Genomic DNA, 109,672 nt, shown 5'->3' with positions numbered 1-109,672 from the left:
GCGGACAGCCTCTCGGGTGGCCTGGGCGATGATGTCTACATCGTCGACAGCGCGACCGATGCCATCGCCGATGCGGGCGGCGTCGACACGGTCCGGACCGCGCTCGCCGCCTACACCCTGGCCGCGGATGCCGAGATCCTGGAAGGCAGCGCGGCCGCGCAGTCCCTGGCGGGCAATACGCTCGACAACACCATCACGGGGGGTGGCGGGGCCGATACGCTGTCGGGCGGCGGGGGCAATGACAGCCTCGTCGCGGATGTGGGCGCGGACAGCCTGAACGGCGGCAGCGGTACCGATACCCTGCGCGGCGGCGCGGGCGACGATACCTACCTCGCCGACGAGGCCGGCGACGTCGTCATCGAGCAGGCGGGAGAGGGCACCGACCTCGTCCGCGCCTCCGCCGCCACCTACACGCTGGCCGCGGGGGTGGAGAACCTGACCGGGATCGGCACCAGCCAGGTGCTGGCGGGGCAGGGCGAGGACAACCGGATCACCGGCGGCAGCGGCACCGATACGCTGCTGGGCCTCGGCGGTGGCGATACGCTGGATGGCGGGGCGGGGGCGGACAGCTTGGCGGGCGGGGTCGGCGACGATCTCTACCTCATCGACAATGCCGGCGACGAGGTGCTGGAGGCGGCCGGGGAGGGTACGGACACCGTCCGCACCGCGCTCTCGGCCCATACGCTGGCGGCGGAGGTGGAGATTCTCCTCGGCACCGGGACGGCCCAGGCGCTGACGGGCCATGCGGGCGCCAATACCATCATCGGCACCGCGGGGGCGGATACGCTGGATGGCGGGGCGGGGGCGGACAGCCTCTCCGGCGGGGCCGGCAACGACGTCTATGTCATCGACGCTGCGGGCGATGCGGTGGAGGAGACGGGCACCGACACCGCCGACCAGATCCGCACCACGCTGGCCAGCTATTCGATCGCGGGCCTGGCCAGCATCGAGCATCTGCGCGGCATCGGCACCGACCAGGCGCTGGCCGGCAATGACGGGGCCAACAGCGTCATCGGCTCGGGCGGCAGCGATACGCTGGAAGGCGGCCTCGGCGCGGATACGCTGGATGGCGGGGCGGGGGCGGACAGCCTGGCGGGCGGGATCGGCGACGATGTCTTCATCATCGACGCCGCCGGCGACGCGGTGCTGGAAGCGGCCGGGGAGGGCACGGACACCATCCGCACCGCCCTGGCCAGCCTGACCCTGGTGGCGGAGGTCGAGAACCTGACCGGCACCTCCGCCGGGGCGCAGACCCTGGCGGGCCAGGGCGCCGACAATGTGATCACCGGCAATGCGGGGGCGGACAGCCTCTCCGGCCTTGGCGGCGCGGATACGCTGCTGGGCAGTGGCGGCGGGGATACGCTGGATGGCGGCCTGGGGGCCGACAGCATGGCGGGGGGTACCGCGTCCGACGTCTATCGGGTGGACGATCTCGGCGACGTGGTGCTGGAACTCGCGGGGGGCGGCACGGGCGACCGGGTACTGACCACGCTGGCCAGCTACGTGCTGGGGGCGGAGGTCGAGAACCTGAGCGGCGTCGGGGCCGGCGGACAGACCCTGTCGGGCAACGGGCTCGGCAACGACATCGATGGCGGGACGGGTGCCGACCTCCTGGCGGGCGAGGCGGGCGCCGACACGCTGGATGGCGCGGCGGGGGCGGATACGCTCTCCGGCGGCGTGGGCAACGATGTCTACCTGGTCGGGGACCTGCTGGACCTGGTGCTGGAACTGGCCGGGGAAGGCACCGACACCATCCGCACGGCGCTGGGCAGCTACAGCCTCTCCGCGCTGGCGGAGGTGGAGAACCTGGTCGGCACCAGCAGCGGCGCGCAGACGCTGGAGGGCAATGCGGGCGCCAACCTCCTCAGCGGCGGCAGCAGCGGCGACAGCCTGCGGGGCGGCGAGGGAACGGACACCCTGGCCGGCAACAACGGCGCCGATACGCTGGATGGCGGCCTGGGCGCGGACAGCCTGGTGGGCGGCGCCTCCAACGACATCTACATCGTCGACGAGGCCGGCGACCTGGTGCTGGAGGTCGCGGGCGGCGGCACGGGCGACAGCGTCCGCACCACTTTGGCCAGCTACACGCTGACGGCGGAGGTGGAACGGCTGGTCGGCACCGGCAGCGGGCAGGTGCTGGCGGGCAATGCGCTGGCCAATGCCATCACCGGCAGCGCGGGCGCGGACAGCCTGGCGGGCGGTGCGCTGGGCGATACGCTGGCGGGCGGCGTGGGGGCGGATACGCTCTGGGGTGGCGCGGGGGCGGACAGCCTCTCCGGCGGCGCGGATGCGGACCGCTTCTACTGGGGCGATGCGACGGAGGGCGGGGATACCATCACGGGCTTCAGCGTGGCGGATGACCGGCTGGTCTTCCTGGGCAGCGCCTTCGGCGGCGGGTCCGGGGCGCTGGACCCCGGCGCCTTCGCCGCCGGCGCCGGCCTGGCGGCCGCCACCACGGCGACGCAGCGCTTCCTCTATGACACCACGGCGGGGGTGCTGCGCTATGACGCGGATGGCAACGGGGCGGCGAGCGCGGTGGTGATCGCGACCCTTTCCGCCAGCCCGGTGCTGACGGCGGCGAACATCCTGCTGGATCCGTGATGGCGGGTTGTGGGGGGGCGGCTCCCGCCCGCCCGATTCAATTCTTGCCCCGGCGGGGCGGGCGTGCTTTACGCCGCGCTTCCCTGCCGGGACCCGAGGCATCGGTCCCGGCTATGCCCGTTCGCGCGTAATCCTGGCATGGTGCCGGGGCACGCTGGGCTGAGACAGCCGGAGGGACCCGATGCCCTTGTATGAATGCGTGCTCATGGCGCGCAACGACATCACGCAACAGCAGGTCGAGGCGATCGCCGCCCAGGTGGCGACGACGCTCGGCGAGCAGGGCGGCGAGGTCAAGAAGCAGGAATACTGGGGCCTCCGCGGCCTCGCCTACAAGATCAAGAAGAACCGCAAGGCGCATTACATGCTGCTGGGCATTTCCGCCCCGCCGGCCGCCATGCAGGAAGTCGAGCGTCAGCTCGGCCTGCATGAGGACGTGCTGCGCAGCCTGACGCTGCGGATCGAGACGATCGACGAGGCGCCTTCCGCCATCCTGGCCCGCCGTGGCGAGGATCGTGAGCGTGACCGCGGCTTCCGCGGCCCCCGCCCCGCCGGCCGCTTCAGCTCCGGCCGCACCGGCGGCGGGCGTGAACGCGATGACCGCGAGGAATACCGCGCGCGTCCGCGTGAAGAACTCGACATGGGCCCGGGCGAGGAGTGATCTGAGATGTCCGACCGCAACGAAGAGATTTCGCTGAACCCCGCCCTGCGCCGCCCCGCCGTGGGCGCCCGCCGGCCGTTCTATCGCCGCCGCAAGTCCTGCCCCTTCTCCGGCCCCCAGGCGCCGAAGATCGACTACAAGGACGTGCGCCTGCTGTCCCGCTTCCTGTCGGAGCGCGGCAAGATCGTGCCGAGCCGCATCACGGCGGTGAGCGCGAAGAAGCAGCGCGAGCTGGCGAACGCCATCAAGCGCGCGCGCTTCCTGGCCCTGCTGCCCTACGTCATCAACGACTGACAGGCGGCCGGAGTAGCGGGCCGAGAGCGACATGACGGCGGACAGCACGCAGCAGGGGACGGGGGAGGATCGGCGCATCGCGTCCGATCCCCGCTGGCTTGCCGCGGGTGCCGCCGGGCTTGCCGCGGCGGTGCTGACGCTCTGGGGCTTCCGCGGCATGCCGGGTGGCGCGCTGACCTTGTGGCTGGCGCCGCTGCCGCTGTTCATGGCGGGCATCGGCTTCGGCGCGGGCGCGGTGATCGGCGCGGTGGGCGTGGCGCTGGCCGCGCTCATGACCGTCGGCTCCAGCCTCGGCGCGGGGCTGTTCCTCGGCATCTTCGGCGCGCCGGCGGCGGCGCTGGTGGTCGCCTCCCGGCGCGGCGGCTCGGCCGGCCCGGACCTGGCGGCCCCCTTCACCCTGCTGGGCATCCTGCCGGCGGCGGGGGTCGCGGTGGCGGCCTGGCTGCTGTCCGACATGCCGGGTGGCATGGAGGGGGCGCTGCGCGGTGCCGTGGAGCAGGCGATGTCCCGCATGGGGCTGCCGGCGTCCGAGGGCATCGTCGCGGAACTGGTGCGGGTGAAGGCGGCGGCGATCGGCTTCTGGGTCGCGATGGCCCTGCTGATCAACGCGGCCGCCGCATCGGGCCTGCTGGTCCGCTTCGGCATCATCGCGGCGCGTCCCGCCTTCCGCGAAGCCCGGCTGCCGGCCTGGTATGCGGTGCTGCCCGCCCTCGCCCTCGGCCTCTGGCTGGTGGCGGATGAGGGCAGTGACGCGGTGGAGCTTTCGCTGCTGCTGGCGCTGCTGGTGCCGGTCTTCCTGCATGGCCTGGCCGGCTTCCATCGCGCGACCAGCGCGCTGCGCGGCCGACCCATGGTCCTGGGTGGCGCCTATGCGGCGCTTCTCATCATGTCCGTCCCGGTGGCGCTGGCCGTCACGGGTTACGGCCTGTTCGATATCCTCAACGGAACACGGGGCCGGCGCGGCGCGCCGCCCCCTCAGCGCTGAAACGGTGCAGCCATGATCGAAGTCATCCTGATGCAAAGGGTCGAGAAGCTCGGCCAGATGGGCGAACTGGTGAAGGTCCGCCCGGGCTATGCGCGCAACTTCCTGCTTCCGCAGGGCAAGGCGATCCGCGCCAACAAGGACAACCTCGCGCGGTTCGAGCGCGAGCGCGCGCAGCTTGAGGCGCTGAACCTCAAGAAGCGCGAGGAAGCGGAGCGCATCGCGGAGCGCGTGCACGGCCTGACGGTCGTCATCATCCGCTCGGCCGGCGAGAGCGGCAGCCTCTATGGCTCCGTCTCCGGACGCGACATCGCGGACGCCTGCAAGTCCTCCGGCCTCACGCTGGATCGCAGCCAGGTCCTGCTGGAGCAGCCGATCAAGACGCTGGGCCTGACCCAGGTCCGCGTCGCGCTGCACCCCGAGGTTTCCATCCCGGTCGGCGTGAATGTCGCGCGTTCCGTCGAGGAAGCCGAGAAGCAGGCCCGCGGCGAGGATCTGCGCGCCGCCGACCAGGCCGAGGAGGAGAGCCTGGAGGCCGAGCTGGCCGCCGAGCTGGCGGAACTCGGCGCGGCGTCCGAGCGCGACTGACGACGAGCCAGGGCCGGTTCGGCCCTGGCTGGCTGGGCACGGGGAGGGCAGCGCCCTCCCCGTATCCATTTGTACTGGTTGAGTTCTTCCCGGGATCGCCTTTCCGTCCCCGATATCCACAGGCCGCCCCCCTCCGGCGGGGGCGCGCCCGACTCGCCCGCCGCGCTATGATGCCGGCATGAACACCTTCGGCGCTCCTCCCAGCCCTGCCTTCGGCGGCGACAGCCTCCTCGGCCTGTCGCAGCGCCTGCCGCCGCAGAATCCGGAGGCCGAGCAGGCGCTGCTGGGTGCGCTGCTGGCCAACAACAAGGCCTATGAGCGGGTCAGCGAATTCCTGGCCCCCGACCATTTCGCCGATCCCGTGCATGGCCGGATCTATGCCGCCATCCAGCGGCGGATCGAGGCCGGGCAGCTGGCCGATGCCGTCACGCTGCGCGCGGAGTTCGAACACAACGGGTTGCTGGATGAGGTGGGCGGCACCGCCTATCTGGGCCAGCTGCTGACCGCGATGGTCGGCATCATCAATGCCGGCGAATACGGCAAGGTGATCCATGACGCCTGGATGCGGCGGCAGCTGGTGGATCTGGGCGAGGTCATCGTCAACCGCGCCTTCGGGGCGGAGCCGGAGCTGGATGGCCGCCAGCAGCTGGAATCGGCGGAGCAGGCGCTGTTCGACCTGGCCAAGGACAATGGTTCCGACGGCGGCTTCGTGCATTTCGAGAAGGCGCTGGCCACGGCGGTGCACCATGCCGCCGCCGCCTTCTCCAACCCCGGCGGCGTCAGCGGCTTGTCCACGGGGCTGCGCGACTTCGATGCCAAGACCGGCGGGCTGCATAAATCGGACCTGCTGATCCTCGCGGGCCGTCCGGCCATGGGCAAGACCGCGCTGGCCACCAAGATCGCCTTCGGCGCGGCGCGCAGCATCCTGCGCAAGGCGCGGGAGAATGACCCGAACGCGATCCCGCGCGGCGGTGTCGCGATCTTCTCCCTGGAAATGAGCTGCGACCAGCTGGCGACGCGCCTTCTGTCGGAGGAGGCGCGGATCAGCGGCGACCGCATCCGCCGCGGCGACATCATGCAGCGGGATTTCGACAAGTTCCTGGAAGTCAGCCGCGAATTGCAGGCGCTGCCGCTGTGGATCGACGACACCCCCGCCATCACCATCAGCGCGCTGCGGACGCGGTGCCGGCGGTTGCAGCGGACGAGGGGGCTCGACCTGGTGGTGGTCGACTACCTCCAGCTGATGCGCCCCGCGGCGGGGACCCGGCCGGAAAGCCGCGTACTTGAAATCAGCATGATCACCCAGGGGCTGAAGGCGATCGCGAAGGAGCTGTCGATCCCGGTGATCGCGCTGTCCCAGCTCTCCCGCCAGGTGGAGAGCCGGGAGGACAAGCGGCCGCAGCTGAGCGACCTGCGTGAATCGGGATCGATCGAGCAGGACGCGGACATGGTGATGTTCGTCTATCGCGACGAATACTACCTGTCCCAGCGCCAGCCGAAGGAGCTGAACTTCGAGAATCCGCAGAAGCTGCACGAGGCCATGGAGAAGTGGCAGAAGGACATGGAGGGCGCGCACAACAAGGCGGAGCTCATCATCGCCAAGCAGCGCCACGGACCGACGGGCACGATCAAGCTGTTCTTCGAGGGTGAGTTCACGCGCTTCGGCGACCTCGACCAGCATCACGAGGGCGGTGGCGGCTATGGCGATTGAGGGTGTGGCCGTCCGCGCGGCGGTGCCGGGGGATTTCGCCGCCTGGCTGCCGCTCTGGCAGGGCTACAACGAATTCTACGGGCGGGCGGGGGAGACGGCGCCGGCCGCTTCGCTGACGGAAGCCACCTGGGAGCGCTTCTTCGACGGCATGGAGCCGATGGAGGCGCTGGTGGCGGAGCTGGATGGCACGCTGGTCGGCCTCGCCCACATCATCTTCCACCGCAATACGGGGCTGGTGGGGCCGACCTGCTATCTGCAGGATCTGTTCGCCGCGCCGGCGATCCGGGGGAAGGGGATCGGGCGGGCGCTGATCCAGGGTGTCTATGCGCGGGCGCGGGAAGCCGGGGCGCGGCGGGTCTATTGGCACACGCATGAAAGCAATGCGGCGGCGCGGCGCCTGTATGACCAGGTGGCGGAACGGTCGGGCTTCATCGTCTATCGGCAGGATCTCTGATGGTTCCGGGACAGGGCGCGCTGCGGATCGACCTTGCCGCCATCGTCGCCAATTGGCGGGACCTGGTCGCCCGCCACGGCGCGCCCTGCGCGGGGGTGGTGAAGGCGGATGGCTACGGGCTGGGCGCGGGGCCGGTGGCGCGGGCGCTGCGGGATGCGGGCTGCGGCACCTTCTTCGTGGCGCATCTGACCGAGGGGCTGGCGCTGCGGCAGGCGCTGGGGGCGGGCCCCGCCATCATCGTGCTGAACGGCTTCCCGCCGGGGGCGGATGGGGATGCGGCGCTGATTCCCGTACTGAACGGGCTGGGGGATGTGGAGGCGCATGCCGCGGCGGGGCGTGCGGCGGGGGTGGCGCGGCCGGCGGTGCTGCACCTCGATACCGGGATGGCGCGGCTCGGGCTGGATGCCGGGGAGCAGGAGCGGCTGGCGGCGGAGCGGGGGCGGCTCGACGGGATCGATTTGCGCTACGTCATGACCCACCTGGCCTGCGCGGATGAGCCGGAGCACCCGCTGAACGCCCGCCAGGCCGCGCGCTTCGCCATGGCCGCGGCGCGGATCGCGCCGGGGGTGCCGAGGAGCTTCGCCAATTCGTCCGGGCTGTTCCTGGGGGCTGACTTCGCCTCCGACCTCGCCCGGCCGGGCTGCGCGCTCTATGGCATCAACCCCACGCCGGGCGCGCCGAACCCGATGCGCCAGGTGGTGACGCTGGAGGTGCCGGTGCTGCAGATCCGGGACATCGTGGCGGGTGATACCGTTGGTTACGGGGCTTCCTGGACGGCTGCGGAACCCCGGCGGGTTGCAACCGTTGCGGCAGGCTATGCCGATGGCTACTTTCGGAGCCTCACGGGGCGGTCTTTCGCGCAGCTGCGCGGGCAGGCCGTGCCGCTCATAGGCCGGGTATCGATGGATCTGACGACCTTCGACGTGACGGATGTGCCGGAAGCCCGGGTTGGCGACAGCGTGATGCTGGTCGGCGGTCCTTGGCCTGAAGGGTTGGGGAATACGCCCGATGACATCGCCCTCCGCTGCGGCACCATCGGGTATGAGGTGCTGACCAGCCTCGGCGCGCGCTATGCGCGGCTGTATCGCGGCGGCGCCTGATCGCCTTGGATCGCACCCTGGACCTGACCGCGGCGCTGGGCCGGGTCGTCATCGGCTTCCTGCGATCGGTGGGGGCCATCGCGCTTTTCGCCGGGGAGGCGATCAGCCACCTGGTGCGGCCGCCCTTCCATGGGCGGCTGTTCCTGAAGCATTTCATCGAGATCGCCTGGTTCAGCCTGCCGGTGGTGGCGCTGACGGCGGTGTTCACCGGCATGGTGCTGGCGCTGCAATCCTATACCGGCTTCTCCCGCTTCAACGCGGAAGGGGCGGTGGCGAATGTGGTGGTGTTGTCCATCACGCGCGAATTGGGGCCGGTGCTGGCGGGGCTGATGGTGGCCGGGCGCATCGGCGCGGCCTTCGCGGCGGAAATCGGCACCATGCGGGTGACGGACCAGATCGATGCGCTGTCCACGCTGTCCACCAACCCGATGAAGTACCTGGTCACGCCGCGGATCCTGGCGGGGACGCTGGCGCTGCCGCTGCTGGTGATCGTCGCGGATATCCTGGGCGTGATGGGGGGCTGGCTGATCGGGACGCAGCAGCTGGGCTTCGCCTCCGGCGCCTATCTGAAATCCACCTTCGATTTCCTGCACATGTCGGATGTGGTCTCGGGCCTCATCAAGGCCGCCGTCTTCGGCTTCGTCATCACGCTGATGGGGTGCTGGGCGGGCTACCAGTCCGGCGGGGGCGCGCAGGGCGTGGGGCGGGCGACGACCTCGGCCGTCGTCGCCTCCTCCATCCTGATCCTGGCGCTGGACTACATCCTGACCGCGATCCTCTTCGCCCGATGACGGATGTTCCGAAGATCCGCCTGCGCGGGCTGACCAAGGCGTTCGGGCCGAAGGTGGTGCTGGATGGCGTGGACCTGGATATCCGGGCGCGCCATTCGATGGTGATCCTCGGCGGATCGGGGTCCGGGAAATCCGTGACGCTGAAATGCATCCTCGGCCTCATCAAGCCCGATGCCGGGACCATCGAGATCGATGGCCAGGATGTCGCGGCGATGAGCCGGCGGGAGCGGGAGGCGCTGAACGACCGCATCGGCATGCTGTTCCAGAACGGCGCGCTGTTCGACAGCCTGCCGGTCTGGGAGAATGTCTGCTTCAAGCTGCTGGCGCAGCGCCGCATCACCCGCGCCAAGGCGCGGGACAAGGCGGCGGAGGTGCTGGCGCAGGTGGGCCTGGCCGCCAGCGTCGGCGATCTGTCGCCGTCGGAACTGTCGGGCGGCATGCAGAAGCGGGTGGGGCTGGCGCGCGCGATCGCCGCCGAGCCTGACATCATCTTCTTCGACGAACCGACGACGGGGCTCGACCCCATCATGGGCGCGGTGATCGATGGGCTGATCGTTGATTGCGTGGAGAAGCTGGGCGCGACCGCCGTGTCCATCACGCATGACATGGCCAGCGCGCGCCGCATCGGCGACGACGCGGCGATGATCCACAAGGGCAGGATCGTCTGGCGCGGGGCCGCGGCGACGCTGGGCGAGACGGGGAATGCGATGGTGGACCAGTTCGCGCGCGGGGAGCGTGAGGGGCCGATCCAGATGGAGCTGCGGAAGTAGGGGGGGGCCTCAGGCCCCCGCCGCCACGATCGCATCCGCCAGCCGCAGGAATTCACCGGACGACACGCCGCGCGGGTTGGAATTGTCCGTTCCCATGTTCCGCCCGATGGCGAAGGCGTCCGTCACGGCGCGGCGGTGGACGATGACCGTATCGGTTTCCGGCATCACCAGGATGAACTGGCCGTAGTTGCCATTCGCCAGCGCCGCGTTGCGCCAGGCCGCGCCGGTCCGCGTTTCCGGCACCCACCAGAGGTAGCCGTAGCCGAGCGGCCCGTCCTTGTAGCCTTCGGTCAGTTGGGCGGCGGGGATGCGGAGCTTCGTGCTTTCCCGCACCCAGGCTTCCGGCACCACCTGCTGCCCGCCCCAGCGCCCGCCGCGGGCCATCACCAGGCCGAGCCGCGCCATGTCCCGGCCGCTCAGGAACAGGTGGTAGGCCAGGTGGCGGGACTGGTCGGGGAAGCCCAGCATGCGCTGGCGGGCAGGGTCGAAATCCTCGAACCCCAGCGGGCCGGCGAGGTCGCTGGCGAGGGCGGCGAAGACGGTCTTGCCCGTCAGCGTCTCGAACACCGTGCCGCAGACGTTGAAATCCCAATTATTGTAGAGGAAGCGGGCGCCGGGCGTCTGCGATCCCCGTGCCGGGATGCCGGTGGTGGACCCGCCCGGGCTGCCCTGGGGGTGGTAGATGCCCGACGTCGCGGTCAGCAGGTGGCGGATTCGGGCCGTGCGCTCGATCGGCAGCAGGGTCTGGACATCGTCGATGCCGATGTCGCCGATGGTGCGGTCGAGGTCGATGGTCCCGTTCTCGACATAGCGGCCATAAAGCATGGAGAGGATGCTCTTGCGGGCGGAGGCGAGGTAGCTGACCTCCGCGATGTCGCCGAGGCTCCAGGCGATGCGGCCGCCGCGGACGACCATCAGGGAGGTGGTGGCCAGGTCCTTCGTCATCCGCTCCACCTCCGCCAGGCCGTCGGCGCGGAAACCGGCATCTTCCGGGCGGGCGTGGCGGGCCCAGGCGGCGCCGGGGATGGTGGCGGTCTGGGCGAGGGTGGGGGCGGCGAGCAGGCTGAGGGCCGCGGCCCCGAGTGTCGCGCGGCGTGTCGGTTGGACCATGGGGCTTCCTCCGTGATGGCGGGAACGGTGGACCCGAAGGCGCCTGGGGTCCAGCCACCCACCCCCTTCAACGCCGTTCCTGTTTCGTGCTAGTCATATCGGATGGCCAAGCCCGTCACCCGCTACATCTGCCAGGCCTGCGGCGCGCCGCACCCGAAATGGCAGGGCCGCTGCGATGCCTGCGGCGAATGGAACACGCTGTCCGAGGAGACCTCGGAACCCCGCGGCCCCGGCCCGGCGGCCAAGGCCGGCGGCGGCAGGCGCGTGGAATTCGTGGGGCTGAAGGGGCGGTCCGCGCCGCCGCAGCGCATACTCACGGGGATCGCGGAGCTGGACCGGGTGCTGGGTGGGGGCATGGTCCCGGCCTCCGCCGTGCTGGTGGGCGGCGATCCCGGGATCGGGAAGTCCACCATCCTGCTGCAGGCGGCGGCACGCATCGCGAGTTCGGGGCGCCGCGCGCTCTACATCTCGGGCGAGGAGGCGGTGGAGCAGGTGCGGCTGCGCGCGGCGCGGCTCGGGCTGACGGACAGCCCCTTGGGGTTGGCGGCGGCGACCAGCCTGCGGGACATCGTGGCGAGCCTGGAGGGGGAGACGGATGTCGCGCTGGTCATCATCGACTCCATCCAGACCGTGTGGCTGGACGCGCTGGATTCGGCGCCCGGCACCGTCAGCCAGGTGCGGGCCTGCGCGGCGGAGCTGATCCGCCTGGCCAAGGCACGGGGCTTCGCCATCGTGCTCGTGGGGCATGTGACGAAGGAAGGGACGCTCGCCGGACCGCGGGTGCTGGAGCACATGGTGGATGCGACGCTCTATTTCGAAGGCGATCGCGGCCACCAGTTCCGCATCCTCCGCGCCGTGAAGAACCGCTACGGCGCGACGGATGAGATCGGCGTCTTCGAGATGACGGAGCGCGGGCTGGTGGAGGTGGCGAACCCGTCGGCGCTGTTCCTGGCGGAGCGGCGGGGCAATGTCTCCGGCAGCGCGGTCTTCGCGGGCATCGAGGGCACGCGGCCGGTGCTGGTGGAGGTGCAGTGCCTGCTGTCGCCGTCCTCCGGCGGGTCGCCGCGGCGGCAGGTGGTGGGGTGGGACAGCGGAAGGCTGGCGATGCTGCTGGCGGTGCTGGAGACGCGCTGCGGCTTGGGCGTGGGCATGAACGATGTCTATCTGAACGTGGCCGGGGGCCTGCGGATCGCGGAGCCGGCGGCGGACCTCGCCGTGGCGGCGGCGCTGGTGAGTGCCGCGACCGACCGGCCGACGGATCCGGGGGCGGTCTATTTCGGGGAGGTCGGGCTCTCCGGCGAGGTACGCCAGGTCTCCCAGACCGAAAGCCGGATGCGGGAGGCGCAGAAGCTGGGCTTCACCGCGGCGACCCTGCCGCGGCGGGTGGCGCGGGGCAGCGCGCCGCCGGCGGCGGTGCCGGGGCTGAAGCTGACGGAGACGGGGCACCTGGCCGACCTGGTCGCGATCTTCGCGGCCAAGACGGTGAAGAAGAAGGGGGAGGGGGCTAGCGCGGCCCCGCCTTCTGCCGAGCCCTGACATAGGCCCGTAGCGCCGCGTTCATCCGCGTCTGGTAGCCAGGGCCGGTTGCCTTGAACCAATCGACCACCTCCTGGTCAAGGCGGAGCGACAGGAGCTTCTTGGGACCGGGCGTCACGATTTCCGCGCCCTCGTGCCAATTGGGCGGGATGTCCTTCCAATCGGGATCGTCGGCGATGGAGCGTTCCAGCGCATCCTCCGACAGGTTGCGGATGTAGGCGTCGTCGGTCTTGGAGCCTTCGCGCTCGACGCGGGCGCGGAGTTCCTCAATCGAATAGCGCTTGATGAAGCCTTCGCTCATCGGTTCTCGCCTTGCGCATGGAGATGATGCGGATCGCATCGCCTCGTTCGGTGTAGATGACCGTGACCAGGTTCTCCCGGACATGGCCGATGGCGCGGAAACGCAACTCGTCGCCGGATGGTCTCGCCGGCAGCTTGAGGAATTCTGCGCCGAAGATCTGGTAGGCGTCTTCGAAGTCGAGGCGGTGCTTTTCCAGGTTGGACAGCCGCTTGCGGTCATCCCATTCGAGGTAAGGCATGCGTAACGGTCCCCCTCGCACTGAGCAGCCTGCTCAGCGCGTGTTTCATGCATCGCGACTCCCTGGTGCTGTTTTCAGCGTATCCGCATCGTAGCTACATCCGTCGCTACGCGCAACACCTCACATCCCCGAAGACACCACCATGACACCCTGCCCCGCCCCCGCTATACCCGCGCCCGATGACCTGGGTTGATGGCGTTGTCCTGGCGGTGATCCTGCTTTCTGCGGGCCTCGCCTATTTCCGCGGTCTCGTGCGCGAAGTGCTGGGCATCGGGGCCTGGGCGGGGGCGATCATTGCTGCCGTGGTGGCGGAGCCGCAGGCGACCCCCTATGCCGCCAACTATGTCCAGCCGCCCTGGCTGGCGACCGGCGCCGCGGTGGGTGTCGTGTTCCTGGTGGTGCTGGTCTTTCTCAAGATCATCATCGCCTGGCTGGCGGGGAAGGTGCAGCGATCCGCCCTCGGCGGCGTCGATCGCGCGCTCGGCCTGCTGTTCGGCGCGGCGCGGGGTGCTTTCATCGTCGTGATTGCCTATATCGTGGCCGGGCTGCTGCTGCCCGCCACCGACAAATGGCCCGACCCGGTCCGCGAGGCGCGCAGCCTGCCGCTGGCGGCCGATGGCGCGGCCTGGGTGGTGGCGAAGCTGCCCGAGGAGTTCCGCCCGCGCCTGCCTGAGGGCACGGGCCGCCAGGATCCCAGCATGGACCAGCTGCTCCGCCCCCCCGCGCGCAGCCGGTAGCGAAGGACGCGCATGACCGACCTCTCCACGCAGCCTTGGGACATCGGTGACGATGACCACCCGCATGAGGAATGCGGCGTCGTCGGCATCTGGGGCAGCAGCGATGCCGCGGCGCTCACCGCGCTCGGCCTGCACGCCCTGCAGCATCGGGGGCAGGAAGCCGCGGGCATCGTCTCCCTCGCCGGGCAGGGGCAGTTCCACGCCCATAAGGGCCGCGGGCTGGTGGGCGACAATTTCGGCGATGCGCATGTCATCGCGGGGCTCCCCGGCCACGCCGCGCTCGGCCACAACCGCTACGCCACGACGGGCGAGACCGCGCTGCGCAACGTGCAGCCGCTCTACGCCGATTTCGAATTCGGCGGCTTCGCGGTGGCGCATAACGGCAACCTGACGAACGCACACCAGTTGAAGCGCGCGCTGGTCCGGCGGGGCTGCCTGTTCCAGTCCACCACGGACAGCGAGGTGTTCATCCACCTCATCGCCATCAGCCTCTACACCACGGTCATGGACCGGCTGATCGATGCGCTGAAGCAGGTGCAGGGCGCCTACAGCCTGGTGGCGCTGCATAATGGCGCGCTGATCGGCGCGCGGGATCCGCTGGGCGTCAGGCCGCTGGTGCTCGGCAAGCTCGCGACCGGCGGTTACGTGCTGGCCAGCGAGACCTGTGCCCTCGACATCATCGGCGCCGACATGGTGCGGGATGTGGAGCCGGGCGAGATCATCATGATCGACGACAGCGGCATGAAGTCGATCCGCCCCTTCGCGCGGGCGCAGTCGCGCTTCTGCATCTTCGAATACATCTACTTCGCGCGGCCCGACAGCGTTGTCGAAGGCACGCCGGTCTATGACACGCGCAAGCGCATCGGCGCCGAACTCGCCCGCGAATCGGGCGTCACGGCCGATGTCATCGTGCCCGTGCCGGACAGCGGCGTGCCGGCGGCGATGGGCTATGCGGCGGAAGCCGGCATCCCCTTCGAACTCGGCATCATCCGCAACCACTATGTCGGCCGCACCTTCATCGAGCCGACGGACCAGATCCGCCACCTCGGCGTGAAGCTGAAGCACAGCGCCAACCGCAGCATGATCGAGGGCAAGCGCGTGGTGCTGGTGGATGACAGCATCGTCCGCGGCACGACCAGCCGGAAGATCGTGGAGATGGTGCGCCAGGCCGGCGCGACGGAGGTGCATATGCGCATCTCGTCCCCCCCCACCACGCATTCCTGCTTCTACGGCATCGACACGCCGGAGCGCAGCAAGCTGCTGGCGGCGAAACACGATATCGCGGAGATGGCGCAGATCATCGGCGCGGACAGCCTGGCCTTCATCTCGCTGGACGGGCTGTACCGCGCGCTCGGCAAGACGGGGCGGGACGCGAATGCGCCGGCCTATTGCGACGCCTGCTTCACGGGCGACTACGCGATTCCGCTGACGGATTCGCAGGACAATTCGGAGCGGCCGCTGTCGCTCCTCCAGGCCGCCAATCGTTAGGAAGACCATGTCCCTTCCGCTTCAGGATCGCGTCGCGCTGGTCACCGGCGCGTCGCGCGGCATCGGCGCGGCGCTGGCGCTGGAACTCGCGAAGCAGGGCGCGCAGCTCGTCCTCATCGCCCGTACCCAGGGCGGGCTGGAGGAGGTGGATGACCAGATCCGCGCCGCCACCGGTCGCGGTGCCACGCTGCTGCCGCTGGATCTGCAGAAGGATGCGGAGAAGCAGCTGGACCTGGTCGGGCCCTCGATCATGGAGCGCTTCGGGCGGCTGGACATCCTGGTCCACAATGCCGGCGCGCTGAACAAGCTGACGCCGGTGGCGCATATCGATCCGAAGGACTGGGCGGAGGTGATGGCGGTGAACCTGACCGCCGCCTGGCGCCTGATCCGCACCTGCGATCCGCCGCTGCGGGCCTCCGACGCCGGGCGCGCCGTGTTCCTGACCAGCGGGCGGGTGCTGCGGCCCAAGGCCTATTGGGGCATGTACGGGGCCGCCAAGGCCGGCATGGAGCATCTGGTGCAGACCTGGGCGCAGGAGGTGGCGACGACGCCGCTCCGCGTGAACCTGGCGGATCCCGGCGTGGTGGCCACGCGGATGCGGGCGACCGCCATGCCTGGCGAGGATCCGGCCAGCATCCCGCAGCCCGCGGATGTGGCGCCTGCGCTGGCGGCGCTGTGCTTTCCGGCGGAGACCCGGCACGGGGAGCGGATCGAGATCGGGTAGCGCGCCGGGGGGAGCGCTGCTCCCCCCGTACCCCCCTCGCCAGGGTCCAGCGGGACCCTGGACCGCGGTCAATTGACGATGGTCCAGGGGGGTCTCCCCCCTGGCGGGAGGGTCAGGGAGGGCAGCGCCCTCCCTGGAATCACCGCGCGCCCGGCCGCAGGCTCCGTTCCAGCCGCTGCGAATACTGGCTCATCGCGAAGCACAGCAGGAAATACACCCCCGCCGCGAAGACATAGGCTTCCGTCGCGAAGCCCAGCCAGTTGGGATCGCCCAGCGCCGCGCGCAGCGTGGTGAAGAAGTCGAAGACGCCGATGACGACGACCAGCGTCGTGTCCTTGAACAGGCCGATGAAGGTGTTGACCTGGGACGGGATGGTGATCGTCAGGGCCTGCGGCAGGATCACCAGGCGCATCTTCTTCCAGTAGGACAGGCCGAGCGCGTCCGCGGCTTCGTACTGGCCGCGCGGCATGGCCTGTAGTCCGCCGCGGATGACTTCCGCCATATAGGCCGCGGTGAACAGCGTATAGGCCACCAGCACGCGCGCCAGGCGATCCAGCGTCACGCCTTCCGGCAGGAACAGCGGCAGCATGATCGCCGCCATGAAGAGCAGGCTGATCAGCGGCACGCCGCGGACGCATTCGATGACGGCGGTGCAGAACCAGCGCACCAGCGTCAGGTCGCTGCGGCGGCCAAGTGCCAGCAGGATGGCCAGCGGGTAGCCCAGCGCCAGGCCGTAGACCGCGATGACGCCGGTGATGGTGAGGCCACCCCAGAGCCGCGTCTGCACCGGGTCCAGCCCGAAGACGCCGCCGCCCATCAGCACCAGCATCGCCGGCGCGGCCACGGCCCAGGCGACCAGCAGGCCGCGCCCCCAGAAGCGGCGCTGGGTGGAGGCCACGACCATGATGACGAGGATCGTCATCATCGTCGCCGGCCGCCAGCGCTGTTCGTAGGGGTAGAGGCCGAAGATGGAGAACCAGAACTTCTCCCGGATGAAGGCCCAGCAGGCGCCGCCGGCCTCCCGGCAGGCATTGGCGTTGCCGTTCCAGGTGGCGCGGGTGACGGCCCAGTCCCAGAAGGGCGGCACCAGCCACCACAGCAGCGCCAGGCACCCCAGCGTGATGGCGCCGTTCACCGGGCCGTCGAAGCAGGCGCGGGCGAAGGCCAGCGCGCGCACGGCGAAGGTCGGCAGGGCCGGGGCGTCGCGGCCCGGAAGGTCGCGACCGGGGGCGGAGGTGCTTTCGGCCATGGCTCAGCGCTCCATCAGCGCGACGCGCGCATTGTACCAGTTCATCAGGGCGGAGGTGACGAGGCTCATCGCCAGGTAGATCGTCATGAAGATGGTGATGACCTCGATCGCCTGGCCGGTCTGGTTGATCGAGGTATTGGCCACCGAGACGAGGTCGGGGTACCCGATGACGACAGCGAGCGAGCTGTTCTTCGTCAGGTTCAGGTATTGCGACGTCATCGGCGGGATGATGACGCGCAGCGCCTGCGGCAGGATCACCAGGCGCATGATGCGCCCGCCCGGCAGGCCGAGGGCGCGCGCCGCCTCCCACTGCCCGCGATGGACGGATTGGATGCCGCTGCGGACGATCTCCGCCACGAAGGCGGCGGTATAGACGACGAGGCCGACGAGCAGGGCGAAGAATTCGGGCGAGAGGGCGAGGCCCCCTTCGAAGTTGAAGCCCGCCATCTCCGGCCACTCCACCCGCGGCACGAAGCCGGCGGCGATGGACAGCGCCGGGAAGCCCAGCAGCATGGCGAGGCCCGGCAGGATGGTGGGGCGGCGCTCGCCCGTCTCCACCTGGCGCGCGCGTTCACGGCGCAGCAGCACCCACCAGCCGATGGCGCCGGCGGCGAGGGCGGCGAGGAAGGCGTAGAGCGCGGGGTCCGCCATCAGGGCGGGAATCTTGAGGCCGCGCTGGCTGAGGAAGACGCCGGGCAGCGGGTTCAGCGCCTGCCGGACGGAGGGCATCTGCAGCATCACCGCGTGCCAGAACACCAGCTGCAGCACCAGCGGGGTGTTGCGGATGACCTCGATGTAGCCGCCCGTCAGCGACCGCAGCATGGGGTTGGTGGACAGCCGCGCCAGGCCCAGCACCACGCCGAGCACGGTGGCCAGGATGCAGCCGATGATGGCGACGCGCAGCGTGTTCAGCAGGCCGACGGTCAGCGCCTGGCGGTAGGTGTCGGCGGGCGTGTAGGGGATCAGGCTTTCGCCGATCGGGATGCCGGCGGACCGGTCGAGGAAGCCGAAGCCGAAGCGCAGGCCGCGCGCGGCCATGTTGGCTTCCGCATTGGACCACAACCACATGCCCGTCGCGACGAGGGCGACCAGGAGCGCGGCCTGGATCAGGTAGCCGCGGGCGGGGCCGCGAAGAACGGACAGGCTCATGCAGCGCTGATCCCGGAGAAGGTAGGGGGGGAAGGGGGCGCAGGGCCCCCTTCCTGGGCGTCAGATCAGCGCGCCGGCGGGGCGTAGAGCAGGCCGCCGCGGGTCCAGATGTTGTTCATGCCGCGCTCCAGGCCGAGCGGGGTGCTCGTGCCGAGGTGGCGCTCGAACATCTCGCCGTAATTGCCGAAGGTGCGGATGATCTGGCGGACATAGTCGGGGCGGGCGGCGCCGAGGCTCTCACCCATGTTGCCCTCGACGCCGAGCAGGCGGCGCACGACGGGGTTGGTGGAGGTCGTCGCGATCTGCTCGACATTCGCCTGCGTGATGCCGAGTTCCTCGGCGTCGATCAGGGCGAAGGTCGTCCAGGCGACGATGTTGGTCAGTTCCTCGTCACCCTGGCGGATCGTCACCGCCAGCGGCTCCTTGGACAGGCGCTCCGGCAGGATGACGTGGTCGGCCGGGCGGGTCAGCAGGGTGCGCTGCGCGGCCAGCGCGGCGAAGTCATTGGTGAAGACGTCGCAGCGGCCGCTGTCATAGGCGCGGCGCAACTCGTCCAGGTCCGCGATCACCACCGGGGTGAAGCGCAGGTTGTTGGCGCGGAAGAAGTCGGCGAGGTTCAGTTCGGTCGTCGTGCCGGGCTGCACGCAGACCGTGGCGCCGTTCAGCTGGCGGGCGCTGGTCACGTTCAGGCGGCGCGGCACCATGATGGCCTGGCCGTCATAGAAGGTGATGGCGGGCTGGTTGAAGCGGTTGACGTTGCTGTCGCGCGTCAGCGTCCAGGTCGTGTTGTTGGACAGCACGTCCACCTCGCCGGCCGACAGGGCCGGGAAGCGGCTCTGCGTCGTGACGGGGACGAATTCGACGCGGTTCGGATCGCCGAAGATGGTGATGGCGATGGCGCGGCAGACTTCCACGTTGAAGCCCGACCAGCGGCCCTGGCTGTCCGGCACGCCGAAGCCGGGGTTGGACGGCCCCTGCACGCCGCAGCGCAGCGTGTTGCGCTGCTTGATCTGGTCCAGGTCGCGGCCCGCCAGGGCCTCCGACGCGCCAAGGGACACGAACGCCGCCGCGGCGGCGGCGAGCATCGACCACTTCATCTCTCTGCTTCCCTGTTACCCCGCGGGACCGTTCCGATCCTCGCTTCCGGGTCGGGACATGGCCGGAAGTCCATCTAATTGCAAGATTGTAATTGGGTGGTGATTTTTTGGGCGGGTCCCGCCGGGCCTGCCCGCGTGGTGGACACATGCCCCGGCCCCTGCCCGGCGCGGGTGGCGCGGTAACCCGGGATTAAATCGCGGACGGCTAGGTCTCGGCCGGCGGAAGAACCGCCGATGCACCGGGGAAAGATTCCACCGAATGAAGTCAAGGACCTATCGCGGCAAGCGCACCCCCAGGCCGCGCTCGGTGGTGGTCGTGCCCGTGTTCATCCTGGTGGGCGTGGCCGCCCCCGGCGTGGCGGGTGAGGTGGTGACCACCAACCGCACCCTGACCGGGACCCAGGATGGTGCCTTCGGCAGCGGCTACCTGGTGCAGGGCGCGACGCTGACCTTCAACAACGCCACCGTGTCCAACTTCGTCACCCAGGGCGGGGCGGGCAGTGGCGGCGGCGCGGGGCTGGGCGGCGTGGTCTTCGTCGACAACGGCGCCAGCCTGGTGCTGAACAACGTTACCATCGCGGGCAACAGCGCCATCGGGGGCACCGGCGGCAGCGGCACCACGGGCGGGATCCTGAACGGGCTGCTGACGGCCAGCGCCAATGGCGCCAATGGCAGCACCGGATCGGTGTTCAGCGACAACATCGTCCTGATCGGGGATGGCAACGGCAATGGCATGCCCGGCGGCAATGGCGGCAATGCCGGCGCGGGCAGCACGGGCTTCGGCGGTACCGGCGGCACCGGCGGTGCCGGCAGCGATGGCTGGTCCACCAACCCGGCGCTGATCTACGCCGTGACGCAGGCGACGGTCGCGGAAGCGGTGGCGATCGCGGAAGTGACCGCGGCCTCGGCCGAGGTGCCGCCCAACCCGGCCCAGGCCATCGCCGCCGCCGCGGCGCTGGTCGCCGCGACGGCTGCGCTGGGTGAGGCGACGGCGCAACTCGTCACCTGGAACAATGCGCTGGCGGCGGGCGATGTGGGGCTCGGCGGGGATGGCGGCGCGGGCGGCGTGGGCGGCCGGGGCAGCTTCGGCTTCGGCGGCGGCCGGGGTGGCGCCGGCGGCGCGGGGGGCGAGGGCAAGGGCGGCGCGCGGGATGGACTCGGCGGCGCGGGCGGGACGGGTGGTGCGGGCGGCTTCGGCGCCGGCGGCGGGTCCGGCGGCAATGGCGGCAGCGGCGGCACCGCCGGCGAGGCCGGCACGGGTGGTGCGGCGGGCTTCGGCGGTGGTGCCGGCAGCAACGGCACCGGCAATGGCGTGGCGAGCGCCCAGGGTGGCGGCGGCGGTTCCGGCCTGGGCGGCGCGATCTTCGTGCGCGATGGCGGGTCGCTGACCGTCACCGGCAACACCACCTTCGGGTCCAATACGGTGCTGGCGGGCGGCAGCCTGAATGGCGGCGCGGTGGGTTCCTCCGCCGGCAGCGACATCTTCGCCATGCGTGGCGCCACCGTCACCTTCGCGGCCGGCGCCGGCAACACCATCACGGTGAATGGCGGCATCGCCGATAACAGCGCCGCCAGCATCAGCTTCGGCAGCGTCGCCACCGGCCAGGGCGCCAGCGTGACGATCGCCAGCGGCCTCACCATCTTCAACGGCACCAACACCTATACCGGGGAGACACGGATCACCGGCGGCGCGCTGCGCGCGGTGGATGGGGTCGGGCTGAACACCGCCAGCAATCTCAACCTGGCCGGCGGCGTGCTGGAATCGAGCGGCACCTTCAGCCGCTTCATCGGCAGCCAGCCCGGACGGGTGCAATGGACCGGCTCCGGCGGCTTCGCGGGCGGGGGCGGGGACCTCAGCGTGTCGCTGAATGGCGGCGCGGCGCTGACCTGGGGCAGCGCGGGCTTCGTCGCGAATGCGGACAGCCTGGTCCTCGGCTCCTCCACCGCCACCGGCAACGTGACCTTCGCCAATGCCATCGACCTCGGCGGCGGCACGCGCAGCATCCGGGTGGAGGAGAACAGCGGCAATGAGGCGGTGCTGGCCGGCGCGCTGTCCAATGGCGGGCTGACGGTCACCGGCAATCGCGGCAGCGCGCGCCTCGTGCTGACGGCGGTCAATGGCTATGCGGGCGCCACCACCATCCAGTCCGGCACGCTGGCGCTGCGCGGCGGCGGCAGCATCGCGGCGTCCAGCGGCGTCACGGTCGATTCCGGCGCCACCTTCGACATCGCGGACACCACCGCCGGCGCCAGCATCAAGGCGATGTCGGGCCAGGGCGCGGTGGCGCTGGGCGCGCGGACGCTGACCATCACGCAGGGCGGCACCAGCTTCGGCGGCGCGATCGGCGGCACGGGCGGGCTGACCATCGCGGCCGGCACGCAGACGCTGACGGGCAGCAACGGCTTCACCGGCGTGGCCAGCATCGCATCCGGCGCCACGCTGGCGCTGTCCGGCACCGGCAGCATCGCATCCGCGTCGCGCGTGGCGGCGGAGGGCAGCTTCGACATCAGCGCGACGACCGCCGGCGCCAGCATCGCCACCCTGTCCGGTGCCGGCGGCGTGGCGCTGGGCGCGCGGACGCTGACCATCACCGCGGGCAGCACCAGCTTCGCGGGCAGCATCGGCGGCACGGGCGGCGTGACCATCTCGGGCGGGACGCAGACACTGACGGGCAGCAACGGCTTCACCGGCGCGGCGACGATCGCCAACGGGGCGACGCTGGTGCTCTCCGCCGGCGGCAGCATCGCGCAGGCGTCGCAGGTGCAGCTTGGCGGCACGCTCGATGTCACGGGCAACACGACGACCGCGATCCGCACCCTGACCGGCGCGGGCACGGTGGCGATGGGCGGCACGGCGCTGACCATCACCGCGGGCAGCACCAGCTTCGGCGGCAGCCTGACCGGCACGGGGGCGAGCCAGCTGAGCGTGACGGGCGGCACCCAGACGCTGACCGGGGCGAATGCGGGATTCACCGGCACGGCCGCGGTGGCGAGCGGCGCGACACTGGCGCTGAGCGGCGGGGGCAGCCTGGCCGCCGCGGCGCAGGTCCAGGCGGATGGCGCCTTCAGCATCGCGGGCACCACGGCGGGCGCGAGCATCCGCACCCTGGCCGGCACGGGCACGGTGGCGCTGGGCAGCCAGCGCCTGACCATCACCGCGGGCAGCACCGGCTTCGCGGGCAGCATCGGCGGCACGGGCGGGATCACCGTCGCGGGCGGGACGCAGACGCTGACGGGCAGCAACGGCTTCACCGGCAGCGCCGTGATCGACAGCGGGGCGACGCTGGCGCTGTCCGGCGCGGGGGCCATCGCCGCCGCATCCCAGCTGCAGGCGGAGGGTACCTTCGACATCACCGCCCGCGGCGGCGGCGCGAGCCTCCGCACCCTGACGGGCGGCGGCACGGTGGCGCTGGGGGCCGAGCGCCTGACCATCACCGCGGGCAGCACCAGCTTCGCGGGCAGCATCGGCGGCACGGGCGGCGTGACCATCGCCGGTGGCACGCAGACGCTGACGGGCAGCAACGGCTTCACCGGGGCCGCCATCATCGATGCGGGCGCGACCCTGGCGCTGACGGGGTCGGGCAGCGTGGCGGCGGCGGAGCGGGTGCGCGCCCATGGCAGCTTCAGCATCGCGGGCACCACGGCGGGCGCCGCCATCACCACGCTGGAGGGCTCTGGCAGCGTGGCGCTGGGCGCGCGCAGCCTGACCATCACCGCGGGCAGCACCAGCTTCGCGGGCGCCATCGGCGGCACCGGCGGCATCGTCATCGCCGCGGGCACGCAGGCGCTGTCGGGCAGCAACGGCTTCACCGGGGCCGCCGCCATCGATGCCGGCGCCACCCTGGCGCTGACCGGCGCGGGCAGCATCGCGGCCGCGGCCGGCGTGCTGGCGGAGGGCACGTTCGACATCGCGGGCACGACGAGCGGTGCCGCGATCCGCACGCTGGAGGGCACGGGCAGCGTCGCGCTGGGCACGCGGACCCTGACCATCACGGCCGGCAGCACCAGCTTCGCGGGCGGGATCGGCGGCAGCGGGGGCATGACGATCGCGGGCGGCACGCAGCGCCTGGCAGGCACCAACGCCCTGACCGGCACGGTCGGCGTCGATGCCGGGGCCGCGCTGGAGCTGACGGGTGCGGGCAGCATCGCCGCCGCCGCGGCGCTGCGCGTGGATGGGGAGGCCTCGATCGCCGCGACCAGCGGCGGGGCGTCGATCCGCTCGCTCTCCGGCGCTGGAGTCATGCGGCTGGGCGCGCAGACGCTGACCATCACGGCGGGCAGCACGAACTTCGCGGGCGGCATCACGGGCAGCGGCGGGGTCACCGTCACCGGCGGCACGCAGGGGCTGTCCGGCCAGAACATCTTCCGCGGCGCGCTGACCATTGCCTCCTCCGCCGTGCTGGACCTGGCCGGCACCGGCAGCGTGGCGGAGGCGTCGGTGGTGGATGTCGCCGGCACCTTCGGCATCGGCTCCACCAGCGCGGGGGCGTCCATCACCACGCTGGCGGGCAATGGCAGCGTGGCGCTGGGCGCGCGGACGCTGACGGTGACGGCCGCCAGCACGGAATTCACCGGCAGCATCGGCGGCACGGGCGGCTTCGCCGTCAGCGGCGGCACGATGACGCTGAGCGGCACCAACAGCTACAGCGGCGGCACCTTCGTCACCAACGGCGCGACCTTGGCGGTGGCGGGCGACGGGTCGCTCGGCGCCGCATCGGGCAGCGTCAGCCTGAATGATGGGCGGCTGCGCTTCCTGGCCGATGTCTCCTCCGCCCGCGCCTTCACCCTGGGGGGCGAGGGCACGGTGGATACCAACCGCCGCGCCATCACCCTCTCGGGCGCCATCGGCGGCAGCGGCAGGCTGGTGGCGGATGGCGGCGGCGTGCTGACGCTGTCTGGCAGCAACAGCTACAGCGGCGGCACGCTGGTGATCGGCGGCACCACGCTGGCGGTCGGCAGCGACGAGGCACTCGGCGCGCCCGCCGCGCCGCTGGTGATCGACAACGGCAAGCTGCTGGCGCTGGCGAGCTTCAATTCCACCCGCCCCATCCAGGTGAACCAGGCCGGCGAGATCGATGCCAACGGCTTCGTGCTGAACCTGAGCGGCCCGATCGCGATGCAGCAGGCCAATGCGCCCGACGTCACGCTGTTCAACGGCAATGCCACCGTGCAGGGCCCGATCACGGTGGGGGCGGAGGGGCTGACGGTGCTGGCCAACGCCACGCTGCGCGGAACCGGGGAGGTGTTCACCCCCACCACCATCAATGGCGTGCTGGCGCCGGGCAACAGCCCGGGCACGCTGACCTTCCTGGCGCCGGTCGTGATCGGGTCCTCGGGCACGCTGCGGCTGGATGTCGATGGCCCCGGCACGGGCACGGGCGCGGGGAACTACAGCCGCGTGATCGTCACCAATGGCGGCAGCTTCACGGCGCAGGGCGGCAGCATCGTCCCCGTGCTGCGCGGCATCACCGGCGATGCCACCAACACCTACAGCCCGCCCATCGGCCAGGCCTTCACCGTGGTGCAGGCGGAAGGCGGCGTGGCCGGCAGCTTCGCCAGCCTGACGCAGCCGGACGGGCTGCTGCCCGGCAGCCGGCTGGATGCGCTCTATCACCCGCAGGCGCTGACGCTCTACGCCACGCCCGCCACCTACACGAATCTGAACCCCTTCGGCATCGGGCTGACGCCGAACCAGCGGCAGGTGGCAATCGGGCTCGATGCGCTGCGCCCGGAGCCCGGCCTGCGCACGGATGCGGATCGGACGGCGGTGCTGGCCACCCTGTTCAGCCAGGTGCCCGCCGCGCTGCCGCCGCTGATGACGCGCCTCGCCGGCACGATCTATGGCGATGCGCTGATGGTCGGCATCGATCGCAGCCGCGCCTTCGGCGAGGTGATCGCCGGCGAGATGGCCGCCCGGCGCGGCATGGCCGGCCGCGCCACGGTGGCGGAGGAGGGGCGCCGCACCGCCTGGGCCATCGGCTTCGGCGGCAATGCGCGCTTCGACGCCACGGGGGACACGGGCTACCGCGCCACCAGCAACGGCATGGCGGCGGGCCTCGATATGCGGCTCGATGGCGGGCTGCTGCTGGGCTTCGCGCTGGGTGGCACCAGCGGCCGCATCAGCAGCACCGGCACCGATGCGCGCGCGGGCGGGGAGATGGTGCATGGCGCGCTCTATGGCGGCTGGACCGATGGCCGGCTGTTCCTGGACGTGCAGGCGGGGCTCGGCCATGCCGGCGTCACCACGCGCCGCAGCCTCGGCATCAACGGGCTGTCCGCGCATGGATCGGGCAGCGGGCTCGGCACCGCCGCCGCCATCGAGGGCGGCGCGCGGCTGAGCCTCGGCGGCTGGCAGCTGCAGCCCAGCATCGCGCTGCGGCATGACGCGCTGTCCCGCGGCCGGCTGACGGAACAGGGCGGCAGCGTGCTGTCCCTGACGGTGGAGGACAGCCAGCTGACCCGCCTGCGCGCCACCGCGGGCCTGCGCGCCGACACGGTGGTGAGCCTCGGCGATGGCTACCAGCTGCGCCCGATGATCCGCCTGCACCTGGCGCAGGAGCTGGAGGATGGCGCCGCCCGGACGACCAGCGCCTTCGGGGCCGCGGCCGGCACGGCGATGGTCGCGCGCAGCGCGGAACGCGGCCGCACCGCCGCACTCGGCGGGCTGGGGGCGGAGCTGTCGCTGCCCGCCGGCTTCACGCTGGTCGCGGGCTACAGCGGCACGGTGCAGGACAATGTCTCGAGCCACGCCGGCAATCTCGGCGTGCGCTTCCAATGGTGAGAGGGAAGAGGATCATGCGGATGCGCGACATGCGGGCGTATCGGCGGCGGCTTGCGATCGGCCTGCCGCTGATGGCCGTGGCGGGGGGGATCGTGCTGTGGCCGCTGGTCGGGCCGGCGGCCCAGACCCCGGCGAGGGCACCGGCCGCGGCACCGCCCACCCCGGCAGCCACCAGCCCCGCCCCGGCGGTGACGCCGGTGACCGCGGGGCAGGGGGCGGAGGCGCCGGAGCGGACCAGCGCGCAATTCGGCGACTGGTCCGTGAACTGCGCCGGCCGCGCCCCCACCCGCGCCTGCGAGATGGTGATGGCCGTGCGCGACCAGGGCCGGCAACTCGGCGCCGCGCTGGCGATGGGCCGCGTGGCGCGGGAAGCGCCGCTGCGCCTGGTGGCGCAGCTGCCGGTGAACATCCGCGTCTCCCAGCCCGTGCGCCTGGTGATGGAGGGGGCGGAGCCGCTGGCGCTGCCCTTCCAGACCTGCAACCGCCTGGGCTGCTTCGCGGAGATCGAATTGCGGGAGGATGCGGTGCGCCGCCTGCGCGCCCTGCCGGCGGAACAGGCGGGACGCCTGGAATGGCGGGACGCGGCGGGGCAGGAGATGGCACTGCCGGCCAGCTTCCGCGGCTTCGCGGCGGCGGCGGATGCGCTGGCGCGGGAGACGCGGTGAGATCGCCGGGGGGCGGGGGGCAGGCTGGTGCCGGCACGCGGATTTGAACCGCGGACCTACTGATTACGAATGGGCGGGTAAGCGGCGCCGGCTGTGCCCCCGCTGGCCGGAGTGACCCGCAAAAGCCCTGATGAAAAGGGACTACCCGCTTACCAGCGTCTATGCGAATCTACCGCCATCGCACCGAAATTGTGCCCCCGGTGTGCCCCCGAGAGGGGTGGGGGCACAAAGCGGGGCCGGGCAGGCGGGTGGGTCCATGAAGCGCGAACTGACTGACATCTGGCTGCGGAACCTGGCGCCTCCGGCATCTGGCCGGCTGGAAATCCGGGATACCGATGTCGTCGGCCTGGTGCTGCGCGTGACCGCCGCCGGGGTGATGACCTGGAGCGTTCGCACCCGGACGAAGGACGGGAAGCAAACCCGCCCGAAGATCGGCACCTACCCGAGCCTCGGCCTGAGTGCCGCCCGCAAGGCTGCCCGGCTGGCCCTGACCGGGATTACCAGCGGTGCCGATCCGATTGAGGAGAAGCGGGCAGCACGGGAGGCGCGGCGCCACCGGATGGCGGAGGCGACCGTGACGGAACGGCTGGCGGAATGGCGGGCTGGCCGCGAAGCCGATATCGAAAAGCCGTGGTCCGACCGCTACGCGGCGGAGGTGGCGCGCATCTGCGACCGGGACGTGACCCCGCGCCTCGGCAACCGGGCGCTGGTGGAGACGACGCGCGCGGACTGGACCGCGCTGGTCGCGACCAAGCGGAAAGCTGCGCCGGCCATGGCGGCATCCCTGTATCGCGTCGTCTCCTCCTTCCTGAACCATGCCGAGGCGGAGGGATGGGTGCCGCTGCCCCTGCTGCCCCGGAAGGGTGCCGCCAAGCTGGCGCCCATGCCGAAGGCGCGCACCCGTGTCCTGACCGATGGCGAATTGCTGGAGGTGTGGCGCGCGACGGAAGGGGAGGGCGTGAAGGTGCGCGCCTTCGTCCGGCTACTGATCCTGACCGCCGCGCGGGAAATGGAAGTTGCGGACATCGCGGTGGGGGAGGTGGATCGGGCACGCGGTCGATGGACCCTGCCCGGAAGCCGGACGAAGAACGGGAAAGGCTACGCCGTGCCGCTGGCGCCGCTGGCGATGGCCGAGGTGGATGCCGTGTGGCCGGCGGGTGGAGAGGATTGCGGCGGCGATTGGCGGATGCTCGGCAGCATCAACGGCAATGGCTTCCGGGGCTTTTCCAAGTTGAAGGCGCGCATTGACGCGACCATTGCCAGCAACCGCGCGAAGGACTCGGCCGGGCTGGAGGTGCGGCCGATGCCGGCATGGCGCTGGCATGACCTGCGCCGCACCGCCCGCACCGGCATGACGCGCCTCGGCATCCCGCGTGACCATGCGGAGGCGGCGATCAACCACGTCTCCGGCCGGACCAAGATTGAACGGACCTATGACGTGCACGACTACGCGGATGAAATCATCAGCGCGCTAGGTCGCTGGCAGGCGCATGTGGCCGGGTTGGTGACGGCGCAGCCTGCGGCGGAGGTGGTGACGCTGGCTGATCGGCGGCATCGCGCTGCTTAACGACCTGCGTGAGGCAGTGATGGGGGCCAGCATGTCAGTAAATGAAAGCACCGAACCTCAACGCTGGCACGAGCGGTTCAAGGCTATACTTGGCGCCGAACCGCAGCGTCTGCCTGATGAGGATGACGCAGCATTCGATGTTCGCCACATAGCATGGCTTAACGAGTGTCTTGGGTTCTTTGATGCGAACGAAATCCTTTATCGGGAAACGAAAAACCCTGTTTATGTATGGCGTGAGCTATCAAGGCGAGCACACGTGGCCCTCGATTGTTTTGGAGGAGACTACAATCGTGCATCACGTGCGCAACTAGTGCCTGAGTGGGGCATGGAAGCGTTCTGCTCTGCTGTTGGCTCTCTTTCTAGCCTTTCGCACTTACAGCCGCCTGACCTTAAGGAGCCAGCGGCGCGGCGAAAAACCAAGGCTCTACACTACAAGAAAGCTATGGAAATGGTTCCGATGGCGCTCGGGCTTTGCCGGCGAGGCTGGAACGCATTTCAATCCGCGCTGAGCGATCGTTCCAAGCGGACCGCGGCTGAGCAATACGATCTCTTACGCCTCGGCTTAGACCCTAAGACGGCTGCGACTGTAGTGCAGGAAGGGCACCTGCTGGTCTGGCAGGAAACGGGCAATCCTTATGACTATCGCCTGGGGCAGCTAGGAGGTGGCTCCGATCCGGCTGATGCACGGCGCTCGTTTGAGCGGATACTTGCCGCCGGACGCCGCCTCCGGCTGGACAAAACCTAGCCCCAACGTTCGGTCACGTTCCGAGACGCGCATTCCGGTAGATGAAGGTGGCCTCTCCTAGATAGGGATGGCCACTGTGCATCAGGAACTCCACGCCTCTTGCGCGAACATGCAAGGCGCCGCGCGTAACCGGCACGTTACGCCGCAGGGCTGCGTGTCTGACCCACTGTTGTCCGCCGCCGCTGCCGCCCCCGAGACGGGCCGGGCACTCTCCACATTCTGGCGCGACGTGAAGCGCGGCATCCTGCCCGCGCCCTACTACGTCACGCCGAAGGCCCCGCGCTGGCGCCGATCCGAATTGCGGGCTGCGGTGGATGCCGCGCCGCGTGCGCGGAGGATCGGGTGATGCGCGCCGCCCTGCCGTTGCTCGGCATTGGCGCGACGCTGGTGATCCTGGCGGCGCTGCGCCTGCTAACCGTCACCTATCCCTGAAACAAAACCGCCGGACCTGGAGTGGCCCGGCGGCGATGTGTTGGGACGTGCTGGATACTGCGGATTCTGCCGCCCGCAATGTAGCACGCGACGCGCACGGCGCCACGCTCCAGTTGCCCCGGTGGTCCTGACAGACAGGAAAACCACCATGACCTCCACCACTACCTGTCCCACCTGCGGCCGGCGCCACCGGCTGCCGCGCGCGATGACGCCTGCCCCGCTGCCGCTGTTCGCATGGGCCGCACGGCATCCTCGCCCGCCTGCCATTGGCGCCCGCCTCCTCCTCCGCGCCGACATGCTCGACGCGGACGGAGAGCCGCGCGCCTGCATCGCCATCCCCGGCCGGCGCGTGCCGCTGGCCTATCCGAACCTCGCGGCGGCGCTGGCCGCTTTGCGTGACATGGAGCCTCCCCCCCATGCCGGGCGCTGAACCTTTCCACCACCGCCCCGCGACGGGGCGCCACCGTCACCTGCTGCGTGTGGGTGACATGTTCCTGCCGATCCCCAAGCGGGCGGCGGAGGTGGCGCGGCTGCTGCTGCGACACCCCGCCGGAATGACGCGGGTGGAGATGCTGAACGCGGCACCGCCCGGCCTAGCACTCAACGCGACATGCCACGTCGCCCGGCTGCGGAAGGCCGGTTGCCCGATTGAGAGCGTGCCGGCGTTCGGCACCGACGCGGACGGCAACAAGGTGTCTTTCGTGCGCTACCGCCTGGCCGGCGCCATCGCCGTGACCGCCGGACCCTGGCCCATGTTGGAGGATGCCGCCTGATGGATGACCTCGACGCGATGACGGTGGTGCAAGCCCCGGGGCGGCGCCTCGCCAAGCTGATCCATGCGGACGGCACGGTGGAGGCGCAGCAACGGACCCGCACCGTGAACCTGCACCATCTGCGGGTGGAAGGGCTGGCGGCGCTGGCGACGTTGCTGGAGGAATTGGCGCGGCGCCCGGACACCTGCGTGGTGCGCGGCGCGATCCTCGACGCGGACAGGTCGCAAGGTGTCCGGCGCCTCCTCCACCGCGATCCGAAAACAGGCGAGGCGCCGACGCTGCGGGAGGTGCCGCGCCGCTGGATCGCACTCGACGTGGACAGCCTGCCGGTGCCGGAGGGGATGGACCCTGCGGACCTGGAGGCGAACGCCCGCGCCATCCTGCCACTACTGCCGGCGCCGTTCCGGGTGGCGCGGCTGGTGGTGCAGGCCACGGCATCGCACGGCATCAAGCCGGGTGCGCGGCTGCGGCTATGGGCCTGGTGCAACCGCCCCGTGACCTCCGCCGAGGCTAAGGCATGGCTTGCGGCGGCGCCGGTTGACCGCAGCCTCTACAGCGCAGCGCAACCGCACTACACGGCGGCGCCGCTGTTCATAGCGCAGCGCGACCACCTGCCCCGCCGGCTGGCCGTTCTGGAGGGGATGGAGGCGGTGGTGGTGCCTCCGGCGCCGCTGCTGGCACCAACGCCACCACCGCCTGCTGCAACCGCCCTGCGACGCCCTGGCAGGCCCTATAGCGGGGGCGAGGTGATGCGCTTCGCCCGCCTGCTGCGCGTGGTCCAGGACGCGGTGGAGGGCGAGCGGCACCGGCTGCTGTTTTGGGCATCCTGCCGGGCTGGCGAATTGATCGCGGCCGGCATCCTCGACGAAACCAGCGCCAGTGCGGCGCTGGTCCAGGCTGCGATGGATAGCGGCGGGAAGGATCGTCGCAATGCCGAGGCGACCGCCCGCGACGGCATTGCGCGCGGTCAGGCGGAGGCGCGGGCATGACGGAAGCCGCAACCATGGTGGCCGACGATGCCGCCGAAATCCTGCGCCTCTCTCGGCTGGACCGTGTGACCTATGACCGGGAGCGGGAGGCGGCAGCGAAGCGGCTGAACATTCGTGTCGGCACGCTGGACCGCATGGTGGAGGAGATGCGGCCAGCACCTGAGCAACCGCGCGGCCGAGGCGTAGAGCTACAGGCCGTAGTGCCGTGGCCGGACCCGGTGGAAGCCGGGATGGTGCTGGACAGGCTGGCCGCTGCGATCCGGCGCCACGTCATCCTGCCCGCCACCGCCGCCGATGCCATCGCGTTGTGGATCGCACACACCTGGGTATCCGAACGGTTCCAGCACTCGCCCCGGCTGAACATTGGATCGCCCGCCAAGCGATGCGGAAAATCGACGCTGCTGGACCTGCTGCGCGCCACCTGCCACCGCCCGCTGAAAGCCGACAACATCAGCGCCAGCGGCGTATTCCGCACGGTGGAGGCGTTGCGGGAGGAAGGCGGGATTACGCTGCTGGTGGATGAGGCGGACACCTTTGTGGGTGACAACGAAGAACTGCGCGGCATCCTCAATTCCGGCTTTGAGCGGTCCGGCGAGGTGGTGCGCGTGGTGGAGACGAAGGGCGAATGGATGCCGGTAAGGTTCGCCACGTTCTGCCCCGTGGCGCTGGCCGGGATCGGGAAGTTGCCGGACACGCTGGCGGACCGCTGCGTGCCGATCACGCTGCAACGGAAGGCGGCGGCGGAGACGGTGATGAAACTCCGCGCGCCTGGCGCCCGCGCGACGCTGCACAACGCCGCCCGGTGCCTCGCCCGATGGGCGGCGGACCGGCGGGACCATCTGCCGCTGGACCCGGAGGTGCCGGAGGCGATGGGCGACCGGGAGGGCGACATTTCCGTGGTCCTGCTTTCCATCGCGGACGATGCCGGCGGGGAATGGCCCCAGCGTGCCCGCCGGGCGCTGCTGGAGGTGTTCGGGCACCGCAACGCGGCCGAGGGCAATGCCGAGGCCGGCGCTCTGCTGCTGGCGGACCTGCGGACGCTGTTCAACGAACGCGGCGCGACCCGCCTTCCCTCGACTGACATTATCGCGGCGCTGGAGAAGCTAGAGGAGCGGCCGTGGCCGGAGTGGAAGAACGGCAGGCCGATGACCCCGGTGCAGTTGGCGGCGGCGCTGGCGCCGTTCCGGGTGCGGCCGATCACCTACCGGCCGCCGGGCGGCGGTGCCCCGGTGAAGGGGTATATCCGCGACCATTTTGAGGAAGCGTGGTCGCGGTATCTGGCGCCTGCTGCCCCCGCTTCCGCCAACTAGGGGCGCTGGAGCGGTAACGCGGTTACAAGCGAGGAAAGTCTAGGCGTTCCGGCTGTTCGGGTGCGGTTACAGGGTGCGATCCTGTAACCGCTGCGGATGCGCGGAAAGCGGCGGGAAACCTGGGTTGTAACCGTGTTACCGGCTGAGAGGCAGGGTGAGGCGCGAAACATCAATAATCACGCGCGCGGGCGTGGGCGGGACCCAACATCTGAATTGCGGACGGGTGCGCGGCGGGAAGGAAGCGGTCCCGGTGCGCGGATCGGCCGGAGATGATGCCGCGCCCCCCCCGGCGCCGCGCACCGCCGCCCGAAAGTCACGGATTATGGGTGCCGCATGAGAGGCGCGGTCTTGGTGCGCCGCTTCGCTGGAGATTGATCCCGCCCCCCCTTTGGAACGGCTACGCCTTCTTCACGCGGGAGGCAGGACCAGCCGTGTGTAACGCCTCGCCTGCATACATGCGATGAAAACAGAACGCTCTGCGTTCTGGCGGTCCGCCGCCACAGTGAAGGGGTTTGGGCCTGTCATACCGGCCGTAGCGCGCACTGCCTCAAACCTACATTCTCGCTCGTCCTGCTGGACCTGTTCTTCGCTAGTGTTGGGCCGCTCATAAACAATGCGCGGCTGCGCGCAGCCTGAGAGGGTGATAAGGCCAGCGATGACGATGGAGCGCATGGGCTCGGACGCTAGGCGATGTCAGTGCGCATCCGCAAGCATCCAGATCTAGGTGACCGACCGCGCATCTAGGTCCGATCACCACCGGCTGATTGGCTTATCCTCGCCCCATGAGCGCGAACACGACTCGCACCCCGCTTACCCGCTGGTCCAGAGAAGTCGCGAAAGCCACGGTGCTGACCTACCGCCGGGCGAAGGGCGGAGGAGCGGAGGAGCAAGAGGCACAGCAAGCGACCCGCGCGGCTTACCTGGCGGCAGGCGGCGATCCTGCCGAGGCGGGCACATCGATACCCGAAATCATAGGGGCTGCGGCCCGGGATCACGGGGAATGGTTCTGGCGCCCGCTGGCCGAACGGCTGGAGCGGGAGGAGCGGTGGTTGAAGCATTGCGGCATCTGGCCGCCGCCCTACAACCGCGCGCTCTGGCCGCCGATGCCGGATGATTTTCGCTAGGCGCTCCTCGGCATCCAAGTCGCCTTGCCCCCTTCAAAGTCTGCACCGATGACCCGCGCCTGTATCCTCGCCCTGCTGCTGCTGTTCTCACCTCCGGCATGGGCGGCGCCTAACTGCCGCTGGCGGGAACCGCCCAGGACCTACCCGCCCGGCGGGGCGTGGACCTGCGACGCAATCCGTTGGGCGGACGGTGACACCCTGACCGTACGTTGCGCCGGCCACCCCGCGCCGATCCGCGTGCGGGTGCGCGGTGTGGATACGGTGGAACGGGGCAGGCCCGGGTGGAGTGCAGCCCGAATGCAGCTGCGGCGCATGACGGAGGCGACCCAGCTTGTGATCCGGCCGCATCACGGGAGCCATGACCGGGTGGTGGCTACCGTCCTTGCCCGAGGGCGGGACGTGGGGCGGGCGATGGATGCCGCCGGTTGGTCCAAGCGGGATTGCCCGAGGCGCTAAGGGCCTGGGTCCTGTCCGCTGGCGCCGAGTCGCAGCGTTTCGGCCGGCGCCACCGCGATAGGTTCCGCCGCCGCCTGGAGGTTCCTCCTCCTCTTTAGGCCGGACGTGATGCTACGCCCGGCGCCTGCGGCACCTGGGGTGATGGCGGCGCCCGAACACCTGCCCAGGCTTACGTGGGGAAGGACCCCCCAAAACGGGGACACGGGAGGCTGCCGGGGCAAAAATGTGCCCCCGGTGTGCCCCCGGGAAAGGAAAATGGTGCCGGCACGCGGATTTGAACCGCGGACCTACTGATTACGAATCAGTTGCTCTACCACTGAGCTATGCCGGCACGCTGCGGCGCGGCCTATAGCGCCCGGCGGGCCGGCGGACAACCCGCCTTGCGCGGGGGACCCTGCCGCGGCGGCGATTAACTGCTACGCTCCCCGCAGATGCGCCGCTTCCTGCTCCTTCTCGCCCTGCTTCTCGTCGGCGGCGCAGCCTCCTGGGCCTGGTGGGCATTGCCGCCGCGCGTCGCCATCGCGACCGCCGCCACCGGCACGGCGCTGGAGGCGGTCTATGCCACCGGGGCGGTGGAGCCCGTCCACTGGGCCCGGGTCGGCCCCGCCATCCGCGGCCGCGTCAGCGCCGTGATGGCGGAGGAGGGCGCGCGGGTGACGGAAGGGCAGATCCTCGCCCGCATCGATGACCGCCAGTCCCGCTCCATGGCCGACGAGGCCGAGGCCCGTGCCCGATTCGCGGCCGAGGACCTGGCCCGCACCCGCACCCTGGTGGCCCGCGACATCGCCGCCCGTGCCACGCTGGAACGCGCCGAACGCGATGCCCGCGCCGCGCGATCCGTGGCCGATGCCGCCATGCAGCGCCTGGATGACTACCTCGTCCGCGCACCGACCGATGGCGTGGTGCTGCGCCGGGACGTGGAGGTGGGGGAGGTGGTGGACACCCCCGCCAGCCTGTTCTGGGTGGGCGAGCCCCGGCCGCTGCGCGTGACGGCCGAGGTGGATGAGGAGGACATCGCCCGCATCGCCGTCGGCCAGCGCGTGCTGCTGCGCGCCGACGCCTTCGCCGGCCGGGTGCTGACGGCGGAGGTCACGCAGATCACCCCCAAGGGCGACACCACCCGCAAGGCCTATCGCGTGCGCCTCGCCCTGCCGGACGACACGCCGCTGCTGGTCGGCATGACGGTGGAGGCCAATATCGTGCTGCGGGAGACGCGGGATGCCGTGCTGCTGCCGCCGGCCGCCGTGGTGCTGCCCCCCGCGACCCGCAACCCGGCCGCGACCACGGCGCGGGGCCCCGCCTTCGTCTGGGTGGTGGAGAAGGAACGCGTGCGGCGGCGGGAGGTGGAGATCGGCGTCCAGGCGCCCCGCAGCGTCGAGATCCGCCGCGGCATCGCGGTGGGGGAGGCGGTGGTGCTGGCGCCGCCGGGCGGGCTGGTCGATGGGCAGGCCGTCAGGCTGGCGCCGCCCTGAATGTTCCTGATGTTCGACATCGCGCGCGGGATGCTGGCGCGCAGGCGGCGGCAGACCCTGGTCTCGGTCAGCGGGGTCGCGCTGGGCGTGGCCTTCTTCATCGCGATCGTGGCGCTGATGCGCGGCTTCCAGACCTATTTCGTCGACCAGATCATCGATGTGGCGCCCCACATCACCATCAAGGACGAGACGCGCATCCCGGCGCCCCAGGCGGCGGAACTGCTGCACCCCGGCGCGGCGGTCGCGATCAGCGGCGTGAAGCCGCGCGACCGCATCCGCGGCATCCGCGCCGCCGGCGACAAGGTGGCGATGCTGGAGGCGATGGAGGGTGTCGCCGCCGCGCCCGTCCTGCAGGGCCAGGCGCTGATGCGCTACGGGTCGCGCGATGTCTCCGCCGTGGTGACGGGCATCGATCCCGCGCGGCACATCCGTGTCTCCAACATCGAGAAGGACATGACGGCCGGCAGGCTCGATGACCTGCGCCGCACCGCCAACGGCATCATCATCGGGGAGGGGCTGGGCCAGCGCCTCGGCATCGGGATGGGCGATACGCTGACGGTGATCTCCCCCCAGGGGGTGGTGCTGTCCATGCAGGTGGCGGGGATGTTCCGCACCGGCATCCAGACGGTGGACCAGGGCCATGCCTTCGCGCTGCTGAAGGTGAACCAGGTGCTGCAGGACCGGCCCAATGTGGTGAACCAGATCCTGGTCCGCCTGGCCGATGTGACGCAGGCGGAGCCGATGGCGCGGCTGATCGAATCCCGCTTCGGCGACCGGGCCGAGAGCTGGGAGGAGCAGAGCGCCAATGTGCTGACGGTCTTCGTCATCCAGAACGCCATCACCTATTCCGTCACCGGCGCGATCCTGCTGGTGGCCGCCTTCGGCATCTACAACGTCATCTCCACCGTGGTGTTCGAGAAGACGCGCGACATCGCCATCATGAAGTCGCTGGGGTTCACCGAAGGCGATATCCAGCTGCTGTTCCTGGTGCAGGGGCTGGTGGCGGGGCTGCTCGGCGCCATCCTCGGCAGCGTGCTGGGCGCCCTGATGATCGAGGCGCTGGCCCAGATCCGCTTCGCGACATCGACGCCATCCGGCGCCAACGGCTTCATCATGGACCGCAACTGGCGGATCTATGCGGCGGCCTGTTTCTTCGCGCTGATGGCGGCGGGCATCGCCTCCGTCATCCCCGCGCGGCGCGCCAGCCGGCTGGATCCCGTGCAGGTGGTGCGTGGCGCCGCCTGATCCGCCCCTGCTGGAACTGCGCGACGTCACGCGGCAATTGCCGGAAGGGGCGGTGCTGGTGCGGGACGTGACGCTGGTGTTCCGGCGCGGCGAATTCGTCGCCGTCACCGGGCCGTCGGGGTCGGGGAAATCCTCGCTGCTCTACCTGCTCGGCCTGCTGGACCGGCCGAGTGCCGGCCATGTGCTGCTGGAAGGGCGCGACACCGCGCGGCTTTCGACGAACGAGCTTGCCGCGCTGCGCCTGCAGAAACTCGGCTTCGTGTTCCAGTTCCACTTCCTGCTGCCGGAATTCAGCGCGCTGGACAATGTGGAGATTCCCATCCGTCGCCTCGGCCGGCTGAAGGGGGCGGCGGTGCGCGACCGGGCCATGGCGCTGCTCGCGGCGCTCGGCCTGGGCGATGCCGCGCGGAAGCTGCCGGAACAGCTGTCGGGCGGCATGCGCCAGCGCGCCGCCATCGCCCGTGCGCTGGCGAATGATCCCGCGCTGATCCTGGCGGATGAGCCGACGGGCAACCTCGATACCGCCAATGCCGCCGCCGTCTTCGACATCTTCGAGCGGCTGGCGCGCGAGGAGGGGCGCACCGTGATCGTGGTGACGCATGACCCGGACCTGGCGAAGCGCGCGACCCGGCGCATCCACCTGGTGGATGGCCGGATCGTCAGCGATTCAGGCTGAGGCCAGGAACCGCCCGAAGACCGGCACGGCATCCACCAGGTCCTGCGCCCGCGCGCATTCCCGCGGCGTATGCGCGGTGCTGATGTCGCCCGGGCCGAGCACCACGCAGGGGGCGAGGGCCTGTAATTCGCTGGCATCCGTGCCGTAGGGCGCGGTGCGGGCGGCCTTGCCCGTCAGCGCCACGGCCAGCGCGATCAGCGGATGGTCCACGGGCAGTTCGGGCGGGAAGCCCTCATGCTGCTCCGCCAGCTCGATCCCGGCCTCCCGCGCCGCCTGGCGGACGGCGTGCAGGATGGGCTGGGGATCGACCTTCGCGCTGTAGCGGAATTTGATGAAGGCGCTCGCCTTGGCGACCGTGACGTTCATGGCGGTGCCGTGGTTGTCCAGCACCAGGTTGAAGTCGCTGAAGGGCGGATCGTAGTCCTGGTCCTGCAGCGCGGGGTTGGTGCGGAGTTCGTCATGCACGGCCCGCATCGCGGCCAGGAAGGGCAGCAGCTTCCAATTGGCGTTGATGCCCTTGCCGGTGGAGGAATGCGCCTGCAGCCCGCGCGCCATGGCGGTGAAGGCGATGTGGCTGCGGTGGCCGCGCACCGGCACCAGCCCCGTCGGCTCCGCCACCGCGATGCCCTTCAGCCCCAGCGACTTCGCCAGCGCGGATTGCTTCGCGATGATGGCGGCGCCCTGCTTCGTCGTCTCCTCATCCGCCGTGATCAGCAGCGTGGCGCCGACGCCGGCCGGCGCGCGCTGGGCGGCGATGATGGCGGCCGCCACCTGGCCCTTCATGTCCACGCTGCCAAGGCCATGGAGGAACCCGGCATCGTCGATCCGCGGCGTCCAGGGCGCGCTTTCCCAGCCCGTGGCGGGCACCGTGTCCATGTGGCCGGACAGCGCATAGCCGCCCCTGGGGCCCTTATGCGCCACCAGTGCCCGCTTCGAGACGCCCTTGCCATCGGTGTAGTCGAGGCGCTCGACCTCGAACCCTTTCAGTTCCTGCTCCACCCTTTCGGCGATCGGCAGGTTGGAGAGGGAGGAACGGCTGTCGATCGCGATGAGGTCGGCGGCCAGGCGGAGGACGGGGTCGGTCGTGATCATCCCCGGAGCCTCGCTTGCCGCCGCCCTTCCGGCAAGGGCGCTTGCCGCGTCCTGCCGGGCAAGGGCGCTTGCCGCGCCCTGCCGGGCAAGGGAGGATGCGGCCATGCAGAGCTATCTCGACCCGCGAAGCGGCCGGACCTGGCCCCTCTCCACCCCCCGCTGGTGCGGCGACGGCCAGGCGCCGCTGCTGCTGACGCAACGCCCCGGCCTTTCGAGGGCCGAGATCGAAACCGGCACGCGCAGCATCTGGCGCTACGCCGCCGCCCTGCCCTGGGCGCCGAAGGCGCGCATCAGCATGGGGGAGGGCTGCACGCCGCTGGTGGAACGCGCGTTGCTGGGCGGCACGGCGCTGCTGAAATGCGAATGGTTCATGCCGACGGGGTCGTTCAAGGATCGCGGCGCCTCCGTCATGCTATCGCTGCTCAAGGACCAGGGCGTGGAGGCGGTGCTGGAGGATTCCTCGGGCAATGGCGGCGCGGCGGTTTCCGCCTATGCCGCCGCCGGGGGAATCGCGGCGACCATCTTCGTGCCCGCCAGCACCAGCCCGGCCAAGACCGTGCAGTCCCGCGCCGCGGGGGCCACCATCGAACTCATCCCCGGCTCGCGCCAGGATTGCGCCGATGCGGCGCTGGCGAAGTCGGCTGAGCTTTTCTACGCCAGCCACAACTGGCAGCCCTTCTTCCTGGAGGGCACGAAGACGCTGGCCTATGAGCTGTGGGAGGACCTCGGCTTCAAGGCGCCGGACAATGTCATCGTCCCCTGCGGTGCCGGATCGAATGTCCTGGGCTGCTGGCTCGGCTTTTCGGAGTTGCTGCGCGCGGGGCAGATCACGAAGCTGCCGAAAATCTTCGCCGCCCAGCCCGCGAATTGCGGCCCCATCGGGCGCGCCGCGCTCGGCCTGCCCGAACAGGCGGCGCAGCCCACCATCGCTGAGGGCACGGCGATCGCCCAGCCCATCCGCCTGCCGGAATGCCTGACGGCCATGCGCGACTCCGGCGGCGGCGCCGTGCTGCTGGAGGAGGCGGAGATCGCCGCGGCGTCGCTCAGCCTCGCGCGCACGGGCATCTATGTGGAGCCCACCTGCGCCCAGGCCGCCGCCGCCTATTCCCGCCTGATCGCCGCCGGGACGATCGCGGAGCGGGAGACGACGGTGGTTGTGCTGACGGGCACGGGCCTCAAGGCCACGCCGCGCTACGCCGAATTCCTGGGGGTTTCGATCTGATGACGCTCGATGAATTGCCGACCCCCTGCCTGCTGCTCGACCTGGATGTGCTGAAGCGCAACCTGGCGCGGATGGAAGCCGCCATGGCGCGGCATCCCGGCGTCATGCTGCGCCCGCATCTCAAGACCGCGAAATCGGCGGCGGTGGCGGACCTGGCCGCGCCGGGCAAGGGCGCCATCACCGTCTCCACCCTCGCGGAAGCGCGCTACTTCGCGGAACACGGCTTCCTCGACCAGGTCTATGCCGTCGGCATCGTGGCCGCGAAGCTGGACCAGGTGGCGGCGCTGAACGCGCAGGGCGCCGCGGTGAAGATCATCACCGATGACCTCGACACCGCCCGCGCCATCGCCGCCCATCCCGGTGCGCTGCCGACGCTGATCGAGGTGGATGTCGGCGAAGGCCGCGCGGGCGTGTCCGTGGACGGCACGGCGCTGCTGGCCATCGCCGCCGCGCTGGGGCCGAAACTCGCCGGCGTGATGTCCCATTCCGGTCATTCCTATGCGGGCCGCAGCGACGACGCGATGGCGGATATCGCGGAGGTGGAGCGCGCGGGCATCGTCGCCGCCGCGACCCGGCTGCGCGATGCTGGGCACACCATCGACATCGTCTCCGCCGGCGCGTCGCCGACCGCGATGCATGCGCGGCACCTCGATGGCGTCACGGAGATGCGCGCCGGCGTCTACATGATGGGCGACCTGCTGCAGGGCCAGATCGGCACGCATCCGCTGGAGGATATCGCCGTGACCGTGCTGGGCAGCGTCATCGGCCGCTATCCGCAGCGCCAGGCGGTGCTGCTGGATGCCGGCGCGCTCGCGCTGTCCAAGGACCGCAGCACGGAAGGCGCGCCGCGAGACTGGAAGTTCGGCCGCGTGCTGGACCGCGACGGCCAGGCGACGCTCGGCGATGCGCTGGTGACGCGCGTGCACCAGGAACATGGGGAGGTGCGCGCGGCGGAGGGCAGCACCCTGGCGCTGGACCGCCTGCCGGTCGGCGCGCGGGTGCGCGTGGTGCCGAACCATGTCTGCCTGACGGCGGCGGCGCATGACCGCTACCACGTGATGGAAGGGGGCCGGGTGGTCGCCATCTGGTCACGCATTAACGGTTGGTAACCCACGGATCGCGCGTGGGTTTTTCGAAATGTGACAATTCTTGCGCGCGCCCGAGGAGCACGGCATGGATACAGTACCGATAGGATGGGTGCTGTCCGATATCCGCCATGCCTGCCCTTGCCCGCCGCGCCGCCCTCGCCACGCCGCTTCTCCTCCTCGCCCTGCCGGCGCGGGCGCGGTTCCGCGTGCCGCCGTTCCAGGAATGGGTGGGGCGGACGGCGAAGCTGAACGGGGATAGCGGCCAGGCCCGCCTGCTGCTGGAGGCGAACCGGACCGGCACCATCGCCGTGCGGCTGCTGTTCTTCTGCAAGCCGCTGCCGGTGCTGGACTGGACCATCGCGGATGATGGCCTGACCTTGTCCTATCGCCGGCAGAGCGCGATTTCCGCCACCCGCATCATCCAGGGCACCGCCCGCATCACCGCGGAACCCGGCCTGCTGCAATGGATCGAGGCCGCCGACCACCTGGCGGAGTTCGAGGGGTTCGAGGGCCCCGAAGCCGTTCGCGTCTGCGGATAGCCGCACCCTCTTCACCGCACATCAACCAGCCCCGGGTTACCTAGGTTCGGGGCAGAAGGCCCGGACACAGGGCGCGGCGCTGGCGGGAAGAAGCCTGGGCGTCGCGCGAGGCATGGGACGGGCATGCGTATCGCGCTCTGCGTCAAGAAGGACATCCACGGCCTGCTCGCGGCCCGGATCCTGGCCGAACGCCTCCAATTCGCCGACCTCCGCTTCTTCTGCAGCGTGAAGACGCGGGATGCGGAGAATGCTGTTCCGGCCTTGAAGATCATGAAGCTGCTGGAACGCGATGTCGCTATCGACACCTTCGCGACGCTGGAAACCGGCTTCGGCCAGGTGCCGCATCCCGATGAATGGACGCCGCTGCTGGATCTGAAGGCGGATGGCGGCGCGCGCCAGCTGCTGGATTTCAGGCCGGACCTCGTCATCTCCGCGCGCTTCTCGCTGATCTTCCCGCAGCGCGTGATCGATGCCGTGCCGCGCGGCATCATCAACGTCCATCCCGGCGCGCTGCCGGGCTATCGCGGCCTCTTCGCGCCCTTCTGGCAGATCCTGAAGCGCGAGCCCGTGCTGGGCTGCACCGTGCACATGGTGGACCGGGGCATCGATACGGGCCCCATCCTCGGCATCGCGCGCGTGCCCTTCGACCCGTCCCGGTCGCTCATGGCGCATACTGCCGCGCTGTATCGCGGCGGCGTCACCATCGCGGCGGAGGCAGCGGCCACCATCGCGCGTGGCGGCACCCCCGCCGGCACCAGGCAGCCGGAGGGCGGCCACTACTACCGCTTCCCCGCGCCGGAGGATCTCGCGGCGCTGCCCGTGCCCATCGTCAACGCGCAGGATTTCGCGGAGGTCCTGTCCGCCGCCTTCCCGCCCCGCGAGCCCGCCGCCGCGGTGCGGTGGAGCGCCGCCGCATGACGGGGGGCGCGTCCTTCGCCGCGCGGCTCGGCGGCGTCATCGCCATGATGCTGCTGCTGGGCTGCGGGCTGACGGCGGGCCTCAACTACCTGAAGTTCGAACGCATGCTGCTGGAGCAGCAGGCGAAGGTGCTGGAGATCCTGGCCGTCGAGCTCGGCGCCACGGTGGAGAATTCGCTGGCACTCGGCGTTCGGCTGGCCGGCGTGCCGGGCGCGCAGGCGCTGCTGGAACGGTCGCGCGCGGCGGAACCGCTGATCGGCGGCCTGGCCATCGCGGATTCCGATGGCGTGGTGCTGTTCGACACGGATCGCCAGAATCTGGGCGCCACCCTGCCGCGCGACCTGTTCGATCCGCGTGCGGCGGCGGAATCCTGGCGCTTCCGCGACGGCGCGCGGCACGGGATCGGCGCGCCCATCATCAACGGCTTCGGGCAGCTCGAAGGCGCGGTGCTGCTGCGCTACGGGCGCGACGCGGTGGATGAACGCCTGACCGCCACGCTGCTCGGCATGGTGAAGGCGGGGCTTCTGGCGCTGGCCTTCGCCGTGCCGCTCGGCGTTCTCGGCATCCACCTGGTGACGCGCCAGGCCCGCCGCTGGTTCGCGGCGGTGGAAGGCGCGATGCAGCCCGGCGCGGCCGCAGAACCCCTTGCCGCCGGGCTGCAGCAGGCGATCGCGGAAGCCGATGCCGTGCTGTCCGATGCCGAGCGACGGCTGGAGGCGATCGCCGCCACGCTGCCCGAATCCACCCCCGTGCCGGAGCCCGCCGCGCCATGACCCCGGATCGCCGCCTGGTCGGCAGCGTCGTCGCCGTCGCCGTGCTGCTGCTGACGCTCGCCGTCGGCTTCGTCTCCTCCGCCGCGCTCCGCAGCTTCGAGACGGAGTTGCGGCCGGAGCTGGAGCGGGAGGCGACGGTGGTCGGCAGCATCGGCGCGCAGGCGGTGCAGCGGGCGCTCGACCTCGGCGTGCCCTTCGCGGGGCTGTCGGGCCTCGATGAATACCTGGCCGGCCTGCTCTCGACGCGGGAGGGGCTCGCCTATCTGCTGCTGACCGATGCCAGCGGCCGCGTCGTCGCCGTGGCGGGCAGCGCGCCGGCGGAATTCACGGGCCTGTCCGCGGGCACGCCAGCGCCCAGCCGCGGCGCGCTGATGCGCGTGCAGGGCGGCAGCTACGATGCCGCGCAGCCGCTGATGGAGGAAGGCCAGGTCGCGGGCTGGCTGCATGTCGGCATCGCGCGCGCGCGGCTGGACACCGCACTCGACGACATGCGGTGGGACGTTCTGATCGTGCTGCTGGTGGTGCTGCTGGCCACCGCGGAATTCCTGCGCTTCATCCTCTCCCGCCTCGTCGCCGCGCCGATCGACATGGTGCTGCGGCTGCAATCGCGGCTGTCCCGCGGCGACTGGACGGTGCGCGCGCCGGGCGACATCGGCGCGGAAGCCGGGCGCGTCGCGCGCCACTTCAACGTGCTGGTGCGCCGCACCAATGACCGCTGGGACCGGCTGTGCTGGCTGGCGGGCGAAAGCGGTGCCGGCCGCCGCGCCGCGGCGGCGCTGGATGGCGTGCGCGACCGCCTGCGCTTCGGCGCCGAATCGCTGCGGGAAGGGCTGGGCGGCGGTGCCGCATCGGCGCGGCTGCCGCTGTTCCTCTTCGTCTTCGCCGAACAGCTCTCGACCTCCTTCAACCCGATCTTCGCCATGGAACTCGCGGGCGGGCAGGCGGGGATGCTGGGCGCGGCGCTGCCGCTGGTGACCTTCGTCGCCGCCGTCGCGCTGCTGACGCCCTGGGGCGGGCAGATGGTGTCGCGCCACGGCCCGCGCCGCGCGCTGCTGATGGGCATGGTGCCCGCCGGCATCGGCCATGTCGGCGCGGCGCTGGCGCCGGACCTTGTCACCCTGTCCGCCGCGCGGGCCATCTGCGGCGCGGGCTACGCCATCGTCACCATCGCCTGCCAGGTACAGCTGGCGCGGGAGGCATCGACCGGCCGCATGGCGCGCAGCCTGGGCGGCTTCACCGCGGCGGTGATGACGGGGGCGGTCTGCGGCACCGCGATCGGCGCCGTGCTGGCGGACCGGCTCGGCTTCCGGCTCACCTTCATCGTCTCCGCGCTGCTCGTCCTCGGCGTCGCGGCGCTGGCCTGGCGGTGCCTGCCGGCGGGTGGCGCGGCGGAGGAGAAGCGCCTCGGCCTGTGGCAATCCGCCCGAGCGGCCTTCGCGGAGCCGCATTTCCTGATGCTGGTGCTGCTGGCGGCCATTCCCGCCAAGGTGCTGCTGGGCGGCTTCGTCTTCTTCCTGGCGCCGCTGGAGTTGCGGGAGCTTGGCCTGAGCCAGGCGGCGATCGGGCGCAACGTGATGCTCTACGGCCTCTGCATGCTGCCGGCGATCATGATCGGTGCCTGGATCGCGGACCGGTCCGGCCGCGGCGGCAGCATCATCGTGGCGGCGGGGCTGCTGAATGGCGCGGGGCTGCTGGCGCCGCTGTGGCTGCCGGCGGAGACCGCGCTGCCGCTGGCGGTCATCGCCACCGGCGTCGCGCAGGGCCTGGCGGCCGCGCCGATGCTGGCGATGATCCCGGCGCTCAGCCTGCGCCCGGGCGCGCCGAGTTCGGCCGCGATGATGAGCTTCCTGCGCCTGGCGGAACGCATCGGCAGCGTCGTCGGCCCGCCGGCCGCGGCGGCGCTGCTGGCGGCGGGCGGCGGGCAGCAGGCGATGCTCGTGCTGGGCATCGTCTCCGCCGCCACGGCGCTGGCCTATGCCCTGGCCCTGCTGCTGGGCCGGGCACGAAGGGAGGCCCTGGCATGATCATCCGACGGCGCGGCCTGGTCGCCGCATCGACACTGCTGCTGGCGGCCCCCGCCATCGCGCAAGCGCGGCCCCACCGGATCACCATGCTGCTGTTCCGCGGCTGGGAGGAAGCCTGCGACGGCTTCCGCGACCATTTCGCGGCGCGGCGCATCCCGGTGGAACTGACGGTGCGGGACGTGGCGCAGGATCTGCGCCGCCTGCCCGTCATGGTGGCGGAGATCCGGGAGTCGAAGCCGGACCTGGTCTATGTCTGGGGCACCTCGCTCGCCATCGCGGCGCTCGGGCCATGGGACGCGGCCGATCCGGCGCGGCACATCACCGGCGTGCCGGCGGTGTTCAACATCGTCACCGATCCCGTCGGCAACCGCCTCATCCGCAGTGGCGAATCGCCGGGGCGCGCGGTGACGGGCACGGAATACATCGCCTCGGTCGAGGTGCAGATGCGCGCCATGGCGCGCTACCGCCCCTTCTCCCGCGTCGCCGCCATCTTCAATCCGAATGAACGCAATTCGCTGTCCGTCGTCGCGCAGATGCGCGCGCTGCTGGGCGCGGGGCTGGTGGAACTGCCGGTGGCGCTGGATCCCGCGCGGCGACCCGACCCGGCCTCCATCCCCGGCCGGGTGGCGGAGGCGCGCGCGGCGGGGGTGGACTGGCTCTACATCCCGCCCGACACCTTCCTGAACGACCACCGCATGGTGCTGACGCAGGCGGCGCTGGACCACGGGCTGCCGACCTTCGCGGCGACCGAGCGCTTCGTGCAATTCGCCGAGGGGCTCGCGGGCCTCGTCAGCCGCTACTACAGCGTGGGCGCCTTCACCGGCTTCAAGGCGGAACAGATCCTGCGGGAGGGCCGCGCCGCTGAATCCATCCCGGTGGAGACGCTGACCCGCATGTCCTTCCTCGTCCGCATGGACAGCGCGCGGCGCCTGCGGTCCTTCCCGCCGGTCGGCCTGCTGCGCGTGGCGGAGACCGTCTGACGCCATGCTGCTTCGATCCCGCATCCTGCTGCTCTTCGCCCTGGCCATGGCGCTGGTCGCGGCCTCCGTCGCCGTGCCGGCCTGGCTCGTGCTGCGCGACGGGGAGGATCGCGCCGCCGCCCTTCGCGCCGGGCTGCAATCCGCCACCCTGAATGATGCGGTGGAACGTGCCGCGGCACCGCTGCTGGCCGCGCTGCGCCAGGCGTCGGTGGACGAGGCGCTGCTGTCGGCCAGCGCGGCGCATGACGAATCCGCGCTGCGCCAGCGCCTGGCGGCGCTGCGGGCGGCGCTGGGGCTTGAGGGGCCCGCCGCGCGCATGGACATCGTTGGCCCGCGGGGCCAGCTGCTGGCGGCCGCGCCGGCCATGGCGGAACCGCTGGCCAGCGGCGCATCCGCGCTGCAGCGCGACCTGCCGCGGGATGGCATCTCCGCGCGGTTCGAGGCGTCGGCGGATGGGCCGATGCTGCTCGTGGTCAGCCTGCGCACGGGCGGCGGGGACCTGCTTTCGGCCAGCATGCCGGCGGATGGCGCTCTGGACCGCGTGGCGCGGCAATTGGGCGCTGACCTGCTGCTGCGGGACCGGCAGGGCGCGGTGCTCTTCGCCACGGACCAGGGGCTGCGCGATGGCGCGGCCACGCTGCGGGAAGGCCAGTCCGTCAGCCTCGGCAACCGCATCTTCCGCGTGGAGGCCACGCCGCTCTACAATTCCGCGGGGGCGCGCGTGGGCCAGGTGCTGGTGCTGGCGGATGCGACGGCGGAGGCGCAGTCGCGCCAGCTGCTGCTGCTGCTGGCCGGCGCGCTGCTGGTGGTGGCGGCCGCCGTCACCTGCGGGCTGCTCTATCGCGTCATCCGCGATGCCATCGATCCGCTCAGCGAACTCGCGCGCGCGCTGCAGGCGGTGGCGGGGGGCGACATCTTCGCCTCCGCCGCCATCGCCACGCGGCGGGATGAGGTCGGCGCCATCCAGGCGGCGCTGGAGGCGCTTCGCAGCAACACCCTGGCGCTGGACCGCCTGCAGACCCGCAACCGCCTCTCCGCCTTGCGGGAGCGCGCGCTGATCGGGCAGGAGATCGCGCGCCTGACCGCCGTTCTGGACGGGCCGGAGCGGCAGGAGATCCTGGGCCTGCTGGAAGGGGAGGGCGCGGCACTCGGCCCCGCCTTCACGCGGCTGTCCGGCCTTGTCGTGCAGCAGCACGCGGCGATGGCGCAGCTGCTGGAGGAGCGGACACGCGACCTCGCTCTGGTGCGCCAGGCGCTGGAGGAACGCACCCAGCTGAACCGGATGCGGGAGGAGCTGGACGTCGCGCGGCGCCTGCAGCTGTCCTCCGTGCCGACCACCTTCCCGCAGCTGCCGGAATTCCGCCTGCATGCCGCGATGGTGCCGGCGAAGGAGGTCGGCGGCGATTTCTGCGACTTCGTGATGCTGGACGAACACCGCCTGGCGCTGCTGATCGGCGATGCCTCCGGCAAGGGCGTGCATGCCGCCATCTTCATCGCCATGGCGCGCAGCCTGCTGCGGGCGGCCATCGGCAGGGGCGCGAGCCCGGCGGAGGCGCTGGCCCAGGCCAATGACGTGCTGTCCACCGACAACCCGACGATGATGTTCGCCACTGCCTTCGCGGCCGTGCTGGATTGCCGCACGGGCCTGCTGACCTACGCCAATGCCGGCCACAACGCGCCCCGCCGCCGTGGCGCGAGTGGGGAGGCGGAGCTGCCGGTGGCGCGCGGCATCGCGCTTGGCGTCATGGACGGCATGGAATTCATCGACCAGGAGATCACGCTGGAGGCCGGCGACATGGTGCTGATGTTCACCGATGGCGTGACGGAAGCGGTGGCGCCCGGCGACATCCTGTTCGGCGATGACCGCCTGGCCGCGATCGTGGCCGATCCCTCGCTGGCGGAACCCGCGCAGCTGGTCGATGCCGTCGCCCTGCAGGTCGAGACCTTCGCGGATACCGAGCCGCAGGCGGACGATATCACGATGCTGGCGCTGCACTGGCGCGGCACCTCATCCGCGGGGCATCCGGCCGATCCCGGCCCGGTGGCGCTGGCTTGCGCGTGACGGCATGGCGGTGATCCGGCTTTCCTGCCGGCGCGACGATGCGGCGGTCGGCCAGCTTCTCGACAGCATCGAGGAGCACCTGGTCGATGCCGGCGCCGAGATGACGGAGGCGATGCAGCTTCGCCTCGTGGCGGAGGAGATCGTCACCAACATCGCCCGCTGCGCCTGGCCGGAAGGCGAGGCCGGCCTGTTCCATGTGGAGCTGGCGGCCGTGCCGGAAGCCGGCGGGCTGCGCGTGCGGCTGACCACGATCGATGACGGCACGCCCTTCGATCCCACCGTGCAGCAGGACCCCGACATCGAGGCGGCGGTCGATGATCGCGCGATCGGTGGCCTCGGCATGTTCCTCGTGCGGCAGATGACGGACGCTCAGCACTATGCGCGGGAGCAGGGCGAGAACCGCTTTTCGGTCGAACGGCTGTTCCAGCGCGCCGCATAAACCACCGCGTAACCGGCACGCTTGCATCATCCGGCTGCCCGCAGGATGCGGCGCGTTCCGGGAACCCGGGTCATGACGGCCAACGGTTCCCCCATCGCCCCGTCTGCCAGGGAAATGCCCGCCGATGAACGCTGTCACCAAGCCCGCCTTCGTGGAGCTCGACGATTCCATGCTTGCCGCCGTCGTCGGCGGCAGCGGCGCCATCCAGTCCAGCACACAGGCCAGCGACGGCAAGGAGGATGACGTCGAATACGGCGTCGCGATCAGCGGTCCGGTCGTGAAGTCCGACAGCGTCGGCGTGGGCGCGATGGTGTCGACGACGAAGGAGATCGGCGGCGTGACGGTGACGGGCCAGGCCGGCGCCTTTGCCGGCGCGGGCTACGAAGTCTCGATGACCGGTGTCGGCGCTTCCGCCGGCGCGGGCGCCTTCGCGTCGATCACCGGCACCAAGACGGAGGGCAACGTCACCACCACCGTCACGGCGGAAGCCGCGGCCGGCGTCATGGTCGGCGCGCAGGTCGGCGTGACGAATGTGGGCGTGTCCGGCGTCGCGGGCATCGGCGGCACCGTGAGCGTGACGGTGGAGACCGAGCATAATCTGGGCAAGGGCGTGACGGCCACGACGGGTACGACGACGGAAGTCGGCGTCAAGGCCGGCGTCGAGGGGCAGATGAGCGTCGGTGTCACCGGCGTGAAGGCCGGCGCGGAAGTGATGGCGGGCGCCTACAGCTCCATCACCGCCTCGGTCACCGTGGGCACCAAGGAAGCCTCCGGCACCGGCTCCGTCGGCTATGTCGATCCGGGCTCGGCGGGTGTCGGGCTGAACGGCACGGCGGCGCTGGACAAGGGCAAGGTCACGCTGGGCCTGGGCGGGGAAGCCGCGGTCGGCATCGGCGGGCTGAACGCCGGCGCCAGCGTGACCGTCGACACCAAGCCGATCGCGGATGCCGCGGTGAAGGGTGCCGAGGCGACCAGCGATGCCGCCCTCAAGGCGGCCGCCGAAGCCAAGGCCATCGCGGACAAGGTGGCGGCGGAGAAGGCGGCGGCCGAGGCGAAGGCGGCCGCCGAGAAGGCAGCGGCACAGGCCAAGGCGCAGGCTGACGCGGCCGCGGCGCAGGCCAAGGCGGCGGCGGAAAAGGCGGCGGCCGATGCGCGGGCGGCCGCCGAGAAGGCCGCGGCCGATGCGAAGGCCGCGGCGGAGAAGGCGGCCGCCGATGCGGCGAACAAGGCGAAGGAGGCCGCGAAGAAGGTGGGCCGCAAGATCCGTCGCGCCTTCCGCTTCTGATCGCCCGGCGGGGCGCCCTCGCGGCGCCCCGTTCCATCGCCTTCCCGCTTCACGCCTTCCTCGGCTTCACGCCCTGACGCGGATGCACGCCCATGGAAAACCCCGGCAACCCCCCGTTGTTCCGTGCGGAGGCCGTCGCCTCCGCCACCTCCGTCACCACGGTGGAGGACGCGCTGGAGGTGGTTCCCCCGCCGCTGAAGATCCTGTGGGGCGTGCTGGGCGCGCTGACGCTGGGCCTCATCGGCTGGTCCGCCGTCACCAACGTGCCGGTGAAGATCAACGGCCAGGGCATCCTGCTCTCCGCCGGCGGGTTGACCGACATCGTCTCCGACACCGAGGGGCGCGTCGTGGAATTCACCGCGCGGCCGGGGGATCTCGTCACCGCCGGCAGCGTGGTCGCGGTGGTGGACCAGGCGGAGCTTCGCCTGCAACTCACCGCGGCGGAGGGTGAGTTGCGGGATGCCGAGACGGCGCGGGCGGAGATGCGTCGCTTCCAGGAGCGCGAACAGGCCGCGGACCGCGCCTGGCGCGCCGCGCGGGATGAAGGGCTCGCCCGCAGCCTGCGCGCCGCGCAGGATCGCCTCCGCCTGCTGACGGAGCGGGAGGGCGTGGTGCGGGATCTGGCGGACCGGTCGCTGGCCACGCGGGACCGCGCCATCGGCGCGCAGATCGAGCTGTTCGGCGTGCGCGACCAGATCGAGGGCCTCCAGAACGAGCGCCGCGTGCTGGAGATGGACGCGATGATGCGCCAGACGCAGCGGGAGCGGGACATGCTGACCGCCGACCAGCGCGTGGCGACGGCGGAACGCCAGGTGACGACGCTGAATGACCGCATCTACCGGATGGGGGCGGTCCGGTCGCCCTTCGATGGCCGCGTGGTGGAGGCGAAGGCGAATGTCGGGCAGGTGGTCAGCCGCGGCGGCCCGCTGCTGACGCTGGTGCGCAGCGACACGGCAGCGGGCACGGGATCGCTGGTGGGCCTGGTCTATGTCGGCGCGCAGGACGGCAAGAAGCTTCAGCCAGGCATGACGGTCGACCTCTCCCCCGCCACCGCGCCGTCGCAGGAATACGGCTTCCTGCGCGGCCGCGTGCTGCGGGTGGCGGATACGCCGGCCAGCAGCGCGGGCATGCTCCGCACGCTGCAGAACGATGCGCTGGTATCGGAATTCCAGCGCAACCAGCGCACGCTGTTCGAGGTGAACATCGAATTGCAGCACGACGCCCGCGGCCGCCATGTCTGGTCCGGCGGCAGCGGTCCCGCCTTCTCGATCGAGGGTGGCACGCCGGTCGGCATGCAGGCCACGGTGCGCCAGGTGCGGATGATCGCGCTCGGCCTGCCCGCCTTGCAGCGATGGCTGGGGGAGGATGTGCGCGTCACGACCGATAGCGCCGCCGCGCCGGCCGCGACCACCGTGGCGCAGCGGTGATGGCGATGCGCACGCCGACCATCCTGCAGGTGGAGGCGGCGGAATGCGGCGCCGCCGCCCTTGGCATCATCGCGGCGCATCACGGGTTGTGGCTGACGCTGGAGGATCTGCGCGCGCGCTGCGGCGTATCCCGCGACGGCAGCAAGGCGCAGCACATCGTGGCCGCGGCGCGGGAGCTGGGCTTCGAGGTCCGCGCCGTGCGCTGCGAGCCGGAGGCGCTGGAGCAGGCCGATTGCCCCGCCATCCTGCATTGGGGCATGGACCATTTCCTGGTGCTCGAAGGGAAGTCCGGCGGCCTGTGGTGCGTGAACGATCCCGCCCGCGGCCGCCGCCGGGTGGATGACCGGGAGCTGCGCCGGCAGTTCAGCGGCGTGCTGCTGATGATGAAGCCCGGCCCCGACTTCCAGCGCGGCGGCAGCGCGCCGAGTGCGCTGCGCGGGCTGGCGGACCGCCTGAAGGGCGGCAGCGCGGCCGTATGGCTCGCCATCGGGATCAGCCTGATGCTGGCGGTGCCGGGCGTGTTGCAGCCGAGTTTCCGGCAGGTATTCCTGGATCGCGTGATGTCGGCCGGCATCGTCGCCTGGCTGTGGCCGATCGTGCTGGTGGTCTTCGGCGCGGGGCTCTTCGCCGCGCTCTGCACCTGGATGCAGAAGACGCTGCAGCACAATCTGGAAACCCGTGTCGCGGTGCGCGGCGGGATCGAATTCATGGAACGCGTGCTGCGCCTGCCGCTGTCCTTCTACGGCCAGCGCGGCGCGGCGGGCATCGCGGACCGGGTGATGCTGAACGACCGCGTGGCCGGGACGGTGGCGCGGGAGATCGGCGGCACGATGCTCGCCCTCATCATGGCCGTCACCTACCTGGCGGTGCTGGTGCTGTTCGACTGGCGGCTCGGCCTCGTCTCCGCGCTCGGCGCCGCGACGCTCGGCCTGGCGCTGCTGCTGCTGTCGGCCCGGCTGCGGGAGGATCAGCAGCGGCTGCTGAACGAGCAGGGGCTGGAGGATGCGGAGGCCAAGCAGGGGCTGCGCATGATCGACAGCTACCGCGCCAGCGGGACGGAGGCGCTGCTGTTCGATCGGCTGACGGCGCGGCGCGCCCGCGCGCTGAATTTGCGGCAATCGCTGATGCTGGGCCGGGCCGCGCTGAAGTACCTGCCGGGGCTGGTCACCACCATCGCCGCGGCGGCGGCCATCGCGGTGGGCGGCGGCCTCATCATCGATGGGCAGATGTCCATCGGCGCGCTGGTCGCCTTCCTGTTCCTGCAATCCGCCTTCCTGGCGCCGGTCGGGCGGCTGGTGCAACTGGGTCCGCGGCTGCAGGAAGCCGGCGCCAATCTCCGCCTGCTCGACGACACGCTGCGCCATCCCTTGTCCGAAGAATTCACGAAGCCGCCGCCCGCGCCGCGCCTCATCCGGCGCCTGCAGGGGAAGGTGGAGCTGCGCGACGTCACCTTCGGGCATTCGCGCCGCGCCGCGCCCCTCATCACCGGCGTGTCGCTGGTGATCGAGCCGGGCGAGCGCGTCGGCATCGTCGGCGCCTCCGGGTCCGGCAAATCGACGCTCGCGCTGCTGGCGGCGGGGCTGCATGAGCCCTGGTCGGGGGAGGTGCTGCTGGACGACAAGCCGATCCGCGACATCCCCCGCGCCGTGCTGCGGCAGAGCGTGCAGGTGGTGGACCAGAACGGCTTCCTGTTCACCGGCACGGTGCGCGACAACATCGCGATGTGGGACCCGACGGTGTCGGAGGAACGCCTGCACGCCGCGGCGCGCAACGCGGTGATCCACGACTTCATCCTGGACCGGCGCGAGGGCTACGCCTTCCCCGTGGCCGGCGGCGGCACGAACCTGTCGGGTGGCCAGCGCGCGCGGATCGAGATCGCGCGCGCCCTGGTGCAGGACCCGCGCATCCTGGTCTTCGACGAGGCGACGGCCGCGCTGGATGACGAGACGGAGGCCGAGCTGCTGTCCAACATCCGTCGCCGGGGTGCCACGATGCTGGTGATCGCGCATCGCCTGGCGCCGCTGCGCGATTGCGACCGCGTGGTGGTGATGGAGCGCGGCCGGATCGTGGAGATGGGCCCGCCCGGGGAGTTGGCGGCCCGCCGCGGCGCCTTCGCGCGGCTGATGCTGCAGGAGGCCTGAGATGGACACGCTCACCTCGACGCTGCCGATCGAGACGATCGATCGCCGCTTCCAGCAGCCCCCGCGCAGCCTGGCGGAGCCCGGTGCCTTCTGGGTGCTGGAAGGGGGGGAGGCCGACCTCTTCGCCGCGGTGGAGGGGCTGGAGGAGGGCGTGGCGCCGCCCGGCCCCTACCTCTTCGTCGGCAGGCTGGAGGAAGGCAGCCTGGTCGTCGGGCATGAGTCCGACATCGAATGCCTGGTGATCCGCCCCGCCGCCGGCGCGGTGCTCCGCCGCCTGCCGCAGCTGCACGCGCTGGGCGGGTCGGAGGCGGTGCTGGAGGCGATGCAGGGCTGGGCGGGCGTGCTGGCCCAGGGGCTCGGCGCGCGGCTCTGGCGGCCTTCCAACATCGACCGCGTGGCACGGCCCGGCCGCATGCTGCAACTGGCCGACCGGCAATCCGCCACCACGCGCGGTGCCGGCGCCTGGCTGCGCCTGCCGGCCCAGGGGGCCATGCTGCTGGGCCTCGAACCTGTCTCCGGCCTGCTGCCCCTGCCTCCCCAGGCGTGGATCGTCGCGGGATCGGCCTTCGAGGCGCCGGTCTTCGCCGGCGTCCTGCCGGAGGCGCTGGATGACGCGGCCGCCGGCATCGCCGCCTTCACCCAGGCCTGTGTCGCCATGCTGCCGGGGCTGCGCAGCCTGGCGGAGATCGACGAAAGCGGGCGGCTGGAACAACGGGCGCGCCAGGACCGGGAGGCGGAAAGCCGCACCGCCGGCATCGCCGCCGCCCTGCTGCACGCGCCCCCGCCGGCGGAAGCCGATCCCGGGCGGGACGAGGCGCCGCTGTTCCTCGCCATGGTGGCGGTCGCGAAGGCCGCGGGGCTCCGCCCGCGCATCACGCGGCCGATCCGGCTGCGCGAACAGGATATCGACACGCCCCCCACCATGGAGGAGATCGCCCGCGCCTCCGGCCTGCGGCTGCGGCAGGTGGCGCTGCCCGGGGATTGGTGGAAGCGCGACCTCGGCCCGCTGCTGGGGCGGGAGGAAGGGGGCGATGCTGTGGCGCTGCTGCGCGCCGGCAGCCACTACGCCATCCACAAGCCCGGCGCCGCCGCGGTGGCGGTGACGGAGGCGGTCGCCGGCACGCTGGAAGCCCGCGCCTGGACGCTGATCGAACCGCTGCCGGACCAGCCGCTGGGCTGGGCGCAGTTGCAGCACTTCGTGCATCCGCATGGGTCGGACAAGGCGCTGGCGATCGGGGCCGCCGTCATCGGTGCCTTCCTCGGCCTTGGCATGCCGGTCGCGATGTCCTTCGCGACGGGGTCGCTGATCCCGGGCGGCAACCGCTTCGGGCTGGTGGAACTCGGCATCGCGCTGGCCTGCGTGGGGCTGGCCAATTTCGTCGTGCAGATGGCGGGCGACATCGCCAAGCACCGCATGACGGCCACGATGGAGGCGCCGCTGCATGCCGCGCTGTGGGACCGGCTGCTGCGCCTGCCGATCCCGGTGCTGCGGCGGCACAACCCGTCCGACCTCGCCTCGCGCCTCGGCGTCGCATTGGCCGTGCCGCTGGGGCGCAAGAACTACCGCCTGGCGATGATCGGTGGGATCGCGACCTTCACCGCCGCCATGGCTGCGCTGTTCGCCTATATTCCGATGGCCGCCGTGGTGGCGCTGCCGCTGATCCTGCTGCAACTCGGCCTCTCCATCGGCGCGGGCATCCTGAAGACGCGCGCCCATGCCGCCAGCCTGGCGCAGACCGGCGCGGCCGATGCGCTGGCGATCGAGGCCGTGAGCGGCATCACCAAGCTGCGCCTGGCCGGCGTGGAGCAGCGCCTGCTGGCCCGCTGGGCGGAGCGCTTCATGGCGCTGCGCGGCAGCAAGCTGGCGGAGGAGCATGTGGAGACCTGGCACGCCGCCATCTCCGCCGCGCTGACCTTCATCGCGCTCGGCCTGCTGTTCGTGGTCTTCGCGGCCGGCGACGCCAGCGCGAAGCCGGCGGTGGTCGGCTTCCTGATGGCCTTCATGATCGCCAATGGCGCGGCGTCCGGCTTCGGCGCGGCCTTCATGGGCTTGCACCCGCTGAACGCGATGCGCGACCATGCGGCGCCCTTGATGCAATCCCTGCCGGAGGCGACGGCCGGGCGGATCGATCCCGGCCGCCTGTCCGGCCACCTGTCCCTGTCCAACGTCGCCTTCGCCTATGAGGGGGCGGAACAGCCGGTCTTCCGGGGGCTGGAGTTGGAGGTGGAGGCGGGCGAATTCGTCGCCATCATCGGCCGGTCGGGCTGCGGGAAATCCACGCTGGTGCGCCTGCTGCTGGGGCTGGAGCGGCCGCATTTCGGCTCCGTGGCCTATGACGGGCAGGACCTCGCCTCGCTCGACCTCGGCCTGCTGCGGCGGCGCGTCGGCACCGTGCTGCAGGGCGCGACCCTGCCGCCCGGCGCGCTGATCGACACGCTGCGCGGCTTCAGCGACGCGACGGAGGCGCAGATCTGGGCCGCGCTGGAAGGCGCCGCCATCGCCGAGGATGTGCGGGCCATGCCGCTGGGCCTGCGCACGCCCATCGCTGATGCGTCGCAGGTGCTCTCCGGCGGGCAGGTGCAGCGCCTGCTGCTGGCGCGCGCGCTGGTGAACCGGCCCGATGTGCTGATCCTGGACGAGGCGACGAGCGCGCTGGACCCCACCACCCAGGCGGTGACGACGCGCACCGTGGCGGGGATGACCTGCACCCGCATCGTCATCGCGCACCGGCTGGAGACGATCCGCGGCGCAGACCGCATCGTGGTGATCGAGGAAGGCCGCGTCGCCCATGCCGGGCGCTTCGAGGAGCTGGTCGAGGCCGGGGTGATCGAGCCGGGGTGAGACGCCCTACCGGGCGTCCGGATAGTCCCGCGCCGGGCGCGGCCGGAAGGGCGGCAGGGACCAGCCGCGCCAGATGGACAATCCGCGCAGCGTGAAGCCGATCGCGATGCCGGAGACCAGCGCCACGTCGCGCGGCAGGGGGGCCAGGCGCAGCACCACATAGGCGGTGGCGGCGGCCATGGCGGCGGTGATGTAGATCTCCTTCCGCAGGATCAGCGGCAATTCGTTGCAGACCACGTCTCGGATGATGCCGCCCGCCGTCGCCGTGACCGCGCCCAGCAGCACGGCGGCCCAGGGGTTGGCGCCGGCGATCAGCGCGATCTCCGCCCCCAGCACGGCATAGAGCGCGAGGCCCACCGCATCCGCCCAGAGCAGCGCCTTGAAGCGGCTTTCGACGCGATGGGCGAAGAAGAACACCAGGATGGCGGCGGCGGCCGCGATGGCCGGCAGTTCCGGCGCCTTCAGCCAGAAGATCGGCGTGCGCCCCAGCAGCAGGTCCCGCACCGTGCCACCGCCGAAGCCGGTGATGACGCCGATCAGCACGAAGCCCACGATGTCCATCTGCTTCCGGCTGGCCACCAGCGCGCCGGAGGCGGCGAAGACCGCGATGCCCAGCAGGTCGAGGATTCGGAGCCCCGTATCGAAGGCGTCCAACGCCCTATTCCGCCGCCACCGGCACGGCCCGCGCGCGTAGCGCGGCGCCCTGCGCGCTGCCCATGCAGAACAGCGACGCCACCAGCAGGGCCGCGGCCAGCGGGAACACCATCCAGGCCAGGCCGAGGTCGATGAGCCAGCCGAAGGGCACCGGCGTGATGGCGCCGCCGAGCGGCAGGCCGGAGGACACGAAGCCGAACACCTTGCCCATCTGCCCCGGCGGGATGGCGTTCTTCAGCATCACGTCGCGCGGCGTGCGCGACGATCCCATCAGCAGCCCCGAAGCCGCGGCCACCGCCGGCAGCAGCCATTCCGGCATCGGCACCAGGCCGAGCGACAGCAGCAGCGCCGCCGATGCGATGGTGGTGGATATCACGAACACCAGGTGCCGCGTGGACCGGTCCGCATACCAGCCGCCCACCAGCGTGCCGCCCGTGGCGCCGACCATGTAGGCGGTCAGCGCCAGCGACGCGACCGCGACCGGCGTGCCCCAGAGCTTGCCGAGCACCGTGATGGACCAGGCCTGGATGGCGCTGCCGGCCATGGCGGAGAGCAGGAAGAAGGCGAAGAACAGCAGGATGGGGCGGGACAGCAGCAATTCGCGCCCGCCCGGCCCGGCGGCGCGATCCTTCGGCTTCGCCTGGTCCTTCAGGATGCGGCCCTGCCACTGGATGGCCAGCACCACCGGCACGCCGACCAGCCCCAGCACCAGCAGCGCCATGCGCCAATCCATCACCAGCAGCATCGCCGCCACCACCGGCGGGCCGGCGGCGAAGCCGAGATTGCCGGTGAAGGTGTGCATGGCGAAGGCCCGCCCGATGCGCGACGGATGGATGGAGGCGCCGAGGATCGCGTAGTCCGCGGGATGGATCACCGCATTGCCGACGCCGGACAGGATGGACAGCAGCACGATCGCCCAGAAGCCCGGCGCGAAGGCCATGGCGGCGATGGACAGCGCCATCAGAGCCACGCCGCCGAGCAGGAAGGGCATGGCGCCGTGCCGGTCCACCAGGAACCCCACCGGCGTCTGCAAGGCCGCCGTGACGCCGGCCATCAGCGCCACCGCCAGGCCGAGCGTCGCGAAGGAGACATCGAACTCCGCCTGCCACACCAGGAACAGCGGCGGCAGGCAGAGCATGTAGAAATGGCTGAGGAAGTGGCCCGTGCCGATCAGCGCCAGCACGCGGGCGTCCCGGTGCGGGGCGTCTTGATGCGGTACGTCGGCGGTCTCGGCGTGCATGCGGGCGCGGGCTCCGGGTATTCGTCGCGCCGGCTATCCCCCACCCCGACCCTCCCCCGCAAGCGCGGGGGAGGGAGTGCGGGTGGCGCTGCCTGCTCCCTCCCCCGCGCTTGCGGGGGAGGGCTGGGGTGGGGGTATTCGCGCGCCACGCTGCGCCCCGCCCCCGCGCGCGGTCAATCGCCACGCGCGCATCCCAGCCCCTACTCGGCCAGGCTGTCCCGGATCAGCCCCACCAGCGGCGCCACCACCTGGCTGCGGCCCGTTTCATCCCCGAAGACCGCCATCTCCACGACGCCGAGTGGCGGCAGGCCAGGCACCTCCCGCAGCCCCGGCGGGAAGCCGCTGCGGCCCAGCACGGTCAGCGCGAAGCCCGCCTGCGCCGCCGCGGCCAGGCCGAGCAGGCTGTCGCAGGTGAAGACGGCCTCGAACCCCAGCCCCGCGCGGGCCAGGGCGGCCAGGGCCCGTTCGCGGAACATGCAGCCTTCCGGCAGCAAGGCGAGCGGCAGGGGGCGGCCCTCCGGCGGCTGCCAATCGGCGGCGGCGGCCCAGACCACCGTCTCCGTCCAGATCGGCACGCCCGCCGTCTCCCCATCCCGCCGCTTGCCCAGCACCAGGTCGAGGCCCCCCTTGGCCTGCTTGGCGCGGAGTTCGTGGCTGCGGCCCACCTCCACCTCCAGCCGCACCTCGGGATAGGTGGTGGCGAAGCGGGCCAGCATGGGGGCCAGGCTGCGGGGCACGAAATGGTCGGCGACGCCGAGCCGCAGCCGCCCCGCGACGGGGGGTGCCACCAGGCGGCGCACGGCTTCGTCATTCAGGGCCAGCATCCGGCGCGCATAGGCCAGCAGCGTCTCACCCTCCCGCGTCAGGGAAACGCGGCGGCTGGTGCGCTGGAAGACGGGGCGGCGGACCAGATCCTCCAGCCGCTTGATCTTGAGCGAGATGGCGGATTGCGTCAGGCCGAGCGCGGTGCCGGCGGCGGTGAAGCCGCCCTGCTCCGCCACCGTCACGAAGCAGCGCAGCAGGTCGAGGTCGAGGTCGGGAATGCGCATGCCTGGATGATCCACAATGGATCGGCCGGGATCAATGAGCAGCGGACATGAAAAAGGCGCGGCAGGTATCCCCGCCGCGCCCCTTCCCCGTCACCCCGTGGGGGGATCAGATTTCCTCGTCGTAGCCACCGCCGCCGGCATCGTCATAGCCGCCGCCATTGTCATAGGCCTGGGCGTCGTCGCCATAGGCGGGCGCCTCGCTGGCCGCGGCGCCGGGATCCGTCCAGGCGGAGCCGCCGGCATCGGAGGTCGGCGCGGCCTGCGCCGCGCCGCCACCGAGGGCGCCCATCAGCGCATTGCCCAGCATCAGGCCGCCGGCGACGCCGACCGCCGTCATCATGGCGGTGCCGAGGAAGCCGCGGCCGCCGCCCTGCTGCATCGCGGCCGGGTTGTAGCCCGGCGGATACTGCGGCTGCGGGCGGGGCGGCATCGGCGCGGGACGGCTGCCGCCACCGCCGAACATGCCGCCGAACATCCCGCCGCGGCTCTGCGCCGCCTGGCCCTGGCGCTGGGCGTTCTCCAGCTCCCACTCCAGCTGCTGGATGCGGTTCTGCATCTCCACCAGCGCGTGCTCCTGCACGAAGGCGGTCTGGGTGATGCGGTAGCGCGCTTCCGGATAGCGGTTGAACAGGTCCGCGATCAGCGCATCGGCTTCCCGGTCCACCGGGGGCAGCGGCTGCGCGGCCGGCTGCTGCTGGCCGCCGAACGCCCCCCAGGGCGAGGCCGGGCGCGCCGGCGCCGCGTTCGCCGCGCCGCTCACCCGCTCCACATAGCCGGTGATGATCCGGCGTTCCTCGTCCGTCATGTCTCTCTCATTCCCTTGGCAGGAAGTCCGGCCGCGATGCGGTCCGGGCGGGCGGGTGGGGCCGGCAGGGTGCCCGCGCAACCTTACCGGCATTTAACGTGGGCCGAAGGTGGCCCGGCGCGACGCGCTTTTCAAGCGGGGTGGGTGTTACGTTTCACGCACCGATCCGCGCGGGCAGGTTCAGCCGCCGCCATTCGATCGCCGGGCAGCGGTCCATCACCACGACCAGCCCCGCCGCCCGCGCGCGCGCGGCCGCGGCTTCGTCCACCACGCCCAGCTGCAGCCAGACGGATTTCGCGCCGAGGGCGATCGCCTCATCCACCACCGCGCCGGCCTCCGCGCTGCGGCGGAAGATGTCCACCATGTCGAGCGGCCCGGCCGCCGCCAGTGTCGCGGCGACCTCGCGGCCCAGGATGGCCTTGCCCGCCAGCACCGGGTTCACCGGCGTGGCGTCATAGCCGCGGGCGAGGAGGAAGCCGAAGACCCCGTGGCTCGGCCGGTCCGGGCGGTCGGAGGCGCCGACCACGGCGATGCGGCGCGTGGCGAGCAGAAGGTCCCGGATGGTGGTGTCGTCGGCGGCGGTCATGGCGCTGTTCTGCCCGCTTCCGGCTGCCACGCAAAGGGCGCGGCGCGAAGCGGGTGAAACAATGGCGCGGTTGTCCGGTTTCGCGGCGATGCGGAACAATGCGGCATGCGCACGCTCCTGCTCCTGTTCGTCCTGCTCCTTGCCGCCCCGGTGTCGGCCCAGCCGCGCCCCGCGCCCGATGTGGCTGGCGGGCGAGACCATCCGCTGGTCGGGCGGTATGAGGGTTCGTCGCTGCGGCACTACCGCCCGCGGGATTTCGACGAGTTCCGCATGGTGAACCGCCCCGTCCATGGCCGCGACACGCGGGAGACGGGGTCGCGCATCAATGACCGCAACTCCATCCCCGTCTCCGGCCGCGCCTGGCGGCTGCGCTACGAAGGGCCCGAGGGGCGTTCGCCGCTCGAGGTCATGCGCAACCACCAGGAGAAGCTGGCGGCGAACGGGTTCGAGACGCTGTTCGCCTGCCGTGCCCAGGAATGCGGGGACCGGTCCGATCTGTGGTTCGCGGTCGTCGAAGGCGTGCCGGGCCCGAGCCCGAGCCTGGCCGCGGGGTGGGAGAACCAGCTCTACACGCTGGCGAAGCTGACGCGGCCGGAGGGCGATGTGCATGTCGCGATCCTGGCCGTGGTGCAGGGGCAGCGGACGCAGGTGCTGGTGGATGTGGTGGAAAGCCGGCCGATGCAGGGCGGGCGGATCACCTTCGTCGATGCCTCCGCCATGCAGCAGGCGGTGGAGCGCACGGGCCGCGTCGCGCTGTATGGCATCCAGTTCGGCTTCGACAGCGCGGAGATCCTGCCGGCTTCCCGCCCGACGCTGGAGGAGGTGGCGAAGTTCCTGCGCGCCAACCCCGCGCTGAACGTGATCGTCGCCGGGCATACGGATGGGCAGGGTGCCTTCGACTACAATGTCCAGCTTTCCACGCGCCGCGCGCAATCGGTGGTGGCGGCACTGACCCGGGAATGGGGCATCGCTGCGGGGCGACTGACGCCCTTCGGCGCCGGCATGGCGGCGCCGATCGCCAGCAACGACAACGATGCCGGCCGCCAGCAGAACAGGCGCGTGGAGATCGTGAAGCGGTAGGGCTTCCCATCACCCCGCAATCGGTTGCAGGCTCCCTATCACCGATCCGAGAGGGAGTGCCATGAGCCTGGTCGTCGAGCATCTGGAAGGCACGGATTTCCAGAAATCCCGCGCCTTCTCCCCCGCCGTCATCACCTCGGGCGGCCGCACCGTCTGGCTTTCCGGCCAGACCGCGACGCAGGACCTGGACGGCAACGACATCAACTGGGATTTCGAGAAGCAGGTGAGGACCTGCTACGCGCTGATCGACCGCACCCTGAAGCGCGCGGGCGGCGACCTTTCCAGCCTCGTCTGGACGACGGTCTACATCCTGGACCCCCGGCATGGGGACCAGCTGGTAAAGCTGCGGGCGGAGCATTTCCCGGGCGGGAGGTTCCCGTGCAGCGCCTTGCTGACCGTCAGCGCCTTCGCGCGGCCGGGGATCGTGGTGGAAATCCAGGGCATCGGGGTGGTGCCATGAACCGCCGGTCGCTGCTGCTGGCCGCACCCGCCCTGGCGCTGGCCGGCGGGGCGCGCGCGCAATCCTTCCCGGCGCGCCCCATCCGCATCATCGTCACCATCGGCGCGGGGTCGGCGGCGGACATCCTGACGCGCGCGCTGGCCGATGAACTCGGGCGACGGCTTGGGCAATCCGTGGTGGTGGAGAACCGCCCCGGCGCGGGCGGCAATATCGCCGGCGAGGTGGTGAGGCGCGCCGATCCCGATGGCCGCACGCTGCTGATGGCGACGGTGTCCACGCATGGCATCAATCCCGCGCTCTACCGGGCCATGCCCTTCGACCCGGTGGCGGATTTCGCGCCGATCACGCTGGCCGCCACCAGCCCCAACGTGCTGGTGGTGCATCCCGACAGCCCCTATCGCAGCGTGGCCGACATCGTCGCCGCGGCACGCGCCAGGCCGGGGGAGCTGACCTATTCCTCCGGTGGCTCGGGCACGTCGCAGCATCTGGGTGGCGCGGTGCTGGAACAGATGACGGGCGTGCGGCTGACGCATGTGCCGTTCCGTTCCGCGCCGGAGAGCATCAATGCGGTACTCGGCCAGCAGACCACGATGACCTTCGCTTCCGTCCCCGCGGCGCTCGGCATGGCGCAGGGCGGGCGGCTGCGGCCGATCGCGTTGTCGGGCCTGCGGCCGATGGCGAGTTGGCCGGAGGTGAAGCCGCTGGCGGAGTTGGGCCTGCCCGGCTTCGACGTGACGGCCTGGTTCGGGCTCGTTGGCCCCGCGCGCACGCCTGCCGCGGTGGTGGAGCAGATCAACGCCGCGACCCGCGCCGCGCTGGAGGTTCCGGCGGTGCGGGAGAGGCTGGCGGGGCAGGGGATGCAGGTGCTGGAGGGCGGGCCGGCGGAATTCGGTGCCTTCATCCGCAGCGAGATCGCGCGCTGGGCGCCGATCGTACGGGCCAGCGGCGCGACCGCTGACTGACTAGGCTCTCCCTCCCCCGCGCTTGCGGGGGAGGGTTGGGGTGGGGGTCTGCGCTACCTGGCCGGCCGCAGCTCCGTCGCCATCGTCCGCTCATCATTCCGCGCGTTGTAGGTGTAGCCACGCCGCGCGGCCCAGATATTCACCTGATGGTGCAGCGGGATGATCGCCAGGTCTTCCATCGCGATGCGGGTGGCCTGCTGGTACAGCGGCTCCCGCGCTGCCGGTTCCAGCGTCTGCAGCGCCTGCGCCAGCACCTGGTCGAGCCGCGGGCTGGAATAGCCGCTGCGGTTCACGGCGCCCCAGCCGCGGCTGGGTTCGTTGGTGGCGATCAGGGATTGCAGCGGGCTGTCGGGCTCCCCGGTGCCGGTGCCCCAGCCCAGCAGGCCCACGCTGAATTCCGCCCGCGCCGCGCGGCCGAAGAAGGTGGCGGAGGGCTGCGCCTCCACCCGCACGCGCAGCCCGGCGCGCGTCCAGCCCTGCGCGATGGCCTGCAGCACGCGGTCATCATTGATGTAGCGGTCGTTGGGCCCGCCGAGGACGATCTGGAAGCCCTGCGGATAGCCGGCCTCCGCCAGCAGGCGGCGGGCGCGTTCGGGGTCGAAGGGATCGGGGCGGAGCGACGGGTCATGGCCCATCACGCCGGCCGGCAGCAGCTGCCCCGACGCCACCGCCTGCCCGTTCATCACCGACCGCACGATGCCGTCGCGGTTGATGGCGAGCGAGAGGGCGCGCCGCACCCGGACATCCCGCAGCGGGTTGTCGATGGCATTGCCCGCGGCGTCCGTGACCCCCGGCGTGCGTTCCCGCGCGTGGTCGACATAGAGGTAGATGTTGCGCACGCCGGGGATCGAGAACACGCCGAGATTGGCGTCCCGCGACAGCCCCGCGACCTCATCCGTCGGCACCTGGTCGATCAGCTGCACATCGCCCGCGCGCAGGGCGGCGACGCGCGACGCCGTGTTGGTGATCAGGAGAAAATTCACCCGCTCCCACGGTTCCTTCGGCCCGTCATACGCGTCGTTGCGCGTGAGTTCGAAGCGGCTGCCCGGGGTCCAGGACCGGAAGCGGTAGGGGCCGGTGCCGATGGCGGCGCGGCCATTGTTGAAGTCGGCGGTGGAGGAATCGCGATCGCTGCCGCGCACCAGCATCAGCCCTGCCATCTGGTTCGGCAGCAGCGGATGGGGGCCGTCCGTGTGCAGGCGCAGCGTGTGCGGGTCCACGATCTCCACGCGGTTGATGCGCCGCGTGTAGATGGTGAAGCGGCCCGGGCTGTTGGGCACATTCGCGACGCGGTCGATGTTGGGCGCGAAATCCGCGGCGGTGAAGGGCGTGCCGTCATGCCAGCGGGCGGTCGGGCGCAGCGTGAATTCCCAGGTGGTCTGGTCGATGGCGCGCCAGGCGGTCGCGAGTTCCGGCTTCAGGCCCAGCTTCTCATCCTGCCCGACCAGGGCCTGGTAGATGTGCTGGTGGATCGCGACATTGCTGGTCAGCGCGTGAAAATGTGGATCGACGGAGGTGACGGCCGCGCCATAGCCGATCCGCACCTCCTGCGCCTGCACCGCGGTGGCGATCGCCACCGATGCCAATCCCGCAAGCCATGCTCGCTGTCGCGTCATCGTCCGCATCCTTTCCCCGACGTCGCACGATGCTAGGCTGTGCCGAGGGAAGAACGGAAGGGCGGACAATGACGGATCGGCTGCTGGTGGTGGATGGCCTGGTCGTGACCATGGATCCGGACCGCCGCGTGATCGAAGGCGGTGCCGTGCTGCTGGAAGCCGGCCGCATCGCCGCCATCGGGGACACGGCCGCGCTGCGCGCGCGCTTCCCCGGCGCGCCCGAACTCAGCGCGAAGGGCAAGGCCGTGCTGCCCGGCCTGATCGATGCCCATGCCCATGCCGGTCACACCCTTGTGAAAACGCTCGGCGGCGGCGACAGCGCGAAATGGGCGGAAGCGGTGGAAGCCATCTATCCCCGCGGCGCCACGCCGGATTTCTGGGGCGCCGATGGATCGCTGGCCGCGCTGGAACGCCTCAAGGCCGGCGTCACCACCAGTCTTTCCATCTTCGGCGCCTATGGGTCGCGCACGGACGAGGCATCGCATGCGCTTGCCCATGCCAGCGGCTATCGCCGCGTCGGCGTGCGGCACGTGATCTGCCCCGGCGCCTCGCCGCCGCCCTATCCCAACACCTTCTTCCGCTGGGATGGCGACAGCCACGAAAGCCTCGCCGTCACGCTCGACCGGCAATTGCAGGTCTGCGAGGAACTCACCGCCGCGCTGCATGATCGCCAGGGCGCGATGAGCCGCGTGATGCTCTGCGCGCCCGTCGCCTTCTCCGGCCGCCCCGGCGTGACGGCGGAGATCGCCGCGCAATACGACGACACCGCGAAACAGGTGCGCGCGCTGTCGCGCCGCCTTGGCGTCGGCTTCACGCAGGACGGCCACAAGGGCGGCACGGTGCGCGCGGCGGCGGAGGCCGGGTTGCTCGGCCCGGATGCGCTGCTCTCCCACTGCATCGACCTGCATGAGGACGAGATCGCGCTGATCGCGGAATCCGGCACCAAGGTCGCGCACAACCCCTCCGCCAATTTCTCCATCATCGGCCGCTGCCCGGCGATCGAGCTGATGGAGGCCGGCGCCACCGTCGCCATCTGCTCCGACGGCACCGCGCCCGACCGCAGCTTCGACATGTTCCGCCACATGTTCCAGGCCATGCACTACCACCGCCGCCACTTCCGCGACGCGAAGGTGCTCCCGCCCGGCAAGGCGCTGGAGATGATCACCTGCGACGCCGCCGCGGCACTCGGCATGGCGGAGGAGGTCGGCAGCCTGGAAGTGGGCAAGCGCGCGGACCTCGCGATCATCGACCTGCGCAAGCCGCATCTCTGGCCCGGCGACATGCCGCTGTATCGCCTGGTCTGCTTCGCCGTGGGATCGGATGTGGACACCGTCATCGTCGGCGGACGCATCGTGATGGCGGGGCGCACCGTGCTGACCGTGCAGGAGGATGAGATCCTCGACGACGCGACGCGGGAGATCGGGCTGGCGCTGGACCGCAGCGGCATGCGGCCCATGACCGTCACGCCGGAGAGCTTCTGGAAGAATACGCGGTATCAGTAAGGGCGAGGCTCCGCCTCGCGCTCCGCCGGGGGGCCTGGCGCCCCCCGGGCCCCGCCTTCAATCGTCGTCGCGGGCGCGGTCCAGGGCGGCGCGCAGGCGCCGCAAGACGGGAAGGACCACCCCAACCTCGGCAGCCGACACATCACCGGCGACCGGCGCGATCGCCGCCTCCGCGATCGCCACCGCCTCCTCCCGCGCAGCACGGCCGGCGGGGGTGAGAAACACCAGCTTGCCGCGGCCATCGCGCGGATCGGCCTCCAGCGTCACCAGGCCCCGCGCCTCCAGCTTCTGGATCGTGTTGGTCATGGCGGGGCGCTCCACCTGCACGGCACGGGCAATCCGCACCAGGCTGCGCCCATCGCCCATCCGCACGAGGTGATTGAGCACCACGAAATGCGACACGCGCAGCCCCTCGGGCAGCGCCCGCTCCAGCCTGTTGCGCGCGAGATGCTCGATGATCGAGATCTCGTTCAACAGGACGAAGAGCGGCGGGTCATTCACGCGCGGCGTATCCTTGTTTCGACCGCCCAGCGCGGCGTGGCCGGCACCGTCGGCCCGTAGCCCAGCCGCCCGAGCATCTGCACCACGCCCCCACCCCCCAGCATCGCCTGCGCCTCGGCATAGGGGCCGGCCATCGCGGAAAACTCCTGCAGGGCCTGGCTGACAGGGTGCAGCGACAGGCCGAGGCCGGTGGCGGCCAGGTTGATGCGCAGCCAGTCCCGGCCGGATGCCAGCGCCTCCGCCCGGCTGTTGCCCGGGCTCGTCGTCCAGACATAGGCGGGGGTGGCGGCCAGCATCGGCGTGTAGCGCTGGATCATGATGTCGTAGCCCGGACGACCGGGCAACATGGCGTCCCGCGTCAACTGCCCTGCCGCCACGGCCTCATCCAGCCCCGGGCCGTAGATGCTGATGCCGTCGGGATTGGCGGCCACGGCGGCGCGGCCGAAGCGCATCAGATCGACGCTCTCCAGATGCGCAGCCTCATCCCGCGCCTCGATCAGCCAGGCCCGCCAGGCCAGGTCGCGGATCGCCTCCACCCGCGCCGGCGCCGTCGTCGCCCCGAAGCGCCGCGGTGCATCCACCGTGGCGGCGAGTACGGCCAGCGCGGCCTCCGGCACCGGCCGCGCCAGGTCGAAGGGCCGCTTCACCGAACGCCGCGCGGCGGCATCGGCGAATAACGGGTCCGCGACGCCACCCGGCGCCAGGCGGATCACCGCCACCGGCCGGCCATCCAGCCGCGGCCGGGGCTCTCCCTCCGGGAAGGGTGTCACCACGGCGGAAAACCCCTGCTGCGCCGCCGCCATGCGGAACAACTCCACGAAGGCGCCGAGGCCGATGGTGATCTGCCGGTCGAAGGGGTCCGTCACCGGCAGGCGGCGATCCAGGTCGCAGCGCAGCACCACCGCGTCGGGCGCCGCATCCGGCAACTCCGCGATCCAGGGCTGCCGGTTGTGCGGGTTGGGCGCCAGCACCGCCCAGGCCAGCGCCCGCACCCGCGGGTCCGGATGCTGGGCGGCGGCGGGGGCGGCTTCCCAGGGGGCGGCGGGATCGGCCGCGCTGACGACCTGCCCGCGCGCGGTGCGGGACAGGGCCATGCCGGCCAGGCCGGCGGAGAGCAGGAGGCGGCGGGAGATGGTCATCGGGGCAGCTCCATATGTTCGATATCGAACAATATGGTTCGACGACGAATGATATCAAGAAAAATCGGCAACCCTGTCGAAATCCGCGCCCCGGCCGCGTCATGCTCCCGGACGCGCCATTCCGCGCGCCGAGCCAGGACACACCGATGAAGGTCACGATGCTGATCCACGAAGCGCCCGAGGATGTCGCCGCGCGCACCGATCCCGCCCGCGCCGCCGCCTATTGGGGCGCCTGGAAAGCCTATGCCGATGCGCTGGGCGCGACCGGGATGGTGCAGGGCGGCGCCGGCCTGCAGGGGCCGGAGACCGCGACGCTGGTGCGCGGCGCCGCCGTGCTCGATGGCCCCTACAGCGAAACGCGCGAGCAGCTTGGCGGCTATTTCACGCTGGAGGTGCCGGACCTGGAGACCGCGAAGGTATGGGCCGCCCGATGCCCTGCCGCCGCGCTCGGCACGATCGAGCTGCGTCCCCACCTCGTCATGATGGGGTGAGGCGCAGCAGGAAATCGCGCACCGCGGGGTCCGTCGCCAGCCCCGCGGCGCGCTGCCTTGCGGCGGCGGCTTCCTCGCCCCCGGCCAGGGCCGCCATCGCCGCCCAGAAGGGCTGGTAGCCCGCCAGCCTTCCATCCGCGGCGGCCTCTCGCAGGGCGGCCAGCCCGGCGGCCGCGCCTTCCACCTCGGCCAGCGCCACGGCGCGGTTCACCGCCACCACCGGGCTGCCCGTGGCGGCCATCAAGGCGTCGTACAGCAGCAGGATCTCCCGCCATTCGGTGCGCCCGGTCACGCGCCGCGCGGCATGGACCGATTGCACCGCGGCCTCCCACTGGAAGCGCCCGGGCGCGCCCAGCGCGAAGGCGCGGCGAAGCCACGCCTCTGCCTCCGCCTGCATCGCGGTGTCCCAGGCGCCCATGTCCTGCGCGGAGAGCGGGACGTAGCGACCCGCGGCGTCCCGCGCGGCCGGCCGCCGCGCTTCCAGGTGCAGCAGCAGCGCGGCGAGGCCCGCCGCTTCCGCCTCCTCCGGCGCCAGCGCCGCGGCGATCCGCGCCAGCCACAGCGCCTCCCCGGCCAGGGCGCCGCCATCGGCGGGGTCCTGCGCCCCGGCGGCATAGGCGGCGTAGATGGCGTCCAGCACCGCGGGCAGCCGTGCCGCCACCACCTCCCGCCCCGGCAGGGCGAAGCGGGCGCCGCTGGCCGCGATCCGCCGCTTCGCGCGCACCAGCCGCTGTCCCATCGCGGTGGGGGAGAGCAGGAAGGCGGAGGCGATGCGCGCGGCGTCCAGCCCCAGCACCACCTGCAGCATCAGCGGCGCCTGCGCCGCGCGCTCCACCTCCGGCGCCGCGCAGGCCAGCAGCAGGGCCAGGCGATGGTCGGGGATGGCCTCCGCATCCGCCTCCTCCGCCAGCAGCGCCGTGTGGCGCAGCGTGGGTTCGGCGGCGGTCGCGGTGGCGCGGCGGCGATGCCCGTCCAGCAGGCGTCGCCGCGCCGCGGTCAGCAGCCAGGCCTCGGGCTTGTCGGGCACGCCGTCCCTCGGCCAGGTGGCCAGCGCGGCGGCGAAGGCATCGGCCAGCGCATCCTCCGCCGCCGCGATGTCGCGCCCCCGCGCCGCCAGCCAGGCCAGCAGCCTGCCGTAGCTGTCCCGCGCCGCGCGTTCGGCGGCGAGCGACGCCGCGGTCATGCCATCACGGGCCTGGCCTCCACCACGCCATGCCCGGCGCCGGGGCAGCGCGCCGCCCAGGCGAGCGCGGTGGCCATGTCCGGCACGTCGATCAGGTAGTAGCCGCCCAGCTGCTCCCGCGTCTCCGCATAGGGGCCGTCCAGCACCTGCGGCGCGCCATCCACGATCCGGACGGTATGGGCCGCGGCGGTGGGGAGGAGGCGGTTGCTGTTCACCAGCGCCCCGGCTTCCCGCAGCGCGGCGGTATAGGCCCCATAGGCCGCCATGGCCGCGTCGCGGGCGGCCGGCGGCATGAGCGGCCAGGCGTTTTCATCGGCATGGATCAGCAGCATGACCTGCATGGCGCGTTCCTTCGCGATCGTGGCGGCGCCCGATCGGCGCCGGGATGATGACGCGCGGGCTGCCGGCTTTTCGACAGCTGCTAGCCTGGCTTGTCGTCGCGCTTCACGGCATCCAGCAAGGCGCGGCGTCGCGCCTCCTCACGCCGGTCGTTCAGCTTCTCCGCCCCCGTGCGGCCATGCTTCACGCGGTTCGCCGCGGCTTCCGCCGCTTCCCCGCGCTTCTTCGCCGCCTTCCGGGCCTTGTTCAGGTTGACGATCTCGGCCATGGGGGCAGGATACCGCGCCCCAGGATCGGAAGAAACGCCATGATGATCGAACTCACCGCCGCCGACGGCCACCGCTTCGCCGCCTACAAGGCGGGCCCGGACGACGCGAAGAAGGCGCTGGTGGTGGTGCAGGAGATCTTCGGCGTGAACCGCCACATGCGCCGCATCTGCGACGATTTCGCGAAGGAAGGCTACCAGGTCATCGCCCCCGCGCTGTTCGACCGCGTGGAGCGCGGCGTGGAGCTTGGCTACACCGGGGATGACGTGGCGCGCGGCCGCGACCTGCGCGCCAAGGTGCCCGCCGATGGCCCGATGCTGGATGTGGAGGCCTGCGCTGCCGCCCTGCCCGCGGGCGCGGCGAAGGGCATCGTCGGCTATTGCTGGGGCGGCACCGTCGCCTGGTGGGGTGCCACGCGCAGCACCAGCTTCAAGGCGGCCTGCGGCTGGTATGGCGGCGGCATCGCCGGCACGAAGGATGAGACGCCGTCCTGCCCGGTCGAACTGCATTTCGGCAGCCTCGATGCCTCCATCCCGATGAGCGACGTGGAGGCCATCCGCGCCGCCCAGCCCGGCATCGCGATCTTCGTCTATGAGGGCGCCGGCCACGGCTTCGGCTGCGAGGACCGCGGTTCCTACAAGGCCGATGATGCGGCGGTGGCGGAGAGGCGGACGCTCGACTTCTTCGCCCGCCACCTGGGCTGACGCGCATGGTCGGCTACTATGTCACGGCCGCCTGCTGCCTGTTCCTGCTGGTGATGATGCCGATCTGGTCCGGGCGGTCGGACCAGTCGACCTATCCCTTCTGGGTCATCGCGCTGCTCGGCCTGGTCGTGCTGCTGGTGCCCGTCTTCGTCCGGCGCCGCCGGCGCGAAGGCGCCGCGGCGCCCGGCGATCCCACGGTCTCGATGGAGAATCGCGACTGAGCCTCGGGCTCCTCCGGCTCGCCAGCCGACTTCATGGGCGCTGGCGCCGGCGCCGGCGCGTGGGTGCCGGCGATGCGCTGTTCCGGCTGGAGCCGGAGGATTTCGCCAACCCCTGGCGGCGCGTTCGCATGCAGGCGCTGATCCGTGCCCATGCCCGCGCCGTGCCGCTGCCGGATGGCGTGGTGCTGTGCCGCGCGCTCGGCCGCTATCCGCTGGTGGTGGAGGGCCGGGACCTCGGCCTGTCGGCGCGGCTGATGATCGAGGGGTTCTGGGACTACGCGGTCGTGTCCTTCATCGCGCGCGTGCTGCGGCCGGGCCAGGTGGCGATCGATGCCGGCGCCAATCTCGGCTTCCTCACCGTCCTCATGGCGGACATGGTCGGCCCGGCCGGGCGGGTGGAGGCGGTGGAGCCGAACGCGGCGCTGGCCGGGCTGGCGGGGCGAAACCTGGTGATGAACGGCCTGGCCGACCGCGTGCGCATCCACCAGGCCGCCGCCGCCGACAGGGGCGGGGAGGTGCGGTGGCTGCGCCTCGACACCGCGGATCCGAAGAACGGCCATCTGCTGCCCCCCGGTTCGCGGCCGGCGGGTGGCGGCGGCACGGTGACGGAGGCGGAAGTGCCGACCCTGCGGCTGGACGACCTGGCCCCGGGCGCCGTGGATTTCGTGAAGATCGATGTGGAGGGGGCGGAGGAGGCGGTCTGGGCCGGGATGCAGGGCCTGCTGGACCGCAGCCCGGACGTGCTGGTGCTGATGGAGTTCAACCGCGACCGGGGCCAGGACCCCGCCGCCCTGCTGCACGCCATCGCCGCCCGCTTCCCCCTGCGCCACCTGCGCGCCGATGCCCGCGTGGCGCCGCTGTCGCTGGCGGAGGCCCTGGCCCGCGATGGCGACATCCAACTGGTGCTGGCGCGCCGCGCGCGGTTGTAGCGCCTATCCCGGCGCGCCTGGCGTCGCCGCATCCTCGGTGACGCCATCCGCCGCGCCATCCGCCGCGCCATCCGCCGCGCCATCCGGCGCGATGGCGAGGGAGAGGGTGAAGCGCGCGCCCGCGCCGGCATTCTCCGCCACGATCCCCCCGCCCATCGACCGCATCAGCCCGTGGCAGATGGACAGGCCCAGCCCGGCGCCGCGGTCCGGCCCCTTGGTGGTGACGAAGGGCTCGAAGACCCGGCTGAGCACCGCCGGGGGGATGCCGCCGCCGGTATCGGCGACCGTCAGCCGCGCGATCCCGTCCTCCACCGCGGTGGTGATGGCGATCTGCCGCGGCGCCCCCGGCGGCAGCGCGGCCACCGCATCGCGGGCGTTGAACAGCAGGTTGAGCAGTACCTGCTCGATCGGCACCGCATGGCCCAGCACCACCGGCGCCGGGGGGCCGAGCGTCACCAGCACTTCCGCCCCGGCTTCCGCCAGCGCGCCGCCGCACAGCGTCAGCGCGCCGTTCACGGCATCCGCCAGGTTCACCGGCACCAGCCCTTCCGAATCCTCCCGCCCGCGGGCGAAGCGGCGCAGGTAGTCGATGATCGCCGATCCCCGCTTCACCTGGTCCAGGATGCGGTCGAGCCGCTGCAGCACGCGGTCGTTGTCGCCGCGCTTCGCCGCCATGACGGCGACGCCGGCGGCCAGCGAGATGGCGGTCAGCGGCTGCCGCAATTCATGCGCCAGCCCCGCCCCCATCTCCCCCAGCGAGGCGAGGCGGGAGGCGGCGAGCGCGCGGGCCTCCGCCGCCCGTTCGGCGGTGATGTTGACGATGTAGCCCACCACCAGCCCGCGGCCGTCGGGCAGTCGTTCCAGCAGGCGCAGCGTGCTGCGCATCCAGGCCCAGCCGCCATCGGGCTGGCGCATGCGCCAGTCCATCACCGCCTGTCCTTCCACCAGCGCCCGCTGGTAGATGCCCTCGAAATCCGCCTCGGGATCGGCGAGGTCGGCCCAGGGTTGCCGGCGCGGGAGGGCCTCCTCCGGCCAGCCGGATACCGCCGCGCTGTCGCCGTTGCGGTAGAGGTGGCGGGCCGTGCCATCGGGCCCGACCTCCCGCAGGAAGACGATGGCGGGCAGCCCGGCCAGCAGGCGTTCGATCTCCGCCCGCCCGGCCTGTTGCGCGGCCAGTTCGCGCCGGTCGTTCCGCCCGCGCAGCACGGCGAAGCCCGCCAGCAGCAGCAGCACCAGCGCGCCCCAGGCCACCAGCGCCGCGACGCGCGCCCAGGCATGGACCCGCTTCGCATAGGCGAGGTCGGGTCCCAGCGGCGCGGACCCCAGCGCCAGCATGGTGCCGCCGGGCACGGTGCGCAGGCTGATCATCACCTCCTCCCCGGTCAGGGGGCTGTGGCTCCGGAAGGGGGTGGTTTCGCCGTTCAGCAGCGCCGCCCGCGCCCGTTCGGTGACGAGGGCCTGGCCGACCAGCCGGGCCGTCCCCGCGCTTCGCACCAGCAGGTCGCCTTCCTGCCGCAGGATCGCCGCGACCTCCCCGGGGCGGTGCGCCAGGCCGGCCAGGGCCTGTTCCAGGCCGCCGATATCAAGCGCCACCACCACGACGCCGCCGAAGCCGCCGCCCGGCGCCTCGATCCGGGCGGAGACGGGGATGGTCCAGCCGGGCAGGGCGGCATCCGCCGGCGCGGTGCCGATGGTGGGGTTCACCCGCGCTGGCCCGGCGGATGCGGTATGGGCCCGGAACCAGGGCTTGTCCGCGACCGACCCTTCCCGCGCGGCGGAGGACCAGATCACGGTGCCGGCCGCATCGGCGATGGCCACGCGTGCGATGGCGCCGCCGGATTGCGCGATGTGGTCGGCCAGCAGCGTCGCGACCTCCGCCCGGATGGCGGCTTCCTCCGGCGCGCGATGGGAGGCCCAGTGCCCGGCCAGGGCCTGCGCGTCCCGCGCCGCGGCCAGGGCGCGCTGGGCGAACTGGCTGGCGACTTCCGCGATCGCGTCGGCGCGCTGTTGCGCGGCTTCCAGCGCATCGCTCTCGACATGCTCGCCGATCGTCTCGGCCCCGGACCACAGCAGCAGCAGGGCGAGCAGCCCGGCGCAGCCGGCAAGGAATGCCGACCATCGCCGTCTCCGGGGCAAGGTGCCTGTGTGGACCATCTGGGGTTGCACCATTAGGTCGGGTTCTGTGACTCGTCCGTTAGCCAGGGTGAAACATCGACCGTCGCGGCGCGACCCTTGCCTTCCGGGCGCGGGCGGCGTTTTTTGCGTGACCGAAGAATGCCAGGAAAGGCGGCCGAGAGCCCATGCCCCAAGAAACCGCCCCCGCGGGCGACGCCGTCCCGGAGGACCTCTGGCGACTGCGCCGCAGCATCGACAATATCGACGCCGCCCTGGTGCATATGCTGGCCGAGCGTTTCCGCGTGACGCGGGAAGTGGGCGTGCTGAAGGCCGTGCATCGCCTGCCGCCGGTGGATGTGTCGCGTGAGGAAGCGCAGGTCGCCAAGCTGCGCGGCATGGCGGATCGTGCGGGCCTCGACGCCGATTTCGCCGAGGATTTCATCCGGCGCGTGATGGCGGAGGTGGTGCGCCAGCATGGGGAGATCGCCGCGGAGCGGCGTGGATCATAGCGCCGCGGAGCGGCGTGGATCCTGATTGAGGACGGTCCAGGGCCGTCACGGCCCTGGCGGTAGGGGTCCGGGGAAGGCAGCGCCTTCCCCGGAATCACTCAGACCTTCGTGTTGGTCCCCATGTACCGATCCTCCAGCCCCCGCCAGGTGGCGTTGTCGAACAGCGTCCACAATTCGCCATGGCTGAGCATCCGCCCCGCGCTGGCGTTGGAGGAGCCGGTTTCCTTCAGCGAGGCCAGCACTTCCAGCCCCGCCTTGGCGAAGAGCCGCGTCAGCGCGTTCGGGTAGATCGCCAGCCGGAACCCCAGTTCCTGGAGTCGCGCCGCTGGCAGGATCGGCGTCTTGCCGCCTTCCACCATGTTGGCCAGCAGCGGCACGTCCGGGAAGGCGCGGCCGACCTCGACCAGTTCCGCTTCGCTCTGCGGGCTTTCCACGAAGATCACGTCGGCGCCGGCGTTGCGATAGGCGCGGGCGCGCTCGATGGCGGCTTCCAGCCCTTCGCCGGCGCGGGCGTCAGTGCGGGCGATGACGACGAAATCGGGGTCCCGCCGCGCCTCCACCGCCGCCTTGATGCGCATCGACATCTCATGCGTCGAGACCAGCTTGCGGCCGGGTTCGTGGCCGCACTTCTTCGGCCATTCCTGGTCTTCGATCTGGATGCCGCTGACGCCGGCTCGTTCATATTCCCGCACCGTGCGGATGACGTTGAGCGGCCCGCCATAGCCCGTGTCGCCATCGGCGATGACGGGGATGGAGACGACGTCGCAGATGCGCCGGATCCGGTCCAGGATCTCCCCGAACGAAAGGGCGGAGACGTCCGGCGCGCCGAGTGCCGACATCGAGATGCCGGCGCCGGTGATGTAGAGGCAGGAATGGCCGGAGGCCTCCACCAGCCTTGCGCCGACGCAGTCGAAGGCGCCGGGGGCGAGGAAGAGGTCCGGCCCCGCCAGCAATTCGCGCAGCCGGCGGTTGCGGCCGGTGGCCTCCGCCAGACCGATGGGGAAGGTGGGGCCGGCGGGCAGGGGCGCGTCGTCGGGCATGGCGTTCTCTCCGAAGGGACTTGGTGACCGTTTGAGAACACTGGCGGGTCGGTTTCGCTGGGTTTTTCCGCCCCTGGCCTCGTGCCGAAGGCACGCCTGCGGCATGATGCCCGGCTTGCCGATGCAACCAGCATCGGCCGCGCCCGGCTCCTGCCAGGGCCGAAAAATCCCTCGCGAACCCTCAGCCGCCAGCATTCTCAAACGATCACTTGGATACAAGCTAGTCGCGCCCGGGGCGGGGCGGAAGACAGGGGTTTTCCCGGTTTTGCGACGGCGCCGCTTGGGTCCATGCTGCGCGGCAGAAGCTGCCCGAGGACGACCGCCGATGATCCCCCGCCGCCTGCTGCTGGCCGCAACCCTTGCCACGCCCGCCCTGGCGAACGCCCAGGGCCGTGCGGCGCTGCGCATCATCATGCCCTTCCCGCCGGGCCAGGGCAGCGACATCCTGATGCGGCTGCTGGCGGAGCGCCTGCAGGGCCCGCTCGGCCAGCCCGTCGTGGTGGAGAACCGGGCCGGCGCGGGCGGCACGCTCGGCATGGAATACGCGGCCAATGCGGCGCCGGATGGCAACACCATCGTGATGGGCGGCAGCGGGCCGACCACCATCGCGGGCAGCCTCTTTCCGCGGCTCGGCTACGACACGCTGCGGGATTTGACGCCGATCGCGCTGATCGCCAGCGTCCCCCAGCTCTTCATCGTCAACAACGACTTCCCCGTGCGCAGCATCCCGGACCTCATCGCGCGGGCCAGGGCCAATCCGGGCGGCATCTTCTACGCCTCCTCCGGCAATGGCACGACGCAGCATCTGAATGTGGAACTGTTCAAGACGCTGACGGGGACCGACCTGACGCATGTGCCCTATCGCGGATCGGGCCCGGCGCTGGCCGATCTGGTCGCGGGCCAGGTGCCCTTCATGTCGGACACGCTGGCGGCGGTGACGGATCTGGTCCGCACCGGCCGCGTGCGCGCGATCGGCGTGACGTCGAAGGAGCGTTCGCCCTTCTTCCCGGAGATCCCGACCATCGCGGAGCAGGGCGTGGCCGGTTACGAATCCGTGGGCTGGATCAGCCTGCTCGGCCCGCGCGGCCTGCCCGATGCCCAGGCGGCGCGGATCGAGCAGGCGGTGGAGGGCGTGCTCCGCCAGCCCGATTTCCAGGCGCGCCTGGCCGACCAGGCCTTCACCGCCACCTTCCTCAACCGCACCGATTTCGCGGCCTTCATCCGTAGCGAGATCACGAAATGGGCGGGCGTGGTGCGGGCGGCGAATGTGAAGGTGGATTGAGGATCAGGGCCGCGCGCGGGCGGAGACGGGTTCGCTCACCTCCTCCAGCGACCTGCCCTCCGCCGCGAAGCCCAGGCGCCATTCGGTGATGGCGGCCAGGATCATCAGGGCGGCGCCGAACAGGTAGCCCCACATGATGTCCACGCGCTGCCCGCCCTCGATCAGCCAGCCGAACAGCGCGGGGCCGACCACGCCGCCGATGCCGGTGCCGAAGGCGTAGAAGACGGCGATGCCCATGGCGCGCATCTCCAGCGGGAAGCTCTCGCCGACCGTCAGATAGGCGGCCGACGCCGCGGCGGAGGCGAAGAAGAAGATCACCGTCCAGCAGGCGGTCTGGCTGGCCGCCGATAGCCAGTCTTGCGCGAAGGCGAAGCCGGTGATGGCCATCAGCACGCCGGCGATGCCGTAGGTGGCCGTGATCATCGGCCGGCGTCCGATGGTGTCGAACAGCCGGCCCAGCAGCAGCGGGCCCATCAAATTGCCGATGGCGAAGGGCAGGATGTACCAGCCCACATGCTCGTTCGGCACGGCGTAGAAGCGCGTCAGCACCAGGGCATAGGTGAAGAAGATCGCGTTGTAGCAGAAGGCCTGGCAGGCCATGAGCACCAGCGCCAGCACGCTGCGGTCCCGGTGCCGGCGGAACATGATGCCGACGACCTCGACGATGCCGATATGGTCGCGGGGATGCAGGCGGATCGGGCCATGCTGAAGGGGCGGCAGGGGGCCATGGCGGGATTCGGCGCCACGCTCGATCTCGCTGACGATGCGCTCGGCTTCCTCCGGCCGCCCATGCGTCATCAGCCAGCGCGGGCTTTCCGGGATGAAGCGGCGCAGCAGCAGGATCACGAAGGACAGCGCGCCGCCGACGATGAAGGCCGCGCGCCAGCCGATCTCGGGGTCCACCACCGCGGGGTTCAGCACCACCAGGCCGATCACGGCACCCATCGCGCCGCCGGCCCAGAAGGTGCCGTTGATGACGATGTCCGTCTGCCCGCGCCGCCGTGCCGGGATCAGTTCCTGGATGGCGCTGTTCACGGCGGCATATTCGCCGCCGATCCCCGTGCCCGTCAGGAAGCGGAAGAAGGCCAGCGACCAGAAATCCCAGGCGAATCCCGTCGCGATGCTCGCCAGCAGATAGACCGCGACGGTGGCGGTGAAGAGCTTCTTCCGCCCCAGCCGATCCGTCGCCCAGCCGAAGCCCAGCGCCCCCAGCACCGCGCCCAGCAGATAGGCCGAGGCCATCAGCCCGACCTCGGTTTCCGTCAGGCGCAGGCTCGGGCTGGCGGCGATGGCGGCGGCCAGGCTGCCGACCAGCGTGACCTCCAGCCCATCCAGGATCCAGGTAACGCCGAGTGCCACGCAGACCAGCGTGTGGAAGCGGTCCCAGGGCAGGCGGTCCAGCCTGGCGGGGACCGAGGTCTCGAAGCTGCCATCGGCCGAACGGGCGGAACTCTCGCGCATGCGCCGGGCCTCCCTGACCCGGCGTGTTCAACCGCCTTCGGTATCCGGCGGTTCCCGGCTACCGGCAGGGCACCAGGCGGATGTTCTCGACCTGCGCATCCACCGCGGCGCCGCTATCCTCGACATCGGTGGAGATCACCACCTCCTGCAACCCCGGCACCTCGCCCCCCCCGAAGGCGATCCGCCAATCGGCGCCGAGGTCCACCTTCTCCTCCACCCATTGCCCGCGCGGTGCCTCGGCGGGGCGCAGCACGCGGATGCGGGTGATGGCGCCGGTCCAGGGGCTGGCGAAGAAGGTGCCGGCGGCGACCTCCCGCCCCGTGCCACCCCAGACATAGCTCAGCACGCTGCGCGGCAGGCGGTGGTCGCCCGCGCTGGCCTGCGCCACGGCGTGCTGCGTGCGCGTCACGAAGCTGGCGGCCGGCCCGAACTCCACGAAGCCGACGGAGATCGCGAGTGCCCGGTCATCGCCGCCCCGCTTCGTCAGATCCGTGACCGGCGGCCCCGCATCCACGCGCCAGCGCCAGGCCAGGCAGGTGGCCGCGCCGGAGAGGGGCCGGAAGATGAAGCCGCCCTCGCCCCGCCCGCGGACCCGGATGCCGCCCGAGGGCGTGGCGCTGAAATCGGCGGGGCGGATGCCGTGCCATTCCATCTTCCGCCAGCCCAGTGCCGCCACATCGGCGTGGGTGCGGCCTGGGGAGACCGCGCCCCCCAGCAGGGGCGCGGCCAGCAACACGGCCAGGGCGGCAATCCGACGATCCATTGCCGCCCACTCTGCGCAGTCCCACTCCCTGAAACAAGAGTGAACAAACGGTAATCCGTCCTCAGCGCGCCGGCAGCCGGGCGAGCGTATTGGCCTCCGCCGCCGCCACGATGGCCTGGACATCCTCCGCCAGCAGCAGCCTTTCGGCCTGGAGGCGTTCGGCACTGGCGCGCACGGCGGCGACATAGGCGGCCTGGCTCGGCCAGCGTTCCTCGATGGAGGGGCGCGGATCATTCGCCGCCTGGCGTTCCGCCCGCGTGGCGGCGAAGGGGATGACGCCGCCCTGGTTGGTGCAGAGCGCGCCTTCCCCGAAGCCCGCGGCGCGGGGGTTCCAGCCGGTATAGGTGGCGCGCGGTGCCTCGATCACCGGGGTGCGGAGGCCACCGATGGCGTTGCCATCGGCATCCAGGCGCGGGAACAGGATGGGATAGCTGCCCACCACCGCCGGCGGGTTTTTCGACGTGTCCAGAAGCGGCGCGGGGGTCCAGGACGTCAGGCGCGGCATGCCGGGGATGGCGGGGTTGTCCGCGGCGGCGACCAGCGTCCCATGCGCCAACATCGGCACGCGGCTGGCCGGCGGCTCCGCGCCTTCGCGCACCCAGGCTTCCAGCGCCGCGACCAGCGCCCGGGTCGGCGCGCCGGCCTGCAGCGGGTTCATCGACATCTGGCACATCGGGTTGCGGTTCGCGACTGCCTGCGCCACGGCGTAGTGCGGATGGCCCGTCATCATGTAGCCGCGCACCTCCCGCGGCAGGTCGACATGGCGTCCGGCGGCATCGGTGTAGGTCAGCGACCCGCGCGCGCCCCAGAACTCGAACTCCGTATCGGTCTGGAAGACCCGCGGGCAGGTGTTGGTGATGCGGCAGCGCCGCAGCAGCCCATCCCGCGCGCCGGTCAGCGGGTCGGTCGTCGTCGCATAGGTGAAGGGGAACTGATCGGCGGCGTAGAGGCGATCCGTGTGGTCGGACGGGTTCCGCCCGGGCTGCGCCCAGCGGACATTCATGAAGGTGCGCCGGCTGCCCGGGATATGCGCCACCAGCCCGTCGAAGACCGGGCGGCCGCGCGTATCCTCGTTGAAGCCGAGATGCAGGTAGTCCCGCAGGAAGCGCCCGGACTGGGAGATGCCCATGCCCATCGTGGCGGTCACGGTGCTGCGGCCATTCACCGCCAGCGGGTTCGCATCCGATCCCTCTCGCCGCAGGAAGGCCGTGACGTCACGGAACGCGGAAAAGCCCATGCCGAGCACCAGCGGGTCGCGGGCCGTGTAGGTCATCTCATAGATCGCGCCGGCATCGAAGCCGGCTGGGCGAGTGATCTCGATCCGGTCGCCATCCAGCAGGCGATATGTCAGCCCCGCGGGGGTCTGGCGCGCATCCTCCTGCCGCGCGCGCACCGTCAGCACGATGCTGGCGGGATCGGCGACGGGATAGGTCAGGGTGCCGATGGCGGGGTTCGTGGTGTTGTCGAAGACGAACTCCTCCCGCGACGGGCCGGTGATGCCGGCGATGCGCGGGACCTGGACCTTCATGCCCTGCGGCCCCGGCGTCGAATCCCCCTGCCAGCCTACCCAGGCCAGCGTCATGCCCTGGCGGAAGGTCCAGGCATTGCCGGCATCGCCGGCCTGTTCCAGCCGCGTCGTCCCTGCCGCCGATGAGTCGTTCAGCACCTGCGTGATGATGCGCCGGCCGCGGTTCGGCGGCTCCACCAGCAAGGTGCCATTGCCGCGGGACAGGTCGGCGGGACGCAGGATGATGACATCCGCCGTCGCCTCGACGCGCCCCTGCGCGTTGCGCGGCGCGCGGTCGATATCGGCGATGACGGCATTGCGCGGGTCGGCCGAGTCCAGCGCGATCGTCGCTCGCGCGCGGATCTCCACATAGGGACCGACAGCACCGAAGCTGCGGCCTTCGAGGGCGGGGCGCGGCGGGCCCGTCAACTCGAACCGGACCACCTCCGCCATCGCGGCCGGTGCAAGCGCGCCAAGCGCCACGGCGCCCAACAGGATCTGCTTCATGGTCGATTTCCTTCCCCTGGTTGGCGGGAAGGCTCGCGCGGGGCGGGCAGGGATGCAATGGGGAAGGCGCTGCCTTCCCCATACCCCATCCGCCAGGAGGCAGAGCCTCCTGGACCGTCGTCAGCCCGCCGGGCGGCGGGGGAGGGGGGCGTGGCCGGGGGAGGGGGCGACAGGCTCGCCAGCCGGCGCCACGGGCGTGCCGGGGGGCGGGGGGCGGTTCATCATCGCACCCGTCATCGGGATGAAATACACGCCCACATCCTTGCGGCTGCGCACGCGCCCATCCTCCTCCTTCGTGTAGATGTAGAGGAACTGGCCGCGCCGGAAGGGCTGCCCGATCGGGATCACCAGGCGCCCGCCAGGCTTCAGCTGCTGGATGATGGCGGGCGGCACATACTGCGCGGCACAGGTCACGATGATGGTGTCGAAGCCGCCCTCCACCTCCGGCCAGCCGAAGAAGCCGTCGCCCACGCGCGTCTCGACATTCGTGTAGCCCAGCGGCTCGAAGATCCTCGACACGCCGCGGCCCAGCGGCTCGATGATCTCGATCGAATACTGCTTTGCCACGATCCGCGACAGCAGCGCGGACTGGAAGCCGGACCCCGTGCCGATCTCCAGCACCACATGGTCGGGCTTCGGCGCGCAGACCTGCGTCATGTAGGCCTGGCCGAGATAATCGGACAGCGCGGAGCCGAAGCCGACGGACCAGGGCTTGGCCTCGCTCTCATAGGCATCGCCGGGCGAGGGCCGTCCGCCATCGTAGTTGTAGTGGAAATACTCCCGCGGCACCTCGGCGAAGGCGCGCAGCACCGCCGGATCGGCCTCCCCCTGGAAGCGCGCCTTCAGGTAGCTCTCGATGCCGGCCAGCGCGCGCGCCTTCCGCTGCTGGACCGCCTGGAAGGTGGCGGCGGAGATATCGCCATTGCGGCCGGAGGCTCGCATGGCGGCGTTGAACGCATCCGGCGACCAGGCGGGCGTCTGCGCCCGCGCCACGGCGGGCAGGGCGAGCCCAGCGACAAGCAGCGCGCGTCGGCTGAGGGAGATGGCGGTCATCAGGCGGAACTCCGTGGCCAGGCGAGGGCGACGGCAAGGTAACAAGCCGCTCCTGCCAGCAACAATGGCGCGATGCCGATTCCGTGGGCAATGAGATTCGCCAGCGGCGTGGCCACCACGGAGAACGCCCCGTTCAGCGCCCAGGCCCAGGGCAGCAGCGCCGCGCCTTCCTGCCGGAAGCGGTCGAGCCCCAGCGGGAAGGGCATCCCCATCGCCAGCGACAGCGGCGCCAGCGCCAACACCAGCAGCCCCGCACGAACAGCGAAGGGCAGGTCCAGCGCCGCCGCCACCGCGCCAGGCAGCACGAAGGCGGCGCCGACGCCGAGCACCAGCGCCAGCAGCGCCGCGATTCGCAGCGCCCGCCCGGGATTCGCGACGCGCCCGGCCAGCACTGCGCCCAGGCCGGAGAAGACGAGCATCGCCGTCAGCACCAGCGCGAAGCCCGCCGTCCGGTCGCCCAGCAGCAGCGCGGCCTGTTCGATCAGCGCGATCTCCACCATCAGGAAGCCGAGGCCGAGCGCCGGGAAGAAGACCAGCGCGCGCCCCATCATGGCGGGGCGGACGCGCAGCGATCCCCGCGCGAGCAGCGGCAGGCCGGCGACGACCAGCGCCAGCAGCGCCGCCTGCGCCAGCACCGCGACATTCACCAGCAGCCCGATCTCCGGCTGCGGCAGCACTTCCATCCGCTCGATCGCCGCCCCCACGGCGGGAAGCCGCACCAGCGGGCTGAGCCAGGGGCGATCGGCGGTCAGCGGCGAGCGGTCGAAGGCATCCTGCCGCGGCGTGCCCGACAGCAGCGCCGCCGCTTCCTCCGCCACCGCATCCGCGCTGGACCCGCTGCCGCTATCCACGCCGCCGCTGTCCAGCGAGACGGCCGATAACTCGTTCCAGACCTCTCGCCCCGGCGGCAGCCCCGGCGCCCAGGAGAGGTCGAAGCTCCGCGCCTCCGCGAAATCGAGCAGCTTCGCGACGCGCGCTTCGTCGAAGGCCTCCCGCGCCACCAGCACGCGGAGGTTCCAGGCGGATCGGATCACCGCGAGATGCGCGCCGGGATCCGACACCCCCGCCAGGCGCAGCGCCGCCTGCGCGGTGGCGATCACCCGCACCGCATAGGCCGGCAATTCGCGGATGCTGACGGGGATGGAGATCATCCCGCCGGGGTTCAGCTGCGCGAGGCGCGCGGCCAGCGCCTCCCGCGTATAGGCGTGGCGGTTCTGGTCATCGGCGCTGAGGAAATCGCCGCTGACATCGACCAGGTCGAAGCGCCCCGCGGCACGCAGCGGATGCGCGTCCGACAGCGTGATGCGCGGATCCGGCGCCATCGCCGGCACGGGGCCGAGGCCGTGGCGCAGCGCGTCGCGCAGAACGGCCTCGGGCTCGATCACCGTCACATGGGCGGCGCCCAGCGCCAGCGCCTCCGCGGCGCGGAACCCGCCGGCGGCGCCCAGCAGCAGGACGCGCGGCGCATCCAGCAGCGCATAGGGCGCGGCATCCAGCGCGCCGGGCGCGTGGCCGGCCTCCACCGGCAGCCGCATCGGCAGCGCCGCGATCCGGCTGCCGTCGCGATAGAGGCCATAGGCGCGCGGCGGCGCCGGCATGCCCATGGAACCGGCGTTGTTGGTGACGTCGGTGTCGAGGCGTTCCGTGAAATTGTCGAGCAGCTGGTAGAGGCCGCGAGGGCTGGTCCATTCCCCCAGCACCTGGCCGCCCTGCACGTTCAGCGGCGCGTAGATCGGCTTGTACTGGCTGACCGCGGGTGCGGCGAAGGCGAAGACGGCCGCTTCCGCCGCGACCAGCACCGTGACGGCGGCGATGCGCCACCGCCGGCCACCGGCCAGCGCGGTGGCCAGCGCCAGCAGCGGCAGCAGCGCCGGCACCAGCAGGAAGGGATGCAGCACCAGCATCAGCAGCAGCGCCGCCACCGCCCCCGCGCCGGCGCCGAGCAGATCGTAGCCATAGACCAGCCCGATCCGCTCCGGCCGCGCCACGAAGTTCAGGGAGACGGCGAGACCCGCCAGGAAGAAGAAGGGGAACAGCGCCGCGTAGTAGCCGAGGATGTTTTCCAGTTGCGGCCATGCCGTCGCGGGATTCTGGAGTTCCAGCGGGTTGAAGGGATTGGCCGAGGCCGCGATCCACCCCGCCGCGCCCGCCACCAGCATCGCCAAGGGCAGCGCGGGCAGCAGTGTCGCCGCGCGCCGCAGGAAGGCGTCGCGCCCCAGCACCATCACCACGCCGGAGACGGCGAAGCCCGTCATGGCGATGGAGATCACCCAGTAGCCATATTCGGAGAAACTCGCGACGGCGAAGAAGCGCGTCAGCGCGATCTCCACGCCGACAGCCGCGGCGGAGAGCAGGAACAGCGGCAGCAGCGCGCGCATCACGTGAAGGCAGCCTCGCGCGCCATGAAGGTCTCGATCCGCGTGTTGAAGCGCGCGGCGGCATCGACGAACAGCGCGTGGCCGGCATCCTCGTAGAGGTCCATGCTGGCGCGGGCGTGCTTCTGCGCCACCAGCTGCGCCTGCCCGCGGAAGCGCGGCGTGACGGCGTAGAGCACCGGCCGGCGCGTGGCGTAGAGCGTGTCGCGCCAGAATTCGCGCGGCCGGGCGTAGGACAGCAGGCGGATGCTGTCCTCCAGCCGCATGCGCTGCGCATCGCGCGCCAGGCGGTCCAGATAGGCCGGCTCTCGCGGGGTGCGGAACATGGAGGCCACGAAGCCCCGGACCGTGGCATCCCGGTTGGCGCGGAGGTTCTGCAGGAAGCGCCCGTTGCCGGCCGCCGGCGGATCGCCCTCCCCGACCGAATTGTCGATCAGCACCAGGCCCGCGAGCCGCGCATCGCCCGCCTGGTCCAGCCAGGACAGCACGTCCAGCACGCCGAGCGACCAGCCCGCCACCACCACGCGCCCGGGGCCGAGATGCGGCATCAGCTCCGCGATGTCGCGCCCGCGCCGGGTCGGCTCATAGCCCGACCGCGCGATGTCGGACTGCCCCTGGCCGCGGGGGTCCAGCACCACCACGCGGTAGCGCTGCGCCAGCTGTTCGATCTGCGGCGTGAAGATCCAGGCCGGCATGCACCAGCCCGGCACGAAGACGATGGTCGGCCCCGCGCCGGCTTCCAGGAAATGCAGCCGCGTCTGGTCGGAGGCGACGAAATACCGGCTGGTCGCCTGCGGCTGCGCCCGCGCGGGGGTGGCGAGCAGGAAGGGCGCCGCCAGCAGGCCCCGCCGTGTGATCGCCCCGGCGAAGCCCATGCCCGTTCCCCCTGTCCCCGCGCCGAGTCGCGCTTGCCGGGACAAGGCTTAGCCGCCGATGCGGCTGTCGATCCAGTCCCGCCGCGTCACGGCGTAGAGCAGGTGGTGCCGCAACGGATGCCCCTCCGCCAGGCGCGGATGGTCGAAGGTCCCCTCCCGCCGCATGCCGAGCTTCTCCATCAGCGACCAGGAGGGGACATTGGCGGGCGGCGTGAAGGCGACGATGCGATCGAGGCCCGCAGGCCCGAAGCCATAGGCGAGCGACACCCGTGCCGCTTCCTCCGCCAGGCCGCGGCGCTGGAAGCGCGTCGCGATGCGCCAGCCGATTTCCGTCACGGGGCGCGCGGGATCGTTGAACGGGGCCTCGAACATCACGGGTTGCAGGCCGACCACGCCGACCATGCCTTCCCCCTTCAGCTCCACCACCCAGAAGCCGTAGCCGCGATCCCCGAACAGGCCGGCGATCCGGTGGCCCCAGGCATCGCTTTCCGCCCGGTCATGGACATTGGCGAAGAAGCGCATGGCTTCCAGATCGCCATTGATGGCGAAAAGCGGGTCGAGATCCTCCGGCAGCCGCCAGGGGCGGAGCGTGACGCGGGGGCCGTGCAGGGTGGCGGGGGCGGTCATGGCGGGGGCGATGTTCGCCCATCCGTCAGCGCCGGGGGAGGGGGGGATTGCGGCGCCGGGGGCCACCAGAAGGCGGTGCCGGGCAATTCCTTGCGAACCGCCTCCTGCGCCTCTCGCCGAAGATCCTCGTCCGGGCTCGTCTCATCCTCCCCGTTCAGCTGCACATGGCGGTCGTAGAAGGTATCGTAGCGCTTCCGGTGGTCGTCGCTGATGCTGCCGGCCTGGCGGATGGCGAAGGCCAGCTTCTTCAGCGCGAAGAAATTCGCGTGGTAGCCCTGCTGCTGCCGCGTGAAGACCTCGATCCGCTTGCCCGGCGCGCGCAGCGGCTTGACCACCGCGGCGAAGGCCGCGAACAGCGCCAGGCCCTGCCACAGGACCTGCCCCGCCCCCTGGTTCCACAGCGCCAGCGCGCCGATGCCCGACCCGCTGGCCGTCACCGCCGTCGTCACCTCCAGCAGGAAGGCCTCCTTCTGCAGGGCACGCAGGCGGCCGCCGTAGTAGATGGCGTTCATGCGCGACGTGCATTGCAACTCATAGATCGCCGTCAGCAGGCCGATATCGGCATCGGGCCAGGCCGCTGGCGCCGGCGGGGTGGTCGTCGTGCTCATCGGGGGATTCCGCGGCCAGGGGGACCGATGGTCCAGGGCGTGGGCGATTCGATGGTCAGGCCCGGGGCGGGTGCGGGCGCCTCCAGCGGCGGGGTGCTGCGGCAGGCGGCCAGGGGCAGCGCGAGCGCGACCGCCGTGACGATGGCGGCCACCGCCTGCCCGGACCGGCACGGCGCCCCCATGCCGCTCATGGCTCGGCGGTCCCGGATGGCGGCCGCAGCCCCCAGGGCTCCTGCGCCTCGATGCTCGCCACCATGTCCGGTGGGGCTTCCTCCGGCGCCGCGGCGGCGGCGGCGCCCAGCAGGTTTTCCAGCGCCAGGATCCGGGCGCGGAGTTCGGCGATCTCGGCCCGCAGCGCCGCGATCTCCTCACGCGGGTCAGGCGGCGGGGGTGCCGTCATCGGGGCGATCCTTGCGTGTGCGGGACGAAGACTAGGCGGCTTCGGCATCGTTCGGGAAGTTGCTTGATCGCCGTCGATCGTCGGGCGCCTCGCCCGGGACCAGGCATCCCTTCCCCGCCCGCCCATCACCTCCCTGGGCGCCTCGCCCTCGCGCCGAGTCCGGGCTAGGTTCCGCGCCGGGAAGGAGCCGCCCCATGAACCCGCCGCCCCTGGATGTGACCGTGGATACCCTCGCCGCCAGCGTGCCCGATGGCGCGCTGGTCGCCCTGCCGCCGGACAATTCCCTGCCCTCCGTGGCGCTCGCGCGGGCGCTGATCCGCCGCGGCGCCCGCGGGCTGCGGCTGCTGGGCGTCCCCGTCTCCGGCTTCGCCACCGACCTTCTGGTGGGCGCGGGCTGCGTGGCGGAGATCGAGACCAGCGCGGTCTCGCTGGGCGAGGCCGGCTTCGCGCCCCGCTTCACCCAGGCGCTGAAGGCCGGCACGATCGTGGTGCGGGACGCGACCTGCCCGGCCATCCACACCATGCTCCAGGCCGCCGAGAAGGGCGTGCCCTTCATGCCGCTGCGGGGCATCATCGGCAGCGACATCCTGGCCCATCGCCCGGACTGGATGGTGATCGACAACCCCTTCGCCGGGGGCGGTGATCCAATCGTCCTGCTGCCGGCCCGCCAGCCCGATGTCGCCCTGATCCATGGCGTCATGGCCGATGAGGCCGGCAATGTCTGGACCGGCCGCCGCCGCGAACTCTCCACGGTGGCCCATGCCTCGAAGCGGGTGCTCGCCACCGTGGAGCGGATGGTGCCGGGCGACATGCTGGAGGATGAGCGCCTGGCGCCGGGCTGCATCAGCGGCACCTATATCGAGGCCGTGGCCGTCGCCGAGCGCGGCGCCTGGCCCGTGGCGCTGCTGGACGAATACGGCTTCGACGCTGGCCATGTCGCGGAATATGCCCGCCTGGCGAAGACCGATTCCGGCTTCCGCGACTACCTCGACCGCTACGTCTTCAATGGCGTGCAAGCGAGGGCCGCGGAATGACCATCCAGCTTGAGGAACGCCTGGCCGCCGCGCTGGCGCGGCTGATCCTGGACCCCGCCGCGCCCCCCGCCCGCCACATCGCGGTCGGCGCCGCATCGCCCATCCCCGCCGCCGCCTGCTGGCTGGTGCGGAAATCGGGCCATCCCGTGCGCCTGTCGCTGCTGCACAAGCGGTCGGGAAACCCCTTCACGGAAGGGTCGCGCGAACTCTTCGACCTGACGGGGCAGGGGCGGATCGACCTGTTCTTCCTCGGTGGCGGGCAGATCGACGGCCAGGCCAACCTCAACCTGGTCGGCACCGGCGAATGGCCCGGCGGTTCACCCCAAGGCGGCGTGCGCTTCCCCGGCAGCTTCGGCTCCGCCTTCATGTATTTCATGACGCCGCGGACGATCCTGTTCCGGGAGGAGCATTCCCCCCGCGTCCTGGTGCCGCGCGTCGACAACATCTCCGCCCCCGGCGTGTCCGAACCCGGCGTCTTCCGCCGCGGCACCGCCCAGGCGCTGGTGACGGGGAAATGCGTCTTCACCTTCGACGCCACCGCCGCCCGCTTCACCCTGGCGAGCCTGCATCCCGGTGAGAGCGTCGAGACCATCCGCGCCGCGACCGGCTTCGATTTCGACGTGCCCGCCGACATCCCCGCCACGCCCGACCCGACGTCGGAAGAACTGGCGCTGCTGCGTGGCCCCGTCTGCGACGAGATGCTGGAAACCTACCCCGAATTCTGTGCCCGTGTTTTCTCAAGGAAGCTTGCCGCATGACGGACGCCGTTCCCACCCCCGAGGGCAAAGGCCTGGCCAAATCCGCCGGTGCCCTCGCGGGCCTCAAGGTCATCGACCTCACCCGCGTGCTCGGCGGCCCCTACTGCACCATGATCCTCTCCGACCACGGGGCGGAGGTGGTGAAGATCGAGCCGCCGCAGGGGGACGAGGTGCGCGACTGGGGCCCCCCCTTCGTCGAGGGGTCGGCCAGCTACTTCATCGGCGTGAACCGCAACAAGCGGTCCCTCGCTCTCGACCTCGGCAAGCCCGAAGGCCGCCAGGTGCTGATGCGGCTGCTGGATGGCGCCGATGTGCTGATCGAGAACTACAAGCCCGGCGCCATGGAGAAATGGGGCATGGGCTACGCCGAGGTCCTGTCGAAGCGTTTCCCGAAGCTCGTGCATTGCCGCGTCTCCGGCTTCGGGCCGGACGGGCCGCTGGGCGGGCTTCCGGGCTATGACGCGGTCATCCAGGCGATGGTCGGGCTGATGTCCATCAACGGCAACGCCGATACCGGCCCGCTGCGCATGGGCACGCCGATCGTCGATCTCGCCACCGGCCTCTATTCCGCCATCGCCATCCTGATGGCGCTGCAGGAACGCAACCGCAGCGGGCAGGGCCAGTTCCTCGACATGTCTCTGCATGATTGCGGCATGGCGCTGCTTCATCCGCAGGCCGCCAACTATTTCCTCAATGACCGCCGCCCCAAGGCGACCGGCAACCCGCACCCGAACATCAGCCCCTATTCGAAGTACCGCACCGCGACCTGCGAGGTCTTCCTCGCCGTCGGCAACGACCCCGCCTTCCGCAAGTTCTGCGAGTTCCTGTCGCTGAAGTCGCTGCCCGACGACGCCCGTTTCCGCACCAACGGCGACCGCCTGGCCAATCGCGACCAGCTGACGGAGATCATCGAGGCGCGGCTGGCGGCGGAGGATGGCCACGACCTCTGCGACCGTCTCCTCAAGGCCGGCGTGCCGGCGGGGCCCGTCCTGCATGTGGACGAAGCGATGAATGCGGCCCATACCGCCCATCGCGAGATGGTGACGGAGCTCGGCGCCTACAAAGGCCTCGGTACCCCCATCAAGATGAGCCGCACGCCCGGCGGCACCCGTGCCGCCCCGCCGCGGTTCAACGAACACGGTGATGACATTCTGGCCCGCCACGGCTTCACGGCGGATGAGGTGGATGAGTTGAAAGCAAAGGGAATCGTGGTGGGCACGCGCCGCACATGAGCAGGGAACCACCGCGCAGCCTCCGCGCCATCGAACAGCCGGCGGAGATCGACCGCCTGCTGGCCCTGTGGGGCAAGGCCTTCGACGAGAAGTCGATCCCCGCGCGTCAGCGCCCGCGCCTGAAGCCCATGGGCCCCGGCCGGCGTGAAGGCTTCACCCAGTGGGGCGCCAAGGTCGGCGGGATGGAGATGAACATCTCGCTGGAGGAAGTGACCGCCAATCGCTGGCGCATCGACCACGGCAACCAGGGCGCGCTCGCGATGCTGGACGGCCAGCCGGTGCTGCTGCGGCAATGGTATGTGAAGCGTGCGCCGACCGATGCCTCCCTGACCGCGGCGGAGATCGCGCAGGTGTCGGAGGAACCGCCCTTCTACGTCACCCCCGGCGTACATCGCGGCACGCCGACGGAACGGCGGCTCTACCAGATCGTGGCGATGCCGGAGGCTGATCCGGTCGCGGTCCGCGAACAGACGGCGGCGGCGATCGCGCGGCATGCGGCGGCGCTGGAGAAGTTCGGCTTCGCATGAGGTGGCGCGCGGGGGGAGCGCTGCTCCCCCCGCACCCCCCACGCCAGGGGGCAACGGCCCCCTGGACCACGTCAAATGATCCCGGTCCAGGGTCCGGCTGGACCCTGGCGGGTGGGGTGTGGGGAGGGCAGCGCCCTCCCCATCCCGCATGCCAGCCCGGCTCAACCCCATGCCCGCACCCATGACTCCCCGCCTCTGGGCGCTGCTCATCGCGCTCTCCCTCGCCTGGGGCGGATCCTTCCTGACCATGGCGCTGGCCCTGCGCGGCTTCCCGCCCTTCACCATCGTCTGCGCCCGCACCGCCATGGCGGCGCTGGTGCTGGGCGCGGCCTGCCTGGCCCTTGGCCTGAAGCTGCCACGCGGACGGCAGGCCTGGCTGGCCTGCGCGGGCATGGGGCTGCTGAACAACGCCATCCCCTTCACCCTCATCGTGCTCGGCCTGCAATTCATCCCCTCCGGCCTCGCCGCGGTGGTGAATGCCGCGACGCCCGTCTTCGCCGTGCTCTGCGCCCATTGGCTGGCGGATGATGAGCGGCTGACGCCGAACCGCCTGGCCGGCGCGGCGACCGGCGTGGCAGGGGTTGCCATCCTGATCGGCCCCGCCGCCTTCGACCTCGATCGGGGTGGGGAGGCACTGGGCATCGCGCTCTGCCTCGGCGCCTGCCTCTCCTATGGGCTGTCCGGCGTCTGGTCCCGCCGCGTGAAGCGGGCCGGGCTCGCGCCGCTGCCGGCCGCCACCGGGCAATGCGCGACGGCCTGCCTGATGATGCTGCCGCTGTCGCTGGGCTTCGAGCATCCCTGGGCGCTGCCGGTGCCGCCGGCGGAAGCGGTGGTGGCGCTGGTGATCCTGGGCCTGGTCGCGACCGCCCTGGCCTATGCGCTCTACTACGCCATCCTCGCCGGTGCGGGGGCGACCAACACCATGCTGGTCACGCTGCTGGTCCCGGTCTCCGCCCTGCTGCTGGGCTGGCTGCTGCTGGATGAGGCGCTGGCCCCGCGCCACTTCGCCGGCATGGCCGTGATCGGCACCGGCCTGCTGCTGATCGATGGCCGCCTTTTCAGGCGCCGCGCATCGGCAGGATGACCAGGGCATAGACGGCAAAGGTCGTCACGACACCGCCCAGCGCCATGGCGCCCAGGAAGGCGATGCCGCGCCGCCACCCGGCCCAGCGACGCGTCCCCAGCCAGGCCACGGGCACGGAAAGCCCCCACCAGGCGGAAATCAGCAGGAAGAAGGCCCAGAAGCTCTCCCCGGGCAGCAATTCCTCCGCCGGCCAGACCAGCCCGATCAGCGGCAGCGTCACCATCGCGAAGGCGATCCCCGGCAGCCCGAAGGCGACCAGCGTGCCGAGCCAGGACAGCGCCGCCCCTGCGAGCGCGGAGCCCAGCGCCGCCTGCCACAGCGGCCGGCGCCTCAGGGCCAAGCGAAGCCCCGGGCCATGGCCTGCTGCTCCGCCGTTTCCGCCGCATGGGGCAGGTAATGCGCGCGGACATAGTCCAGCGCATCGCCCTCCACCCCCGCCGCGCGGGCCAGGCAGGCCATGAACAGGCCCGTCCGGCCGATGCCGGCGCGGCAGCCCACATGAACGGGCCGCCCCGGATCGGCTTCCAACTGCGCCAGCACGCGGCCCACGGCATCCCGCAGCACCGCGGGGTCCGGCAGGCCGAAATCCGGCGTCGGCACCGCGACATCCGCCAGCCAGGCCTTCTCGGCCTGCATCTCCAGGCAGACGCCGAAGGCGCCGTCCGGGATAGAATCGAAGGGGCCGCCGGTGATGGTCACGGGATGCCCCGCGACCACCAGCGGCAGGGTGCCGCGAATCCTCATGCCCCCGGTCATCAAGGCTGGGGGGGCAGGCTGCGGAGGTAGCTCACCAGGTCCGACAGCTCCGCCGGTGTCATGGTGCGGTAGGCCCAGAAGGCCATGGGCGGCGCCAGGGGGCGGTCGTTCTGCGACACGCCGGTGGTGATGGCGCGGATGATCTCCGCATCCGTCCAGCCGCCCAGGCCATTGGCATGCGGCGTCAGGTTGCGGGCGACGGAGACGCCCCAGGGGCCGCGGAACTCCATGCCGCCCGCGCCGATCCGGCTGAAATCGTTCCGGCCCTCCACCATCGGCGTGTGGCATTCCATGCAATGCGCGACCGCATTGGCCAGGTAGGCGCCGCGCGCCACCGGGTTGTCCGCGGGTTCCGGCACGCTGGTGACGGGCGGGCCATAGGCCGGGGGCAGGGGGATGCGATAGACGCTCGCCTCCACCGCATTGCGGACGGGCGGCACGGTGCGGAGATAGGCGACCATCGCCGCCAGGTCCCGGTCCGACAGGCCGCGATAGAGGCCGATCGGCATGGGGGGGCCGATGATCCGCCCATCCGGCCGGATGCCTTCGCGGATGGCGCGCGCGATCTGCGCATCGGTCCAGCGGCCGATCCCCGTCTCCGGGTCCGGCGTGATGTTGGAGGCGACGGCCCGGAAGGGCGGTTCGTCGAAGACATTGCCGCCGGACAGCGCGCGGCTCATGTCCGGACCCTGCGGGCCCATGGGCGTGTGGCAATTGCCGCAGGCGCCCGTCACCTCGACCAGATGCTTCCCGCGGGCCAGCAGCGCGGCGTCCTGCGCCCAGGCGGGCGCGGCAAGCCAGAGGGAGGCGATGGCCGCCCCGATGATCCGTTTCATTCCTGGATGTTCCCCTTGCACGACCCGGCCGGTCCAGCCTGCCGCAGGGGGAAGGATGCGACAATGCGGTCATTCCGCCGGAAGGGCGGTTTCCTGCCTCACGCCTTGCGGAGGCTCCGGCGCTTCACGCCGCGTGGCGGCCATGGCCCCAGCCCCCCCTCGGGGCCGGGGCCATTCCCGTCAGGGCGCGCGGCCGCCCGTGGCGTCCGGCACCTGTTCGATCAGCGCCTCGGCCTCCTGCTTCAGCGTCAGGTAGGACCGGAGCGAGAAGGGCAGCATGCCGAGATAGATGAAGCCGCCTGCGGCCAGCGCCGCCCAGGGCTCCGCCAGCAGCAGCGCGACATAGAAGCCCACGCCCAGCAGCAGGGGCAGGATCGCCGCGCGCGGCACGCGGAAATTCTTGAAGGACCATGTCGGCAGGGTGGAGACCATCAGCCCGCCCACCACCACCAGCACGACGCCGACCAGCACGGGGTGGCGGATGAAGGCGGCCGTGCCGTCCCAACCCCATTCCGTCAGCGCCAGGCCGGCGAACAGGGGGAACAGCGCGCAGCCCGCCCCCGCCGGCGCCGGCACGCCGGTGAAGAAATTATAGGCATAGGCCGGCTGCGGCGCCGGCCCGATATCGAGGGAGGCGTTGAACCGCGCTAGGCGCAGCGAGGAGCAGACCGCGAAGAGCAGGCAGGGCACGAAGCCCAGCGGCCCCACCGCCTGCATGGACCAGAGATAGAGGATCAGCGCCGGCGCCACGCCGAAGCTCAGGAAATCCGCCAGGCTGTCGAATTCCGCGCCGAAGCGCGATGTCGCCTTCAGCAGCCGCGCCAGCCGCCCGTCCAGCCCGTCGATCACGGCCGCGACGACGATCATGCCCGCCGCCGGCGCCCAGCGCCCGTCGATCGCGAAGCGGATCGCGACCAGCCCGGCGCAGAGGCCGAGCATGGTCAGGATGTTCGGGATCAGCCGGTTGAAGGATTGGCCGTCGAAGCGCGGCCGGGTGCGCGGCCGGAAGCGCCGGCGCAGCCGTTGCAGCGGCTTGCGGCCTTCCTCGCTCATGCGCGCGGGCCTGTCGCGTTGAGGTCGGCCACCACCGTCTCGCCGCCGATCATCAACTGGCCCACCGCCACCAGCGGCCGCACGCCTTCCGGCAGGTAGACATCGGTACGGCTGCCGAAGCGGATGATGCCGAAGCGGTCGCCCGCCATCACCTGGTCCTGTTCCCGCACATGGCAGAGGATGCGCCGCGCGATCAGCCCGGCGATCTGCACCACCGCCACATCGCGGCCGTCCGGCATGCGGATGGCCAGCGCGTTGCGTTCATTTTCGTCGCTCGCCTTGTCCAGGCTGGCATTCAGGAAGGCGCCGTGGCGGTAGGCGATGCGCGTCACCACGCCATCCACCGGCACGCGGTTCACATGCACGTCGAGCACCGAGAGGAAGATGCAGACCCGCCAGCGCGGCACGTCGCCCAGGCCGAGTTCCGCCGGCGGCACCGCCGGCCCGACCATCACCACCCGCCCATCCGCGGGCGCGATCACCACCCCGGGCCGGGGCGGCATGACCCGTTCGGGGTCCCGGAAGAAGTAGAGGCAGAACAGCGTGAAGGCGACGCCCGGCCAGAACAGCCACTTGCCCAGCAGCAGCCCTCCGACCACCGCGACGGCCACGCCGCCATAGATGAAGGGACGCCCGGCCGGGTGCGGCTTGGCGAGGACGAGGCGGAAACTGTCGATCAGGCTCATGCGGCGCTTATGGTCCGTTCACTCTATCCGGACAACATGGGAGGTATGACACAGATCACGCATGGCCCATTCCTTGTCGCCGAGGACGGGTCCCTGACCCCCCAGCGCCAGCCCGCGATGCGCTTCGAATGGCGCGGACGGGACTGCGAGGCCACCTTCGATGACGGGAAGGTGAGCCTGACGGTGCAGGCCGGCGCGATCCCCTATACCGCCGAACGGGCCGAGGTCCGCCCCGGCGCCTTCGCGGCGCTGGGGGAGATGGCGCCCGACATGCCGGAAGGCTGGCGCCTGCGGCTGCTGCCCGACCATCGGGTCCGGCTGGAAGCGGCGATGCCGCGCCAGGGTAACGTGACGGCGACCGCCCTGGTCCGCGCCATGGTGGCCTTCGCCCTTGCCCTCGATCCCTACCTGGACCGGCTTGAATCGGCGGGCCTGGATGCCGCGCGGGGCGGCGGCGGCGGCAAAGTGAAGACCTGACCCGGGAAGATCAGGTCCGGGTTGCGGATCTGGTCCCGGTTGGCGTCGTAGATCACGGTGTAGAGCACGCCGCGCCCATAGGCCGCGCGCGCCAGCCGCCACAGGCTGTTGCCGGGTTGCACGATCACCCGGCCCTCCGGGATGTCGCCCTGCGGCACGCTTTCCCGCTGGAAGGGCAGTTCCACCCGTGCGGAGACGGCGCCATTCGCCGCCAACTGGTCCACCCGCACGCGATGGCGGCCGATGGCCGGCGCGGTCGGCGGCGTCAGCACCCAGCGCCCCGCCGCATCCGCCCGCGAATCGCCGGCATGGACGCCATTCACATAGATGCGCACCGATGCCCCCGGCGCCGCGCTGCCGGAGAAGCGCATGCCGCCCGCATCGTCATAATCCACCACATCAAGGCCGAGGCCCCGGCGCGGCGTCGTGATCGTCGGCGTCTGCAGGATCCGCGGCGTGGCGCCGGGTGCGCCCGGTACCAGCACCACCACCGGTTGCGGCGGTGCCGGCGGCGGCGCCAGCCGGGCCGCGGCGGCGCGGGCTTCCCCGGCCTGGCGCTCGGCTTCCGCCTGGCGCGCCTGTTCGGCGACGCGATTGGCCTCGGCACGGGCAGAGGCCTCGGCCTCGGCGCGGGCGAGCGTCTCCTGGCGGATCGCGACCTCCGCGGCGCGGGATGCCGCTTCGGCGGCGCGCGCGGAAATCTCCGCCGCGCGGGCGCTGGCCTCCGCGGCGCGGGCTGCGCTTTCGGCCACGCGGAGGGCGGCATCGACCCGGGCATTGGCCTCGGCGCGGGCGGCTTCCTCGGCGCGGGCGGCGGCCTCGGCCCGGGCGGTGGCTTCGGCAAGGCGCGCCTGTGCCGCAGCGCGGGCCTCCGCTTCCATCCGGGCCTGCGCCTCGATGCGGGCGGCTTCCTCCGCGGCGCGGGCCTCGGCGGCCAGGCGGGCGGCCTGTTCGGCGGCGCGGGCCTCGGCGGCAGCGCGTTCCTCGGCCTGGCGGCGGGCCAGGGCCTCGGCGCGGGAGCGTTCCTCGGCAGCGCGGGCCTCGGCGGCGGCGCGTTCCTCGGCCTCGCGGCGGGCCTGCGCCTCGGCGCGGGCGGCGGCTTCGGCGCGGGCGGTCGCCTCGGCGCGCTCCGCGGCCTCCCGGGCCATCGCTTCCAGCCGCGCCAGCGTGGCGGCGCGTTCCTCGGCCTCGGCACGGGCGGCGGCCTCGGCGCGGGCCAGGGCTTCGGCGCGCTCCGCCGCCTCTCGCGCCGCGGCTTCGGCCACCACGGCGGGGTCGGGCACGACCACGACGACGACGTCCGGCCCGGCGATTTCCGCGCCACCGAGGCGGCCGCGCAGGCTGAACTGGCGCGTGCCGGGGCGCAGCGGATCGGCGGGCAGGATTACCCATTCGCCGCGGGCATCGGCGCGGGTGCGGCCGATCTCCCGCTCATCCTCCAGCAGCAGAACTTCGGACCCCGGCGCGGCGCGGCCGGCGACGACGACATTGCCGCGGGCACCGACGCGGGCGACATCGAAGCGCGGCGGCTCCAGCGCCATGGCGGGGGCGGCAGCGGTGGGCGCGAGGGCGGCAGGGATGGCGGCGGGGGAGGCCGGCGGCGGCACCAGGACCGGGCGGGTTTCCGCACCGGTGGCGGGGCGCGGCGGAGCGGCCCGCATCGGATCCTCCGACGCGAACTGGCTGGCGACATAAGCGGCCAGGCCACCAGCGGCCATGGCCACGATCAACAGGACGCGCCCGCTGGGCTTCATACCTTCGTAACTAGAGCGTGAAGTCGCGTCGGCACAAGGGTCTGGGAGCCGCAGCCGTGATTTCGGTGCAACGTGTCAACGCAAAAGCCACACCCCCCCGAGGCAGGCCAGCGCGGCCAGGATGGACAGGGCGAGGGCGGGAATCCGGAACGGCAGCACCCGGCGGAGCGCCGGCCCGGCCCAGAGCAGTGCGACCGGCGCCGCCGCCACGGCCCAATCCGCCGCCGTGCCGCGCGCGAGGACCGGCAGCGCCGCCAGCGCCGCCATCCCGCCCGCCAGGGGCATCGCCGCCATCGCTGATGCCCGGCCGGCCGGTCCGGCGCCGATCACGCCGCCCAGCGCCGCCGCCACCGCCACCAGCGCGAGCACCTCGGCCGGCCCGGGGAGCCGCGCCAGGATCAGTGCCGCCAGCAGCGCCAGCGCGGCGGCGGGGGCGGACCAGGCGGCATCGCGCCGCAGCAGCAGCAGCGCCAGCCCCGTGACCCCCGCCAGCACCGGCAGTGCCATCGCCAGATCCGCCCCGGTGCGCGGCGCGCCGGCCATCCACCACCCCGTCGCCAGCGCGCCGGCCCCGGCGATGACGGGGGCGATCCAGCGCCCGCGCCGGACGAGCGCGGTGCCGAGGCCGGCCAGCAGCAGCAGGCAGGCGGCGAGCAGCGGCAGCCGTTCCGGCAATTGGCGGGGCGATGCCGTCACCAGCCCCATGGTCCACCACCACCCCGCCAGCAGCCCCGCGGCGGAGGCCAGCGCCGCCAGCCCCGGCCGGCGGCCGATGCGCCCCGCGCCGGCGATTGCCACCGCCACCAGCAGCGCCACCAGCAGTGCCACGGGGAAGGGCCAGAGCATCAAAGCGTCCATGGTCCCTTCCTGCCGCCACCGTGCCCCGTCGCGCAATCATGCATCGCAGGACGGCAGGCGAGGGTCCGTCACGGAACGAAACTTGCGGCGGCGGTCCGGGCGCGGCCTAATCCCCGCGCAACGACAGCGGAATGGATGGCATGGCGGAACCGACACCACAGGGCATGACCGGGACGGGCGCGGGGCCGGGCCCCGGCACGCGGCGCCTGAAGGTATGGGATCCCTGGGTGCGCCTGGTGCACTGGTCCATCGTGCTGCTGATCCCGATCTCCTTCTGGACCGCCAAGACGGATCGCTGGGACCTGCACCTGCTGGCCGGCTACACGATGCTGACCCTGATCCTGTTCCGCATCGCCTGGGGCCTGGTCGGTTCCCAGACCGCGCGCTTCGCCAGCTTCATCAAGTCACCGCTGGAGGCGCTGCGCCACCTGGCCCATCTGCGCCAGCGGCCGACCGGCGTGGAGATCGGCCACAACGCGGCCGGCGGCTGGATGGTCCTGGCCCTGCTGCTGCTGCTGCTCACGCAGACCGGGACCGGGCTGTTCGCCAACCACGATCCGGGCTTCACCTATTCCCAGCACGGCCCGCTTTCCATGCTGGTCAGCGAGGGCGACAGCGCATCCGCCACCAGCATCCATGTGCGGCTGTTCTGGGTGATCGTGGCCGCGGCGGTGCTGCATATCCTGGCCATCATCGCCTACCGCGTGCTGCGGGGGCAGAACCTGGTCGGGCCGATGCTGACGGGGGACCTCAAGGTCCCGGCGCCCTATGATGGCCCGCAGCCCGGCATGGGGCATCCGCTGCTCGCGATCCTGCTGCTGGCGGCCGCGGCGGGGGTCGTCTGGTATGTGGTGGGGCTGGGGGCCGGCGCCGGCGGCGGCTTCGGCTGAGCCTGTCCCCCGGCCGTGCGGTTGCACGGCCGGGTGGCGGCCGCGTCAGCGGGAGCGGAAGGGCTGGTGGCAGGCGCCGCAGGTGCCGCCCACGGTCCGCAGCGTATCGGCCGTGACGGTGCCGGCCTCGGCGGCGACCTTCAGGGCGGCGAAGGCGGTGGCGGCGTTGGTCGCGCGGGTCGCGAAGCCGGCGCGGTCGCCATCGATGGCGGCCAGGGCGCGGGTCTGCCCGTCATTCGTGCCCTGCGGCTGGGGCGGCGTCAGGGACGCGGTCGGCACGCGGTTGGGCAGGCTGTTGATGAAGGCGATCATCTGGTCCACCCGCGGCGCCAGGGCGCGCGTATCGCCGCGCTGGTTCACGGCCTGGGTGAAGGCCTCCATCGTCTGGCCCAGCATGCGGAATCCCGCGCGCCGCTCGGCAATCACGTCGCCCTGCGCGAAGGCCGGCATTGCCGCCCCCATGGTCATCGCCACGCCAGCCACAAGCATCCCGAAGCGCATCAATCCATCCCTTCCGGTATCGGAGGCTGACAAGGCTGGCAGGATCGGAGTGCTGGTGCAACGGTTTACGGGGCTTGTCGCATTTCGTCGCAGAGCGGGCGCCACGGCCCGGCCCGCGGCGTCGATCCGCGACCCTACCCCCCCTTGCCGCCCCATTGGGGCTTCGCTATAGCCCCGGCCTCGCCGCGGCCCACCGGAGTGTAGCTCAGCCTGGTAGAGCACTGTGTTCGGGACGCAGGGGCCGGAGGTTCGAATCCTCTCACTCCGACCAATTGATCGTGGCGACGGAACCCCGTCAGGCACCAGCCTGGCGGGGTTTTTTTTCGTTCGCGCGCTGTTCCTGTTTCTGCGCCGCCATACGGGCCTGGGGTGGGTGATATCGTCCCATTAATGATTGAATGCGATGCGTGCGTGCAACAACGCATCATGAATTCTACGCCGGCGTGAAAATCGCCCTCGCGTCTTTGTGTGGTGCTGCTAAGGGGAGTTGATCGCCCCCAACCCTTGACCTTCATCCCTCGCCAAGGAGTCCCCTGATGGCCCGCAACCTCTTCCTTGCCGCCACGGCGCTTTGCGGCGGCCTGCTGATGGCCCCCCAGGCCGGCAACGCCCAGACCGCGATCGACAGCCTCGGCCTGACCGTCACGACGACGCCTGCCATCACCAGCGACTACCTGTTCCGTGGCCTGAGCCAGACGCGGGGCCGGCCCGCCGCGCAGGTCACGGTCGATGCCGAGCACAGCAGCGGCTTCTATGTCGGCGCCTTCGTCAGCAACGTCGCCTTCGCCGGGACGAATGCACGGCAGGAGATCGACTACAACGCCGGCTACCGCTTCGCCCTCGGCGACCTGAAGCTCGACATCGGCGGCACCTACTACACCTATCCCGGCTACACCGCGCTGCGCGGCGGCTTCGACATCAACTTCTACGAATTCGCGCTGCGCACCAGCTATGAGGTTGCGCCGGTCAAGTTCGTGGGCCTCGCCGCCTGGTCGCCGAACTTCTCGGGCGAGTCGGGCACGGGCGTCTATGTCGAAGGCGGCTTCGACATGGCGCTCGACTACGGGTTCACCATCTCGCCCCGCCTCGGCTACCAGTGGGTCGAGCGCAACATCGCCCCGCGCACCGGCAGCCGCGACGGCTATTTCGGCACGCCCGACTACATGACCCTGTCGCTTTCCGTGTCGCGGGAGATCTTCGGCGGCTTCATCGGCACCGGCACGGTGGTGTGGAACAGCATGAACCAGAGCAGCGGCCGGTCCGAGTGCTTCGGCTCCACCAAGGCCTGCGACAGCCGCGCCTTGGTGACCCTGAGCCGGCCGTTCTGAACGCGGCCCATTCTGAACGCAGCCCGCCTGCGAGCGGCCTGAAGGCGGCGTCCCCCCGGGGCGCCGCCTTTTTTCATGGCGCCGCCCGGCAGCGCGCCGCCATGCGTCTCGTACACGAAATCTTGAGCATCGCCCCGGCCGCATGGATGTGGCGCCACGTTTGCAAAGGACCGTCTTAGTGCAACCGCAGAAGGCGATACGTCCGATGCTCCGATCCACCCTCCTCGCCGCGACTGCCCTGGCCGGCGGCATCGCGCTCGCGCCGCAGGCATCCCGGGCCCAGCAGACCATCGACAGTCTGGGCCTGACCGTCACCACCACCCCCGCCATCACCAGCGACTACATGTTCCGCGGCCTCAGCCAGACTCGGAACCGCCCGGCCGCGCAGCTGACGCTGGATGTGGAGCATGAAAGCGGCGTCTATGTCGGTGCCTTCCTCAGCAACGTCGCCTTCGCCGGCACCAATGCGCGGCAGGAGGTGGACCTGATGGCGGGCTACCGCTTCGCCATCGGCGACCTGAAGCTCGACCTCGGCGCCACCTACTACGCCTATCCCGGCTATTCCGCCCCGCGCGGCGGGTTCGAACTCGCCTTCTACGAATTCGCACTGCGCGCCAGCTACGAGATCGCGCCGATGAAGTTCGTCGGCACCGCGGCCTATTCGCCGCAATTCACCGGCGAATCCGGCGCCGCCTACTACCTCGAGGGCGGGTTCGACCTGACGCTCGACTACGGCTTCACCGTCTCCCCGCGCGTCGGCTACCAGTGGGTCGAGCGCAACATCGTTCCCGCCGCCGGCAGCCGGGACGGCTTCTTCGGCGCCCAGGACTACGGCTACTTCTCCCTCTCCGTGTCGCGGGAGATCGTGGGCGGCATCATCGGCACCGTGGCCGGCATCTACAACACCCTGTCCACGGAACGCGGCGGCGTCGCGAATGACTGCTTCGGCGGGTCGAAGATCTGCGACAACCGCTTCACCCTGACCCTCAGCCGGCCCTTCTGAGGAGTCGCGCGGCCGGCGCGCCTCAGCGCGCGCCGGTGGTGGGCTTGATAAAGCCGGCGCGCGTCAGCGCGCGCCGGCGGCCCAGAACATCAGCCGCTTGGCGGGCCAGGCCCAGGCGACGCCCGCGATCGTGAAATAGAGGAACTGCAGCGCCCAGTGCAGCGGCAGCACGTGGTCGGCCAGCGCCACCACCGCCATGACATAGAGCGCGAAGCCGATCAGGCCGATGGCGAGGGCGATGGGGGTGCGGGACATGCCGCGCATGTGGACCGCCCCCCGCGATCCGCCAAGCCCCCGCCGCCACGCGGCTGATGAGCCCCCGGCGATGCGGACCCGCCAAGCCCGACTCCATGCCACTGTTGCGGCCGCCGCCCGGCCGGGCGTAGCGTGCCCCCCGAGGAAGGCACAGGCTGGCCCGCCGTCCGCGCGATCCGCGCGGCGGCACGATGTCATGCGCCCGGACTCGGACCCGCTTCCCGGAGCACATGACCACCCGCATGGCCGACCAGAATCCTCCCCCTTCCAGCCTTCCCGCCGATGCCACCCGCCTGGTGCCCGATCCCTCGATCGAGCTGAAGGACCACATCCGGGGCATCCCGGATTTCCCGAAGCCGGGAATCCTCTTCTACGACATCTCCACCCTGCTCCGGCACGGGCCCGCCTGGCGCACCGCCATGGCGCGGATGGCGGACATCATCCGCCCGCACCGGCCCCAGGTGCTGGCCGGCATCGAGAGCCGGGGCTTCCTGGTGGCCGCGCCGCTCGCCCTCGAACTCGGCCTCGGCTTCGTCATGCTGCGCAAGCCGCGCAAGCTGCCGGGGCTGACCATCGGGCTCAGCTACGCGCTCGAATACGGCACGGACCGGATCGAGATGCAGGCGGATGCCGTCCAGCCCGGCCAGCGCGTCATCCTGCTGGATGACCTGCTGGCGACGGGCGGCACCATGGCGGCCGGCATCTCCCTGCTCCGCCAGGCCGGTGCCGTGGTGCCCTGCGCCGCGGCCCTGATCGAATTGACCTTCCTCGGTGGCAGAGGCCGGCTCGATGTCCCGTTCGAAGCGCTCATCCAGTACGACGATTAGCCGGCCCCCGCCGGCGGGATCGGAAGCCGACCCGCCGCCGGAGACGCCGGCCAGACTGTCGCCCGCCGCCGGGTCACTCCCCGGACCGGCGGCGGGCTTCCCGGACCCTGCTGCCGGTCCCGCCGCTCTCGCGGCGGGTTCTCCTGATGCCGCTCTCGCGGCGGGCGCCTTTCCGGCCGTGCTGGCCGCCGCCGCCGCGGCCGCGCCCACCGGCATCGTCATCGCCGACCCGACGCTGCCGGACTGCCCCATCATCTTCGCCAACCCCGCCTTCCACCGCATCACCGGCTATCCGCCGGAGGCCGTGATCGGCCGCAACTGCCGCTTCCTCCAGGGGCCCGGGACGGACCCCGCGGCGCTCGCCACCATCCGCGCGGCGGTGCGGGAGGCGCGGCCCCTCGACATCCGCCTGGTGAACTACCGGCGCGATGGCCGCCGCTTCGTCAACGAACTCCACCTCTCCCCGGTCTTCGGCCCGGATGGCGCGCTCCGCCACATCCTCGGCATCCAGCATGACGTGACGGAGCGCGTGGCCGCCGAACAGGCCGCCCGGACCGCGACCCGCGCCGCCGAACGCGCCCGCCGCGCGGCGGAGCGCGCGAGCGAGGAGAAGTCCGAATTCCTCGCCTTCATGAGCCATGAGGTCCGCACGCCGCTGAACGGCGTGCTCGGCACGCTCTCCCTCCTCACCGACACGACGCTGGATGCGGAACAGCGCGCCTATGTCGACACCGCCCGGCGCTGCGGGGACACGCTGCTCTGGACGGTGAACGAGATCCTGGACCTGTCGCGGATCGAGGCCGGGCGCCTGGTGCTGGAGGAGATCGCCTTCGACCTCGACCAGCCGGTGCGGGACGTGCTGGCCCTGCAGGCCGCGGCGGCGGCGGAGAAGGGCATCGGGCTCTGTGCCCGCATCGACCCCGGCCTGCCGAAGCGCGTGGTGGGGGATCCGCAGCGCCTGCGCCAGGTGCTGATGAACCTGGCCGACAACGCCGTGAAGTTCACCGCCGCCGGCGCGGTGGAAATCCGCCTGGCCCGCTTCGCCGACCGCCTGGTGGTGGAGGTGCAGGACAGCGGCTGCGGCATCTCCCCCTCCCTCCGCCGCCGCCTGTTCCAGCGCTTCCAGCAGGCGGATTCGGGCACGGCGCGACGGCATGGCGGATCGGGGCTGGGCCTGATGATCTGCCGCCGCCTGGTCGGGCTGATGGGCGGCACCATCGCGGTGGAAAGCGAGGCCGGCGCCGGCAGCGTCTTCCGCTTCGACCTGCCCCTGGTCGCGGCGGTCGACCAGCCCGCCGGCCCATCCCCCGCGCTGCTGGTCCCCGACGCGCCCGCGCCGCCCGCCCCGCGCCGCCCGCCGGATGGCGCCTCGCGCGGCCGGCTGTTGCTGGCGGAGGATGGGGAGGCGAGCCAGCTTGTCGCCGCCGCCATGCTGCGCCGCGCCGGCTTCGCGGTGGATCTGGTGACGGATGGCGTCGAAGCCGTCGCCGCCGCCGCCCGCGGGTCCTACGACGTCATCCTGATGGATGTGCGGATGCCGGGCCTCGATGGCTATGCCGCCACCGCGCGCATCCGCGCCTTGCCGGGGGAGGCCGCGCTGGTGCCCATCCTGGCCTTCACCGCCGCCGCCATGCCGGGCGATGTCGAACGCTGCCTCGCCGCGGGGATGGATGGGCACCTCCCCAAGCCGGTGGACCGGGAAGCGCTGGTCGGCACCGTCGCCGCCCTGATGGAACGCCGCCCCCGGCGCCCCGCGCCCGGCCCCGAGCCCGGCCCCGCCCATTCGCTGCTGGACCGGGCGACGCTGGAAGAGTTGCGTGGGGCGCTCGGCCCCGGGCGCCTGCCGGACCTGATCGCCATCTTCGTCGCGGAAACCGAGGCCCGGCTTGGCCGCCTGCTGGCCGCGCCGGCGCTGCCGGTGCTGGAGGAGGAAGCTCATTCCCTGCAGGCCGCGGCGGGGACCTTCGGCGCGGCGGCGCTGCGGGAAGCCGCGCTGGCGCTGGAAGCCGCATCCCGCGCCGGGGACCGGGCCCGCGCGGATTCGCTGCTGGCCGCCCTGCCGGGCCTGGTCGAGCGCAGCCTGGCCGCGCTGACCCGCGCCGCCGGCCAGGCGGCGGAGGCGCGATCCTGAAGCCCGGCCCGATCCCCCCGGCGACGAGGCTGCCACGATTGCGCCTCAATCCGGCGGCTAGGTGGCGGCGGACGGAGAGGCCGAGGGGGATGGGAAGCATGCACCCGACCCGAAGGGGGCTCACCGGCGCGGCCCTGGCGGCGGCGCTGGGCGCGGTCGCGCGCCCGTCCTCCGCCGCCGCCCCCGTGCCGGAAGCCGCCACGCTGCTGGCGCCGGGGCCGGAGGATGGGCCGGAAGCGCGGCTCGCCGCCCGGGCCGCCGCGGCGCTGGCCCGCGGGCTGGTGCAGGCCGCCGCGGTGCGGGTTTCCGTCCTGGGCGGGCCTGATGGCATCACCGCCGCCAACCGCTTCGCCTCCTCCAGCGCGCCCGATGGCCGCGTGCTGCTGATGCTGCCGGGGCTGGCGGTCCAGGCCCAGCTGGTGGGCGACAGCCGCGCCCGCTACGAACCGCGCCAATGGCCCGCCCTCTGCGCCAGCCTGCAGGCGGCGGTGGTGGCGGGCCGCGGCGCGCCGGCGGATGGCACGCCGCTGCGCATCGCGCTGCCCAGCCCCGGCGCGCCGGAGGTTGCGGCGCTGCTGGCGCTGGACCTGCTCGGCCGTCGCGCCACGCCGATCTTCGGCCTGTCCGGCACGGCGGCGGAAGCGGCGGTGCGCCAGGGCCAGGCGGATGCTCTCGTGCTTTGCGGCGCCGCGCCCGGCCCCCGCGCCGCGTCGCTCGGCCTGTCGGCCTGGTTCGCCTTCGATGCCGCGGGCGGGGTGCGCGACCCGATGGCGCCGGAGATCCCCGCCCTGGGTGACCTTCTGCCCGATCCGCACCGACCGGACCTGCTGGATGCCGCACGGGCCGCCGGTGCCGCGCTGCGGGCGCGCGCGCTGCTGGTGCTGCCGCCGCTGACCGCGGCCGATGTCGTCGCGCTGTGGCGCGGTGCCGCCCAGAAATGGGTGGAGGAGACGCCGGGCGCGCTGGATGACGGCGCGCGCCGCGCCGGCCCGGCGGAGGCGACCGTCCTGTCCACCACGCTATGCGCGCCCGCCGACATCGCGCTGGCCTATCGCGAATGGCTGCTGCGGCGCCTCAACTGGCGGGCGGCATAGGGCAATATGCGTTCAGATGGACCCATCCGGACGCAATTCTTGCTCTGGATTCAATGACTTCTATCGCCGCTACTTCGCCAGCCCGATCCTGACCGCGATCCGCCAGATCGGATCGACCAGCAGGTTGCAGGCGACGGTGCGCACGAGGTGGAAGCCCAGCACCAGCGGCACCGCCATGTCGAGCGCCTTGGCCGTGATCGTCATCTCCGGCATCCCGCCCGGCGCCATGCCGAGCAGCGCCGCCGTCACCGGCAGGCCGGATACCCAGGCGAGCAGCACCGCGCTTCCCGCGAGGATGGCGGAGAGCAGCAGCGTGGAGCCGACGGAGGCCAGCGCCAGGCGCCGCGAACTCAGGATGAAGCGTCGGCTCAGCCGCTGGCCGAGGCTCGCCCCCATGCCGATCTGGCCGAGATTGACCATCCAGGTCGGCACGCCGGATGGCAGCACATCGAAGGCCGCCATCAGCACCACCATGGCGCAGGGGCCCAGCATCCAGGGATTGGCGAGCGGCATCAGCCGGAACAGGAAGGCGGCGGCGAAGCCCGCGGGCACCAGCAGCAGCAGGCCCATCGGATCCACCGCCGGCCGTTCCGCCAGGAAGGCCCCCGCGCCCCCTTGCGGGGCCAGCCAGGTGATCAGCGGCGGGAAGATCACCACCACCAGCATCACGCGGATCGTCTGCGCCAGCGTCACCGCGGGGACCGATACATTGGCCCGCTGCGCCAGCACCGCCATGACGATCACGCCGCCCGGCACCGCGGCGAAATAGCCCGTCCGCGTATCCGTCCCCGCCATGCGCGCGAAGGCCTGCGCCACCAGCGCGCCGATGATGATGCTGGCCACCGCCGCCACCACCAGCCAGGGCAGGGCGGTGGCCAGCGCCGCCAGCACGGGGGTGGAGAAGGTCTGCCCGAAGCCGAGGCCGAGGAACACCAGCCCGATGGGCCGCATCGGCGGCGCCACCGCCGCCCGGTCATGCCAGGCCAGCACCCCCGTCGCCGCCATGGCGCCCAGCATCCAGGCGAGCGGGATATGCAGCAGGGAGAACAGCGCCCCACCGCCCGCCGCGACCAGGGCCGTCAGCAGATAGGCGAGCGGGCCTGGGGGGGGACCCGGCGGCGCGGAAGGGGAGGGGGAAGGGGAGGGGGCCACGACCAGGTTTTTTTCCGTGGTGCAGCATCCTCCCGCCCCGTCACGCGGTCAAATCGCAGTGCCGCCGGTCAAGACCGATTCTCGTGCCGTGAGGCATTCTTCCACCGCACTTAACACTTCCGTAGCGGCTTTCCCGCAAGGTGGTCCTGGAGGCCGGAAATCCCATGTCCGGCACTCTGCCTCCGCCCTGACCGGGTCGGACAATCCCGCCAGGAGGGCGCTTCCGGAAGATTCCGACCATGAGCACGACCATGCTCCAGCCCGCCAGCCCCGCCTCCCCCGCGACGCCGATCCTGCCGCCGCGCGGCCAGACGCCGTCGACGGCCGAGCGGGCGCCGGCGGATGTCGCCCCTGCCATGCCCAACCCGCGCCTCCGCATCGATCCGGCGCTGAGCCTGGTGGTGATCGAGTTCCGTGACTCGGTGGGGGAATTGTCGCTGTCGATCCCGACGCCCAAGGAACTGGAAGCCTATCGCGACCAGCCGCGCCCGGAACCCGCCCCGAGCGTCGACGTCTCCAGCTGAGGCCGCGCCCGCCGCTGGCGGCGGGCATCACGCGCTGCTGCCCCACCGCCGGAGGCGGGGATCACGCGGTGCCACCCCGCTGCACGCGGCGGGGATCAAGCGGTAAAGGATATCCGCCGCGTGGACAGGTTGGCGATGGCGCTGGCGCTGCTGCCGCCGAACAATCCCATCACCGCCGAATTCCCGCCGGCGGTGGGGGTGGCGGACAGCGCCAGGTAGCGCTGCGCCAGCTTCGCCACCTCCCTCGTATCCTGAAGCTTCGTGATGTCGAGCCGCTGCGTCAGCAGCGTCCTCTGCTGGTCGAAATCCAGCACGCCGAAGCTCTCCGGCAGGCCGAGCGCGCCGCGCACCACCGCGGTCAACGCCTTGTCCTCCATCAGGCCCACGATGGTCGTGACCTTGGCGGCGTTGCGCAGGAAGTACAGTGCCTCCCGCAGCCCGGGATTGCCCTCGCCCATCGCCTTCTCGTAGCGGTTTGTGATGGCCCCGGCCGTGATGCGGTCGAGCAGCCCGGGATCGGCGGCGAAGGGCGATGCCGCCCGCGCTTCCGCCGCCGCCGCGGCCTCCGCCGCCTCATCGCCGAGGCGCGTGGCCCGGCTCAGCGAGGCGATCTGCGTGCTGCCGAGGGCGGCCAGCTGGCGCGTCGTCAGCGCGCGGGACTGGTCGAAGCTCATCGCCGCCAGCTGGTCGGTGCGCAGCGCCGCGACCTGGGTGGTGCCGAGCCCGGCGATCTGCGTCGAGGACAGCGCGCGGATCTGCGCGGCACCCCATTGCCGGATCTCCCCGGGATCGATCACGGCCGCCTGCAGCGGCGTCAGCGCCGCCACCTGGGCAGGCCGCAGCGCCGCGACCTGCGTCGATCCCAGCGCCCGCACATCCGGCAGGTCCAGCACGGCGATCGCGGCGCTGCCCAGCGCGCGAAGCTGCGTGGTGGACAGCGCGGCGACCTGCGTGCTGGACAGGGCCCGCACCTGTTCGGTGCTCAGCCCCGCCACCTGCTTCGCGGTCAGCGCCGCGACCTGCGTCGTCGTCAGCGCGGCCACCTGCGTCGTGGTCAGCGCGCTGGCCTGGCGGGTGGCGAAGGCGCTGGCCAGTTCGCGCCAGCGCCGGTCGGTCAGCTTGTTGGCCAGGCTGCCTTCCGCGGTCGGATCCTCGGTCAGGATCTTCCGCAGGATGCCGCGCTTGTCGATCTCGCCTTCCAGCTGGAAGGCTTCCAGCACCACCTGCAGCGTACGGCGGTCCCGCAGCAGGGATTCGACATCCTGGTGCTGCGTCGCCGCCTCCCGGAAGCGGTCCATCGCCGCCTTGTTGTCGCGGCGGTCGGCAAAGCGGGCTTCCAGCCTCGAGCCCTCGCGCTGCGCAACGGCGAAGGCCGTCAGCGCGCCAAGGCCGGGCAGCATGTCAGGCCGATCCCGCGA

General features: G+C 71.7%; 105 protein-coding genes and 2 tRNA genes (1 of these 107 only partly in view). 64 read left to right on the top strand and 43 right to left on the bottom strand.

The window, feature by feature from the left end; translation table 11 throughout:
- From BM041_RS31960 to BM041_RS24605, 10 genes are all read left to right on the top strand, one after another.
- The coding region (locus BM041_RS31960) for a beta strand repeat-containing protein (RefSeq protein ID WP_175534150.1) at positions 1 to 2,601 on the top strand (2,601 nt) is incomplete at its 5' end.
- A 181-nt stretch (positions 2,602 to 2,782) separates the two neighbouring features.
- Positions 2,783 to 3,259 (top strand): 30S ribosomal protein S6, encoded by a 477-nt coding sequence (gene rpsF, locus BM041_RS24645; RefSeq protein WP_092962570.1) that lies wholly within the window; start codon positions 2,783 to 2,785, stop codon positions 3,257 to 3,259.
- A 6-nt stretch (positions 3,260 to 3,265) separates the two neighbouring features.
- Complete coding sequence (rpsR, locus tag BM041_RS24640) at positions 3,266 to 3,553, top strand: 30S ribosomal protein S18 (protein ID WP_092962569.1); 288 nt, start codon at positions 3,266 to 3,268, stop codon at positions 3,551 to 3,553.
- A 31-nt stretch (positions 3,554 to 3,584) separates the two neighbouring features.
- Positions 3,585 to 4,538 carry a YybS family protein gene (locus BM041_RS24635; protein WP_092962568.1) on the top strand — a complete coding sequence of 318 codons (954 nt, stop codon included), beginning with the start codon at positions 3,585 to 3,587 and terminating at the stop codon, positions 4,536 to 4,538.
- Positions 4,539 to 4,550: 12 nt separating this feature from the next.
- Positions 4,551 to 5,123, top strand: coding sequence for a 50S ribosomal protein L9 (rplI, locus tag BM041_RS24630; RefSeq protein WP_092962567.1), 573 nt, complete (start codon positions 4,551 to 4,553; stop codon positions 5,121 to 5,123).
- A 178-nt stretch (positions 5,124 to 5,301) separates the two neighbouring features.
- Positions 5,302 to 6,834, top strand: a complete 1,533-nt coding sequence (locus tag BM041_RS24625; RefSeq protein WP_092962566.1) for a replicative DNA helicase — start codon at positions 5,302 to 5,304, stop codon at positions 6,832 to 6,834.
- On the top strand, positions 6,824 to 7,288 hold the full coding sequence (locus BM041_RS24620) for a GNAT family N-acetyltransferase (protein WP_092962565.1): 465 nt from the start codon (positions 6,824 to 6,826) through the stop codon (positions 7,286 to 7,288). The genes BM041_RS24625 and BM041_RS24620 overlap by 11 nt, the downstream gene beginning before the upstream one ends.
- Entirely contained in the window at positions 7,288 to 8,388 is a 1,101-nt protein-coding gene (gene alr / locus BM041_RS24615; RefSeq protein WP_092962564.1) for an alanine racemase, read from the top strand. The genes BM041_RS24620 and alr overlap by 1 nt, the downstream gene beginning before the upstream one ends.
- A 5-nt stretch (positions 8,389 to 8,393) precedes the next feature.
- Positions 8,394 to 9,179 (top strand): MlaE family ABC transporter permease, encoded by a 786-nt coding sequence (locus BM041_RS24610; RefSeq protein ID WP_092962563.1) that lies wholly within the window; start codon positions 8,394 to 8,396, stop codon positions 9,177 to 9,179.
- Entirely contained in the window at positions 9,176 to 9,949 is a 774-nt protein-coding gene (locus tag BM041_RS24605; RefSeq protein ID WP_092962562.1) for an ABC transporter ATP-binding protein, read from the top strand. The genes BM041_RS24610 and BM041_RS24605 overlap by 4 nt, the downstream gene beginning before the upstream one ends.
- A 9-nt stretch (positions 9,950 to 9,958) precedes the next feature.
- On the opposite strand, the gene BM041_RS24600 is transcribed toward BM041_RS24605, so the two are convergent.
- Positions 9,959 to 11,059, bottom strand: a complete 1,101-nt coding sequence (locus BM041_RS24600) for a serine hydrolase domain-containing protein (RefSeq protein ID WP_092962561.1) — start codon at positions 11,057 to 11,059, stop codon at positions 9,959 to 9,961.
- Between the two features lie 102 nt (positions 11,060 to 11,161).
- Between BM041_RS24600 and radA the strand changes: the two genes are divergently transcribed.
- On the top strand, positions 11,162 to 12,595 hold the full coding sequence (gene radA, locus BM041_RS24595) for a DNA repair protein RadA (protein WP_092962560.1): 1,434 nt from the start codon (positions 11,162 to 11,164) through the stop codon (positions 12,593 to 12,595).
- On the opposite strand, the gene BM041_RS24590 is transcribed toward radA, so the two are convergent.
- A complete protein-coding gene (locus BM041_RS24590) occupies positions 12,564 to 12,896 on the bottom strand; it encodes a BrnA antitoxin family protein (RefSeq protein ID WP_175534149.1) in 333 nt (110 codons plus the stop codon). The genes radA and BM041_RS24590 overlap by 32 nt on opposite strands.
- Complete coding sequence (locus tag BM041_RS24585; RefSeq protein WP_092962558.1) at positions 12,862 to 13,134, bottom strand: BrnT family toxin; 273 nt, start codon at positions 13,132 to 13,134, stop codon at positions 12,862 to 12,864. The genes BM041_RS24590 and BM041_RS24585 overlap by 35 nt, the downstream gene beginning before the upstream one ends.
- A 179-nt stretch (positions 13,135 to 13,313) precedes the next feature.
- Here BM041_RS24585 and BM041_RS24580 point away from each other — a divergent pair, with 179 nt between their 5' ends.
- Genes BM041_RS24580 through BM041_RS24570 form a run of 3 tightly spaced genes read left to right on the top strand, consistent with a single transcriptional unit; the run spans position 13,314 to position 16,083 of the window.
- Positions 13,314 to 13,871, top strand: a complete 558-nt coding sequence (locus BM041_RS24580; protein ID WP_092962557.1) for a CvpA family protein — start codon at positions 13,314 to 13,316, stop codon at positions 13,869 to 13,871.
- Positions 13,872 to 13,883: 12 nt separating this feature from the next.
- Entirely contained in the window at positions 13,884 to 15,359 is a 1,476-nt protein-coding gene (purF, locus tag BM041_RS24575) for an amidophosphoribosyltransferase (protein WP_092962556.1), read from the top strand.
- Between the two features lie 7 nt (positions 15,360 to 15,366).
- Entirely contained in the window at positions 15,367 to 16,083 is a 717-nt protein-coding gene (locus BM041_RS24570) for an SDR family NAD(P)-dependent oxidoreductase (protein ID WP_092962555.1), read from the top strand.
- 139 nt (positions 16,084 to 16,222) lie between these two features.
- Here BM041_RS24570 and BM041_RS24565 read toward each other — a convergent pair whose 3' ends face one another.
- From BM041_RS24565 to BM041_RS24555, 3 genes are all read right to left on the bottom strand, one after another.
- Positions 16,223 to 17,332, bottom strand: coding sequence for an amino acid ABC transporter permease (locus BM041_RS24565; RefSeq protein WP_092962554.1), 1,110 nt, complete (start codon positions 17,330 to 17,332; stop codon positions 16,223 to 16,225).
- Between the two features lie 3 nt (positions 17,333 to 17,335).
- Positions 17,336 to 18,481 carry an amino acid ABC transporter permease gene (locus BM041_RS24560; RefSeq protein WP_092962553.1) on the bottom strand — a complete coding sequence of 382 codons (1,146 nt, stop codon included), beginning with the start codon at positions 18,479 to 18,481 and terminating at the stop codon, positions 17,336 to 17,338.
- A gap of 65 nt (positions 18,482 to 18,546) precedes the next feature.
- Positions 18,547 to 19,578 carry an amino acid ABC transporter substrate-binding protein gene (locus BM041_RS24555; protein WP_092962552.1) on the bottom strand — a complete coding sequence of 344 codons (1,032 nt, stop codon included), beginning with the start codon at positions 19,576 to 19,578 and terminating at the stop codon, positions 18,547 to 18,549.
- Between the two features lie 259 nt (positions 19,579 to 19,837).
- Here BM041_RS24555 and BM041_RS24550 point away from each other — a divergent pair, with 259 nt between their 5' ends.
- The 10 genes from BM041_RS24550 to BM041_RS24515 all read left to right on the top strand — a co-directional run bounded on the left by BM041_RS24550 (position 19,838) and on the right by BM041_RS24515 (position 33,964).
- Positions 19,838 to 26,359: an autotransporter-associated beta strand repeat-containing protein gene (locus BM041_RS24550; RefSeq protein WP_092962551.1), complete on the top strand. Its 6,522-nt coding sequence runs from the start codon at positions 19,838 to 19,840 to the stop codon at positions 26,357 to 26,359.
- Between the two features lie 14 nt (positions 26,360 to 26,373).
- On the top strand, positions 26,374 to 27,024 hold the full coding sequence (locus BM041_RS24545) for an invasion associated locus B family protein (protein WP_175534148.1): 651 nt from the start codon (positions 26,374 to 26,376) through the stop codon (positions 27,022 to 27,024).
- Between the two features lie 256 nt (positions 27,025 to 27,280).
- Positions 27,281 to 28,591, top strand: coding sequence for a tyrosine-type recombinase/integrase (locus BM041_RS24540; RefSeq protein WP_175534147.1), 1,311 nt, complete (start codon positions 27,281 to 27,283; stop codon positions 28,589 to 28,591).
- A gap of 31 nt (positions 28,592 to 28,622) precedes the next feature.
- On the top strand, positions 28,623 to 29,336 hold the full coding sequence (locus BM041_RS30135; protein ID WP_139226168.1) for a hypothetical protein: 714 nt from the start codon (positions 28,623 to 28,625) through the stop codon (positions 29,334 to 29,336).
- Between the two features lie 154 nt (positions 29,337 to 29,490).
- Positions 29,491 to 29,682 carry a helix-turn-helix transcriptional regulator gene (locus tag BM041_RS30130; RefSeq protein ID WP_139226167.1) on the top strand — a complete coding sequence of 64 codons (192 nt, stop codon included), beginning with the start codon at positions 29,491 to 29,493 and terminating at the stop codon, positions 29,680 to 29,682.
- Positions 29,683 to 30,063: 381 nt separating this feature from the next.
- Positions 30,064 to 30,198: a hypothetical protein gene (locus BM041_RS31955; protein ID WP_281244666.1), complete on the top strand. Its 135-nt coding sequence runs from the start codon at positions 30,064 to 30,066 to the stop codon at positions 30,196 to 30,198.
- On the top strand, positions 30,185 to 30,541 hold the full coding sequence (locus BM041_RS24530; RefSeq protein ID WP_092962547.1) for a hypothetical protein: 357 nt from the start codon (positions 30,185 to 30,187) through the stop codon (positions 30,539 to 30,541). Before BM041_RS31955 ends, BM041_RS24530 begins: the two co-directional genes overlap by 14 nt.
- On the top strand, positions 30,541 to 31,530 hold the full coding sequence (locus tag BM041_RS24525; protein ID WP_092962546.1) for a hypothetical protein: 990 nt from the start codon (positions 30,541 to 30,543) through the stop codon (positions 31,528 to 31,530). The genes BM041_RS24530 and BM041_RS24525 overlap by 1 nt, the downstream gene beginning before the upstream one ends.
- Complete coding sequence (locus BM041_RS24520) at positions 31,527 to 32,840, top strand: DUF3631 domain-containing protein (protein ID WP_092962545.1); 1,314 nt, start codon at positions 31,527 to 31,529, stop codon at positions 32,838 to 32,840. The genes BM041_RS24525 and BM041_RS24520 overlap by 4 nt, the downstream gene beginning before the upstream one ends.
- Positions 32,841 to 33,622: 782 nt before the next feature.
- The gene (locus tag BM041_RS24515) at positions 33,623 to 33,964 is read left to right on the top strand and encodes a hypothetical protein (protein ID WP_139226165.1); all 342 of its coding nucleotides are present in this window, start codon (positions 33,623 to 33,625) and stop codon (positions 33,962 to 33,964) included.
- A gap of 712 nt (positions 33,965 to 34,676) precedes the next feature.
- Here the strand turns inward: BM041_RS24515 and BM041_RS24510 are convergent.
- Positions 34,677 to 34,751: transfer RNA gene (locus BM041_RS24510), tRNA-Thr, on the bottom strand.
- A 100-nt stretch (positions 34,752 to 34,851) separates the two neighbouring features.
- Here BM041_RS24510 and BM041_RS24505 point away from each other — a divergent pair.
- Genes BM041_RS24505 through BM041_RS24495 form a run of 3 tightly spaced genes read left to right on the top strand, consistent with a single transcriptional unit; the run spans position 34,852 to position 37,813 of the window.
- Positions 34,852 to 35,892, top strand: coding sequence for an efflux RND transporter periplasmic adaptor subunit (locus BM041_RS24505; RefSeq protein WP_092962543.1), 1,041 nt, complete (start codon positions 34,852 to 34,854; stop codon positions 35,890 to 35,892).
- A gap of 9 nt (positions 35,893 to 35,901) precedes the next feature.
- Complete coding sequence (locus BM041_RS24500) at positions 35,902 to 37,137, top strand: ABC transporter permease (RefSeq protein ID WP_245762254.1); 1,236 nt, start codon at positions 35,902 to 35,904, stop codon at positions 37,135 to 37,137.
- Entirely contained in the window at positions 37,124 to 37,813 is a 690-nt protein-coding gene (locus BM041_RS24495; RefSeq protein WP_092962541.1) for an ABC transporter ATP-binding protein, read from the top strand. Before BM041_RS24500 ends, BM041_RS24495 begins: the two co-directional genes overlap by 14 nt.
- Here BM041_RS24495 and BM041_RS24490 read toward each other — a convergent pair.
- Positions 37,805 to 38,905, bottom strand: coding sequence for a M20/M25/M40 family metallo-hydrolase (locus BM041_RS24490; RefSeq protein WP_092962540.1), 1,101 nt, complete (start codon positions 38,903 to 38,905; stop codon positions 37,805 to 37,807). The genes BM041_RS24495 and BM041_RS24490 overlap by 9 nt on opposite strands.
- Positions 38,906 to 39,008: 103 nt before the next feature.
- Between BM041_RS24490 and BM041_RS24485 the strand changes: the two genes are divergently transcribed.
- From BM041_RS24485 to BM041_RS24425, 13 genes are all read left to right on the top strand, one after another.
- The gene (locus tag BM041_RS24485) at positions 39,009 to 40,127 is read left to right on the top strand and encodes a pyridoxal-phosphate dependent enzyme (RefSeq protein WP_092962539.1); all 1,119 of its coding nucleotides are present in this window, start codon (positions 39,009 to 39,011) and stop codon (positions 40,125 to 40,127) included.
- The gene (locus tag BM041_RS24480; RefSeq protein WP_092962538.1) at positions 40,127 to 41,236 is read left to right on the top strand and encodes an alanine racemase; all 1,110 of its coding nucleotides are present in this window, start codon (positions 40,127 to 40,129) and stop codon (positions 41,234 to 41,236) included. The genes BM041_RS24485 and BM041_RS24480 overlap by 1 nt, the downstream gene beginning before the upstream one ends.
- 107 nt (positions 41,237 to 41,343) lie before the next feature.
- Positions 41,344 to 41,754, top strand: coding sequence for a hypothetical protein (locus BM041_RS24475; RefSeq protein ID WP_092962537.1), 411 nt, complete (start codon positions 41,344 to 41,346; stop codon positions 41,752 to 41,754).
- Positions 41,755 to 41,877: 123 nt separating this feature from the next.
- Positions 41,878 to 42,672 (top strand): formyltransferase family protein, encoded by a 795-nt coding sequence (locus tag BM041_RS24470; protein WP_092962536.1) that lies wholly within the window; start codon positions 41,878 to 41,880, stop codon positions 42,670 to 42,672.
- Positions 42,669 to 43,445, top strand: a complete 777-nt coding sequence (locus BM041_RS24465) for a hypothetical protein (RefSeq protein ID WP_092962535.1) — start codon at positions 42,669 to 42,671, stop codon at positions 43,443 to 43,445. The genes BM041_RS24470 and BM041_RS24465 overlap by 4 nt, the downstream gene beginning before the upstream one ends.
- Positions 43,442 to 45,469, top strand: coding sequence for an MFS transporter (locus BM041_RS24460; protein WP_092962534.1), 2,028 nt, complete (start codon positions 43,442 to 43,444; stop codon positions 45,467 to 45,469). The genes BM041_RS24465 and BM041_RS24460 overlap by 4 nt, the downstream gene beginning before the upstream one ends.
- Positions 45,466 to 46,449: an ABC transporter substrate-binding protein gene (locus BM041_RS24455; protein ID WP_092962533.1), complete on the top strand. Its 984-nt coding sequence runs from the start codon at positions 45,466 to 45,468 to the stop codon at positions 46,447 to 46,449. Before BM041_RS24460 ends, BM041_RS24455 begins: the two co-directional genes overlap by 4 nt.
- A 4-nt stretch (positions 46,450 to 46,453) precedes the next feature.
- Complete coding sequence (locus BM041_RS24450; protein WP_092962532.1) at positions 46,454 to 48,511, top strand: PP2C family protein-serine/threonine phosphatase; 2,058 nt, start codon at positions 46,454 to 46,456, stop codon at positions 48,509 to 48,511.
- 4 nt (positions 48,512 to 48,515) lie between these two features.
- Positions 48,516 to 48,950, top strand: coding sequence for an ATP-binding protein (locus BM041_RS24445; RefSeq protein WP_175534146.1), 435 nt, complete (start codon positions 48,516 to 48,518; stop codon positions 48,948 to 48,950).
- A 124-nt stretch (positions 48,951 to 49,074) separates the two neighbouring features.
- A complete protein-coding gene (locus BM041_RS30785) occupies positions 49,075 to 50,235 on the top strand; it encodes a hypothetical protein (protein WP_175534145.1) in 1,161 nt (386 codons plus the stop codon).
- Between the two features lie 92 nt (positions 50,236 to 50,327).
- On the top strand, positions 50,328 to 51,662 hold the full coding sequence (locus BM041_RS24435) for an NHLP bacteriocin system secretion protein (protein ID WP_092962530.1): 1,335 nt from the start codon (positions 50,328 to 50,330) through the stop codon (positions 51,660 to 51,662).
- Positions 51,662 to 53,803, top strand: coding sequence for a cysteine peptidase family C39 domain-containing protein (locus tag BM041_RS24430; protein WP_092962529.1), 2,142 nt, complete (start codon positions 51,662 to 51,664; stop codon positions 53,801 to 53,803). Before BM041_RS24435 ends, BM041_RS24430 begins: the two co-directional genes overlap by 1 nt.
- A gap of 1 nt (position 53,804) precedes the next feature.
- A complete protein-coding gene (locus BM041_RS24425; RefSeq protein WP_092962528.1) occupies positions 53,805 to 56,645 on the top strand; it encodes an ATP-binding cassette domain-containing protein in 2,841 nt (946 codons plus the stop codon).
- Between the two features lie 6 nt (positions 56,646 to 56,651).
- On the opposite strand, the gene BM041_RS24420 is transcribed toward BM041_RS24425, so the two are convergent.
- The 5 genes from BM041_RS24420 to BM041_RS24400 all read right to left on the bottom strand — a co-directional run bounded on the left by BM041_RS24420 (position 56,652) and on the right by BM041_RS24400 (position 60,979).
- Entirely contained in the window at positions 56,652 to 57,299 is a 648-nt protein-coding gene (locus BM041_RS24420; RefSeq protein ID WP_245762253.1) for a trimeric intracellular cation channel family protein, read from the bottom strand.
- Positions 57,300 to 57,303: 4 nt separating this feature from the next.
- A complete protein-coding gene (locus tag BM041_RS24415) occupies positions 57,304 to 58,539 on the bottom strand; it encodes an MFS transporter (RefSeq protein ID WP_175534144.1) in 1,236 nt (411 codons plus the stop codon).
- A gap of 200 nt (positions 58,540 to 58,739) precedes the next feature.
- On the bottom strand, positions 58,740 to 59,588 hold the full coding sequence (locus BM041_RS24410) for a LysR family transcriptional regulator (protein WP_092962527.1): 849 nt from the start codon (positions 59,586 to 59,588) through the stop codon (positions 58,740 to 58,742).
- 106 nt (positions 59,589 to 59,694) lie between these two features.
- A complete protein-coding gene (locus BM041_RS24405) occupies positions 59,695 to 60,393 on the bottom strand; it encodes a DUF2076 domain-containing protein (RefSeq protein WP_092962526.1) in 699 nt (232 codons plus the stop codon).
- 154 nt (positions 60,394 to 60,547) lie between these two features.
- On the bottom strand, positions 60,548 to 60,979 hold the full coding sequence (locus BM041_RS24400; protein WP_092962525.1) for a CoA-binding protein: 432 nt from the start codon (positions 60,977 to 60,979) through the stop codon (positions 60,548 to 60,550).
- A 105-nt stretch (positions 60,980 to 61,084) separates the two neighbouring features.
- Here BM041_RS24400 and BM041_RS24395 point away from each other — a divergent pair, with 105 nt between their 5' ends.
- The 3 genes from BM041_RS24395 (at position 61,085) to BM041_RS24385 (ending at position 63,481) form a co-directional block, all read left to right on the top strand.
- Positions 61,085 to 62,059 carry an OmpA family protein gene (locus tag BM041_RS24395; RefSeq protein WP_092962524.1) on the top strand — a complete coding sequence of 325 codons (975 nt, stop codon included), beginning with the start codon at positions 61,085 to 61,087 and terminating at the stop codon, positions 62,057 to 62,059.
- A gap of 61 nt (positions 62,060 to 62,120) precedes the next feature.
- Positions 62,121 to 62,519 (top strand): RidA family protein, encoded by a 399-nt coding sequence (locus tag BM041_RS24390; protein ID WP_092962523.1) that lies wholly within the window; start codon positions 62,121 to 62,123, stop codon positions 62,517 to 62,519.
- Entirely contained in the window at positions 62,516 to 63,481 is a 966-nt protein-coding gene (locus BM041_RS24385) for a Bug family tripartite tricarboxylate transporter substrate binding protein (RefSeq protein ID WP_092962522.1), read from the top strand. Before BM041_RS24390 ends, BM041_RS24385 begins: the two co-directional genes overlap by 4 nt.
- A 53-nt stretch (positions 63,482 to 63,534) precedes the next feature.
- Here the strand turns inward: BM041_RS24385 and BM041_RS24380 are convergent, their stop codons facing one another.
- Positions 63,535 to 65,058, bottom strand: coding sequence for an ABC transporter substrate-binding protein (locus tag BM041_RS24380; RefSeq protein ID WP_245762252.1), 1,524 nt, complete (start codon positions 65,056 to 65,058; stop codon positions 63,535 to 63,537).
- Positions 65,059 to 65,165: 107 nt separating this feature from the next.
- Here BM041_RS24380 and BM041_RS24375 point away from each other — a divergent pair, with 107 nt between their 5' ends.
- The gene (locus BM041_RS24375; RefSeq protein WP_092962520.1) at positions 65,166 to 66,599 is read left to right on the top strand and encodes an amidohydrolase family protein; all 1,434 of its coding nucleotides are present in this window, start codon (positions 65,166 to 65,168) and stop codon (positions 66,597 to 66,599) included.
- Positions 66,600 to 66,656: 57 nt separating this feature from the next.
- Here BM041_RS24375 and BM041_RS24370 read toward each other — a convergent pair whose 3' ends face one another.
- Both BM041_RS24370 and BM041_RS24365 read right to left on the bottom strand, forming a co-directional pair.
- On the bottom strand, positions 66,657 to 67,100 hold the full coding sequence (locus tag BM041_RS24370; RefSeq protein WP_092962519.1) for a MarR family winged helix-turn-helix transcriptional regulator: 444 nt from the start codon (positions 67,098 to 67,100) through the stop codon (positions 66,657 to 66,659).
- A complete protein-coding gene (locus BM041_RS24365) occupies positions 67,097 to 68,239 on the bottom strand; it encodes an Acg family FMN-binding oxidoreductase (protein ID WP_092962518.1) in 1,143 nt (380 codons plus the stop codon). Before BM041_RS24365 ends, BM041_RS24370 begins: the two co-directional genes overlap by 4 nt.
- Positions 68,240 to 68,253: 14 nt before the next feature.
- On the opposite strand from BM041_RS24365, the gene BM041_RS24360 reads away from it, so the two are divergent.
- On the top strand, positions 68,254 to 68,730 hold the full coding sequence (locus BM041_RS24360) for a YciI family protein (protein WP_245762251.1): 477 nt from the start codon (positions 68,254 to 68,256) through the stop codon (positions 68,728 to 68,730).
- Here BM041_RS24360 and BM041_RS24355 read toward each other — a convergent pair.
- From BM041_RS24355 to BM041_RS24345, 3 genes are all read right to left on the bottom strand, one after another.
- A complete protein-coding gene (locus tag BM041_RS24355; protein ID WP_092962517.1) occupies positions 68,717 to 69,913 on the bottom strand; it encodes a DUF6596 domain-containing protein in 1,197 nt (398 codons plus the stop codon). The two genes, BM041_RS24360 and BM041_RS24355, sit on opposite strands and share 14 nt — an antisense overlap.
- Positions 69,910 to 70,254: a YciI family protein gene (locus BM041_RS24350; RefSeq protein ID WP_092962516.1), complete on the bottom strand. Its 345-nt coding sequence runs from the start codon at positions 70,252 to 70,254 to the stop codon at positions 69,910 to 69,912. Before BM041_RS24350 ends, BM041_RS24355 begins: the two co-directional genes overlap by 4 nt.
- Before the next feature lie 80 nt (positions 70,255 to 70,334).
- A complete protein-coding gene (locus BM041_RS24345) occupies positions 70,335 to 70,520 on the bottom strand; it encodes a DUF4169 family protein (RefSeq protein ID WP_092962515.1) in 186 nt (61 codons plus the stop codon).
- A gap of 39 nt (positions 70,521 to 70,559) precedes the next feature.
- Here BM041_RS24345 and BM041_RS24340 point away from each other — a divergent pair, with 39 nt between their 5' ends.
- The 3 genes from BM041_RS24340 to BM041_RS24335 are packed head-to-tail and all read left to right on the top strand — an operon-like array spanning position 70,560 to position 72,372.
- Positions 70,560 to 71,222, top strand: coding sequence for a dienelactone hydrolase family protein (locus BM041_RS24340; protein WP_092962514.1), 663 nt, complete (start codon positions 70,560 to 70,562; stop codon positions 71,220 to 71,222).
- Positions 71,223 to 71,227: 5 nt separating this feature from the next.
- The gene (locus tag BM041_RS30780) at positions 71,228 to 71,443 is read left to right on the top strand and encodes a hypothetical protein (RefSeq protein ID WP_175534143.1); all 216 of its coding nucleotides are present in this window, start codon (positions 71,228 to 71,230) and stop codon (positions 71,441 to 71,443) included.
- A 59-nt stretch (positions 71,444 to 71,502) separates the two neighbouring features.
- Positions 71,503 to 72,372, top strand: coding sequence for an FkbM family methyltransferase (locus BM041_RS24335; protein ID WP_175534142.1), 870 nt, complete (start codon positions 71,503 to 71,505; stop codon positions 72,370 to 72,372).
- 3 nt (positions 72,373 to 72,375) lie between these two features.
- Here BM041_RS24335 and BM041_RS24330 read toward each other — a convergent pair whose 3' ends face one another.
- A complete protein-coding gene (locus BM041_RS24330; RefSeq protein ID WP_175534141.1) occupies positions 72,376 to 74,508 on the bottom strand; it encodes an ATP-binding protein in 2,133 nt (710 codons plus the stop codon).
- A 164-nt stretch (positions 74,509 to 74,672) separates the two neighbouring features.
- Between BM041_RS24330 and BM041_RS24325 the strand changes: the two genes are divergently transcribed.
- Positions 74,673 to 74,996 (top strand): chorismate mutase, encoded by a 324-nt coding sequence (locus tag BM041_RS24325; protein WP_092962511.1) that lies wholly within the window; start codon positions 74,673 to 74,675, stop codon positions 74,994 to 74,996.
- Between the two features lie 98 nt (positions 74,997 to 75,094).
- Here BM041_RS24325 and BM041_RS24320 read toward each other — a convergent pair whose 3' ends face one another.
- Entirely contained in the window at positions 75,095 to 76,036 is a 942-nt protein-coding gene (locus BM041_RS24320) for an isocitrate lyase/PEP mutase family protein (RefSeq protein WP_092962510.1), read from the bottom strand.
- A 325-nt stretch (positions 76,037 to 76,361) separates the two neighbouring features.
- Between BM041_RS24320 and BM041_RS24315 the strand changes: the two genes are divergently transcribed.
- On the top strand, positions 76,362 to 77,318 hold the full coding sequence (locus BM041_RS24315) for a Bug family tripartite tricarboxylate transporter substrate binding protein (RefSeq protein ID WP_175534140.1): 957 nt from the start codon (positions 76,362 to 76,364) through the stop codon (positions 77,316 to 77,318).
- Positions 77,319 to 77,321: 3 nt separating this feature from the next.
- Here BM041_RS24315 and BM041_RS24310 read toward each other — a convergent pair whose 3' ends face one another.
- The 10 genes from BM041_RS24310 to BM041_RS24265 all read right to left on the bottom strand — a co-directional run bounded on the left by BM041_RS24310 (position 77,322) and on the right by BM041_RS24265 (position 87,494).
- Complete coding sequence (locus BM041_RS24310; protein WP_092962509.1) at positions 77,322 to 78,779, bottom strand: MFS transporter; 1,458 nt, start codon at positions 78,777 to 78,779, stop codon at positions 77,322 to 77,324.
- 58 nt (positions 78,780 to 78,837) lie between these two features.
- Complete coding sequence (locus BM041_RS24305; RefSeq protein WP_175534139.1) at positions 78,838 to 79,542, bottom strand: DUF3047 domain-containing protein; 705 nt, start codon at positions 79,540 to 79,542, stop codon at positions 78,838 to 78,840.
- A 61-nt stretch (positions 79,543 to 79,603) separates the two neighbouring features.
- Positions 79,604 to 81,556, bottom strand: coding sequence for an alpha/beta hydrolase domain-containing protein (locus BM041_RS24300; protein WP_092962507.1), 1,953 nt, complete (start codon positions 81,554 to 81,556; stop codon positions 79,604 to 79,606).
- Between the two features lie 120 nt (positions 81,557 to 81,676).
- Entirely contained in the window at positions 81,677 to 82,609 is a 933-nt protein-coding gene (locus BM041_RS24295; RefSeq protein WP_092962506.1) for a protein-L-isoaspartate O-methyltransferase family protein, read from the bottom strand.
- Positions 82,609 to 84,987, bottom strand: a complete 2,379-nt coding sequence (locus tag BM041_RS24290; RefSeq protein WP_092962505.1) for a spermidine synthase family protein — start codon at positions 84,985 to 84,987, stop codon at positions 82,609 to 82,611. Before BM041_RS24290 ends, BM041_RS24295 begins: the two co-directional genes overlap by 1 nt.
- On the bottom strand, positions 84,987 to 85,859 hold the full coding sequence (locus BM041_RS24285) for an alpha/beta fold hydrolase (protein ID WP_092962504.1): 873 nt from the start codon (positions 85,857 to 85,859) through the stop codon (positions 84,987 to 84,989). Before BM041_RS24285 ends, BM041_RS24290 begins: the two co-directional genes overlap by 1 nt.
- A 48-nt stretch (positions 85,860 to 85,907) precedes the next feature.
- A complete protein-coding gene (locus BM041_RS24280; RefSeq protein WP_092962503.1) occupies positions 85,908 to 86,486 on the bottom strand; it encodes a GNAT family N-acetyltransferase in 579 nt (192 codons plus the stop codon).
- Complete coding sequence (locus tag BM041_RS24275; RefSeq protein ID WP_092962502.1) at positions 86,483 to 87,094, bottom strand: hypothetical protein; 612 nt, start codon at positions 87,092 to 87,094, stop codon at positions 86,483 to 86,485. The genes BM041_RS24280 and BM041_RS24275 overlap by 4 nt, the downstream gene beginning before the upstream one ends.
- The gene (locus BM041_RS24270) at positions 87,091 to 87,285 is read right to left on the bottom strand and encodes a hypothetical protein (RefSeq protein WP_092962501.1); all 195 of its coding nucleotides are present in this window, start codon (positions 87,283 to 87,285) and stop codon (positions 87,091 to 87,093) included. Before BM041_RS24270 ends, BM041_RS24275 begins: the two co-directional genes overlap by 4 nt.
- The gene (locus BM041_RS24265; protein ID WP_092962500.1) at positions 87,282 to 87,494 is read right to left on the bottom strand and encodes a hypothetical protein; all 213 of its coding nucleotides are present in this window, start codon (positions 87,492 to 87,494) and stop codon (positions 87,282 to 87,284) included. The genes BM041_RS24270 and BM041_RS24265 overlap by 4 nt, the downstream gene beginning before the upstream one ends.
- A gap of 194 nt (positions 87,495 to 87,688) precedes the next feature.
- On the opposite strand from BM041_RS24265, the gene BM041_RS24260 reads away from it, so the two are divergent.
- The 5 genes from BM041_RS24260 (at position 87,689) to BM041_RS24240 (ending at position 92,129) form a co-directional block, all read left to right on the top strand.
- The gene (locus BM041_RS24260; protein ID WP_092962499.1) at positions 87,689 to 88,528 is read left to right on the top strand and encodes a CoA transferase subunit A; all 840 of its coding nucleotides are present in this window, start codon (positions 87,689 to 87,691) and stop codon (positions 88,526 to 88,528) included.
- On the top strand, positions 88,525 to 89,286 hold the full coding sequence (locus tag BM041_RS24255; RefSeq protein ID WP_092962498.1) for a CoA-transferase: 762 nt from the start codon (positions 88,525 to 88,527) through the stop codon (positions 89,284 to 89,286). Before BM041_RS24260 ends, BM041_RS24255 begins: the two co-directional genes overlap by 4 nt.
- Positions 89,283 to 90,518: a CaiB/BaiF CoA transferase family protein gene (locus tag BM041_RS24250; protein ID WP_092962497.1), complete on the top strand. Its 1,236-nt coding sequence runs from the start codon at positions 89,283 to 89,285 to the stop codon at positions 90,516 to 90,518. Before BM041_RS24255 ends, BM041_RS24250 begins: the two co-directional genes overlap by 4 nt.
- Complete coding sequence (locus BM041_RS24245) at positions 90,515 to 91,045, top strand: hypothetical protein (RefSeq protein ID WP_092962496.1); 531 nt, start codon at positions 90,515 to 90,517, stop codon at positions 91,043 to 91,045. The genes BM041_RS24250 and BM041_RS24245 overlap by 4 nt, the downstream gene beginning before the upstream one ends.
- Positions 91,046 to 91,226: 181 nt before the next feature.
- The gene (locus tag BM041_RS24240; RefSeq protein WP_092962495.1) at positions 91,227 to 92,129 is read left to right on the top strand and encodes a DMT family transporter; all 903 of its coding nucleotides are present in this window, start codon (positions 91,227 to 91,229) and stop codon (positions 92,127 to 92,129) included.
- On the opposite strand, the gene BM041_RS24235 is transcribed toward BM041_RS24240, so the two are convergent.
- The 5 genes from BM041_RS24235 to BM041_RS24215 all read right to left on the bottom strand — a co-directional run bounded on the left by BM041_RS24235 (position 92,104) and on the right by BM041_RS24215 (position 95,460).
- Positions 92,104 to 92,469, bottom strand: a complete 366-nt coding sequence (locus tag BM041_RS24235; protein WP_092962494.1) for a hypothetical protein — start codon at positions 92,467 to 92,469, stop codon at positions 92,104 to 92,106. The genes BM041_RS24240 and BM041_RS24235 overlap by 26 nt on opposite strands.
- Positions 92,460 to 92,873 (bottom strand): protein-tyrosine phosphatase family protein, encoded by a 414-nt coding sequence (locus BM041_RS24230; protein ID WP_092962493.1) that lies wholly within the window; start codon positions 92,871 to 92,873, stop codon positions 92,460 to 92,462. Before BM041_RS24230 ends, BM041_RS24235 begins: the two co-directional genes overlap by 10 nt.
- A gap of 11 nt (positions 92,874 to 92,884) precedes the next feature.
- Complete coding sequence (locus tag BM041_RS24225; protein WP_092962492.1) at positions 92,885 to 93,721, bottom strand: c-type cytochrome; 837 nt, start codon at positions 93,719 to 93,721, stop codon at positions 92,885 to 92,887.
- Positions 93,722 to 93,901: 180 nt separating this feature from the next.
- Positions 93,902 to 94,774, bottom strand: a complete 873-nt coding sequence (locus BM041_RS24220; protein ID WP_092962491.1) for a CDP-alcohol phosphatidyltransferase family protein — start codon at positions 94,772 to 94,774, stop codon at positions 93,902 to 93,904.
- A complete protein-coding gene (locus tag BM041_RS24215) occupies positions 94,771 to 95,460 on the bottom strand; it encodes a phosphatidylserine decarboxylase (RefSeq protein ID WP_092962490.1) in 690 nt (229 codons plus the stop codon). The genes BM041_RS24220 and BM041_RS24215 overlap by 4 nt, the downstream gene beginning before the upstream one ends.
- A gap of 36 nt (positions 95,461 to 95,496) precedes the next feature.
- On the opposite strand from BM041_RS24215, the gene BM041_RS24210 reads away from it, so the two are divergent.
- On the top strand, positions 95,497 to 95,937 hold the full coding sequence (locus tag BM041_RS24210) for a hypothetical protein (RefSeq protein WP_217648835.1): 441 nt from the start codon (positions 95,497 to 95,499) through the stop codon (positions 95,935 to 95,937).
- On the opposite strand, the gene BM041_RS24205 is transcribed toward BM041_RS24210, so the two are convergent.
- Together BM041_RS24205 and BM041_RS24200 are read right to left on the bottom strand one after the other, a co-directional pair.
- Complete coding sequence (locus tag BM041_RS24205) at positions 95,865 to 97,655, bottom strand: LysM peptidoglycan-binding domain-containing protein (RefSeq protein WP_139226162.1); 1,791 nt, start codon at positions 97,653 to 97,655, stop codon at positions 95,865 to 95,867. The two genes, BM041_RS24210 and BM041_RS24205, sit on opposite strands and share 73 nt — an antisense overlap.
- A gap of 111 nt (positions 97,656 to 97,766) precedes the next feature.
- Positions 97,767 to 98,549, bottom strand: coding sequence for a hypothetical protein (locus BM041_RS24200; protein WP_092962487.1), 783 nt, complete (start codon positions 98,547 to 98,549; stop codon positions 97,767 to 97,769).
- 140 nt (positions 98,550 to 98,689) lie between these two features.
- On the opposite strand from BM041_RS24200, the gene BM041_RS24195 reads away from it, so the two are divergent.
- Positions 98,690 to 99,439: a cytochrome b/b6 domain-containing protein gene (locus BM041_RS24195; RefSeq protein WP_245762250.1), complete on the top strand. Its 750-nt coding sequence runs from the start codon at positions 98,690 to 98,692 to the stop codon at positions 99,437 to 99,439.
- 45 nt (positions 99,440 to 99,484) lie between these two features.
- On the opposite strand, the gene BM041_RS24190 is transcribed toward BM041_RS24195, so the two are convergent.
- Positions 99,485 to 99,940: a cytochrome c gene (locus tag BM041_RS24190; RefSeq protein WP_175534138.1), complete on the bottom strand. Its 456-nt coding sequence runs from the start codon at positions 99,938 to 99,940 to the stop codon at positions 99,485 to 99,487.
- A 194-nt stretch (positions 99,941 to 100,134) separates the two neighbouring features.
- Between BM041_RS24190 and BM041_RS24185 the strand changes: the two genes are divergently transcribed.
- From BM041_RS24185 to BM041_RS24175, 3 genes are all read left to right on the top strand, one after another.
- Positions 100,135 to 100,211: transfer RNA gene (locus tag BM041_RS24185), tRNA-Pro, on the top strand.
- Between the two features lie 265 nt (positions 100,212 to 100,476).
- Positions 100,477 to 101,268: a TorF family putative porin gene (locus BM041_RS24180; RefSeq protein WP_092962485.1), complete on the top strand. Its 792-nt coding sequence runs from the start codon at positions 100,477 to 100,479 to the stop codon at positions 101,266 to 101,268.
- A 205-nt stretch (positions 101,269 to 101,473) separates the two neighbouring features.
- Positions 101,474 to 102,271, top strand: a complete 798-nt coding sequence (locus tag BM041_RS24175; protein WP_092962484.1) for a TorF family putative porin — start codon at positions 101,474 to 101,476, stop codon at positions 102,269 to 102,271.
- Positions 102,272 to 102,334: 63 nt separating this feature from the next.
- On the opposite strand, the gene BM041_RS30775 is transcribed toward BM041_RS24175, so the two are convergent.
- Complete coding sequence (locus BM041_RS30775) at positions 102,335 to 102,526, bottom strand: DUF2842 domain-containing protein (protein ID WP_175534137.1); 192 nt, start codon at positions 102,524 to 102,526, stop codon at positions 102,335 to 102,337.
- Between the two features lie 311 nt (positions 102,527 to 102,837).
- On the opposite strand from BM041_RS30775, the gene BM041_RS24165 reads away from it, so the two are divergent.
- The 3 genes from BM041_RS24165 (at position 102,838) to BM041_RS24155 (ending at position 106,578) form a co-directional block, all read left to right on the top strand.
- Positions 102,838 to 103,353, top strand: a complete 516-nt coding sequence (locus BM041_RS24165) for an adenine phosphoribosyltransferase (protein ID WP_092962578.1) — start codon at positions 102,838 to 102,840, stop codon at positions 103,351 to 103,353.
- 178 nt (positions 103,354 to 103,531) lie between these two features.
- Positions 103,532 to 105,484, top strand: coding sequence for an ATP-binding protein (locus BM041_RS24160; protein ID WP_175534136.1), 1,953 nt, complete (start codon positions 103,532 to 103,534; stop codon positions 105,482 to 105,484).
- 98 nt (positions 105,485 to 105,582) lie between these two features.
- On the top strand, positions 105,583 to 106,578 hold the full coding sequence (locus BM041_RS24155; protein WP_092962481.1) for a hypothetical protein: 996 nt from the start codon (positions 105,583 to 105,585) through the stop codon (positions 106,576 to 106,578).
- 69 nt (positions 106,579 to 106,647) lie between these two features.
- Here BM041_RS24155 and BM041_RS24150 read toward each other — a convergent pair whose 3' ends face one another.
- Positions 106,648 to 107,730: an AbrB family transcriptional regulator gene (locus tag BM041_RS24150; protein WP_175534135.1), complete on the bottom strand. Its 1,083-nt coding sequence runs from the start codon at positions 107,728 to 107,730 to the stop codon at positions 106,648 to 106,650.
- Between the two features lie 239 nt (positions 107,731 to 107,969).
- Here BM041_RS24150 and BM041_RS24145 point away from each other — a divergent pair, with 239 nt between their 5' ends.
- The gene (locus BM041_RS24145) at positions 107,970 to 108,254 is read left to right on the top strand and encodes a hypothetical protein (protein WP_092962479.1); all 285 of its coding nucleotides are present in this window, start codon (positions 107,970 to 107,972) and stop codon (positions 108,252 to 108,254) included.
- A gap of 95 nt (positions 108,255 to 108,349) precedes the next feature.
- Here BM041_RS24145 and BM041_RS24140 read toward each other — a convergent pair whose 3' ends face one another.
- Both BM041_RS24140 and BM041_RS24135 read right to left on the bottom strand, forming a co-directional pair.
- Complete coding sequence (locus BM041_RS24140) at positions 108,350 to 109,654, bottom strand: DUF1217 domain-containing protein (protein WP_092962478.1); 1,305 nt, start codon at positions 109,652 to 109,654, stop codon at positions 108,350 to 108,352.
- Position 109,655: 1 nt separating this feature from the next.
- On the bottom strand, positions 109,656 to 109,672 hold the end of the coding sequence (locus tag BM041_RS24135) for a flagellar biosynthesis regulator FlaF (RefSeq protein ID WP_092962477.1). The gene runs 388 nt beyond the window's last position; the window shows 17 of its 405 coding nt (coding positions 389–405); its start codon lies off the right edge, out of view — the gene reads right to left on this strand; its stop codon occupies positions 109,656 to 109,658.

This window comes from Falsiroseomonas stagni DSM 19981 (genome assembly GCF_900114315.1).
Taxonomy (GTDB): Bacteria; Pseudomonadota; Alphaproteobacteria; order Acetobacterales; family Acetobacteraceae; genus Falsiroseomonas; species Falsiroseomonas stagni.
This window is presented reverse-complemented; position numbering and strand designations above follow the sequence as displayed.

Bases quoted from the DNA above. Each gene is read 5' to 3' on its own strand.
- BM041_RS24425 (WP_092962528.1), top strand. From the start codon at position 53,805: ATGGACACGCTCACCTCGACGCTGCCGATCGAGACGATCGATCGCCGC.
- BM041_RS30785 (WP_175534145.1), top strand. From the start codon at position 49,075: ATGAACGCTGTCACCAAGCCCGCCTTCGTGGAGCTCGACGATTCCATG.
- BM041_RS24225 (WP_092962492.1), bottom strand. From the start codon at position 93,721: ATGAAACGGATCATCGGGGCGGCCATCGCCTCCCTCTGGCTTGCCGCG.
- BM041_RS31955 (WP_281244666.1), top strand. From the start codon at position 30,064: ATGCTCGACGCGGACGGAGAGCCGCGCGCCTGCATCGCCATCCCCGGC.
- BM041_RS24230 (WP_092962493.1), bottom strand. From the start codon at position 92,873: ATGAGGATTCGCGGCACCCTGCCGCTGGTGGTCGCGGGGCATCCCGTG.
- BM041_RS24295 (WP_092962506.1), bottom strand. From the start codon at position 82,609: ATGACCGCCATCTCCCTCAGCCGACGCGCGCTGCTTGTCGCTGGGCTC.
- BM041_RS24250 (WP_092962497.1), top strand. From the start codon at position 89,283: ATGACGGACGCCGTTCCCACCCCCGAGGGCAAAGGCCTGGCCAAATCC.
- BM041_RS24460 (WP_092962534.1), top strand. From the start codon at position 43,442: ATGACCCCGGATCGCCGCCTGGTCGGCAGCGTCGTCGCCGTCGCCGTG.
- BM041_RS24325 (WP_092962511.1), top strand. From the start codon at position 74,673: ATGCCCCAAGAAACCGCCCCCGCGGGCGACGCCGTCCCGGAGGACCTC.
- alr (WP_092962564.1), top strand. From the start codon at position 7,288: ATGGTTCCGGGACAGGGCGCGCTGCGGATCGACCTTGCCGCCATCGTC.
- rpsR (WP_092962569.1), top strand. From the start codon at position 3,266: ATGTCCGACCGCAACGAAGAGATTTCGCTGAACCCCGCCCTGCGCCGC.
- BM041_RS24175 (WP_092962484.1), top strand. From the start codon at position 101,474: ATGCTCCGATCCACCCTCCTCGCCGCGACTGCCCTGGCCGGCGGCATC.
- BM041_RS24345 (WP_092962515.1), bottom strand. From the start codon at position 70,520: ATGGCCGAGATCGTCAACCTGAACAAGGCCCGGAAGGCGGCGAAGAAG.
- rplI (WP_092962567.1), top strand. From the start codon at position 4,551: ATGATCGAAGTCATCCTGATGCAAAGGGTCGAGAAGCTCGGCCAGATG.
- BM041_RS24290 (WP_092962505.1), bottom strand. From the start codon at position 84,987: ATGCGCGCGCTGCTGCCGCTGTTCCTGCTCTCCGCCGCGGCTGTCGGC.
- BM041_RS24315 (WP_175534140.1), top strand. From the start codon at position 76,362: ATGATCCCCCGCCGCCTGCTGCTGGCCGCAACCCTTGCCACGCCCGCC.
- BM041_RS24340 (WP_092962514.1), top strand. From the start codon at position 70,560: ATGATGATCGAACTCACCGCCGCCGACGGCCACCGCTTCGCCGCCTAC.
- radA (WP_092962560.1), top strand. From the start codon at position 11,162: ATGGCCAAGCCCGTCACCCGCTACATCTGCCAGGCCTGCGGCGCGCCG.
- BM041_RS24355 (WP_092962517.1), bottom strand. From the start codon at position 69,913: ATGACCGCGGCGTCGCTCGCCGCCGAACGCGCGGCGCGGGACAGCTAC.
- BM041_RS24365 (WP_092962518.1), bottom strand. From the start codon at position 68,239: ATGACCATCTCCCGCCGCCTCCTGCTCTCCGCCGGCCTGGCCGGCATG.
- BM041_RS24195 (WP_245762250.1), top strand. From the start codon at position 98,690: ATGGCGGAACCGACACCACAGGGCATGACCGGGACGGGCGCGGGGCCG.
- BM041_RS24485 (WP_092962539.1), top strand. From the start codon at position 39,009: ATGCAGAGCTATCTCGACCCGCGAAGCGGCCGGACCTGGCCCCTCTCC.
- BM041_RS24635 (WP_092962568.1), top strand. From the start codon at position 3,585: ATGACGGCGGACAGCACGCAGCAGGGGACGGGGGAGGATCGGCGCATC.
- BM041_RS24210 (WP_217648835.1), top strand. From the start codon at position 95,497: ATGGGAGGTATGACACAGATCACGCATGGCCCATTCCTTGTCGCCGAG.
- BM041_RS24360 (WP_245762251.1), top strand. From the start codon at position 68,254: ATGTTCGATATCGAACAATATGGTTCGACGACGAATGATATCAAGAAA.
- BM041_RS24435 (WP_092962530.1), top strand. From the start codon at position 50,328: ATGGAAAACCCCGGCAACCCCCCGTTGTTCCGTGCGGAGGCCGTCGCC.
- BM041_RS24260 (WP_092962499.1), top strand. From the start codon at position 87,689: ATGAACCCGCCGCCCCTGGATGTGACCGTGGATACCCTCGCCGCCAGC.
- BM041_RS24400 (WP_092962525.1), bottom strand. From the start codon at position 60,979: ATGACCGCCGCCGACGACACCACCATCCGGGACCTTCTGCTCGCCACG.
- BM041_RS24205 (WP_139226162.1), bottom strand. From the start codon at position 97,655: ATGGCCGCTGGTGGCCTGGCCGCTTATGTCGCCAGCCAGTTCGCGTCG.
- BM041_RS24200 (WP_092962487.1), bottom strand. From the start codon at position 98,549: ATGGACGCTTTGATGCTCTGGCCCTTCCCCGTGGCACTGCTGGTGGCG.
- BM041_RS24465 (WP_092962535.1), top strand. From the start codon at position 42,669: ATGACGGGGGGCGCGTCCTTCGCCGCGCGGCTCGGCGGCGTCATCGCC.
- BM041_RS24590 (WP_175534149.1), bottom strand. From the start codon at position 12,896: ATGAGCGAAGGCTTCATCAAGCGCTATTCGATTGAGGAACTCCGCGCC.
- BM041_RS24265 (WP_092962500.1), bottom strand. From the start codon at position 87,494: ATGACGGCACCCCCGCCGCCTGACCCGCGTGAGGAGATCGCGGCGCTG.
- BM041_RS24565 (WP_092962554.1), bottom strand. From the start codon at position 17,332: ATGGCCGAAAGCACCTCCGCCCCCGGTCGCGACCTTCCGGGCCGCGAC.
- BM041_RS30135 (WP_139226168.1), top strand. From the start codon at position 28,623: ATGTCAGTAAATGAAAGCACCGAACCTCAACGCTGGCACGAGCGGTTC.
- BM041_RS24545 (WP_175534148.1), top strand. From the start codon at position 26,374: ATGCGGATGCGCGACATGCGGGCGTATCGGCGGCGGCTTGCGATCGGC.
- BM041_RS24515 (WP_139226165.1), top strand. From the start codon at position 33,623: ATGAGCGCGAACACGACTCGCACCCCGCTTACCCGCTGGTCCAGAGAA.
- BM041_RS24245 (WP_092962496.1), top strand. From the start codon at position 90,515: ATGAGCAGGGAACCACCGCGCAGCCTCCGCGCCATCGAACAGCCGGCG.
- BM041_RS24555 (WP_092962552.1), bottom strand. From the start codon at position 19,578: ATGAAGTGGTCGATGCTCGCCGCCGCCGCGGCGGCGTTCGTGTCCCTT.
- BM041_RS30775 (WP_175534137.1), bottom strand. From the start codon at position 102,526: ATGTCCCGCACCCCCATCGCCCTCGCCATCGGCCTGATCGGCTTCGCG.
- BM041_RS24525 (WP_092962546.1), top strand. From the start codon at position 30,541: ATGGATGACCTCGACGCGATGACGGTGGTGCAAGCCCCGGGGCGGCGC.
- BM041_RS24625 (WP_092962566.1), top strand. From the start codon at position 5,302: ATGAACACCTTCGGCGCTCCTCCCAGCCCTGCCTTCGGCGGCGACAGC.
- BM041_RS30780 (WP_175534143.1), top strand. From the start codon at position 71,228: ATGGTCGGCTACTATGTCACGGCCGCCTGCTGCCTGTTCCTGCTGGTG.
- BM041_RS24300 (WP_092962507.1), bottom strand. From the start codon at position 81,556: ATGAAGCAGATCCTGTTGGGCGCCGTGGCGCTTGGCGCGCTTGCACCG.
- BM041_RS24410 (WP_092962527.1), bottom strand. From the start codon at position 59,588: ATGCGCATTCCCGACCTCGACCTCGACCTGCTGCGCTGCTTCGTGACG.
- rpsF (WP_092962570.1), top strand. From the start codon at position 2,783: ATGCCCTTGTATGAATGCGTGCTCATGGCGCGCAACGACATCACGCAA.
- BM041_RS24285 (WP_092962504.1), bottom strand. From the start codon at position 85,859: ATGGGCTTCGCCGGGGCGATCACACGGCGGGGCCTGCTGGCGGCGCCC.
- BM041_RS24480 (WP_092962538.1), top strand. From the start codon at position 40,127: ATGACGCTCGATGAATTGCCGACCCCCTGCCTGCTGCTCGACCTGGAT.
- BM041_RS24560 (WP_092962553.1), bottom strand. From the start codon at position 18,481: ATGAGCCTGTCCGTTCTTCGCGGCCCCGCCCGCGGCTACCTGATCCAG.
- BM041_RS24540 (WP_175534147.1), top strand. From the start codon at position 27,281: ATGAAGCGCGAACTGACTGACATCTGGCTGCGGAACCTGGCGCCTCCG.
- BM041_RS24190 (WP_175534138.1), bottom strand. From the start codon at position 99,940: ATGCGCTTCGGGATGCTTGTGGCTGGCGTGGCGATGACCATGGGGGCG.
- BM041_RS24470 (WP_092962536.1), top strand. From the start codon at position 41,878: ATGCGTATCGCGCTCTGCGTCAAGAAGGACATCCACGGCCTGCTCGCG.
- BM041_RS24405 (WP_092962526.1), bottom strand. From the start codon at position 60,393: ATGACGGACGAGGAACGCCGGATCATCACCGGCTATGTGGAGCGGGTG.
- BM041_RS24450 (WP_092962532.1), top strand. From the start codon at position 46,454: ATGCTGCTTCGATCCCGCATCCTGCTGCTCTTCGCCCTGGCCATGGCG.
- BM041_RS24275 (WP_092962502.1), bottom strand. From the start codon at position 87,094: ATGAGCACGACGACCACCCCGCCGGCGCCAGCGGCCTGGCCCGATGCC.
- BM041_RS24140 (WP_092962478.1), bottom strand. From the start codon at position 109,654: ATGCTGCCCGGCCTTGGCGCGCTGACGGCCTTCGCCGTTGCGCAGCGC.
- BM041_RS24310 (WP_092962509.1), bottom strand. From the start codon at position 78,779: ATGCGCGAGAGTTCCGCCCGTTCGGCCGATGGCAGCTTCGAGACCTCG.
- BM041_RS24375 (WP_092962520.1), top strand. From the start codon at position 65,166: ATGACGGATCGGCTGCTGGTGGTGGATGGCCTGGTCGTGACCATGGAT.
- BM041_RS24580 (WP_092962557.1), top strand. From the start codon at position 13,314: ATGACCTGGGTTGATGGCGTTGTCCTGGCGGTGATCCTGCTTTCTGCG.
- BM041_RS24280 (WP_092962503.1), bottom strand. From the start codon at position 86,486: ATGACCGCCCCCGCCACCCTGCACGGCCCCCGCGTCACGCTCCGCCCC.
- BM041_RS24145 (WP_092962479.1), top strand. From the start codon at position 107,970: ATGAGCACGACCATGCTCCAGCCCGCCAGCCCCGCCTCCCCCGCGACG.
- BM041_RS24305 (WP_175534139.1), bottom strand. From the start codon at position 79,542: ATGGATCGTCGGATTGCCGCCCTGGCCGTGTTGCTGGCCGCGCCCCTG.
- BM041_RS24430 (WP_092962529.1), top strand. From the start codon at position 51,662: ATGGCGATGCGCACGCCGACCATCCTGCAGGTGGAGGCGGCGGAATGC.
- BM041_RS24240 (WP_092962495.1), top strand. From the start codon at position 91,227: ATGACTCCCCGCCTCTGGGCGCTGCTCATCGCGCTCTCCCTCGCCTGG.
- BM041_RS24490 (WP_092962540.1), bottom strand. From the start codon at position 38,905: ATGATCACGACCGACCCCGTCCTCCGCCTGGCCGCCGACCTCATCGCG.
- purF (WP_092962556.1), top strand. From the start codon at position 13,884: ATGACCGACCTCTCCACGCAGCCTTGGGACATCGGTGACGATGACCAC.
- BM041_RS24605 (WP_092962562.1), top strand. From the start codon at position 9,176: ATGACGGATGTTCCGAAGATCCGCCTGCGCGGGCTGACCAAGGCGTTC.
- BM041_RS24445 (WP_175534146.1), top strand. From the start codon at position 48,516: ATGGCGGTGATCCGGCTTTCCTGCCGGCGCGACGATGCGGCGGTCGGC.
- BM041_RS24320 (WP_092962510.1), bottom strand. From the start codon at position 76,036: ATGCCCGACGACGCGCCCCTGCCCGCCGGCCCCACCTTCCCCATCGGT.
- BM041_RS24520 (WP_092962545.1), top strand. From the start codon at position 31,527: ATGACGGAAGCCGCAACCATGGTGGCCGACGATGCCGCCGAAATCCTG.
- BM041_RS24215 (WP_092962490.1), bottom strand. From the start codon at position 95,460: ATGAGCCTGATCGACAGTTTCCGCCTCGTCCTCGCCAAGCCGCACCCG.
- BM041_RS24530 (WP_092962547.1), top strand. From the start codon at position 30,185: ATGCCGGGCGCTGAACCTTTCCACCACCGCCCCGCGACGGGGCGCCAC.
- BM041_RS24180 (WP_092962485.1), top strand. From the start codon at position 100,477: ATGGCCCGCAACCTCTTCCTTGCCGCCACGGCGCTTTGCGGCGGCCTG.
- BM041_RS24570 (WP_092962555.1), top strand. From the start codon at position 15,367: ATGTCCCTTCCGCTTCAGGATCGCGTCGCGCTGGTCACCGGCGCGTCG.
- BM041_RS24500 (WP_245762254.1), top strand. From the start codon at position 35,902: ATGTTCGACATCGCGCGCGGGATGCTGGCGCGCAGGCGGCGGCAGACC.
- BM041_RS24600 (WP_092962561.1), bottom strand. From the start codon at position 11,059: ATGGTCCAACCGACACGCCGCGCGACACTCGGGGCCGCGGCCCTCAGC.
- BM041_RS24350 (WP_092962516.1), bottom strand. From the start codon at position 70,254: ATGCAGGTCATGCTGCTGATCCATGCCGATGAAAACGCCTGGCCGCTC.
- BM041_RS24220 (WP_092962491.1), bottom strand. From the start codon at position 94,774: ATGAGCGAGGAAGGCCGCAAGCCGCTGCAACGGCTGCGCCGGCGCTTC.
- BM041_RS24550 (WP_092962551.1), top strand. From the start codon at position 19,838: ATGAAGTCAAGGACCTATCGCGGCAAGCGCACCCCCAGGCCGCGCTCG.
- BM041_RS24505 (WP_092962543.1), top strand. From the start codon at position 34,852: ATGCGCCGCTTCCTGCTCCTTCTCGCCCTGCTTCTCGTCGGCGGCGCA.
- BM041_RS24390 (WP_092962523.1), top strand. From the start codon at position 62,121: ATGAGCCTGGTCGTCGAGCATCTGGAAGGCACGGATTTCCAGAAATCC.
- BM041_RS24475 (WP_092962537.1), top strand. From the start codon at position 41,344: ATGCCTGCCCTTGCCCGCCGCGCCGCCCTCGCCACGCCGCTTCTCCTC.
- BM041_RS24585 (WP_092962558.1), bottom strand. From the start codon at position 13,134: ATGCCTTACCTCGAATGGGATGACCGCAAGCGGCTGTCCAACCTGGAA.
- BM041_RS24620 (WP_092962565.1), top strand. From the start codon at position 6,824: ATGGCGATTGAGGGTGTGGCCGTCCGCGCGGCGGTGCCGGGGGATTTC.
- BM041_RS24385 (WP_092962522.1), top strand. From the start codon at position 62,516: ATGAACCGCCGGTCGCTGCTGCTGGCCGCACCCGCCCTGGCGCTGGCC.
- BM041_RS24270 (WP_092962501.1), bottom strand. From the start codon at position 87,285: ATGAGCGGCATGGGGGCGCCGTGCCGGTCCGGGCAGGCGGTGGCCGCC.
- BM041_RS24415 (WP_175534144.1), bottom strand. From the start codon at position 58,539: ATGCACGCCGAGACCGCCGACGTACCGCATCAAGACGCCCCGCACCGG.
- BM041_RS24455 (WP_092962533.1), top strand. From the start codon at position 45,466: ATGATCATCCGACGGCGCGGCCTGGTCGCCGCATCGACACTGCTGCTG.
- BM041_RS24255 (WP_092962498.1), top strand. From the start codon at position 88,525: ATGACCATCCAGCTTGAGGAACGCCTGGCCGCCGCGCTGGCGCGGCTG.
- BM041_RS24395 (WP_092962524.1), top strand. From the start codon at position 61,085: ATGCGCACGCTCCTGCTCCTGTTCGTCCTGCTCCTTGCCGCCCCGGTG.
- BM041_RS24155 (WP_092962481.1), top strand. From the start codon at position 105,583: ATGCACCCGACCCGAAGGGGGCTCACCGGCGCGGCCCTGGCGGCGGCG.